Origin of the sequence: Phyllobacterium sp. A18/5-2 (assembly GCF_025452215.1) — a bacterium.
Classification (GTDB): Bacteria; Pseudomonadota; Alphaproteobacteria; order Rhizobiales; family Rhizobiaceae; genus Phyllobacterium; species Phyllobacterium sophorae.
In genome coordinates this window covers 1,387,530-1,502,872 of record NZ_CP104966.1, presented here as the reverse complement: position 1 = coordinate 1,502,872, position 115,343 = coordinate 1,387,530, and the positions used below count along the sequence as shown (strand labels likewise).

General features: G+C 57.5%; 91 protein-coding genes, 2 tRNA genes and 23 pseudogenes (2 of these 116 cut by a window edge). 48 read left to right on the top strand and 68 right to left on the bottom strand.

Translation table 11 applies throughout. The annotated features are described in order from the left end of the window. The 6 genes and pseudogenes from N8E89_RS07530 to cysG all read right to left on the bottom strand — a co-directional run. Positions 1-54, bottom strand: the 5' end (the start) of a protein-coding gene (locus N8E89_RS07530; RefSeq protein WP_106662309.1) for an NAD(P)/FAD-dependent oxidoreductase. The gene continues 972 nt to the left of window position 1, outside the view; 54 of the gene's 1,026 nt are visible here — the first part of the coding sequence; its start codon is at positions 52-54; its stop codon lies off the left edge, out of view. 40 nt (positions 55-94) lie between these two features. Then, a complete protein-coding gene (locus N8E89_RS07525) occupies positions 95-622 on the bottom strand; it encodes a DUF934 domain-containing protein (RefSeq protein WP_410010363.1) in 528 nt (175 codons plus the stop codon). Positions 623-627: 5 nt separating this feature from the next. Beyond that, on the bottom strand, positions 628-1,383 hold the full coding sequence (locus N8E89_RS07520) for a phosphoadenylyl-sulfate reductase (protein ID WP_106662307.1): 756 nt from the start codon (positions 1,381-1,383) through the stop codon (positions 628-630). Further along, positions 1,373-3,043, bottom strand: a complete 1,671-nt coding sequence (locus N8E89_RS07515) for a nitrite/sulfite reductase (RefSeq protein ID WP_262261619.1) — start codon at positions 3,041-3,043, stop codon at positions 1,373-1,375. Before N8E89_RS07515 ends, N8E89_RS07520 begins: the two co-directional genes overlap by 11 nt. A 20-nt stretch (positions 3,044-3,063) precedes the next feature. Beyond that, complete coding sequence (locus N8E89_RS07510) at positions 3,064-3,378, bottom strand: DUF2849 domain-containing protein (protein ID WP_106662305.1); 315 nt, start codon at positions 3,376-3,378, stop codon at positions 3,064-3,066. A gap of 18 nt (positions 3,379-3,396) precedes the next feature. Continuing rightward, positions 3,397-4,849 (bottom strand): annotated as a pseudogene (gene cysG, locus N8E89_RS07505) (siroheme synthase CysG). Between the two features lie 90 nt (positions 4,850-4,939). Between cysG and N8E89_RS07500 the strand changes: the two are divergent. Next, positions 4,940-5,212, top strand: a complete 273-nt coding sequence (locus N8E89_RS07500; protein ID WP_106662303.1) for a hypothetical protein — start codon at positions 4,940-4,942, stop codon at positions 5,210-5,212. A 238-nt stretch (positions 5,213-5,450) separates the two neighbouring features. On the opposite strand, the gene N8E89_RS07490 is transcribed toward N8E89_RS07500, so the two are convergent. The 6 genes and pseudogenes from N8E89_RS07490 to rph all read right to left on the bottom strand — a co-directional run bounded on the left by N8E89_RS07490 (position 5,451) and on the right by rph (position 9,689). Next, positions 5,451-5,816 carry a YraN family protein gene (locus N8E89_RS07490; RefSeq protein WP_106662302.1) on the bottom strand — a complete coding sequence of 122 codons (366 nt, stop codon included), beginning with the start codon at positions 5,814-5,816 and terminating at the stop codon, positions 5,451-5,453. 7 nt (positions 5,817-5,823) lie between these two features. Next, a pseudogene (gene rsmI / locus N8E89_RS07485) lies at positions 5,824-6,778 on the bottom strand (16S rRNA (cytidine(1402)-2'-O)-methyltransferase). Next, positions 6,750-7,913: pseudogene (gene hemW / locus N8E89_RS07480) on the bottom strand (radical SAM family heme chaperone HemW). Before hemW ends, rsmI begins: the two co-directional pseudogenes overlap by 29 nt. Then, the gene (rdgB, locus tag N8E89_RS07475; protein ID WP_106662300.1) at positions 7,897-8,556 is read right to left on the bottom strand and encodes an RdgB/HAM1 family non-canonical purine NTP pyrophosphatase; all 660 of its coding nucleotides are present in this window, start codon (positions 8,554-8,556) and stop codon (positions 7,897-7,899) included. The pseudogene hemW and the gene rdgB overlap by 17 nt, the downstream one beginning before the upstream one ends. After that, positions 8,553-8,960 (bottom strand): VOC family protein, encoded by a 408-nt coding sequence (locus N8E89_RS07470; RefSeq protein ID WP_106662299.1) that lies wholly within the window; start codon positions 8,958-8,960, stop codon positions 8,553-8,555. Before N8E89_RS07470 ends, rdgB begins: the two co-directional genes overlap by 4 nt. 12 nt (positions 8,961-8,972) lie before the next feature. Further along, complete coding sequence (gene rph / locus N8E89_RS07465; RefSeq protein WP_106662298.1) at positions 8,973-9,689, bottom strand: ribonuclease PH; 717 nt, start codon at positions 9,687-9,689, stop codon at positions 8,973-8,975. A 125-nt stretch (positions 9,690-9,814) separates the two neighbouring features. Here rph and hrcA point away from each other — a divergent pair, with 125 nt between their 5' ends. From hrcA to N8E89_RS07440, 5 genes are all read left to right on the top strand, one after another. Next, positions 9,815-10,885 carry a heat-inducible transcriptional repressor HrcA gene (hrcA, locus tag N8E89_RS07460; RefSeq protein ID WP_262261614.1) on the top strand — a complete coding sequence of 357 codons (1,071 nt, stop codon included), beginning with the start codon at positions 9,815-9,817 and terminating at the stop codon, positions 10,883-10,885. Between the two features lie 74 nt (positions 10,886-10,959). Next, positions 10,960-11,673, top strand: coding sequence for a nucleotide exchange factor GrpE (gene grpE / locus N8E89_RS07455; RefSeq protein WP_106662296.1), 714 nt, complete (start codon positions 10,960-10,962; stop codon positions 11,671-11,673). Between the two features lie 115 nt (positions 11,674-11,788). Beyond that, the gene (locus N8E89_RS07450; protein WP_106662295.1) at positions 11,789-12,442 is read left to right on the top strand and encodes a trimeric intracellular cation channel family protein; all 654 of its coding nucleotides are present in this window, start codon (positions 11,789-11,791) and stop codon (positions 12,440-12,442) included. Between the two features lie 76 nt (positions 12,443-12,518). Further along, positions 12,519-12,788, top strand: coding sequence for a type II toxin-antitoxin system Phd/YefM family antitoxin (locus tag N8E89_RS07445; RefSeq protein WP_106662626.1), 270 nt, complete (start codon positions 12,519-12,521; stop codon positions 12,786-12,788). Beyond that, positions 12,785-13,174 (top strand): type II toxin-antitoxin system VapC family toxin, encoded by a 390-nt coding sequence (locus N8E89_RS07440; RefSeq protein WP_106662294.1) that lies wholly within the window; start codon positions 12,785-12,787, stop codon positions 13,172-13,174. The genes N8E89_RS07445 and N8E89_RS07440 overlap by 4 nt, the downstream gene beginning before the upstream one ends. A 6-nt stretch (positions 13,175-13,180) precedes the next feature. Here the strand turns inward: N8E89_RS07440 and N8E89_RS07435 are convergent, their stop codons facing one another. After that, entirely contained in the window at positions 13,181-14,173 is a 993-nt protein-coding gene (locus tag N8E89_RS07435) for an adenosine kinase (RefSeq protein WP_106662293.1), read from the bottom strand. Positions 14,174-14,337: 164 nt separating this feature from the next. On the opposite strand from N8E89_RS07435, the gene N8E89_RS07430 reads away from it, so the two are divergent. After that, positions 14,338-15,054 carry a sulfate transporter family protein gene (locus N8E89_RS07430; RefSeq protein WP_106662292.1) on the top strand — a complete coding sequence of 239 codons (717 nt, stop codon included), beginning with the start codon at positions 14,338-14,340 and terminating at the stop codon, positions 15,052-15,054. On the opposite strand, the gene nth is transcribed toward N8E89_RS07430, so the two are convergent. Continuing rightward, on the bottom strand, positions 15,046-15,870 hold the full coding sequence (nth, locus tag N8E89_RS07425; RefSeq protein ID WP_410010346.1) for an endonuclease III: 825 nt from the start codon (positions 15,868-15,870) through the stop codon (positions 15,046-15,048). The genes N8E89_RS07430 and nth overlap by 9 nt on opposite strands. A gap of 34 nt (positions 15,871-15,904) precedes the next feature. Here nth and N8E89_RS07420 point away from each other — a divergent pair, with 34 nt between their 5' ends. Further along, positions 15,905-16,399 carry a DUF2244 domain-containing protein gene (locus N8E89_RS07420; protein WP_162707177.1) on the top strand — a complete coding sequence of 165 codons (495 nt, stop codon included), beginning with the start codon at positions 15,905-15,907 and terminating at the stop codon, positions 16,397-16,399. A 76-nt stretch (positions 16,400-16,475) separates the two neighbouring features. Continuing rightward, positions 16,476-17,375: a methylated-DNA--[protein]-cysteine S-methyltransferase gene (locus N8E89_RS07415; RefSeq protein ID WP_106662289.1), complete on the top strand. Its 900-nt coding sequence runs from the start codon at positions 16,476-16,478 to the stop codon at positions 17,373-17,375. 66 nt (positions 17,376-17,441) lie between these two features. Here the strand turns inward: N8E89_RS07415 and N8E89_RS07410 are convergent, their stop codons facing one another. Next, positions 17,442-17,735: a Dabb family protein gene (locus N8E89_RS07410; RefSeq protein WP_106662288.1), complete on the bottom strand. Its 294-nt coding sequence runs from the start codon at positions 17,733-17,735 to the stop codon at positions 17,442-17,444. 259 nt (positions 17,736-17,994) lie between these two features. Between N8E89_RS07410 and N8E89_RS07405 the strand changes: the two genes are divergently transcribed. Both N8E89_RS07405 and N8E89_RS07400 read left to right on the top strand, forming a co-directional pair. Further along, positions 17,995-20,673, top strand: a complete 2,679-nt coding sequence (locus tag N8E89_RS07405; protein ID WP_106662287.1) for an ATP-binding protein — start codon at positions 17,995-17,997, stop codon at positions 20,671-20,673. Continuing rightward, positions 20,670-21,356: a response regulator gene (locus N8E89_RS07400; protein ID WP_106662286.1), complete on the top strand. Its 687-nt coding sequence runs from the start codon at positions 20,670-20,672 to the stop codon at positions 21,354-21,356. Before N8E89_RS07405 ends, N8E89_RS07400 begins: the two co-directional genes overlap by 4 nt. 333 nt (positions 21,357-21,689) lie before the next feature. Here N8E89_RS07400 and N8E89_RS07395 read toward each other — a convergent pair. Both N8E89_RS07395 and N8E89_RS07390 read right to left on the bottom strand, forming a co-directional pair. Beyond that, positions 21,690-21,863: pseudogene (locus tag N8E89_RS07395) on the bottom strand (type II toxin-antitoxin system PemK/MazF family toxin); the annotation flags it as partial. A 143-nt stretch (positions 21,864-22,006) separates the two neighbouring features. Further along, the gene (locus tag N8E89_RS07390; RefSeq protein WP_262261607.1) at positions 22,007-22,789 is read right to left on the bottom strand and encodes an SDR family oxidoreductase; all 783 of its coding nucleotides are present in this window, start codon (positions 22,787-22,789) and stop codon (positions 22,007-22,009) included. 106 nt (positions 22,790-22,895) lie between these two features. Between N8E89_RS07390 and N8E89_RS07385 the strand changes: the two genes are divergently transcribed. The 4 genes from N8E89_RS07385 to N8E89_RS07365 all read left to right on the top strand — a co-directional run bounded on the left by N8E89_RS07385 (position 22,896) and on the right by N8E89_RS07365 (position 24,453). Further along, positions 22,896-23,357: an OsmC family protein gene (locus N8E89_RS07385; RefSeq protein ID WP_106662285.1), complete on the top strand. Its 462-nt coding sequence runs from the start codon at positions 22,896-22,898 to the stop codon at positions 23,355-23,357. A 25-nt stretch (positions 23,358-23,382) separates the two neighbouring features. Beyond that, positions 23,383-23,577, top strand: coding sequence for a glutathione S-transferase (locus tag N8E89_RS07380; RefSeq protein ID WP_106662284.1), 195 nt, complete (start codon positions 23,383-23,385; stop codon positions 23,575-23,577). A gap of 62 nt (positions 23,578-23,639) precedes the next feature. Then, the gene (locus N8E89_RS07375; RefSeq protein WP_262261605.1) at positions 23,640-23,981 is read left to right on the top strand and encodes an ArsR/SmtB family transcription factor; all 342 of its coding nucleotides are present in this window, start codon (positions 23,640-23,642) and stop codon (positions 23,979-23,981) included. Between the two features lie 223 nt (positions 23,982-24,204). After that, a complete protein-coding gene (locus N8E89_RS07365) occupies positions 24,205-24,453 on the top strand; it encodes an SRPBCC domain-containing protein (RefSeq protein ID WP_315975683.1) in 249 nt (82 codons plus the stop codon). 17 nt (positions 24,454-24,470) lie between these two features. Here N8E89_RS07365 and N8E89_RS07360 read toward each other — a convergent pair whose 3' ends face one another. Beyond that, positions 24,471-25,421 (bottom strand): DMT family transporter, encoded by a 951-nt coding sequence (locus tag N8E89_RS07360; protein ID WP_262261602.1) that lies wholly within the window; start codon positions 25,419-25,421, stop codon positions 24,471-24,473. Positions 25,422-25,800: 379 nt separating this feature from the next. Between N8E89_RS07360 and N8E89_RS07355 the strand changes: the two are divergent. Next, positions 25,801-27,682: pseudogene (locus N8E89_RS07355) on the top strand (DUF882 domain-containing protein). A gap of 75 nt (positions 27,683-27,757) precedes the next feature. Here the strand turns inward: N8E89_RS07355 and N8E89_RS07350 are convergent. Together N8E89_RS07350 and N8E89_RS07345 are read right to left on the bottom strand one after the other, a co-directional pair. Beyond that, positions 27,758-28,661: pseudogene (locus N8E89_RS07350) on the bottom strand (SDR family oxidoreductase). A 40-nt stretch (positions 28,662-28,701) separates the two neighbouring features. Beyond that, positions 28,702-29,442: an SDR family oxidoreductase gene (locus N8E89_RS07345; protein WP_262261600.1), complete on the bottom strand. Its 741-nt coding sequence runs from the start codon at positions 29,440-29,442 to the stop codon at positions 28,702-28,704. A 126-nt stretch (positions 29,443-29,568) separates the two neighbouring features. Here N8E89_RS07345 and N8E89_RS07340 point away from each other — a divergent pair, with 126 nt between their 5' ends. After that, entirely contained in the window at positions 29,569-30,474 is a 906-nt protein-coding gene (locus tag N8E89_RS07340; RefSeq protein WP_262261598.1) for a LysR family transcriptional regulator, read from the top strand. Here N8E89_RS07340 and N8E89_RS07335 read toward each other — a convergent pair. After that, positions 30,471-31,079: a TetR/AcrR family transcriptional regulator gene (locus N8E89_RS07335; RefSeq protein ID WP_106662277.1), complete on the bottom strand. Its 609-nt coding sequence runs from the start codon at positions 31,077-31,079 to the stop codon at positions 30,471-30,473. The genes N8E89_RS07340 and N8E89_RS07335 overlap by 4 nt on opposite strands. Before the next feature lie 97 nt (positions 31,080-31,176). On the opposite strand from N8E89_RS07335, the gene N8E89_RS07330 reads away from it, so the two are divergent. Both N8E89_RS07330 and N8E89_RS07325 read left to right on the top strand, forming a co-directional pair. Then, positions 31,177-31,950, top strand: a complete 774-nt coding sequence (locus N8E89_RS07330) for an NIPSNAP family protein (protein ID WP_262261596.1) — start codon at positions 31,177-31,179, stop codon at positions 31,948-31,950. Between the two features lie 132 nt (positions 31,951-32,082). Continuing rightward, on the top strand, positions 32,083-32,409 hold the full coding sequence (locus N8E89_RS07325) for a hypothetical protein (RefSeq protein ID WP_106662275.1): 327 nt from the start codon (positions 32,083-32,085) through the stop codon (positions 32,407-32,409). A 52-nt stretch (positions 32,410-32,461) separates the two neighbouring features. On the opposite strand, the gene N8E89_RS07320 is transcribed toward N8E89_RS07325, so the two are convergent. Beyond that, positions 32,462-32,537 (bottom strand) — tRNA-Ala (locus tag N8E89_RS07320). 193 nt (positions 32,538-32,730) lie between these two features. Further along, a pseudogene (locus tag N8E89_RS07315) lies at positions 32,731-33,118 on the bottom strand (TIGR02300 family protein). Positions 33,119-33,346: 228 nt separating this feature from the next. On the opposite strand from N8E89_RS07315, the pseudogene aroA reads away from it, so the two are divergent. The 4 genes and pseudogenes from aroA to rpsA all read left to right on the top strand — a co-directional run bounded on the left by aroA (position 33,347) and on the right by rpsA (position 37,895). After that, a pseudogene (gene aroA, locus N8E89_RS07310) lies at positions 33,347-34,703 on the top strand (3-phosphoshikimate 1-carboxyvinyltransferase). A 9-nt stretch (positions 34,704-34,712) separates the two neighbouring features. Beyond that, positions 34,713-35,075: a hypothetical protein gene (locus N8E89_RS07305; RefSeq protein WP_106662273.1), complete on the top strand. Its 363-nt coding sequence runs from the start codon at positions 34,713-34,715 to the stop codon at positions 35,073-35,075. Positions 35,076-35,426: 351 nt separating this feature from the next. After that, positions 35,427-36,056, top strand: a complete 630-nt coding sequence (gene cmk / locus N8E89_RS07300) for a (d)CMP kinase (RefSeq protein ID WP_262261860.1) — start codon at positions 35,427-35,429, stop codon at positions 36,054-36,056. 137 nt (positions 36,057-36,193) lie between these two features. Then, positions 36,194-37,895: pseudogene (gene rpsA, locus N8E89_RS07295) on the top strand (30S ribosomal protein S1). Between the two features lie 99 nt (positions 37,896-37,994). Here rpsA and N8E89_RS07290 read toward each other — a convergent pair. Beyond that, positions 37,995-38,582 carry a hypothetical protein gene (locus N8E89_RS07290; RefSeq protein WP_106662270.1) on the bottom strand — a complete coding sequence of 196 codons (588 nt, stop codon included), beginning with the start codon at positions 38,580-38,582 and terminating at the stop codon, positions 37,995-37,997. A gap of 568 nt (positions 38,583-39,150) precedes the next feature. Here N8E89_RS07290 and N8E89_RS07285 point away from each other — a divergent pair. Both N8E89_RS07285 and N8E89_RS07280 read left to right on the top strand, forming a co-directional pair. After that, positions 39,151-40,168: pseudogene (locus tag N8E89_RS07285) on the top strand (LacI family DNA-binding transcriptional regulator). A gap of 127 nt (positions 40,169-40,295) precedes the next feature. After that, positions 40,296-41,264: a complex I NDUFA9 subunit family protein gene (locus N8E89_RS07280; protein ID WP_106662269.1), complete on the top strand. Its 969-nt coding sequence runs from the start codon at positions 40,296-40,298 to the stop codon at positions 41,262-41,264. A gap of 143 nt (positions 41,265-41,407) precedes the next feature. Here N8E89_RS07280 and N8E89_RS07275 read toward each other — a convergent pair. Further along, positions 41,408-42,215, bottom strand: a pseudogene (locus tag N8E89_RS07275) (undecaprenyl-diphosphate phosphatase). A 159-nt stretch (positions 42,216-42,374) separates the two neighbouring features. Between N8E89_RS07275 and N8E89_RS07270 the strand changes: the two are divergent. From N8E89_RS07270 to N8E89_RS07255, 4 genes and pseudogenes are all read left to right on the top strand, one after another. Beyond that, positions 42,375-43,068 (top strand): annotated as a pseudogene (locus tag N8E89_RS07270) (glutathione S-transferase family protein). Between the two features lie 47 nt (positions 43,069-43,115). Next, positions 43,116-44,288, top strand: coding sequence for a tRNA epoxyqueuosine(34) reductase QueG (gene queG / locus N8E89_RS07265; protein WP_262261592.1), 1,173 nt, complete (start codon positions 43,116-43,118; stop codon positions 44,286-44,288). Beyond that, entirely contained in the window at positions 44,285-45,154 is an 870-nt protein-coding gene (locus N8E89_RS07260) for an SDR family oxidoreductase (protein WP_106662265.1), read from the top strand. The genes queG and N8E89_RS07260 overlap by 4 nt, the downstream gene beginning before the upstream one ends. Before the next feature lie 85 nt (positions 45,155-45,239). Next, positions 45,240-46,547: an SIR2 family NAD-dependent protein deacylase gene (locus tag N8E89_RS07255; RefSeq protein ID WP_262261590.1), complete on the top strand. Its 1,308-nt coding sequence runs from the start codon at positions 45,240-45,242 to the stop codon at positions 46,545-46,547. 35 nt (positions 46,548-46,582) lie between these two features. On the opposite strand, the pseudogene N8E89_RS07250 reads toward N8E89_RS07255, so the two are convergent. Further along, positions 46,583-47,624, bottom strand: a pseudogene (locus N8E89_RS07250) (zinc-dependent alcohol dehydrogenase family protein). Between the two features lie 126 nt (positions 47,625-47,750). On the opposite strand from N8E89_RS07250, the gene mepA reads away from it, so the two are divergent. From mepA to N8E89_RS07215, 7 genes and pseudogenes are all read left to right on the top strand, one after another. After that, positions 47,751-48,773: a penicillin-insensitive murein endopeptidase gene (gene mepA, locus N8E89_RS07245; protein ID WP_106662262.1), complete on the top strand. Its 1,023-nt coding sequence runs from the start codon at positions 47,751-47,753 to the stop codon at positions 48,771-48,773. A gap of 156 nt (positions 48,774-48,929) precedes the next feature. Further along, on the top strand, positions 48,930-49,358 hold the full coding sequence (locus N8E89_RS07240; RefSeq protein ID WP_262261589.1) for a methylglyoxal synthase: 429 nt from the start codon (positions 48,930-48,932) through the stop codon (positions 49,356-49,358). Positions 49,359-49,400: 42 nt separating this feature from the next. Beyond that, the gene (locus N8E89_RS07235; protein WP_262261587.1) at positions 49,401-50,429 is read left to right on the top strand and encodes a glucokinase; all 1,029 of its coding nucleotides are present in this window, start codon (positions 49,401-49,403) and stop codon (positions 50,427-50,429) included. A 147-nt stretch (positions 50,430-50,576) separates the two neighbouring features. Then, positions 50,577-52,409, top strand: coding sequence for an ABC transporter ATP-binding protein (locus N8E89_RS07230; RefSeq protein WP_262261859.1), 1,833 nt, complete (start codon positions 50,577-50,579; stop codon positions 52,407-52,409). Continuing rightward, entirely contained in the window at positions 52,406-53,233 is an 828-nt protein-coding gene (dapB, locus tag N8E89_RS07225; RefSeq protein WP_262261586.1) for a 4-hydroxy-tetrahydrodipicolinate reductase, read from the top strand. The genes N8E89_RS07230 and dapB overlap by 4 nt, the downstream gene beginning before the upstream one ends. Positions 53,234-53,259: 26 nt before the next feature. Continuing rightward, positions 53,260-53,881 (top strand): annotated as a pseudogene (locus N8E89_RS07220) (2,3-bisphosphoglycerate-dependent phosphoglycerate mutase). 93 nt (positions 53,882-53,974) lie between these two features. Continuing rightward, a tRNA-Leu gene (locus tag N8E89_RS07215) sits at positions 53,975-54,059 on the top strand. A gap of 138 nt (positions 54,060-54,197) precedes the next feature. Here the strand turns inward: N8E89_RS07215 and N8E89_RS07210 are convergent. The 4 genes from N8E89_RS07210 to N8E89_RS07195 form a co-directional block, all read right to left on the bottom strand. Further along, the gene (locus tag N8E89_RS07210) at positions 54,198-54,827 is read right to left on the bottom strand and encodes a LysE family translocator (protein WP_106662257.1); all 630 of its coding nucleotides are present in this window, start codon (positions 54,825-54,827) and stop codon (positions 54,198-54,200) included. 89 nt (positions 54,828-54,916) lie between these two features. Next, the gene (locus tag N8E89_RS07205; protein WP_106662256.1) at positions 54,917-55,549 is read right to left on the bottom strand and encodes a LysE family translocator; all 633 of its coding nucleotides are present in this window, start codon (positions 55,547-55,549) and stop codon (positions 54,917-54,919) included. A 78-nt stretch (positions 55,550-55,627) separates the two neighbouring features. Continuing rightward, positions 55,628-56,590, bottom strand: a complete 963-nt coding sequence (locus N8E89_RS07200; protein ID WP_262261583.1) for an NAD-dependent epimerase/dehydratase family protein — start codon at positions 56,588-56,590, stop codon at positions 55,628-55,630. Positions 56,591-56,712: 122 nt separating this feature from the next. Beyond that, positions 56,713-56,835, bottom strand: coding sequence for a hypothetical protein (locus N8E89_RS07195; RefSeq protein WP_262261582.1), 123 nt, complete (start codon positions 56,833-56,835; stop codon positions 56,713-56,715). Positions 56,836-57,066: 231 nt separating this feature from the next. On the opposite strand from N8E89_RS07195, the gene N8E89_RS07190 reads away from it, so the two are divergent. Then, positions 57,067-58,167, top strand: coding sequence for a calcium:cation antiporter (locus N8E89_RS07190; RefSeq protein ID WP_262261581.1), 1,101 nt, complete (start codon positions 57,067-57,069; stop codon positions 58,165-58,167). A gap of 197 nt (positions 58,168-58,364) precedes the next feature. Next, positions 58,365-60,114 (top strand): annotated as a pseudogene (locus N8E89_RS07185) (cation:proton antiporter). Between the two features lie 199 nt (positions 60,115-60,313). Here N8E89_RS07185 and N8E89_RS07180 read toward each other — a convergent pair. From N8E89_RS07180 to N8E89_RS07160, 5 genes are all read right to left on the bottom strand, one after another. Continuing rightward, positions 60,314-62,830 (bottom strand): TonB-dependent receptor, encoded by a 2,517-nt coding sequence (locus N8E89_RS07180; protein WP_262261579.1) that lies wholly within the window; start codon positions 62,828-62,830, stop codon positions 60,314-60,316. After that, positions 62,787-63,926 (bottom strand): hypothetical protein, encoded by a 1,140-nt coding sequence (locus tag N8E89_RS07175; RefSeq protein ID WP_262261578.1) that lies wholly within the window; start codon positions 63,924-63,926, stop codon positions 62,787-62,789. Before N8E89_RS07175 ends, N8E89_RS07180 begins: the two co-directional genes overlap by 44 nt. 94 nt (positions 63,927-64,020) lie before the next feature. Next, positions 64,021-64,587 (bottom strand): hypothetical protein, encoded by a 567-nt coding sequence (locus N8E89_RS07170; RefSeq protein WP_262261576.1) that lies wholly within the window; start codon positions 64,585-64,587, stop codon positions 64,021-64,023. Continuing rightward, positions 64,493-67,567 carry a CLIPPER-2 domain-containing protein gene (locus N8E89_RS07165; RefSeq protein ID WP_262261574.1) on the bottom strand — a complete coding sequence of 1,025 codons (3,075 nt, stop codon included), beginning with the start codon at positions 67,565-67,567 and terminating at the stop codon, positions 64,493-64,495. Before N8E89_RS07165 ends, N8E89_RS07170 begins: the two co-directional genes overlap by 95 nt. Then, positions 67,470-69,764, bottom strand: coding sequence for a CLIPPER-2 domain-containing protein (locus N8E89_RS07160; protein WP_262261572.1), 2,295 nt, complete (start codon positions 69,762-69,764; stop codon positions 67,470-67,472). Before N8E89_RS07160 ends, N8E89_RS07165 begins: the two co-directional genes overlap by 98 nt. Positions 69,765-70,138: 374 nt before the next feature. Here N8E89_RS07160 and N8E89_RS07155 point away from each other — a divergent pair, with 374 nt between their 5' ends. Continuing rightward, positions 70,139-71,665 (top strand): D-arabinonate dehydratase, encoded by a 1,527-nt coding sequence (locus N8E89_RS07155; protein ID WP_106662250.1) that lies wholly within the window; start codon positions 70,139-70,141, stop codon positions 71,663-71,665. Positions 71,666-71,738: 73 nt separating this feature from the next. On the opposite strand, the pseudogene N8E89_RS07150 reads toward N8E89_RS07155, so the two are convergent. From N8E89_RS07150 to uxaC, 6 genes and pseudogenes are all read right to left on the bottom strand, one after another. Continuing rightward, positions 71,739-72,583: pseudogene (locus N8E89_RS07150) on the bottom strand (ABC transporter permease). Positions 72,584-72,585: 2 nt separating this feature from the next. Further along, positions 72,586-73,492: pseudogene (locus tag N8E89_RS07145) on the bottom strand (ABC transporter permease). A 5-nt stretch (positions 73,493-73,497) separates the two neighbouring features. After that, a complete protein-coding gene (locus tag N8E89_RS07140) occupies positions 73,498-74,565 on the bottom strand; it encodes an ABC transporter ATP-binding protein (protein WP_262261569.1) in 1,068 nt (355 codons plus the stop codon). 64 nt (positions 74,566-74,629) lie between these two features. Beyond that, a pseudogene (locus N8E89_RS07135) lies at positions 74,630-75,809 on the bottom strand (ABC transporter substrate-binding protein). Positions 75,810-75,930: 121 nt separating this feature from the next. Then, positions 75,931-77,418 (bottom strand): mannitol dehydrogenase family protein, encoded by a 1,488-nt coding sequence (locus N8E89_RS07130; protein ID WP_262261567.1) that lies wholly within the window; start codon positions 77,416-77,418, stop codon positions 75,931-75,933. A gap of 21 nt (positions 77,419-77,439) precedes the next feature. Further along, entirely contained in the window at positions 77,440-78,837 is a 1,398-nt protein-coding gene (gene uxaC, locus N8E89_RS07125) for a glucuronate isomerase (protein ID WP_262261565.1), read from the bottom strand. A gap of 253 nt (positions 78,838-79,090) precedes the next feature. On the opposite strand from uxaC, the gene N8E89_RS07120 reads away from it, so the two are divergent. From N8E89_RS07120 to N8E89_RS07100, 5 genes and pseudogenes are all read left to right on the top strand, one after another. Next, a complete protein-coding gene (locus N8E89_RS07120) occupies positions 79,091-79,846 on the top strand; it encodes a GntR family transcriptional regulator (protein ID WP_262261563.1) in 756 nt (251 codons plus the stop codon). Positions 79,847-79,882: 36 nt separating this feature from the next. Further along, positions 79,883-81,074, top strand: a pseudogene (gene uxuA, locus N8E89_RS07115) (mannonate dehydratase). A gap of 485 nt (positions 81,075-81,559) precedes the next feature. Next, positions 81,560-81,865: a septal ring lytic transglycosylase RlpA family protein gene (locus tag N8E89_RS07110; protein WP_245448574.1), complete on the top strand. Its 306-nt coding sequence runs from the start codon at positions 81,560-81,562 to the stop codon at positions 81,863-81,865. Positions 81,866-81,952: 87 nt separating this feature from the next. After that, positions 81,953-82,894 (top strand): glutathione synthase, encoded by a 942-nt coding sequence (gene gshB / locus N8E89_RS07105; RefSeq protein ID WP_262261561.1) that lies wholly within the window; start codon positions 81,953-81,955, stop codon positions 82,892-82,894. A 116-nt stretch (positions 82,895-83,010) separates the two neighbouring features. After that, positions 83,011-83,670 (top strand): annotated as a pseudogene (locus tag N8E89_RS07100) (magnesium chelatase domain-containing protein); the annotation flags it as partial. A gap of 591 nt (positions 83,671-84,261) precedes the next feature. On the opposite strand, the gene N8E89_RS29280 reads toward N8E89_RS07100, so the two are convergent. The 4 genes from N8E89_RS29280 to N8E89_RS07090 all read right to left on the bottom strand — a co-directional run bounded on the left by N8E89_RS29280 (position 84,262) and on the right by N8E89_RS07090 (position 86,442). Further along, positions 84,262-84,846 carry a TfuA-like protein gene (locus N8E89_RS29280; protein ID WP_410010362.1) on the bottom strand — a complete coding sequence of 195 codons (585 nt, stop codon included), beginning with the start codon at positions 84,844-84,846 and terminating at the stop codon, positions 84,262-84,264. A gap of 149 nt (positions 84,847-84,995) precedes the next feature. After that, the gene (locus N8E89_RS07095; RefSeq protein ID WP_262261858.1) at positions 84,996-85,907 is read right to left on the bottom strand and encodes a YcaO-like family protein; all 912 of its coding nucleotides are present in this window, start codon (positions 85,905-85,907) and stop codon (positions 84,996-84,998) included. Then, the gene (locus N8E89_RS29275; RefSeq protein ID WP_410010361.1) at positions 85,864-85,998 is read right to left on the bottom strand and encodes a hypothetical protein; all 135 of its coding nucleotides are present in this window, start codon (positions 85,996-85,998) and stop codon (positions 85,864-85,866) included. Before N8E89_RS29275 ends, N8E89_RS07095 begins: the two co-directional genes overlap by 44 nt. Before the next feature lie 225 nt (positions 85,999-86,223). Next, positions 86,224-86,442 (bottom strand): hypothetical protein, encoded by a 219-nt coding sequence (locus tag N8E89_RS07090; protein WP_262261559.1) that lies wholly within the window; start codon positions 86,440-86,442, stop codon positions 86,224-86,226. 574 nt (positions 86,443-87,016) lie between these two features. Between N8E89_RS07090 and N8E89_RS07085 the strand changes: the two genes are divergently transcribed. Then, positions 87,017-87,580 carry a hypothetical protein gene (locus N8E89_RS07085; RefSeq protein ID WP_262261557.1) on the top strand — a complete coding sequence of 188 codons (564 nt, stop codon included), beginning with the start codon at positions 87,017-87,019 and terminating at the stop codon, positions 87,578-87,580. 407 nt (positions 87,581-87,987) lie between these two features. Here N8E89_RS07085 and N8E89_RS07080 read toward each other — a convergent pair whose 3' ends face one another. The 10 genes from N8E89_RS07080 to N8E89_RS07035 all read right to left on the bottom strand — a co-directional run bounded on the left by N8E89_RS07080 (position 87,988) and on the right by N8E89_RS07035 (position 97,325). Next, entirely contained in the window at positions 87,988-88,350 is a 363-nt protein-coding gene (locus N8E89_RS07080; RefSeq protein ID WP_315975682.1) for a very short patch repair endonuclease, read from the bottom strand. Positions 88,351-88,514: 164 nt separating this feature from the next. Continuing rightward, on the bottom strand, positions 88,515-89,777 hold the full coding sequence (locus N8E89_RS07075) for a 5-methylcytosine restriction system specificity protein McrC (RefSeq protein ID WP_262261555.1): 1,263 nt from the start codon (positions 89,775-89,777) through the stop codon (positions 88,515-88,517). Continuing rightward, a complete protein-coding gene (locus N8E89_RS07070) occupies positions 89,767-91,212 on the bottom strand; it encodes an McrB family protein (RefSeq protein WP_262261553.1) in 1,446 nt (481 codons plus the stop codon). The genes N8E89_RS07075 and N8E89_RS07070 overlap by 11 nt, the downstream gene beginning before the upstream one ends. A gap of 95 nt (positions 91,213-91,307) precedes the next feature. Further along, a complete protein-coding gene (locus N8E89_RS07065; RefSeq protein ID WP_262261552.1) occupies positions 91,308-92,537 on the bottom strand; it encodes a DNA cytosine methyltransferase in 1,230 nt (409 codons plus the stop codon). 312 nt (positions 92,538-92,849) lie between these two features. After that, complete coding sequence (gene rnhA / locus N8E89_RS07060; RefSeq protein WP_262261550.1) at positions 92,850-93,347, bottom strand: ribonuclease HI; 498 nt, start codon at positions 93,345-93,347, stop codon at positions 92,850-92,852. Positions 93,348-93,594: 247 nt separating this feature from the next. Beyond that, positions 93,595-94,110, bottom strand: a complete 516-nt coding sequence (locus N8E89_RS07055; protein WP_262261549.1) for a hypothetical protein — start codon at positions 94,108-94,110, stop codon at positions 93,595-93,597. A 150-nt stretch (positions 94,111-94,260) separates the two neighbouring features. Then, positions 94,261-94,947 (bottom strand): hypothetical protein, encoded by a 687-nt coding sequence (locus N8E89_RS07050; RefSeq protein WP_262261548.1) that lies wholly within the window; start codon positions 94,945-94,947, stop codon positions 94,261-94,263. A 190-nt stretch (positions 94,948-95,137) separates the two neighbouring features. Next, entirely contained in the window at positions 95,138-95,515 is a 378-nt protein-coding gene (locus N8E89_RS07045) for a hypothetical protein (RefSeq protein WP_262261547.1), read from the bottom strand. A 514-nt stretch (positions 95,516-96,029) separates the two neighbouring features. Then, positions 96,030-96,626, bottom strand: coding sequence for a hypothetical protein (locus N8E89_RS07040; protein ID WP_262261545.1), 597 nt, complete (start codon positions 96,624-96,626; stop codon positions 96,030-96,032). Positions 96,627-96,779: 153 nt separating this feature from the next. After that, entirely contained in the window at positions 96,780-97,325 is a 546-nt protein-coding gene (locus N8E89_RS07035; RefSeq protein ID WP_262261543.1) for a recombinase family protein, read from the bottom strand. 292 nt (positions 97,326-97,617) lie between these two features. On the opposite strand from N8E89_RS07035, the gene N8E89_RS07030 reads away from it, so the two are divergent. Next, positions 97,618-100,179, top strand: coding sequence for a P-loop NTPase (locus tag N8E89_RS07030; protein ID WP_262261541.1), 2,562 nt, complete (start codon positions 97,618-97,620; stop codon positions 100,177-100,179). A gap of 267 nt (positions 100,180-100,446) precedes the next feature. Here the strand turns inward: N8E89_RS07030 and N8E89_RS07025 are convergent, their stop codons facing one another. Continuing rightward, a complete protein-coding gene (locus N8E89_RS07025; protein WP_262261539.1) occupies positions 100,447-101,985 on the bottom strand; it encodes a recombinase family protein in 1,539 nt (512 codons plus the stop codon). A gap of 55 nt (positions 101,986-102,040) precedes the next feature. Here N8E89_RS07025 and N8E89_RS07020 point away from each other — a divergent pair. Then, positions 102,041-102,944, top strand: a pseudogene (locus N8E89_RS07020) (YifB family Mg chelatase-like AAA ATPase); the annotation flags it as partial. A gap of 53 nt (positions 102,945-102,997) precedes the next feature. On the opposite strand, the gene N8E89_RS07015 reads toward N8E89_RS07020, so the two are convergent. From N8E89_RS07015 to dnaK, 10 genes and pseudogenes are all read right to left on the bottom strand, one after another. Further along, positions 102,998-103,612, bottom strand: a complete 615-nt coding sequence (locus N8E89_RS07015; RefSeq protein WP_106662241.1) for a transglutaminase-like cysteine peptidase — start codon at positions 103,610-103,612, stop codon at positions 102,998-103,000. 312 nt (positions 103,613-103,924) lie between these two features. Continuing rightward, entirely contained in the window at positions 103,925-105,202 is a 1,278-nt protein-coding gene (locus tag N8E89_RS07010; protein ID WP_113172613.1) for a polyhydroxyalkanoate depolymerase, read from the bottom strand. Between the two features lie 185 nt (positions 105,203-105,387). Then, a pseudogene (locus N8E89_RS07005) lies at positions 105,388-105,676 on the bottom strand (DUF1330 domain-containing protein). Between the two features lie 138 nt (positions 105,677-105,814). Beyond that, positions 105,815-106,513 (bottom strand): orotidine-5'-phosphate decarboxylase, encoded by a 699-nt coding sequence (pyrF, locus tag N8E89_RS07000; RefSeq protein ID WP_113172615.1) that lies wholly within the window; start codon positions 106,511-106,513, stop codon positions 105,815-105,817. A gap of 93 nt (positions 106,514-106,606) precedes the next feature. Further along, complete coding sequence (locus N8E89_RS06995; protein WP_106662237.1) at positions 106,607-107,191, bottom strand: NADPH-dependent FMN reductase; 585 nt, start codon at positions 107,189-107,191, stop codon at positions 106,607-106,609. Between the two features lie 51 nt (positions 107,192-107,242). Further along, positions 107,243-107,840: pseudogene (gene pmtA / locus N8E89_RS06990) on the bottom strand (phospholipid N-methyltransferase PmtA). An 84-nt stretch (positions 107,841-107,924) separates the two neighbouring features. Next, the gene (gene dnaJ / locus N8E89_RS06985; protein WP_113172616.1) at positions 107,925-109,055 is read right to left on the bottom strand and encodes a molecular chaperone DnaJ; all 1,131 of its coding nucleotides are present in this window, start codon (positions 109,053-109,055) and stop codon (positions 107,925-107,927) included. A gap of 227 nt (positions 109,056-109,282) precedes the next feature. Further along, a complete protein-coding gene (locus N8E89_RS06980) occupies positions 109,283-109,822 on the bottom strand; it encodes a cysteine hydrolase family protein (protein ID WP_315975679.1) in 540 nt (179 codons plus the stop codon). A 165-nt stretch (positions 109,823-109,987) separates the two neighbouring features. Continuing rightward, a complete protein-coding gene (locus tag N8E89_RS06975) occupies positions 109,988-110,482 on the bottom strand; it encodes a YciE/YciF ferroxidase family protein (RefSeq protein ID WP_106662234.1) in 495 nt (164 codons plus the stop codon). A 148-nt stretch (positions 110,483-110,630) separates the two neighbouring features. Beyond that, a complete protein-coding gene (gene dnaK / locus N8E89_RS06970) occupies positions 110,631-112,550 on the bottom strand; it encodes a molecular chaperone DnaK (protein WP_106662233.1) in 1,920 nt (639 codons plus the stop codon). A gap of 226 nt (positions 112,551-112,776) precedes the next feature. Between dnaK and N8E89_RS06965 the strand changes: the two genes are divergently transcribed. Further along, the gene (locus N8E89_RS06965) at positions 112,777-113,937 is read left to right on the top strand and encodes a zinc metalloprotease HtpX (protein WP_113172617.1); all 1,161 of its coding nucleotides are present in this window, start codon (positions 112,777-112,779) and stop codon (positions 113,935-113,937) included. A 7-nt stretch (positions 113,938-113,944) separates the two neighbouring features. Here the strand turns inward: N8E89_RS06965 and N8E89_RS06960 are convergent, their stop codons facing one another. Together N8E89_RS06960 and N8E89_RS06955 are read right to left on the bottom strand one after the other, a co-directional pair. Further along, positions 113,945-114,931 (bottom strand): Gfo/Idh/MocA family protein, encoded by a 987-nt coding sequence (locus N8E89_RS06960; protein WP_106662231.1) that lies wholly within the window; start codon positions 114,929-114,931, stop codon positions 113,945-113,947. Between the two features lie 29 nt (positions 114,932-114,960). Further along, a protein-coding gene (locus N8E89_RS06955) for a LysR family transcriptional regulator (protein ID WP_262261533.1) crosses the window boundary here: on the bottom strand, positions 114,961-115,343 show its 3' portion. The gene runs 508 nt beyond the window's last position; the window shows 383 of its 891 coding nt (coding positions 509-891); its start codon lies beyond the right edge, outside the window; it ends in the stop codon at positions 114,961-114,963.

Genomic DNA, 115,343 nt, shown 5'->3' with positions numbered 1-115,343 from the left:
GCCGACAGGGCCCGCGCCAACAATAACCACATCTGTTTCAATAATGTCGGACATATGGTGCTTTCCAGTAAATGTCGTGAAATTCAATCGAGGATCAGGCGCCGGGAACGCGGCGCCAGCTATAGGTTCCGGGCGCCGAGTGGGAGCCCCTGCCCGGCTGGTAGTAGACCGGCGTATCGTGCAGATTATGATCAGCGAGGCGCGTCAGCGTCACCGCATGGGTAACCTTCAGCGTGTCGAAGCCAGTGCGCAGCATATAGGCCACCTGGTCGATCAGCACATCGCCCACCGCGCGCAGCTCACCCTTGAACTGATGCTGGCTCTTCAGCATTTCCGCTTTCGAATAGGACCGGCCGTCATTGAAGGCCGGAAACTGCAGCGCAATCACCGGAATGGTATCGAGCAATGGCAAAAGCGGATCAATGCTTTCACCCGGGGCCACCGAAACGCCAATCTTGCGATTGGTGGCGTTGCGCACGTCGTCTTCGAGGCCGAGCCACACGGCCAGTGGCAGAATGACCGCCGGCGCATCGCCAGCCTCGTCCAGCGCCGCAGCTGCAATATAGGGATCCTCGCGGAAGCCTTCGCGGCCCCAGAGCTCTCCTGCAGGCTTTTCGGAAATGTCACTCATAAATTAGAATCCGTCAGAGAAATATTGCTCAATTGATCGGTAAGACCGGTCAGATGAATACCGCATTCGGTCTTGTCCGTGCCAGCCCAGCGGCCGGCGCGATCGTCCTCGCCATCCTTGATCGGCTGCGTGCAGGGCATGCAGCCGATCGAACGGTAGCCTTCGGCAACCAGCGGATGCGGCGGAAGTTCGTGCGCGGTCATATAGGCCTTCAGATCGGCCGACGTCCAGTGGGCCAGCGGATTGATGCGAACACGCTCGCCAACCGACTCGAAAACCGGCAACGCTGTACGGGTCGAGGCCTGGAACTGCTTGCGCCCGGTCATCCACGCCCGGTACGGGGCCACGGCACGCGCCATCGGCTCGACCTTGCGGATGTAGCAGCAGCGGTCCTTGTTGGTCATCGACAAGGCGCCAAACGGGTCCTCGTCCTTCAGGCTCTGTTTCAGCGGATGAATGTCATGCACATCCGTCAGGCCGAGATCGCCGACCAGCTGGTCGCGATAGCGCAGGGTTGCCGGAAAATGCTTGCCCGTTTCAAGAAAAAGCACCGGCGTCGCCCGATCTATCTGTGCGATCATGTGCAGCAACACCGACGACTCCGCTCCGAACGAGGAAACCACGGCGATTTCCTCGTTGAACAGATGATCGATGGCAAGCTCGATCACATCCATCGGTTCGAGATTGCCGTAACGGGCTTCAAGCGCGCGCGCTTCATCCGCTACGGTTTTCTCGTTGAATTCAAGCAGCATTTGCAGCCTCGCTATAGAGCGCATCCTTGAACGGTGCAGCGCCCACACGCCGGTAGGTGGCAAGGAAGTTCTCTTCCTTGTCGGTGCGGATATCGAGATAACGGTCAACAATGGTTTCAACCGCATCGACGATTTCTTCCGAGGAGAAACCACGTCCTGTGATGTCACCGATGGTGCAGATTTCATCCCCGGAACCGCCGAGCGAGATCTGGTACAGCTCCTCGCCCTTCTTCTCGACACCGAGAATGCCGATATGGCCGACATGGTGATGACCGCAGGCATTGATGCAGCCGGAAATCTTGATCTTCAGTTCGCCGATGTCCGCCTGACGCTCCGGCTTGCCGAACCGTTCCGAGATGCGCTGGGCGACGGGAATCGACCGTGCATTGGCAAGGGCGCAATAGTCGAGCCCAGGGCAAGCGATAATGTCTGTGATCAGCCCGGCATTGGCGGTCGCAAGACCATCGGTCAGCAAAAGGTCATAGACGATTTGCAGATCGGCGATCGCCACATGCGGCAGAACCAGGTTCTGCTCATGGCTGACGCGGATCTCGTCCTGCGAGAATTTCTCGGCGATATCGGCAACCAGGTCCATCTGTGCGTCGGTTGCATCACCGGGGATGCCGCCGATGGGCTTCAGAGAAATGGTCACGACGCCGTAGTCTGGATTCTTGTGCGGCGTCACATTCTGATCGACCCAGGTGGAGAATGAATGATCGGCCTTGCGCGCGGCCGCAAGGCCCGACCAGCCTTCCGGACGTACGGGCAGGCTTGGCGGCGCGAAATAGCTGTCGATGGCATCGACGTCCTTCTGCGGCAGCTTCAGGTCGGTTTCCTTCAGCACCTGCCATTCGGCTTCGACCTGACGTGTCAGTTCTTCCGTGCCGGTTTCGTGCACGAGAATCTTGATACGCGCCTTGTACTTGTTGTCGCGGCGGCCATTCAGATTGTAAACGCGCATGATCGCTGTCGTGTAGGAAAGCAGATCCTCGACGGGGAGGAAATCGCGGATCTTCTTGGCAACCATGGGGGTGCGGCCCTGACCGCCACCGACATACACCGCGAAACCGAGTTCGCCCGCATCGTTCTTCTTCAGATGCAGGCCGATATCGTGCACCTGGATCGCAGCACGATCACGCTCGGCGCCGGTGACGGCAATCTTGAACTTGCGCGGCAGGTAGGAAAATTCCGGATGCATCGACGACCACTGACGCAGGATTTCCGCATAGGGGCGCGGATCGGCGACCTCGTCGGCAGCAGCCCCGGCAAAGTGATCGGCAGTGACATTGCGGATGCAATTGCCCGAGGTCTGCAGCGCGTGCATCTCGACCGACGCCAATTCATCAAGAACCTTGGGCATGTCCTTCAGCGCCGGCCAGTTATACTGCAGGTTCTGGCGCGTGGTGAAATGCCCGTAGCCGCGATCATAATGGCGGGCAATATGGGCGAGCTTGCGCATCTGGCGGCTGGAGAGCGTGCCATAGGGGATGGCGACGCGCAGCATATAGGCATGCAACTGTAGATAGACGCCGTTCATCAACCGCAGCGGCCGGAACTGGTCTTCCGTCAATTCGCCGGCAAGACGGCGCTCAACCTGATCCTTGAACTGCTCAACGCGGGCCGAAACAAACGCGTGATCAAACTCATCGTAACGATACATTCTGTGCGGGCCTTTAGCTGTTAAGCGGCGGTTGCTTTGGGCTTTTCAGCCTGCTTGCCGAGATCAAGACGGATGGTGGGGCCGAGCTGGCGGATGCGCTCGCGCAGGCGCAGCGGATAAAGGTTTGTGCCGCGCTCTTCAACATCGATCACATTGACGTCGATAACGAGGTTAGACTTGATCGCTGCCTTCCCGGCCTCTTCAAGAGCGCTTACCGCTTCGGCGTGACGGGCGATCAGCGCACCGTCGATCTGTTCCAGCCACTCGCCATTGGCGCCGAGCCATACGGCTTCACCATCGGTCAGGCGGTTTGCGGTGAGAACTTTGACACTCATGATCGTGATCCTTCGCGTTCAGGCAGCATTGGTTTCAAGGTGGCGGGTCGCCACGGGATTCTTGTTCTGTGCGGCAAGCGGCTCGGCCTTGTCGATGGCGGCACCTGCAACAGCATCGCCGATGACGACCATGACCGGACCGTCGAGATCGTTGCGCTGCTCCAGCGCCGGCAAATCGTTGAGCGTGCCATGGAACATGCGCCGTTCGGGGCGGCCTGCGTTTTCGATGACCGCAACGCCGGTATCGGCATGAAGCCCGGCCTGCATCAGCCGCTCGGCGACGGAAGCGGCAACACTGCGGCCCATATAGACGGCGATCGTTGCGCCTGAAATGGCAAGGCGCGCCCAGTCGGGCAGCACTTCACCGGCCATGTCATGACCCGTGGTGAACACGAGGGAGGATGCCACGCCGCGCAAAGTCAGAGGCAATTGCATATCGGCAGCCGCGGCAAAGGCCGAGGTGATGCCCGGTACGATCTCGAAGGCAATGCCGGCGTTGCGCAGCGCGGCCATTTCCTCGCCGGCGCGGCCATAAACCAGCGGATCGCCGGACTTCAGGCGAACAACGCGCTTGCCCTCGCGGCCGAGAGCAACGAGCAAATCGTTGATCTCGCTCTGGCTCTTGGAATGGCAGCCCTTGCGCTTGCCGACGGAAAGGCGGGTCGCGTCGCGGCGGCCCATGGCAACGACGGCCTCCGGGACCAGCGCGTCATAGACGATGACGTCGGCTTCCATGAGCACGCGGTGGGCACGCAGGGTCAAAAGATCTTCGGCACCGGGACCGGCACCAACCAGCCAGACATAGCCCTCTGGCTCGTCCTGGCTTTCGAGCAGACCGGCGGCAGCCTGATGGGCGCCAGTCAAGTCATTGTTATAGACATTGCTTGCGACGTCGCCGGAAAAAAACGAGCGCCAGAACAGGCGGCGCGGCAAACCCTTTTTTCACCAGCTTCTCGACCACTGGCCGATAGGCATTGGCGAGACGCGCCAGATCACCGAGACGCGGCGAAAACGCCGCGTCGATGCGTGCGCGGATCATCTGGGTAAGGACAGGGCCTGTACCCTCCGAACCAATGGCGATGGCGAGTGGCGCACGATTGACGATAGCGGGCGTGAAGAAATCGCAGAGGTCGGGCCGGTCAACGACATTGACCGGAATTCCCTGACGGCGTGCCTCAGCCGCGACCGCCCCGTCCTGGTCTTCATCGCCGGTGGCGACGAAGACCAGTTTTGCGCCGGTCAGATGCTTGGGAGCAAATTTTTCTACGAGATGTTCGTGACCGCCTTCACGGAGAAAATCGGCCAATTCCGGTTCGGGCTCCTCAGCAACAACGCGTATCGTCGCGTTCGTCTGCGCCAGGAGCCGCGCCTTGTTGAGCGCTTCCTCGCCATTGCCAACAACCACAAGCACTTCATTCCGCACGCGGAAAAAGGCTGGAAAGACAGATAGCTGGTTGGCATGGATGGACATGAATAAGACAATCCCGATGGTTCAGGGGATTATCCATGATCCGGCAGCTGTTTATAAGGAACAGAAGTGCGCCGAATCCCGGTCAAGAGCATGGAATTTCTGAAAAAGCCGAAACAAGCGGATTCTCTTTCTATCGTATACAAAGAGACACACGCCTTGCCATCACCCCTTGAGGCAAAGCGAGACATGCTCGATCATCCGCATCTGGCCGGCCATCCAGCCAAATCAATACACGACTACTTTTATCGGGTTAACAAGAAAATGCAAGCCCCTTTGTTGCTGGCCGTGGCGAAGACACGCTCGATCCGGTATGGACGGCTCCGTCACAAGGAGCGGAGACACCTGATGCGCATGATCTCGTAGATCTTCCGGTCAAGAATCTGCAAGCGTCGAAAGGCTTCTTCACCGCTCTCGGTTTCAGCTTCAATCCGGGTTTCTCCGACGACAAGACTGCCTGCATGATCATTGACGAGAACATTTATGCCATGCTGCTCGTCGAGGAGCGCCGCGCATTTCGCGCAGGGTCAGGTCAAAATGCTGCACAAGGAAGCCGCTTGTAGAATGCGACCGGATCTCAACCATATCCTAGTGCAAGTTTTGTCTAGACGGTAAAAACCGCCTGCACATGCACGGGCCAGCGCCAGGGCAGGATAGCGACGAGATCAAAGCGCAGGGAGAGACGGGTATGGTCACTCTGACGCGCAAGCCAATGATCCGCAGCTGCCTCGATCCGGCGCATGGTCAGTGCATTGACCGAGTCCATCGCCTGCTCAAGCGTTGCCCGCGCCTTCACCTCGACGATGAGAACGGTGTCGCCGCGCCGTGCGATCAGGTCGATCTCGCCGAGTTTGGTGCGATAGCGGCGGCCGACGATGCGGTAGCCTTTCAGTATGAGGGCAAGGGCAGCGAGATGTTCTGCGGAGTGGCCGCGACGGTAAGCCTTGCGGCGCTTGCCCAATTCGCTCATCTCGCGCCTATTTCAACGCCAGAAGCCGTTGATAAAGTTCTCCCTTGGGCCGGCCGGTCATGCGCGAGGCCTCACCCGCTGCCTTGGCCGGTGCCATTTCGAGAACGAGGGCGCGCAGCAGCGCATCGATGTCGTCGTCGGAGCGCGGCACATTCTCATGTTCTTGCGGTGGGCCAACAACGAGCACCACTTCGCCGCGGATACGGTCCTCGCCGTCGAATTCCGCTGCCAGGTCCTTCAGAGGCAGGGTGACGACAGTCTCATATGTCTTCGTCAGTTCACGGCACAGCGACGCCTGGCGTTCAGGGCCGAAGATTTCGACCATGTCTGCCAGCGTTGCCGCCGCGCGATTTGGCGATCTCGAAGAATACCAGCGCCGCATCAAGGGTTTTCAATTGCTCGAGCTTCGCCCGGCGCTGGCCCTGTTTCGACGATAGGAAGCCGGCAAAATAAAACGAATCCTTGAATAATCCTGAAGCTGTAAGGGCGGCCAGCACCGATGATGCGCCGGGGATGGGCACGACCCTTATGCCGGCGGCTTTGGCTTCAGGCACCAGACGGCCTCCCGGATCAGAAACCAGCGGCGTACCCGCATCTGAAACCAGTGCGACGCTCTTGCCCGCCAAAAGCGCCTCGATCAGTTTGGGGCCCGCCATTTCGGCATTGTGTTCGTGGTAGGCGTAGGGGCGGCGGGAAATGCCGTAGCGGTCGAGCAGAACGCGGCTCACACGCGTATCCTCGCAGGCGATAATGTCTGCCGCTGCCAGCGTTTCGATGCCGCGTAGGGTCATGTCGCCGAGATTTCCGATCGGCGTCGCCACGATATAGAGGGCCGGCTCCAGTGGGCGGGCGCGGTAGGAAGCGCTGCCGATCTGATAGTCCCGCTCCTTGTCGGCAGTTTTTGGGGCTTCTCCCTCGGACAAAACTTTTCCCTTATGCTGCCAGATCGGCGATGACCGCATTGAGCACGATGGCGCCCTCGGGCGTCGTGCGAATACGGCTATTGCCGATATATTCGATAAGGCCCTGCTCCGCCAAGGAAATCACTTTACCTTCCTTGACGCTGTGTCCAGTCAGACGTTCGTAGCGGGCGAGATCAATTCCCTCTGCCAGCCGCAATCCCATCAACAGGAATTCGTCGCCTTCCTGCTCTCTATTCAGGAACTCTTCCTCGACAACCCCGTGGCCGCCGGCTTCGACTTGCCGCAACCAGGATTCTGGGATGACGCTCGGTGATGGTTACTGCGCGCGTCCCATTTTCAATGAAGCGTCCGTGCGCGCCCGGACCGACACCGACATATTCGCCATAGCGCCAGTAAACGAGATTGTGCTGCGACCCGCGCCGGGTGCGGCATGATTGGAAATTTCATAGGCTGGCAGGCCATGGCTCGCCGTTACATCCTGCGTTTCCGCATAAAGCGCTGCCGCGTGATCACCGTCGGGTGTCACCAGTTTCCCCGCCTTCCACAGATTGTAGAAAGGCGTGCCTTCCTCGATCGTCAGCTGGTACAGCGACAAATGATCGGCGGCATAGGAGATCGCGCGGGCAAGTTCATCGCGCCAGCCTTCAATGGTCTGGTCCGGCCGCGCATAAATAAGGTCGAAGGAAAGCCGCGGGAAAATCTCGCGCGCCAGTCCGATCGCAATGAGTGCCTCATCGACGCTGTGCATGCGGCCGAGCCGGCGCAGATCCGGATCATTGAGCGCCTGCACGCCAAGCGACACCCGGTTGACGCCCGCGGCGCGATAACCGCGAAAACGATCTGCCTCGACGCTGGTCGGATTGGCTTCCAGCGTGATCTCGATATCATCCGGCACGTGCCAGTTGCGGGCGATTTCATCGAGGATGGAAGCCACCGTCTCCGGTTGCATCAGTGACGGCGTACCGCCGCCAAGGAAGATGCTGGAAACCGTGCGCTGACCCGTACGCTCGCGCATCGTCGCCATTTCGCGGGCAAAGGCTGCGGCAAAGCGCGGCTGGTCCACCGGCTGATGCCGGACATGCGAGTTGAAATCGCAGTAAGGGCATTTGGCCATGCAGAAGGGCCAATGAACGTAGACGCCAAAGCCGGACTCGCCTTTATCGGGATGGTTCATGCGCATCCAGACAATCTTTGGCAAAGCGCTGGAAGGCACGAGCGCGATGCGACAGCGCATCGGTGTCGCCCGGCTTCCAGCCGTGTTTCTGTTCCGCAGTCATTTCGCCGAAGGTTGTATTGTAGCCTTCCGGCCTGAATACGGGGTCGTAGCCGAATCCTGCGGTGCCGCGTGGCGGCCAGACGATCTCGCCTTCCACTTCGCCGCGATAGTAATTGGCTTCGCCATCGGGCCAGGCAAGGCAGATAACCGAAACGAACCGGCCGCTGCGATCCCCGGGTGCGCTCGCACCCTTTTCCTGCAATGCCTTCTCGACCTTCCGCATGCCGTGAGCGAAGTCACGCTTGCCGTCCGGAAGTTCGGCCCAATTGGCGGTGTAGACACCCGGATTGCCGCCCAGCGCATCAACGCATAGGCCTGAATCGTCGGAAAGCGCGACAAGACCCGTCGCCTTGGCGGCAGCAGCGGCCTTGATGTAGGCGTTCTCCTCGAAGGTCGTGCCCGTCTCCTCGGGTTCAGGCAGGCCCATGTCAGCGGCAGACACCACTTCGAAGCCGAACGGCCCGAGCAGGTCGATCATTTCCCTGATCTTGCCCTGGTTGTGGCTGGCGACGAGCAACTTGCCTTTTTGAAGCGTTCTCATTTCAGATTCCATAATTGTGGTTCGGCAAATTCAATCGAATTTCCCGACGGATCGCGGAAATACAGGGAGTGCGCGCCGTTCGGCCAATCGAACTCGCTCTCGATGACGATACCGTTGGCCTCCAGATGGGATTTCCACTCCGCAATTTCATCCCGCGTCGCGCGAAAACACACATGACCCGGCCCATCCGCGCCATGGGACGGTATCGGCAGACCGCCTTTTGGCCTTTCCTTCAACTTTTCAACGTTGAAAAGAATAAGCACGCCGGGCCCGCAACGGAAGAATACCGATTCATTGCCGGCACGCAGGATGACTTCCATCCCGAGCACACCAGCATAGAACCGCGCAGCCACTTCGACATCGGTCACATAAAGCGCTGTTTCCAGTATTCCTGATGGCTGCATGGTTCCTGTCTTCTAGCCGACGGCCATTTTCTGCAGCGAAACCAAACGGTTGATGCCGTTGCGGGCAAGCCCCATCAGTGCCAGCAATTCGTCTTCGGAGAAAGGATCGCCCTCGGCGGTTCCCTGTACTTCAACAATACCACCCTTGCCGGTCATGACGAAATTGGCATCGGTCTGGGCCGTCGAATCTTCCTGATAGTCGAGATCGATGACCGGGGTGCCATCGGAAATACCGCAGGAAATGGCAGCGACATGGTCCTTCAGGACTTTTTCGACCTTGAGCATCTGCCGCGCTTCCATCCAGCTCAGACATTCGTGCAGGGCCACCCAGCCGCCAGTGATCGCTGCGGTGCGGGTGCCGCCGTCGGCCTGGATGACATCGCAGTCGACGGTGATCTGTACTTCGCCGAGTGCCTGCAAATCCACCACAGCACGGAGCGAGCGCGCAATCAGCCGCTGGATTTCCAGGGTACGGCCACCCTGCTTGCCGGAAGAGGCTTCGCGGCGCATGCGATCGCCGGTCGAGCGCGGCAGCATGCCATATTCGGCCGTGACCCATCCCTTGCCGGTGTTGCGCATCCAGCCCGGCACTTTTTCCTCCAGGCTAGCGGTGCACAGCACGTGGGTATCGCCGAATTTGACCAGGCACGAGCCCTCGGCATGTTTGGAAATGCCGCGCTCAAAGGAAATGGCGCGCATTTCGTCGGGGGCTCGTTTGGAAGGACGCATGGGCTAACCTCTTGTTGATCTGTTTCCCGGCCTTTTAACCGCGATGGGTGAATGAAGCAAAGGCTTTGATGATTGACCCGATAATGCTTATATCAGGCCGGCAACGAACAGAAGTATGAGGCAGGATGAACAACGCCGTGGTTCCGGAGACATTGCAATCGCTTGATCAGCGGTCGCGGGATATTTTCCGGCGGATTGTCGAGAGCTATCTGGGCGACGGCGAACCGGTTGGATCGCGCAACCTGTCGCGCATCCTGCCTGTGTCCCTTTCCCCCGCCACAATCCGCAATGTGATGAGCGATCTGGAACATCTCGGTCTCGTCTATGCGCCGCATATCTCGGCCGGGCGGCTGCCGACGCAGCTTGGACTGCGTTTTTTCGTCGACGCCTTCATGGAAGTCGGCGACCTCTCCTCCGCTGAGCGTAATTCCATCGAGGCTCAGGTGCGGGCTTCCGGTGAATCCCAGTCGGCGGAAAGCGTGCTCACCCAGGCAAGCCAGATCCTTTCCGGCATGTCGCGGGGTGCCGGGCTGGTTCTCGCCAGCAAGGCGGAAGGTGCGCTGAAGCATATCGAATTCGTTCGTCTCGAGCCGACAAAGGCATTGGCAGTACTCGTCACCCAGAGCGGCGATATCGAAAACCGCGTCATCGATCTGCCGCTCGGCGTCACGCCATCGCAATTGATCGAGGCGTCGAATTTTCTCAACGCGCATATTCAGGGACGCACCATCACCGAGGCGCGGCAGGAAGTCGCCCGGCTCAAGGAGGAAACACAGCAGGCGCTGGACGCATTGTCGCAACATCTGGTTGAACAGGGCCTTGCCATCTGGGGCGGGGCTGGTGGCGGCCAGCCCGCACGGTTGATCGTTCGCGGGCGCGGCAATCTGCTCGAATCGGTCAATGCCGAGGCCGATCTCGAGCGCCTGCGTCATCTGTTCGACGATCTCGAGACCAAGGAAGGTACACTGCAGTTGCTTGATCTGGCGGAGGCCGGACCGGGCGTGCGTATTTTCATCGGTTCGGAGAACAAACTGTTTTCGCTTTCCGGTTCGTCGCTGGTCATCGCGCCATACCGCGATCTGGAACAGCGGGTGATCGGCGCGCTGGGTGTCATCGGTCCAACGCGGCTCAACTATGCGCGCATCGTGCCGATGGTGGATTATACGGCCCAGCTTGTGTCGCGCCTGCTTCGATAGTCATTTGCACTTGATTTTTATGGCCTAAAGCTCGATATCCAGCGCAACTTACGAATAATGAACGGACAGGATAGATGGCTGAAGACAAGAAAAATCACGACACACCCGATCTCGACCAGCGCGACCTGAAGAATCCGCGCGATCGAGATGCGCTGAAGCGCGCTGCCGATGATTTTCTCAAATCGCGCAAGGCTGAAGAATACGCGATGGCCCAGGATGACGAAATTGAAGCTCAGGCCAACAATTGGGCCGAGCTCGACAGGCTGCGCGCCGAAAACGGCGACCTGAAGGACCAGCTGCTGCGGCTTGCCGCCGACATGGAAAACCTGCGCAAACGGACCGCACGCGACGTTCACGATGCGCGCGCCTATTCGGTCGCCAATTTCGCCCGCGACGTTCTTTCCGTTTCGGACAATCTGAAGCGCGCGCTCGAAGCAATTCCTGCCGATGCGCTGGCTCAAGGCGACGCTGGTTTCAAATCGCTTGCCGAAGGCGTTGAGATGACCGAACGTTCGCTGATGACTGCGATGGAACGCCACGGAGTCAAGAAAATCGAGCCGCTGGGCCAGAAGTTCGATCCAAACTTCCATCAGGCGATGTTCGAGATTCCAAATGCTGACGTACCACACAACACCGTGTTGCAGGTCGCACAGTCAGGCTTCGTCATTGGCGACCGCATGTTGCGCCCGGCCCTGGTCGGCGTATCCAAGGGTGGCCCCAAGCAAGGGGCAGGCGAAGGCCAGCCGGAACCTGGCCCGATCAATCCGCAGGCGGAAAAAGACGCCTGATCCGGCCTGCAAGTCGAATTTGAGAGCCGCGTTCCTTAACCGGGAATGCGGCTCTTTTCATTTTGGCGGGTGATGCTCTATCGTGCCCATTATCCGGGCGCAGGGGGAATTGCCGATGACCACGATCCAGCTGTTCAACTATGCCGGGATATTCGTCTTTGCCGCGACAGGCGCCCTGGCGGCATCACGCCGCCAGCTCGATATCATCGCGTTCATCTTTCTTGCGGCGGTGACGGGCGTCGGCGGCGGTACGTTGCGCGACCTGATCCTTGGAGTTCCGATATTCTGGGTCAAGGATCCGGGGAACCTTCTGGTCTGTGCCGCGGCCGCAATCGTCGTCTATTTCTCCGCCAATCTGCTGGAGTCACGCTACCGCGTGCTGCTATGGCTCGATGCGGTCGGCCTCGCCGCCTATAGTGTCATGGGTGCAGCCAAAAGCCTGGCGTTGGGCTTCGATTCAAGCATTGCCGTCGTCACCGGCATCATGACCGCTACCTTCGGCGGCATCCTTCGGGATATCATTTCCGGTGAGCCATCGGTGCTGATGCGCCGCGAAATCTATGTGACGGCCGCCCTGGCCGGGTCGGTCGTCTACATTATTCTGCACGCTCTGTCTCTTGGACTGGAACTGTCGGCACTCGCCGCTGCACTCACCGCATTTGCGGTGCGTGGCGGCGCGCTTTATTTCGGCTGGGCGCTGCCCACCTATCACAGGCCCGGCCGCACGCCCGAGGAACTCAAGCGCGAGGGCTATATCCGGTCGGAGTAGACTTGCCGGGCACCATCTGTGCTTGGGTGAAGCATCGCAACTTGACAAAATGGCTGCATGTGGCCACTATTCTCACATGACAACTGTATCGATCCGAGACGCAAAGAACCGCCTCACGGAACTCGCCCGCCAGGTGGAAAAAGGCGAAACCATTGTGGTGACACGCAATGGTCGTCCGGCTTTTGATCTTGTTCCGCACAAGCCCGGAAAGGGGCTGCAGCTGGAGGCGATTGACGAATTCAAGAAAATACACGGGATCACGACGATCGTCCCCTTTATCGCGGACGACTTCGACGACCCATTACCGGAAGATTTTCTCCTTTACCCGCTGCCGCCAGACGCATGAGAGTGTTGCTGGATACTCATATTCTGTTGGCCATTCTCGAGCAGCAGCTGGAGAAGTTTACGCCCGGCATTCGGAGCTTGCTCGCAGACCCGGCAGGGGAGTTCCATGCGAGCGTGGCCAGTCTTTGGGAAATCGCGATCAAATGGCGCTTGGGAAAGCTTCAGCTTACTCCCGGTCTCAAGACGTTGCCTGGTCTGCTAACGGACATGGGAGTAGAACTTGTTCCGATCAACGAGCACCACACCCTGATCGCAGTTGAGCCCGAACCGTTAACACGGGATCCTTTTGACCGCCTCTTGCTGGCGCAATGTCAGGTGGAAGACTTGCGCCTTGTCACGATTGATCGTGCGCTGGTCGCCCATCCAATGGCGGTCAAAATCAAGTGAACCTTGCTATAGCAATCCGGCCTGTTCCGCCGCGAGCTTCAGATTGAGCTGCGGACGCGGACCGATCTGCTGGATAACCAGACCCGCCGTCAACGAACCAATCCTGGCGCAATCGGTCAACGTGCGGCCATTCGTATAACCGAACAGGAATCCGGCGGCATAGAGGTCGCCTGCGCCGGTCGTATCGACCAGTTCGGCAATCTCTATTGCCGGCACGGCAACCATCTCGTCCTTCGATACAACGACCGAGCCCTTTTCCGAGCGCGTGATTGCAGCCAGTTTGCAATCCTTGCGGATCAGATCGAGTCCCTTTTCGAAATCGTGCGTCTGATAGAGCGACTTCAGCTCAGCCTCATTGGCAAAGACGATATCGACAGTGCCCGAGCGCATCAGGTCGAGGAATTCTTCGCGATAGCGGTCGACGCAGAACGGGTCGGACAGCGTCATCGAGACTTCGCGCTTGTGCTCATGCGCGATTTTCGCCGATAGGCGGATTGCTTCCTTGGCGCGCGGCGGATCCCAGAGGTAGCCTTCGAAATAAGTCACCTTGGCTTCGGAAACCTTGGAACTTTCCACATCTTCCGGTCCAAGTTCGACACAGGCGCCGAGATAGGTGTTCATCGAACGCTCGCCGTCCGGCGTCACGAAGATCATCGAGCGAGCGGTTGGCGGCGGCGAAGCGAGTACGCGTGTGTCGAAGGCGACACCTTGCGAACGAATATCGTGGGTGAAGACATGTCCCAGCTGATCGTCCGCCACCTTGCCAAAATAGGCAGCGCGTCCACCAAGGCTGGCGACGCCCGCTGCGGTGTTGCCGGCACTGCCGCCTGAGGCTTCGATCGCCGGTCCCATGCGTTCATAGAGAAATTCCGCCCGGTCGGCATCGATCAGGTTCATTGCATTTTTGATGATGCCGTTCTTGACGATGAAATCGTCATCGGTGCGGGCAATGATATCGACAATGGCGTTGCCGATGCAAAGCACGTCATAGCTGGACATGAAAACTCCGGGATTGAATTGGCCGTACCTTTTGGCGGTTGTTTTGCCTTTGCTCTAGCGCGTAAGCGATCAATTGACTACCCCTTCTTTCGTGCATCCGCTTGTCCCTGGGGACGAGCGCCCCTATGTCCGGTACTTCGTAGCCCTGGAGATCGAGCGTACAAATGGTTATTGAAAGTGCCCGCGCTGCGGCCAGTCATCTGTTCCGTCCGGAGTTCCGCGCGGTTCTGTGGAAATCACTCGGAATGACCATTCTGCTGCTGATCGGCGTTTGGTTCGGTCTGCGCGAACTGTTCGAAATTTTGGCGTTGCCCTTTTTCGACCAGATGATGCCGGACCTGCCTTCCTGGACGGGGTGGCTCGGCCTGATCGCCGGTATTCTTGCCAGTTTGGGCCTTGCCCTCGGCCTGGCACTGCTGATTGCGCCGGTTACGGCGATCGTCGCCGGATTGTTTCTCGACGATGTGGCCGAACTGGTGGAAAAGGAGGACTATCCCCTCGATCCGAAGGGCGCTCCCCTTCCCGCCGTGCGCTCTTTCATTCTTTCAGTCAAGTTCATGGGCGTCGTCATCATCGGGAATATCGTGGCATTGCTGTTATTGCTCATTCCCGGCGTAAACATCATCGCCTTCTTTGTCGTCAACGGCTATCTGCTCGGCCGGGAATTCTTCGAATTTGCCGCGATGCGCTTTCGCCCGGAACTCGAGGCCAAGGCGCTCCGCTCCAAACATTCGACGATGGTATTCCTGGCCGGGCTGATTATCGCCGCCTTCATGGCGATCCCGCTCCTCAACCTGCTCACGCCTTTGTTCGCTGCCGCCATGATGGTGCACCTGCACAAGGCCGTGACGCGGTCAGAGCCCCCGGCAGCGCTACCCTAGGTCAATGACCTGCGGCGGCAGCGGCACGAGCGGTGCGGGGATTTCCGACGTTTTCTCCGCGGCCTTGCAGATATCGGCAATGACACAGGCGGGGCAATCGGGCTTGCGCGCCTTGCAGACATAGCGGCCGTGCAGGATCAGCCAATGGTGCGCGTGGTAAAGGTACTCGGATGGAACGACCTTCATCAGACGCGCTTCCACCTCTTCCGGCGTCTTGCCCGGTGCCAGCCCGAGCCGGTTGCCGATACGGAAAATATGGGTGTCGACCGCCATGGTCGACTGGCCGAACGCCATGGAGAGCACCACATTGGCCGTCTTGCGGCCAACTCCCGGCAGCTTGACCAGCTCGTCGCGATCATCCGGAACCACGCTGTCATATCGATCGATCAGCGCCTCTGACAGAGCGATGACATTCTTCGCCTTGTTGCGCCAGAGGCCTATCGTGCGGATATAGTCGCCGACGTTGGCCTCGCCCAATGCCAGCATCTTTTCCGGCGTGTCGGCCACCTTGAACAAAGCCCGCGCCGCCTTGTTGACACCGGCGTCGGTTGCCTGGGCGGAAAGGACGACCGCAACGAGCAAGGTAAAGGGGTTTACATGCTCGAGTTCCCCTTTCGGTTCCGGACGCTGAACCGAAAACCGACGGAAAATTTCATGGATTTCTGCCGCCGTATAGCGTGTACCGCCAACGTTGCGCGCTTTCGCGGGCCTGGCAACGGCCACACCTTCTGTTTCCGCAATTCCGGACGAAAAACGAGCTTCCGCCTTTCCTGAAATTGCTTTGACCTGATCAATTTTGGGCTTGGGATTTTCCATGCTCCCTCTATACTCAAACGCCATGAGCCAAACAATGAACCCGATCGACCCGGCGGCCATAAACGAGGAAGAAATCTTCCGCGCGCTTCTTGTGCCACACCGGTCGCTGGGCCAGAAGGGTTTCCTCATTCTGATGGGTGCGCTCGGCGTCAGCAGCTTCTTCACCGGCCTGTTTTTTCTGTCGATCGGCGCCTGGCCGGTCTTCGGCTTTTTCGGCCTCGATGTCCTGATCGTCTACATTGCCTTCCGCCTGAACTACGCTTCGGGAAAGATTCATGAAGAGGTGACCGTGTCGCGCATAGCCCTGCAAATCCGCCAGGTGGGCGCGTCCGGCCGGACAAAACTCCATGAATTCAACCCGTTCTGGACTCGGTTCAGTGTCGCCCGCCATGCGGAAATCGGCATCACGTCGATGCGCGTCGAGGGACAGGGCAAGGCCGTAACCATCGGCTCCTTTCTCAATCCCGACGACCGCGAAAGCTTCGCTTCGGCCTTTCAGGTGGCGCTGGCAACGGCCAAAGGCCGGTAATTTCGGCACCGGCAAGAATCGGGTGGCGAAGGAACCTCTGGAGTGGTCATATACCCTCAACAGTGAGGTAAAACCCATGAAACCACAGGCCATACTTCAGAAAGACATAACCCCGACCGGCAACGACTATGCGATCGTCAGCCATATCATCGAGCGCATCAGCAAGGATTATCGCGATCAGCCGTCGCTCGAGACGCTAGCCCGCGATACCGGACTGTCGCCGACGGCGCTGCAAAAGCTCTTCACCCGCTGGGCGGGTCTTTCACCGAAAGGTTTTCTCCAGGCGGTGACAATCGACCACGCGCGCCGTCTGCTGGATGAGGGCATGCCGCTGCTCGAAACCGCATACGAGACAGGCCTTTCCGGACCAAGCCGCCTGCACGACCTTTTCGTCACCCACGAGGGCATGTCGCCAGGCGACTACAAGACACGCGGCGCGGGCCTTACCATTCGCTATGGCTTCCTCATCTCGCCATTCGGATTGGCTCTGATCATGGTGACGGACCGCGGGCTGGCTGGCCTTGCCTTTGCCGATGCCGGGAAAGAGCGTGAAGCGCTTGCCGATATGACGTCGCGCTGGCCGAACGCTACCTATGTGGAAGATCTCGCCGCAACCGCCCCCTATGCGGCCCGCGTTTTCAACCCGGCAGAGTGGCGTGCGGACCGGCCCCTGAAGGTCGTCACAATCGGCACCGACTTCCAGCTGCGCGTCTGGGAAGCCCTGCTCAAGATCCCCATGGGCAAATGCGTCGCCTATTCGGATATTGCCGCGGATATCGGCTCGCCCAATGCTTCGCGCGCGGTCGGTGCCGCGGTCGGTGCCAATCCCGTGTCCTTTGTCGTGCCGTGTCATCGCGCAGTCGGCAAGTCCGGCGCGCTGACCGGATACCACTGGGGTTTGACCCGCAAGCGGGCAATTCTCGGCTGGGAAGCAGGTCAGTTGAGCGCGGGGGCGGAGATAAGCCAAGCGGGCTGACGCCGCACCGCGTCTTCCCGAGCACGATCTTGAACAGCCCGGCAATTTGCCGGGCTGTTCGTGTCTCTAGCTCAGCGTCGAAACCACGTCGGCGGAAATACGCAGCTCGCGCAAGGGGCGGACCACCGCGGTCGTCTCGCTGTAGATGGGATGCGCCTTGTAGGCGGCCAGTGCCTCGGCATCCTTGAATTCACCATACACGACCACGTCGATTTCGCCGGAAATCGGATCGGTCTTGGTATTCTGCATGACCTCGAAAACTGTCGAATGCGGAATTTCGCCAAGCCGTTTCAGGCCAGAGGCGATCGCCTCGACATCTTCCTTGTTGCGGGCACTGAAGAATACAATATGACGGATCACGTTCTGACTTCCTGCTGATTTGGCACATATTAGAGTGTGTACGGCGCCCTTTGCGCGTCCCGAAGGATGCGCGGCGCGACAATCGTGCTGGACTTTTCATAGGAAGCCCCCTTCCGTCAATAGATGCGCTGTCGCAGCTTGATGCGAGCGGTGAATTCGGCAACGATACCGATCCGCCCTTGGCATTTGCGGCCAAGCTGGGCTAAACGTTCTCGCCCGGCCGGATATCGGCCGGCGGTATGAACAACTTGAGGCGTCCATGGCCGATCACGGTCAAAGAAATCGACCAGATCCCGATAAATTGCTCGAACTTACCGCCCGTGAAACGCGCGGCAAGCTGACTGTATTTCTGGGTGCGGCGCCCGGCGTCGGCAAGACCTATGCGATGCTGTTGCGCGCACGCCGCCTGAAAGAGGATGGCGAGGATATCGTCATCGGCATCGCGGAAACCCATGGCCGCGCCGAGACGGCGAAGTTGCTCGACGGGCTCGAAGTGGTGCCCCGCAGGCGGGTCACCTACCGTGACCGGGCGCTGGAAGAATTCGATATCGATGCGGCAATAGCCCGCAAACCGAAAACGCTCGTCGTCGACGAGCTCGCCCACACCAATGTACCCGGCAGTCGTCATCCCAAGCGCTATCAGGATATCGAGGAATTGCTTTGGCAGGGCATCGACGTCTGGACCGCGATGAACGTCCAGCATCTGGAAAGCCTGAGCGATCTCGTCACCAGCATTACCGGCGTCACCGTGCGCGAGATCGTGCCGGACACGGTCCTCAAGCGGGCAGATGAGGTCCTGCTTGTCGATCTCCCGCCGGCGGAACTCATTGAACGGTTGAAAGAGGGCAAGGTCTATTTGCCCGGCAACGCCGAGCGGGCGGCCGAAGGCTTCTTCAAGCCGGCCAATCTGACTGCTCTGCGCGAACTGGCGTTGCGGCGCACCGCCGATCGTGTCGATGACCAGATGATCGATCTGTTGCGGCAGAGTGCGATAGAGGGGCCTTGGGCGACGGGCGAGCGCCTGCTGGTTTGCGTTGGTCCCGACAGTCTGTCCGACAAGGTCGTTCGCACCGCAAGCCGCCTGGCTTCAGGGCTGAATGCCCGCTGGCTGGTGGTTTCGCTCACGCAGACCAGTGACGCCGGTGCGGAGACCAGCAAACGCATCGACGAACTGCTTGATCTCGCCGAGCGTCTCGGCGCGGAAACGCGCCGTGTGATCGCGCAAGACTTTGTCGAGGAAATCTTCCGTATCGCACGGCGGGAGAACGTCACCCAGATTGTTGTCGGGCGCCCCAAATCCCGGCGATTTGCCAATCCCTTCCGGCGTTCCCTGCCCGACGAGATCATCAAGCGCTTTACCGATATCGGCGTTCATATCGTCACGGGTGAAGAACAGGGTGGCGCCTATAAGCCGCCTTCCATGCGCAAGCGGTCGCGGCGTGAGCTTGCGGCGGCAATTGCGATCCCCGTCATAACCACTGGTATGACGACACTGCTCGGCCTCGGCGTCAGCGATATCGTTCACACCCAGAATCTTTCCATGCTGTTCCTTGTCGCCGTGATCCTCTCGGCGATGATCAGCGGCCGGCTTTCTGCCGTCATTGCCGCGGGCCTGTCTTTTGTTTTCTACAATTTCTTTTTCCTCGAACCGTTGCACGACTTGAGCATCGCCAAGCCACATCAGCTGTTCTCCCTGGTCATATTTCTTGCTGTTGCCCTGATGATCGGCGATCTTGCCGGCCGCTTGCGCGATCAGGTTGCCCGTTCGCGCAATCAGGCGAAGAATACGCAGGCGCTTTATGAATTCTCGCGCAAGCTCTCCGGTACGGCCCGGCTCGACGACGTCCTGTTTTCGACCGCTACACAGCTGCATTCGACCTTTGGCACGGGCGTTACCATCCTGTTGCCCGGCGATGGAGACCTGTCGACGCAGACTGCCTGGCCGCCAGACCTGACACTCGATGGCACGGATATGACGGCCGTTCGCTGGGCGTTCGAAAAGAATGAACGCGCGGGCCACGATACGGCGACATTGCCGCTGATCGACTGGCAGTTTCTGCCCATTCTCACATCGCATGGTGTGGCAGGCGTCCTGGGCCTGTTCATGCAGGATCGTCCGCCGCTGACCGAGAACGAAGATCGGATGCTTATCGCGATCCTTGATCAGACAGCCATTGCCATCGACCGCGCGCAGCTCGTGCGTGAAAATGCCAAGACTACAGCCCTGCAGGAAAGCGAGAAACTCCACACGGCGCTGTTCTCTTCCCTGTCGCACGATCTGAGGACGCCGCTTGCATCGATTACAGGTGCCGTCACCACCTTGCGTCAGCTCGGCGATCGCATCAAACCGGACGGCCGCGACGATCTGCTGCTTTCCATAGAGGAAGAGGCCGGGCGCCTCACCCGTTTTGTTGCCAATCTCTTCGATATGACCCGCATCGAAGCCGGAACACTCAAGGTCAAGAACGTTCCGATTGATGCCGCTGAGGTCATCGTCTCGTCGATCGAGCGCATGAAGAAACTGAAGCCGGAAATTGCCATCGAGATCAGCATCGCTCCCGATCTTCCGGCCGTCAATGGCGATCCGTCCCTGCTCGGCCAGGTCCTGTTCAACCTGCTCGACAATGCCGCGAAATATGCTGGAGATGGTCCGATTGCCATCTATGCAAGGCAGGAAGATACGGAAGTAGCGATCAGCGTGACCGACCAGGGCAAGGGTATTCCACCCAAGGATCTCGACAAGATTTTCGACAAATTCTACCGGCGTGTCAAAGGTGACGGCCGCGCGGCCGGTACGGGACTGGGGCTCTCGATTGCCCGTGGTTTCGTCGAGTCCATGGGCGGGACAATCAAGGCGGAAAGCCCTGCCATCCGCAAGCGCGGAACCCGGTTTATCGTCCGGCTCCCGCGCGCCAATCCCACGGGCGAGGCGGCATGAACCAGCATCGTATCCTCGTCGTCGATGACGAACCGCAGATCCAGCGCTTTCTCAACCCGGCACTCACCGCCTCGGGTTATGAGGTCATCCTGGCATCCACCGGTGCCGAAGCGGAGCGTTTGATCGCTACCAGCGCGCCCGATCTGGTCATTCTCGACCTTGGCCTCCCCGACAAGGACGGCAAGGACGTCATCGAGACTGTGCGGGCATTTTCCGAAGTGCCCATCATCGTCCTGTCGGCGCGGGACCGCGAGACGGAAAAGATTGTCTCACTCGATCTTGGCGCCAATGATTATGTCGAGAAGCCATTCGGCATCGGTGAGCTGCTGGCGCGTGTCCGCAGCGCGCTTCGCCAGAAGGCAGCCGGTACGAGCGTGCCGTCGCGCTTCGAAGCCAATGGACTTGTCGTGGACATGGCCAAGCGCATTGTCACGCGGAACGGCGAGGAAGTGCACCTCACCCGCAAGGAATACCAGTTACTGGTGCATCTCGTCCTCCACGCTGGCATGGTCGTGACGCATCGCCAGCTTCTTGCCTCGGTCTGGGGCGGTGCGCATGTGGAAGATCTGCAATATTTGCGGGTCTTCGTCGGTCAGCTTCGCGCCAAGATCGAGGACGACGCGAACAATCCGCAATTCATCCGCACCGAAGCTGGCGTTGGCTATCGTTTTATCGCGGAGTGAGGAGTGTTGCCTAAACAAAAACCCCGCCGAAGCGGGGCCTTGTTTAACTCGGCACCGACCATCAGACTTGGTTTCGTCTATGCTGACCGGTGGCCCTTGGTAGGGTCTTAGACGCGGATGACATGAGCAGAGCCGCAAACTCCACAAAAATGGGCCCTCACAGATGCTTGTCAAGGCTGAAAACCCCAAACCACGAAGCGCACATCGCCTAACGAGTTTGAACAACTCATCTGGCAAAGCGGTGGTCTGATAGATGCGCTTACCCACTTTGTTCTTGCCAAGTCTTAGCAAATCAATTCGATGAAAGCCTACAGCATTCACCATATCGCCTTTAATCCACCGCTCCTGATTGCCCCATTTCTCAGGAAGCATGAATGGGATATTTATGCGGGCATTGTATGGCATCGGCGGCTCAGGGTTACTCAAGCTTAGAGGAACAATGGTACACAATAATGGTCGTCCGCTAATTCTGGGCGTCAGAACGACGGCCAGCCGCGTTTTCACCATCTCCGGTTCTTTGAATCCCTCGCCGTAATGGACGCTCACTATGCTGCCTTGTATTGGATGCTCGCTGATACCCATCCCAATAAACTGTCGGGTTGGTCGAGTAACGTCAATTGAGAACTAAGTATAAGTTGTCAACGACCCGCCTACCCCAGCGTCGAGTTGAACGCCCCGCCGTCGAGCAACAGGTTCTGGCCGACAATAAAGCCCGAATACTGACTGCACAGGAATGCCGCGGCCGCGCCGAACTCTTCCGCCGTCCCATAACGTCCGGTCGGATTTTCCGCATGGGCTTCGGCCCGTGCCTCCGCGATCGAAATGCCCTTTGCTGTCGCGGTCCGTTCGATGAAGCCCTTCGTGCGATCCGTATCGTGCGATCCCGGCAAAAGATTGTTGATGATCACACCGTGTTTCGCCACCTGCCGCGCGGTTCCGGCGACAAAGCCGGTCAGCCCGCTGCGAGCAGCATTGGAGAGCCCTAGCTGGGCGATGGGTGATTTGACCGAACCCGACGTGATATTGACCACCCGTCCCCATTTGCGTTCGATCATTCCCGGCAAGATGGCGTTCATCAAAAGGATCGGTGTCAGCATATTATTGTTGATTGCTTTCAGCCATTCTTCCTCGCCCCAATCCGACCAGAAACCGGCAGGCGGACCGCCTGCATTGTTGATCAGGATGTCCGGCTGGGGCTCTGCCATGAGAAGTGCCTGGCGTCCGGCTTCCGTGGTCACATCTTCGGCGACGATCTGCACCCTGACCCCGTATTTGCCGGCAATCTCACTCGCGGTCTCGCGCAGCGTCTCCTCGGTGCGTGCGTTGAGTGTGAGATCAACGCCGGCTTCCGCCAGTTTCTCCGCAACACCGCGGCCAAGCCCTTTTGAACTCGCGCAGACGATGGCCCGCTTACCCTTGATACCCAGATCCATGATGTCCTCGCCGATTCTTTTGTCGAGCTCTGTTATCGACAATTCCACTACGCTTTGACAAGCTCCGGTTGATCAAATCAGCACAATAGAGTCGGGAATGAGCAACATGACGACATTCGGAGCGACGGTCCTGTGGACGCGGCCGGAAGGCACAGCCTTCATCGACAACAAATACAGCCGCGCGCATATCTGGCAGTTCGACGGCGGTGCCGAAGTACCGGCCTCCTCTTCCCCGCATATTGTCCGCGTGCCATTTTCCACCCCGGAGAATGTCGATCCGGAAGAGGCCTACGTCGCTTCGATCTCCAGCTGCCATATGCTGTTCTTTCTGTCCGGTGCGGCGAAGAAAGGTTTTGTGATCGACGAATACCGGGACGCGGCCGAAGGCGAACTGGCCAAGAATGACAGCGGCAAACTCTATGTCAGCCGGGTAACGCTGAAACCGCAAGTGACCTATGCCGGCGCTGCGCCCGATCGCATGACCGAAGAACACATGCACCATGACGCGCATGAACAGTGTTTCATCGCCAATTCCGTTCTTACTGAAATCACAGTGGAGGCGGTTTGAACCAACCGGATAAGGAGGAAACGAAATGTCTGAACTCAAGCTCAGCGATGCGGTCAACACCACGTGTCCCTGGTCAGGCGACCCCATCAGGGAGGATAGCCTCACCCTCTACAACGGCGCAGTCGTCGGCTTCTGCAATCCCGGCTGCCGCGATAAATTCGAGAAGGCTGTCAGCCACTTCGAGGCTGCGCTTGCACACACCCGGCACGAAGCGGTTTAGGCGCTGGTGGCATACGGTGCCAAGGCGATTGACAATTCCCTCGGATAAATATACTTAAGTACATGCTTAACCAACAAACTCCACTTGATCTGATGTTCCAGGCCCTCGCGGATCCTTCACGGCGGACCATGGTGGAAAGGTTGAGTCGCGGACCGGCTTCGGTCAGTGAACTTGCCAAGCCGCTGACCATGTCCCTTCCGGCGGTGGTGCAGCATCTGCAGGTTCTGGAAGCGAGCGGCCTTGTGCGATCGGAGAAGGTCGGACGTGTGCGTACCTGCCATATCGATTGGGCAGCGTTGCAAACGGCCGAGGATTGGATCATGGACCGGCGGAAGAATTGGGAGCTGCGCCTTGACAGGCTGGGCGACTTTCTCGCCGAACAGAAAAAAAGGGTAGACCAATGACCAAAAGATCTGTTGTGCACGACACGTTCGTCATCGAACGCAGCTATCCGGCGGCACCTGCGCGGGTCTTCTTTGCGTTGAGCGACAAGCAGGCCAAGGAAAAATGGTTCGTTGGACCTCCGGAGTGGGGAACCAACCATCATGAGATGGATTTTCGCGTCGGCGGACGCGAGACCAACAGCGTGCTGCGCCGGCCGAAGGCTCAAGCCACCGGTTTGACGCGATCTATCAAGACATTATCGAGAACGAACGTATCGTCTACAGCTACGACATGCATATTGGCGACAAGCGGATCTCCGTTTCGCTGGCAACGATCGAGCTGACGCCGGAAGGCAGCGGCACAAGGTTCAAACTCACCGAGCAAGGCGCCTATCTCGACGAATTCGACGATCCCTCACAGCGCAGGAGAGGGACAGAAGACCTGCTCGACGCACTGGGTGCATCCCTGACCGGCGCGCCGGTCAACGCCTGAGCAGATGCGCTGCGGGTTCAGGCGCTGTCGCCTGAGCCCGCAACGACCGTCTCTGCGGGCGTTTTGATACGGCCCTGACGCTTCAGCTGCTGTTCGCGGAAGAAGATGAAGAGACCCGATGCGACGATGAAGCCGGAGCCGGCCAGCATCGACAGGCGCGGCACGTCGCCGAAGACCAGCCAGCCGAACAGGATTGCCCAGAAGAGCAGCGTATATTGCAGCGGCGCCACCGTCGCGGCATCCGCCAGCTTCAACGCCCTGTTGACCAGCACATGCGCGAGCATCGCCACGACCCCGAGCAGGCCCAACAGAATAAGATCGCGCGGGCTCACTGGCGTCCATTCGAAACCCACCCAAACCAGACCGGCAAGTCCGGCGCCAACGATCTGCCAGAACACCAGCGTCGTATCCGGCGTGCCGCGCAGCGTCCGGCCCAGCACGAGCAGGAAAGCAAAGGCCATGCTCCCGAGGATGGAAATGACAGCTTGCGGCGTCAGAGCCTGCGAAGACGGTTCCAGGGCGATGACGACGCCGGCAAAACCGGCGACGATCGCACTCCAGCGCCGCCAGCCAACCGGTTCCTTCAACAAGAACGGCGAGATCGCAGCGACATAGATCGGGGCGGCCAGCCAGTAGGTCATGACATCGGCAAGCGGCAGATAGACGACCGCGAAATAGAAAGCGAAGACTTCCGCTGTGGAAAGGATGACGCGGATCGCCTGCAGCTGGGGCCGGTCCACTTGCACGATCTTTTCCGGCCCATTGAACCAGATGAAGGGCGCCAGCACGATCAATGCCGCGACACTGCGAATGAAAACCACCTGTCCGACCGAATAGGTCGACACCAGCCATTTGCCCATCACGTCATTCAACGCGAACATCAGCATGCCGAGCAGCATCAGCAACACACCGTTGCGCGCCGCCGATGCTGCGGCGGTATTCGAAATGCTTGCCGGAATGGCGGTCATCGGGCGTTTCCTGGAGCAGGCTGCTTTGGGTTTGCTTTGAGGTATTTTCTTGTCCCGATCCAGTCGAAAAATGCAAAGAACAGCAAAAACAGTTCATAAATCGCTTTTCCTGCTCAACTATCTGCAATTTCAGCCATAATCTCGACTTGAAATTGTCCTTTTAGGTAGATTGACGTCGTTGGGGACGCATTCATTGACATTCAAACCTGATGCTTTTGCGCATCGATAAAGTGGTCATTAACCAATAAATCGGATAGTCCGGCTATTCGGGGGTTGGAAAACGGTCAGGATTGGAACGACATTGTCAAACATGAGTCATGCGCAGAGCGGCAGATTGAAAGGGATTTCCCTTCTAAGTGCCCGCTGGTTGGGTCCCCTCATGATCTTTGTATCGATGTTGTTTTCCTCCGCCGGCGCTTTCGCCGAAACCCGGACACTGAGACTCTATTTTGTTCATACCAACGAACGTGCTGAAATCACCTTCAAGAGGAATGGCCGCTACCAGCAGGACGGTTTGAACAAGCTTAACCGGTTCCTGCGCGATTGGCGCCGCAATGAACCAACCAAGATGGATCCCCGCCTGTTCGATCTGGTCTGGCAAGTCTATACCAAGGCTGGCGGCCGGGATTATATTCACGTCGTTTCCGCCTATCGTTCCCCCGCCACGAATTCCATGCTGCGTTCGCGTTCGCGCGGGGTCGCCCGGAAAAAGCCAGCACATGCTCGGCAAGGCGATGGACTGGTATCTGCCGGGCGTGAAACTTGCGACACTTCGCAACACGGCTTTACGCTTCGAGGCGGGCGGCGTCGGCTACTATCCTCGGTCCGGTTCGCCGTTCATCCATACCGATGTCGGCAATGTCCGTCACTGGCCGCGCTTGAGCCGCAGGGAATTGCTGACCGTGTTCCCGGACGGCAAGACAATTCACGTTCCGTCCGACGGCAAGCCATTGCCTGGCTATGAGCAGGCGGTCGCCGCATACGAATCGCGCAAACGCAGTGGCGGCTCGATCCAGATCGCCAGTTCGTCCTCGCGTTCGGGGCGCAGCGGCAAGACACTCTTCGGTATTCTCTTTGGTGGCGGCGCCGATGAAGAAGAAGATACCAGCGAAAGCTCAGTTGCTGTAGCATCCGCGGCGAAGCCGTCGCGCAGTGTTGCCGCGAGACCGGCGCCGGTAGCGGAGGAATCCGGCGAAGGTGCCGCCCCGGCAGCGGCGTTGCCCGCGCCAGCTCCTGTGCAAGCACCAGCGCCAACCACGGCGCGTGCGCAACCGCAAACGATCGCGCCCGAACTTCCGGCGCGTAATGCCCCTGAACTCCTGACCGCGCCACGCCCTGAGGCCCCCGTCGAGCTTACCGCTGAAGACAATGCAGCGCTCGCCTTCGCCATACCCGTACCTCTGCGCCGTCCTGACTACACGCCGACACCGGCTCCGGATGCGCCATCGGCACTTGATGCGCCCACGCTCAATGCGCTGGCCCAGAACGATGCGGCGGTAGCCGTGCCCGCTCCCCGTCCGCAGGATAGTGCCGGTGCGATCCGCGATCTGATCGCCGCCAATGTCGACGATCCGGATACTGCGCCTTCCCAGTCACAACCTGAGATGGCCAATGCGCTCGTGCCCGTCCCCTTCGACAAGCCCAAGCGCAACGACATGATGGTTGCATCGGTTGTCCCCAGCCAACGCCCCGTTGCCGCACCGGACCCAGCAACCGAGGTCGGGGACGTCATTGCGGTTCCAGACGAGAGCCTGACGCCGGAAGCGATCATCGCACAGTCGGATGCCGAGCACGGCGAAGCTGTCGCCGCCGCGGAACCGCTGCCGACCGTGACTGGTACGTCCGGAGGACGTCTACAACCCGAGCAGCACGTGCAGGTAGCTTCGGCCGGGCCGCAGCCATCCCTGCGCCGGACCATGCTCGAAGCCAAGGGCGATCCGGCTGCCATGCTCGACAGCGGCGTAATGACGACGGCGAAGAAAGCAAAGCCGCACCGGCAGGTCGTGCAGGGCCAGAGCCCCAAAGTCATCCAGGCGGCCTCCGAAATTCCGGATCGGGCGCTATCCTCCGAGCAGGTCGCGGAGACGGCGCCTGCTGTGGTACCCGCGGTCCTGCGTAACAGCTCGATGCGCAAGGCGCCGACGACTGTCTACACGGCAGGATTCCAGCCGGTGCTGCCGGTGGCGAATGCCAACAAATTCACCGGCAAGGCCGTCACATTCATGCAGATCGCCAAGTTCAACCCCACCAGCGGCATGTAACCAATCAATCGCGATACCGGCGGCTCAGGCAGGAGCCGCCGGTATTGTTCTTCAACGACAGGTTCTGTTGTTGCTCTAGGCCTTGCGCATCACTTTCGCCTGTAGCAGATCGGCGATACCGATGCGGCGGGCAAAATCAATCCTCACTTCTTCGGCAAGCTCAATGACCTCGCTGGCGCCATCGCCGACGAAGTCGACGATCGAGCGGGCCGGGCGCGAACCCGCTGGCAGACCGACGACACGCACAATTTCATCCGCCACAGCCTTCGGATCCGCGTCGTCAGGTGTCAGTGCACTCAGCCGTTCGCCCACCTGGTCCATGATCCCGTCATAGCGATCATAGGCCGCGGCGCGCCCTTCGTCGGCGGGTTTGCCGGCTGTCGGGAAATGCGATGTTCCCCTGGTGAAGGCACCCGGAACCACTATCGAGGTCTCGATGCCGAAGCGCGCAAGTTCGTAGGACAAGGTAATGGCGAGCGAGATCCATCGCCGCCTTTGCTGCAGCATAGGGACCCATGAAGGGAGGAAAGCCCCCCTTGGTTGTCGTGCTGCTGATCCAAAGCATGAGGCCGGATTCCTGCGCCCGCAACTGCGGCAGGGCTGCCCGGTTGACCCGCTGTGCACCAAGGACATTGATATCGAAAACCCTGGCGATTTCCTCCGGCGTGAAGGCTTCGGTCGGGCCGATGACCAGATGGCCGGCATTCTGCATGACGACGTCGAGACGACCCTGCTCGCTGACGATCGTTGCGACTGCAGCGTCCGCAGATTCTTGCGACAGGACGTCGAGTTCGAGCGGGCGGAGATCGGCATTCCTGGCCTTGGCCCAAGCGCGCATCTCGCCGGCACGCTGCTCATTGCGGCCATCCAGGTCTCGCATGCTGGCGTAAACGGCATGACCGGCTTCAGCGAGGGCCTCGGCGGTGAGCTTGCCAATGCCGGTTCCGGCGCCGGTAACGAGGACAACTGATTTCATGATCCTGTTCCTTCTTTGAACTTTTGCGGTTGGAGGAGGGTTTTCAGACGAGGCCGCCATTGGCCCGCAGGATCTGGCCGTTGACCCAGCCGCCGTCCGGACCGGCGAGGAACGAGATGACATTGGCGATGTCTTCAGGCTGGCCGAGACGTTCGAGCGGCGCGGCCTTGCTGAACTGCTGGATCAACTCATCGCTCTTGCCAGTGAGGAAAAGCTCCGTGGCAATCGGGCCGGGAGCCACCGCATTGACGGTGATATTGCGGCCGCGCAGTTCCTTCGCGAAGACGCGGGTGAAGGTCTCGACCGCCGCCTTGGTACCGGCATAGATCGCATAGCCGGGCAGGTTGGTGCCAACGACCGACGTGGAGAAATTGACGATCCGCCCGCCATTGTTCATGCGCGTTGCAGCTTCGCGCAATGTGTTGAACGTGCCCTGCACGTTGATTGCGAATGTCTGTGCGAAGACCGCGTCACTCGTCTCCGCCAGCGGCATGACCTTCATGATGCCGGCATTGTTGACGAGAACGTCGATCCTGCCGAGTGTGGCTTCCGCGGTTTCGAACATGGCGCGGACATCGTCCGGCCTCGATACATCCGCCTTGACTGCTATGGCCCTGTAGCCGGCGCTTTCGAGTTCTCCGGCCAGCACGTCGGCCTCCGCCGAGCCGCTGGCATAGTTGATCACGACGGCAAAACCGTCTGAGGCAAGGCGCCGTGCGATGGCGGCACCTATGCCGCGAGCAGCGCCGGTTACGATGGCAACTTGCTGTTGAGCCTGTGTCATTGTTCTGAACTCCGTGTCCGTGTTGACAATGACCGCACTATGCTCCAAACAAAATTGCGGATAATTATCCAATTCCCGGCATCACTATTCGATTTTTGCTAACAATCGATCAGGCAGGTTTGACCGATGGATCGCTTTCAGGAGATGCAGATCTTTGTGCGGATCGTCGAGCGGCGCAGCTTCACCAAAGCCGCCGGAGATCTGCGCATACCCCGCGCCACCGTCACCAATGCGATGCAGCGTATGGAAGAGCGCCTGGGCGCGCGGCTACTCGACCGGACGACGCGTCAGGTTAACCCGACGCTTGACGGCGAAGCCTATTACAATCGCTGTCTGCGGCTCCTTGCCGATATGGACGAGGCGGAGGGCTCGTTTCGCGATGTTGCGCCGAAGGGCCTGCTGCGCGTCAACCTGCAGGGCACCCTTGCCCGGCATTTCGTCATTCCTGCACTTCCCGCCTTCCTTGCGCGCTATCCGGCACTTGAACTCAGCATTGGCGAGGGCGACCGTCTGGTTGATCTCGTGCGTGAAGGCATAGACTGCGTGCTGCGTGCCGGTGATCTGCAGGATTCATCCATGGTCGGTCGCCGGGTTGCGCAGATGGAACAGGTCACCTGCGCCAGTCCCGAATATCTCGCACGAAACGGCGAACCGAAGCACTGGAAAGATTTTTCCGGACATCTCGCGGTCAACTATGTGTCGAGCACGACCGGCCGGCCCTACCCGCTCGAATTCAACACCAGTGAAGGCTTGAAACTGGTGACGCTGCCGGGACTCGTCGCGGTGACAGGCGCCGATGTCTATACGGCCTCGGCGATCGCCGGCCTTGGCTTCATCCAGGTGCCGCGCTACCGCATTGCCGCCGAGCTGGCGGAAGGCAAGCTGCGCGTCATATTGCCGGATTGCCCGCCTCCGCCGATGAGCGTCTCGGTGCTCTACCCGCAAAACCGCCAGCTCTCATCCCGCGTGCGCGTTTTCGCCGATTGGCTCACCGGAATTTTTGCGCAGGCTCAGGGGCGAGTGGCAACTTAGCCCAACAGTGTTTCAAGCTGCACCGCGCATGCCCGCAGCGGCTCGGCGCTCTGGCTGGCTTTGGCCATCGCCATGGCACCGGAATAGCTTGCGACGATCAGCGTGGCGAGATCGTGGGCCCGCGACAAATCCATCTCCGGCCTGTCGGAGTGCAAGCGAAGCGAAAGGGCCAGCCGCCACCGCTCGAAGACGCCATTCACGGCTTCGCGAAAATCCGCATCCGCCAGCGACAGTTCCAGGGCAAGATTGTTGAGAGGACAGCCCGTTACAGCGCGATTGCGCTCCAGCGTATCGGCCACGCCGTTGAATACATTGCGAATACCCGCCGCTGCCGAGGAAGCGGTGGCTATGGGCCGTATTGCCGTCGCATCGACTTCAGGCGCCACTCTTTCGGCAATGACGGCAAGGCCAAGTGCTTTCTTGGTGGCGAAGTGGTGATGCAATGCACCCCCGGTTGCCGCCGCGCCGCGCACAACGTCGTGCACGCTCGTCGCGTTGTAGCCATACCGCTGGAACAGATCCGCAGCCACATCGAGAATCCGCGAGCGCATGGCCTGCGGATTGTTGATGCGTTTGGGCTTAACCGGATGGTTGTCGTCAGTCATCGTTCACCTCGCCTCGCCACAGAATATCAAATTGACAAAACAGGACAACCGGTCTTATTTAAAACAGGACGACCCGTTTGTTTTTCATATGGAGGATATGATGCATGTAACCGCCCCGCAGACCGGCATTGCACCAGCCAGCGAAACCCGCCGCTACAGCCCGATTGCGGAATTGCGCCGTTACACGCTGCACCCCGGGCGCCGTGACGGTCTGATCGCGGTGTTCGACGCGTATTTTCTGGAAGGCCAGGAATCCTGCGGCATGAAGATCATCGGCCAGTTCCGAGATATGGACGATCCTGACGCCTTTGTCTGGCTGCGCGGGTTCGATGACATGCATACCCGCCGCGCCGCGCTGACCGCCTTCTATGATGGCCCAGTCTGGGGCGTGCACCGAAATACCGCCAACGCCACGATGATCGATTCGGACGATGTCCTGCTGCTGCATCCAGCGGAATATGCGGACGGCTTCATGCTTCCGGCCGAACGGCCGGGCCGCAACGCCAACCATCAGTCGCCCGCGATCTTCCAGGCGGTGACCTACAAGCTCGCGTTGCCCGCCGAAGCGGGCTTCCTGGCCTTTTATGGCGAAACGCTGTGGCCGGTTCTTCAGGCAGCGGGCGAGGACCGCATCGGCCTCTTCGCCTCCGAGCATGGTGAAAACACCTTCCCGCGCCTGCCTGTTCGCCTCGGAGAGAATGTCGTTGTTGTCTTCTCGCGATTCGACAACGCCGCCGCCCATGCCGATTTCACCAGCGCCCTCGCCGGCAATTCCGCTTGGCTTTCCGCCCAGAAGCAGCTTGAGCACTATCTCATCGCCCCGCCGGTCATTGCGCGGTTGGCGCCGACAGCGAGATCGTTGATGAGGTAGGAGACGTCCTGTTCTGTCCACACGTCCGCTTGATGCGATACTTCGATCCCGGGATCCTGCGCGAGGGCGGCCGCATAGCCCAGTTGCGGCTCGTTCCTCCCGGGAGTAGCTTTTCAGGAAGGAGGAACGGCCATGCAACTCGATGAAAACCCCTGGACAGCCTTCGCCGCGGACGCAACTTTGGAAACCGTGGTCCTCATCCGCGATATTGGCGTGTCAGACGATAGCGTCACAATCGATCTCTACGCGCGCGACAGGAGCCAGCCCGACTTTCGGCGCAACGTCAAAAAGACGCTGAGAGCGATCAAACTGGCGATCGATGACGTCATCGACAGCATAGATGACGGAAAATCGCTTCGGGTGCTCATTGGAAGCGACCATGAAGGGAATGGCCTATACAAGGCAACAGGTACTGCCCGGCCTTTGGGGTTTGAGCGGCATGAACGGTATAAGGTGTGAACCCGGCCGAGACACGGATTTTTTCTTTTCCAGGCGATTGATTTTTGTAGGTTGGTGGAGCCAAGCGGGATCGAACCGCTGACCTCTTGCATGCCATGCAAGCGCTCTCCCAGCTGAGCTATGGCCCCATTCCAATCGGCCGAAATGGCCGGACCGGGTAAACCGGCAAACTGTGCGGCAAGGTCTGGAACCTTGCCCCGCTTATCCGAAGTTGGCGGGTACATATCTCCCGCCGCCGTGAAGATCAAGTCCCGTTCGCGGGTTATTTTCAGCGAACAGGATTATTCGGCGCACGACCCGGGGACCACGCGCCGTTCAGGCTCAATTCTCGTCGTCGTCGCCGATACCGCCGCCGAGAATGTCGGTGACGTCGTCGTCTTCGTCTTCTTCGTCAGTGGCGAGGAAGGTGTCATCGTCGTCGGCGTCATCGACCTCGACATCATCGTCACCGATATCCGGCACGTCGCTGTCGACGTCGCCATCGGCATCCTCAAGTGCGACGAATTCGGGCTTCTCCAGAGCAACGTCCAGCTCTTCGGTCTCGACCTCTTCCTCTTCTTCGCGCGCCGAGCCGGCAGTCGAGATCGAAGTAGCTGAGCGGATAGCTCTTGCCCGTATAGGGTGAAACGATCGGATCGCGGTTCAGATCGTAGAATTTCTGCCCGGTTTCCGGGTCAACTCGCTTGGTGCCAAGTTTTGGATTTGCCACGTTTTGCCTCGTCTTTTGGCTGCGCCTGCATTCGGCTAACATTCAGGTCTCTCATCGACCAGCCGTTTATGCAAGTACTCATCAAATGGATTTGAGGTCCCATAAACGCAATTCAGCGCATTTGTCAAAGCGAAAAAGCTTGCAATTGCAAGATGACCGCACCGGCAAGCTGTGTTACCAACGCCCCCGCATCCCGATGACCACCTTTTAATGCGATTGACCCTGCCCATGTCCCACTCAGCGCTGCCAAAACCCGCCACCGCCCGCCGTTCCAGGGCGCTCTCCGGCGATATCCGCATTCCCGGCGATAAATCGATTTCGCACCGCTCCTTCATGTTTGGCGGCCTTGCTTCCGGCGAGACGCGCATCACGGGCCTGCTCGAGGGCGAGGACGTGATCAATACCGGCCGCGCCATGCAGGCAATGGGCGCCAAAATCAGCAAGGACGGCAATATCTGGATCATCCAGGGAACCGGCAATGGCTGCCTGCTGCAGCCGGAGGCGCCGCTCGATTTCGGCAATGCCGGCACCGGCGCACGCCTGACCATGGGCCTTGTCGGGACCTATGCCATGGAAACCACGTTCGTTGGCGATGCGTCGCTGTCGAAGCGGCCCATGGGCCGCGTGCTCGATCCCTTGCGCGAAATGGGCGTCCAGGTTACGGCCGCCGAGGGTGACCGCATGCCATTGACACTGCGCGGGCCGAAGGTTGCCGCCCCCATTACCTACCGTGTGCCCATGGCCTCGGCGCAGGTCAAGTCCGCCGTGTTGCTCGCCGGCCTCAATGCGCCGGGCATCACCACGGTCATCGAACCGGTAATGACGCGCGACCATACCGAAAAAATGCTGCAGGGCTTCGGCGCCAATCTTTCCGTCGAAACGGACAAGGATAATGTCCGCCATATCCGCATCGAAGGACAGGGCAGGCTCACGGGCCAGACGATCGACGTGCCGGGCGATCCCTCTTCCACAGCATTCCCGCTGGTGGCGGCATTGCTGGTGCCTGGCTCCGACATCACCATTCGCAATGTGCTGATGAACCCGACGCGCACCGGCCTGATCCTGACATTGCAGGAAATGGGCGCCAGTATCGGGATCCTCAATGCCCGTCTTGCCGGCGGCGAGGATGTGGCCGATCTGCGCGTCCGTGCGTCGGAGCTCAAGGGCGTCAATGTGCCCGCCGATCGCGCGCCATCGATGATCGACGAGTATCCGGTCTTGGCCGTGGCCGCGAGCTTTGCCACGGGCGAAACGGTGATGAACGGGCTCGAAGAGCTGCGCGTCAAGGAATCGGACCGCCTGTCCGCCGTTGCCGATGGATTGAAGGCCAATGGCGTCGATTGCACGGAAGGCCCGGAGACCCTGAGCGTTCGCGGCCGCCCGGATGGCAAGGGCATTGGCGGCGGTACTGTCGAGACCCATCTCGATCATCGCATCGCCATGAGCTTTCTCGTCATGGGCCTGGCGGCGGAAAAGCCCGTCAGCGTCGACGATCTCGACCATGATCGCCACCAGCTTTCCAGAGTTCATGGACATGATGGCGGGGATGGGCGCGGAGATTTCCGAACACGGCGCTGCAAGCTGATAGCATATCATGAGCGCGCTGGTTCCGGTTCTCACCGTGTATTTCCTGTATACGATGTCCAGCGTGCCATTCATCGTCTGGGCAGGACGGAGCGCCTATACGGGAACCATCGCCAGCAAGGCACCACGGCCATGGCCGGGCAAAACCAGCACGATCATGCGGGTGCTGCTTCCTTTGCTGCTGATCTTCCTCTATGCGTGGAACGTCTCTGAAAGCGCAAAATCCGGTGCACTGAATGCAGAGGCGGTGGGCACCAGCGCATGGATGCCCTATCAGTTTCTGCTGCTGCCGCCGGCGTTCGGGTCGATTGCCGGGTACGGCATAGGCTTTATCATGGGCAAGAGGGCCAGGGTTCATGAGCGAGAGGGCTAGGGACTGATGTTTTTTCTGCTGACATCGTTTGTCGTCGTTGCCGTTCCCTATGCGATCGAACGTTTTGGGCTCAGAGTCCGCTTCGGTCTGTTTGCACTGCTGTTCTGGCTGTTCGTCTTCCAGTTCGTGCTGATTTTTGCCATCGATTCTCTGCTGCAAAACCTTGCCACGGTCCTGCCCGGCTGGCTGGAATCGATCCTCACGACACTCGGCGGCTTCGCCTTCGTCAGCATTGGCATCACGCCGGTCATCACATTGGTCCTGGCCGCTGCCTATCTTCTGTTCGCGCTCGGACAGTGGCTCTTCGACCGGGACGAGAAGGATCAACCGACGCCGCAGACCCACTTTACCATCGCGATCGATGGTCCTGCGGCCTCCGGCAAGGGCACACTCGCCCGCCGCATTGCAGAAGCCTACGGTTATCATCATCTTGATACCGGGCTGACCTACCGCGCTGTCGCCAAGGCGCTGATGGACCAGAACATGCCGCTCGACGATGAATTTCTCGCCGAGAAGGCGGCGCGGTCCGTCGACCTGTCCAAACTCGACCGGACGGTGCTTTCCGCCCATGATGTCGGTGAGGCGGCTTCGAGGGTTGCAGTCATGCCGGCGGTGCGCCGCGCACTGGTCGCCGCGCAGCAGGGATTTGCCACGCGCCCGCCCGGCGCCGTACTCGATGGCCGCGACATCGGAACGGTGGTCTGTCCCGATGCGCCGGTGAAGCTCTATATCACTGCCTCGCCCGAGGCCCGCGCCAGGCGGCGCTACGAAGAGATCAAGTCCAATGGCGGCGGCGCCAATTATGAAGAGATCCTGCAGGATCTGACCCGTCGCGACGCCCGCGACATGGGCCGCACGGACTCGCCCCTGAAGCCCGCCGCCGACGCGCACTTGCTAGATACGACGGAAATGGATATAGAGACCGCGTTTCTTAATGCCAAAACCCTGATTGACCAGGCATTGGCCAAGGACACGCATTAGACTAGCAAGCAATAAACATTTGCCGCCAGCCCATGCACCGGATTGCCCTTCAAAGGGCGGGTTGGCATGCAGATGATCCGAAACACGAACCACCGGTGCTGTGTCCGATGCCCTATCCGGACACGCCAGGAGTATGTATGTCTCAAGCCAATCCAACGCGCGAAGATTTTGAAGCTCTTCTCGCCGAGTCCTTCGCCACCAATGACCTTGCTGAAGGTTATGTCGTAAAGGGCCGTATCGTCGCCATCGAAAAAGACATGGCGATCATCGACGCCGGCCTCAAGGTTGAAGGCCGCGTTCCGCTGAAGGAATTCGGCGCGAAAGCCAAGGACGGTTCGCTCAAGCCGGGCGATCTCGTTGAAGTCTATGTCGAGCGCATCGAAAACGCCCTCGGCGAAGCCGTTCTGTCGCGTGAAAAAGCGCGCCGCGAAGAGAGCTGGGTCCGCCTTGAAGAGAAGTTCAACCGCGGCGAACGCGTCGATGGTGTCATCTTCAATCAGGTCAAGGGTGGCTTCACCGTCGATCTCGACGGCGCCGTAGCCTTCCTGCCGCGTTCGCAGGTCGACATCCGTCCGATCCGCGACGTAACCCCGCTGATGCACAACCCGCAGCCTTTCGAAATCCTCAAGATGGACAAGCCGCCGCGGCAACATCGTTGTCTCGCGCCGTACCGTTCTTGAAGAGAGCCGTGCTGAACAGCGCTCTGAAATCGTCCAGAACCTCGAAGAGGGTCAGGTCGTTGAAGGCGTCGTCAAGAACATCACCGATTACGGTGCGTTCGTTGATCTCGGCGGCATCGATGGTCTTCTGCACGTGACCGACATGGCATGGCGCCGCGTCAACCATCCGTCGGAAATCCTGTCCATTGGCCAGACGGTCAAGGTTCAGATCATCCGCATCAACCAGGAAACACATCGTATTTCGCTCGGCATGAAGCAGCTCGAAAGCGATCCGTGGGATGGTATCGGTGCGAAGTACCCGATCGGCAAAAAGATCAGCGGTACCGTCACGAACATCACCGACTATGGTGCATTCGTCGAGATCGAGCCAGGCATCGAAGGCCTGATCCACGTTTCCGAAATGTCCTGGACAAAGAAGAACGTGCATCCCGGCAAGCTGCTCTCGACCACGCAGGAAGTCGAAGTCGTTGTTCTCGAAGTGGATCCGGTCAAGCGCCGTATCTCCCTCGGACTCAAGCAGACGCTCGACAACCCATGGACGACCTTCGCAGACAAGTTCCCTGTCGGCACGATCGTCGAAGGCGAAGTCAAGAACAAGACCGAATTCGGCCTGTTCATTGGTCTCGATGGCGATGTGGACGGCATGGTTCACCTCTCCGACCTCGACTGGAACCGTCCAGGCGAACAGGTCATCGAAGAGTACAACAAGGGTGACGTCGTGAAGGCGCAGGTTCTCGATGTTGACGTCGAGAAGGAACGCATCTCGCTCGGCATCAAGCAGCTGACCGGCGACAAGGTCGGTGAAGCCGCAACTTCGGGTGAACTGCGCAAGAACGCCGTTGTGACCGTTGAAGTCACGGCAATCACCGATGGCGGCCTCGAAGTGCGTCTGGTCGATCACGACCTCGACACCTTCATCCGCCGTGCTGACCTGTCACGCGATCGCGACGAACAGCGTCCGGAGCGCTTCACGGTCGGTCAGAAGGTGGACGCCCGCGTCATCGCCTTCGACAAGAAGACCCGCAAGCTGCAGGTCTCGATCAAGGCGCTGGAAATCGCCGAAGAGAAGGAAGCTGTTGCCCAGTACGGTTCGACCGACAGCGGCGCTTCGCTCGGCGACATCCTGGGTGCCGCTCTGAAGAAGCAGGAAAAGAACTAAGTTCTTTCCGGCCTTCGAATACCTGAAACCCGCCGGTGCAAACCGGCGGGTTTTTTTCTTTAGGGACTTTGACGATTTACAGCAGCTATCGAGGGTCGCTCAGATCGTGTCGAACTGGATCAGTATGAATGCAATCTGTGTGACCAGCGCGAGGGCAACGAGCACAAGCTGTGTCCTTGGCCGGCGAACATAGATGCCCAACCCGCAAAGTGCGATCAGGAACAGGTTGCGCGAGGGATACTCCGCCCCCAGAGAGCGGAAATGCTCCATGCCCTTCATTGCCGTGTCGAGGAAATCAATGACGAAGATCGTTATGATGATCCCGAAGAACCAGGCTCTTCGCGACATGAAATAGTCTTCATAACCGGAATAGCCTTCCATACTGTCCGGAAACAGCATTCCGCAGGCGAGAAAGTGCAGACTGGCGAAGAAAATGACGAAGAGATAGACCTCGAATTTCCACAGAACCAGCTCGTGAAGATAGAATTCGAACCACCAGAAATGCACGACCGTGAGAAACGTGAACAACACCCAGCCAAGATGCACCGCATAGATATTCTTACGCTGGGGATGCTGGATTATTCGGGCGATGCCGGTGAGCAGGCGCGAAACGCTCAGGCCCAGAATAATACCGATGATCACCCGGACATGGGTGAAAACTTCGGGGTTTGGAATACCGCCTTCCATTGCGCACTCCTCATCGTTGTTGCCGGGCGGCGGCAATCAGGACGCGGTCATGCTATTTGAGCCATTCTTGTTTGGATAGCAGTTCTGTTTCCCGGATGGCGGAACAATCCACGCGGAGTGTGGCGAGGCCGATGTTTATCCATCGGCGCCTCACAAGCCAGCACACGTTTACGTGTGTAAAATTGTGTCAAAATACGTAGAAATGGCTTAACGGGTAGAATTGACGGCCCGTTGATTCTGGCGGGACCGGATGGGGCGGCCCGGAACTATCGTGTCAATTTTGCTAATCAATAGGACGTACGGTATTTCCGCAGGATAAATCGCGTCCACGACCAATGACTTACAGAGTTTGTCCAGACGAACTGAAATCTTGACGCATGTGAGGGACTCTGCAAATTTTCAACCAAGAGGGGGCGACACATGTCAATCAGGAGATGTATTGCGCCGTCACATTTTTCAGCAATGATGACAGTTTGTTTTGCCCGCATATTCGGGGTCGCACGGCGTTATCTGAAAACTGCAAATCGATCGTAAAGGGAATGCAACGGTGAAAAAGCCGATCAAGACAATGGAGGATTTCTCCGTATTTGTCGGACTGTCCCGCCCGACAGTATCGAAGTATTTCAACGATCCCAATTCGGTGCGCAAGACGACGCGTGAGATCATCGAGGCGGCCGTCAAACAGTCTGGCTTCCGCCCGAATATCTTTGCCGTCAACCTCAATCGCCGCCGCAGCAATATTCTGGGGCTGATCGTTCCGAATTCCACCGACCCGTTCTACATGGCACTGACACGGCGCATTGAAGGCATTGCCGAACAGGCCGGGTATCTGGCTTTTGTGCTCAGTTCCGATGGCAAGCCCGAGCTTGAGGAACGCGCGCTCGAGACGTTCAAGTCCATGAACATCGCCGGCGCCATCATCGCGCCGCTCGGCGTACAATCGTTACATGAAAAACTCGCCAAGCTTGGTGAGGCGATCCCGGTCATCTATGTCGATTCACCGCTTGATGCGACATCGCCATTCGTCGGCACCAACAACCGGCAAAGTTTCAAGCTCATTATCGATTATCTGACCCGGTCCGGCGACGAACCCTGCTATTTTGGCATGACACCGGTCAACAGCAACGCGCTCGAGCGCCGCGAAGCCTATAACGAGGCCATGGAGGACCTCAACCTGGAGCCGCGCTTCCTGGTCCCCGAAGCTCATGCCAACTGGGAATTCGAGAAATTCGCCTTCGACGCAACCGTGCAGATACTGCGGGAAGGCGGCTTCCCCACCAGGACCGTGCTCTGCGCCAATGACCGCCTCGCCTATGGCGTTTTATCGGCCGTTTACCAGGCCGGGCTGAAGGTCGGCAGGGGAGAGGGTTGCGATATCCGGATTGCAGGCCATGATGACCAGCCGCTGTCACGCTACATGTGCCCTCCGCTAACGACTGTCGCACAAAACTACAACGAGATCGGGCGGCTGGCGATCGAGCTGCTGTTCGACAAACTTGGCGAAAACCAGGATCTCGAAAACCGAACTGCCGGCGAATTCGCGCATTCTCCTGAACGCCGAAATCAAGCTGCGCATGTCTGCCTGACCGGATGGCGGGCAGCGCGGCAACGCGCCGCGAAATTTGGGCTTTGACAACCCTTTGCGCCAGCAGCAAAAGGCATTAAACAGCATGGGAACATGCGGATGCCGGATGGATGCCACAGGAGAGCTCGATGACAATCACAAAGCCAAAACTCGTCACCGTTTTCGGAGGCTCCGGTTTTATTGGTCGTCATGTGGTTCGTGCGCTGACCAAGCGCGGTTACCGCGTTCGCGTTGCCGTGCGCCGTCCGGATCTCGCCTTCCATCTGCAGCCGCTGGGCGGTGTCGGCCAGATCCAGGCCGTTCAGGCAAACCTTCGCTATCGCGACTCGGTGGATCGCGCTGTCGCCGGTTCCGACCACGTCATCAACCTCGTTGGACTGCTGTTCGAGAGCGGCAAACAGAAATTCGGCACCGTGCATGATTTCGGTGCGCGCGCCGTCGCCGAAGCAGCCCGCGCAGCCGGTGTGCCTTTAACCCACATGTCGGCCCTCGGCGCTGATCCCCATTCCCGTTCGGCCTATGCCAGCACCAAGGGCCGCGCCGAGGCCGCTGTGCGCAGCATCCTGCCCGATGCCGTCATTATCCGGCCGTCGATCGTTTTCGGCCCGGAAGACAATTTCTTCAACAAATTCGCCGGAATGGCACGCGTTTCGCCGTTTCTGCCGCTGATTGGCGGCGGCACGACCAAATTTCAGCCGGTCTATGTCGGCGACGTTGCCGAAGTGTTTGCGCGGTCCGTCGACGGTACGTTGAAAAGCGGCCAGATTTATGAGCTCGGCGGCGGCGAAGTGCTGACTTTCAAACAATGCCTCGAAGCTATGCTGCGTGTTATCGGCCGCAAGCGCCTGTTCATGCCAATCCCGTTCTGGGTCGCCAGAATCCAGGGTACGATACTCAGCTACCTGCCAAAGCCGCTTCTGACCAAGGATCAGGTCATTCTCCTGCAGCGCGACAATGTGGTTTCCGAAGCGGCCAAATCAGAAAATCGGACACTTGAGGGTCTCGGTATCCATCCGCAGACGATCGAAACGATCCTGCCATCCTATCTCTGGCGCTTCCGCGTTCACGGGCAATATTCCAGCCAGACGCCTGTTTGAGTCTCGACCACGGTGCGTTGAGATTCAGCTTGGGACGCGCCAAAAATAGTGGTTTCGAGAACGCGGCGCCGTGAACTTTTGGGTTCATGAGCACCGGAAGTGCAGAAAAGCGCGATTTGCAGGCCGTCGTGGCGTGATGATCATCACCGCATCAGTATCAGCGCGATCAGCCCCAGCGTCCCCACCACCAGCCGCCACCAGGCGAAGAGGCCGAAGCCGTGGCGCGAAACGTAGTCGAGCAGATAGCGCACGACAAAAACACCGGCAATGAAGGCAGCGATGAAGCCGACGACAATCAGCGACGCGTCGTTGAGGGTCAGGATGTGGCGATTCTTGATCAGGTCATAGCCAAAGGCGCCGGCCATGGTCGGCATCGCCAGGAAGAACGAGAACTCAGCGGCCGAACGCTTGTCCGTACCGAGCAAAAGCGCGCCGACAATCGTCGCGCCCGAGCGCGATGTGCCGGGTATCATGGCAAAACACTGGATCAGGCCGATCTTCAGGCACAACGACAGCGGGTAGTCCATGACGCTGGTATAGCGCGGCTTCAGCTCCAGCCGGTCGACCCAGAGCAGGATCAGCCCGCCAATGATCAGCATCACGCAGATCAGCACGGGCGATTCTGAACAGTACGGTCTTGATCACATTGTGGGCGAGTACGCCAATGACCACGGCCGGCAGGAAAGCGACGAGCACTCCGATGACGAAACGGCGTGTCTTCGGGTCATTCGGCAAGTCGCGGGCAATCTTGAGGAGACGGCCGAAATACACCGTGAGGATGGCAAGGATCGCACCGAGCTGGATCAGAACCTCGAAGGTTTTGCCGTTGGATTCAAAACCGAGAAAATGCCCGGCGAGCAGCAGATGGCCGGTAGACGAGACCGGTATAAACTCTGTTAACCCTTCCAGCAATCCGAGAAAAAGGGCTTCGACAATCGTCTGTATTTCCATGATTATAGCTCGCGATGGTGATGCCGGACCGGGCAATGACGTGTGGTTCTTGTCTCATGCCGCGGTTGCGCCTATAGGTTTGGCGCAGACTCAAAGGCTATCGAGCAATACGCTGACGCCCTGGAAAATGCCAGTTTGAAAGAATTAGATACACCTGCCATGTTGACGCTCTTCCACCACCCCATGTCCACCGGTTCGCGCTATGCGCGGCTCATCCTCAATGAATACGATATCGAGGTGGAGCTTATCGAGGAGAACAGCTGGGCGCGGCGCAAGGAGTTTCTGGCGCTCAACCCTGCCGGAACACTCCCGGTGCTTCTGGCCGAGGGCGATGTGCCGATCTCGGGTTCGACGGTGATTGCCGAATATATCGACGAGACACGCGGCGCGCTGAAACGCAGCCGCCGGCTCTTCCCGGAAGATCTCGCTCAGCCGCGCCGAAGTGCGCCGCCTGATCGACTGGTTTCTCGCCAAATTCGAAAACGAAGTGACGCGGCATATGGCGCGCGAGCGCATCTTCAAGTTGCACATGACTGCCGAACAGGGCGGCGGTGCGCCGGATTCCACCGCCATCCGCGCCGCGCGGGCCAATATCACCCAGCACATGAAATATATCGACTGGTTGACGGCAACGCGCAACTGGCTGGCCGGGCCAACGCCGAGTTATGCCGACATGGCGGCGGCCGCTTCGATTTCGATCCTCGATTATCTCGGCGAGATCAAATGGGCCGAATATAAAGCCGCACGCGACTGGTACACGCGGATGAAGTCGCGCCCCTCGTTCCGCCCGCTGCTCTCGGACCGGGTGCGCGGCCTGCCGCCATCATCGCATTACGGCGATCTGGATTTTTGATTTGGGTGCGTGGTTCGGCAGGCTCGCCACGCATAAGGCTCATGCAGATGACTGGACAATCGAAAACTCAGTCCATCAAGCAGTCCCAACAACAACGGCTGAAGCAGTTCATCCTTGAGGAATCGCGGGCTGCGGGTTTCGATCTGGTCGCGATCACCAGGCCAGATGCCATTCCGCTGGCCGAAGCACGGCTGCGCAAATATCTGGCGCTCGGGCGCCACGCCAGCATGCAATGGATGCAGGAGACGGAGCAGCGCCGCGCCAATCCGCAAGCACTGTGGCCACAGGTGCGCTCGATCATCGTGCTCGCCATGAACTACGGACCCGATAGCGATCCCCTGGATATCCTTGCGCAAAAAGACAAGGCGGCAATTTCGGTCTATGCGCAGAACCGCGACTATCACGACATCATCAAGGGCAAGCTGAAGGGCGTTGCCAGCCGCTTCGCCGCCCGTGCCGCGGGCGAAGATCTGAAAGTCTTCGTCGATACGGCGCCGGTCATGGAGAAGCCGCTGGCGGAAGCCGCAGGGCTTGGCTGGCAGGGCAAGCACACCAATCTCGTCAGCCGCAGTCATGGCTCGTGGCTGTTTCTGGGCACGATTTTCACCACGGCCGAAATGCCTGCCGACAGCCCGGAGGTGGACCACTGCGGCTCGTGCCGCGCCTGTCTCGACATCTGCCCGACCAGCGCCTTCCCTGCACCCTATCAACTCGATGCGCGGCGCTGCATCTCGTACCTGACCATCGAGCACAAGGAGCCGATCGCCCATGAATTCCGCAAGGCCATGGGCAATCGCATCTATGGCTGCGATGATTGCCTTGCCGTCTGCCCGTGGAACAAGTTTGCCGAAACAGCGCGGGAGGCTAAACTGCAGGCGCGCGACGATCTTCGATCGCCATCCCTCGCATCACTGCTGATCCTTGACGACGCCGCATTCCGCGCGCTCTTTTCGGGTTCCCCGATCAAGCGCATCGGCCGCGACCGCTTCATGCGCAATGTGCTGATCGCCTGCGGCAATTCCGGTGAGCCAGGCCTTGTCGAAGCCGTGGAGCCGCATCTCTCCGATCCTTCGCCGCTGGTACGCGGCGCTGCCGTTTGGGCGCTGAGCGAATTAATGGACCAAGACCGGTTCTCGGCCCTGCAGATGCGCCATGCCGCACAGGAGAGTGACGCTGATGTCTTGACCGAATGGCGCATTGCTGTGAAGAATCATTCATGAACGTTTTTCTCTTCGGTGCCGGCTATTCGGCACGCGCCTTTGCCAAACTCATCGCCGGTCAAGCAGACTTCATCGGCGGGACGACGCGCGACAGCGCCAAGTTTCCTGCCCTCAAGAAGGATGGAATCACGCCGTTCCTTTTCCATGGGACGCATGCCTCGCAGGAGATCGTCGACGAACTTGCCCGCGTCACCCACCTGGTCATCTCGACCTCGCCCGGACAGTCCGGCGATCCGGTGCTGGCGCAATTCGGCGAGACCATCCGCCACGCCATGCCGAAACTGCAATGGATCGGTTACCTGTCTACCGTCGGCGTCTATGGCAATCATGCAGGCGCCTGGGTGGATGAGACGACTCCATGCCATCCGGTATCGGCTCGCTCGGTAGAGCGCGTCGAGGCAGAACAGGGCTGGCAGAAACTGGCGAATGAGCGTGACGTTCCCCTCGCCATCCTCAGGCTCGCGGGCATCTATGGGCCGGGCCGCAACGCCTTCGTCAATCTCTCCAATGGCACGGCCCGCCGGCTGAACAAGGCCGGGCAAGTCTTCAACCGTATCCATGTCGATGATATTGCGGGCGCGTTGCACTTTCTTTCAACCCGCAACGAAGCCGGTATTTTCAACATTACCGACGATGAGCCCGCGCCGCCGCAGGATGTCGTCGCCTATGCTGCGGAGTTGATGGGGATGGAACCCCCGGAGGAATCCGATTTTGACACGGCGCCGCTCACACCGATGGCGCGCTCCTTCTATGGCGAGAACAAGCGCGTTTCCAACAAACGCATCAAGGCGCTTGGCTTTTCGTTCCGCTACCCGGACTACGGAACGGCTTTTGCAACCATGTGGCGCGATGGGAGTTGGAGATAACAGAGTTTGCCTCGCCGCAATTGTTATAGTTTTCACTTTCTTAGTGCATTGATACTCCAAGATTATAGTCTTTGGAGTTTCGTGAATGAGTGTCTATTTTGAAATTGCATATGCTGCAGCATCTAATCGCCTATGTCTCTTCACTGGCACTGGTTTTTCAAAAGCCATTACAGAAAACAACGCACCCAGTTGGAAGGAGCTGCTGGAAAAAGTCTGCGATTCCCTCCCCGACGATAAAAAGAAACTCAAAAACACTCTCTTTCCGGCCTCAGGAGTCAATCTTCTTGCGTTGGACGAATCGGCGCAGGTAATCGGTTTGGAGCTCGCCAACAACGGTCGAAATATACATGATGAAATCGCCAACTATATAAAAGATATCAAATTATCTGGGAATAACGAACATACTAAAAAATTCCTGCATACCTATTATATTAAATTCATTACGACAAACTACGATAATCTTACCGAGGAATTGATTGGCACAGAAAAATGTCACTCCATCGCGCCCGGCTTTCCAATTCCGCGTTCCCAAGCACACGCGAAAATTTATCACGTTCATGGTTCAATCGAATCACCGCAGCATATGGTGGTCACCTCCGATGATTACTTTCGCTTTTTGGACAAAGAATCGTATTTCTCAAGAAAACTTAGCACCATACTTCATGAAAATACCATCGTTATTATCGGGTATTCTCTTGGTGATTTGAATCTCAAACGTATAATCAATGATTATAGTGAGTTTTCCAAACAGAATTTTATAAGTACGAACATTTTCTTTTTGTCAAAGTTCCCTGTGGATCCTGTCATCAAGGAATTTTTCCATAGTTGCTACAGCATAAGAGTTTTGGATGGAATAGAAGTGGAACACTTTTTCCAAAAGCTTCAGAGTATGGATGAAATAGTAAAAAAAATGCTTGATCCATCAAATGAGAATATAAAAGCAGCGCTTAAAAATCCGAACTTCTATGACGACGACTATCTGAGAATAGATTACTCGTTCTTCGAAATTATTTCGTCAGTGAATGCGATTGGCAAAAGCATAACTGATGCAGGAGTCGTGGACATCTTGGGAACCGTGCTTGGGAAGAAGATCGAGTTCACGTACGCGAAAGGGGCGTGGGATCAATATGAACACTTGGCTCGATGGCTTGTACACTTGAGCAGCATCCTTGATCTCGGCGGAACATCAATCGAGGGCGTGTTCTTGGACGCTGTTTTACGATCGATGACCACGATGAGCAAAAAGCTGCATCTTGGATATTCGTGGCATGCATATAGAGCGTGGAGCAGCGGATGGTCGTCAATTTTAACTTCGAATAAGCATATTATTCGAAAGCACATACAAGCCAAGACGACCGATCCAGACGCGCTCGAATTGGTTGCGCGAAATTAGTATTCGCTTGAGATTGCAAGGTAAGAATCGCGCCCCTAAAACCGCGTAATCACATTGATCCCCGTCCCTTCGAACCGGTCCATCGCCATCAGAGCCGCAGGTGCGTCATCCAGCGAGATCTGCTTGCCGACCAGCTGTTGCGGCTTGAGCTTGCCGGTTTCCAGCATGTCCATCAGCGCCTTGTAGCGGAACGCCTGCATGCCGTGGCTGCCATAGATCTCCAGCTCATGCGCGATAACCTTGTCCATCGGGACAGGCGCGTGGGCGTGATCGCCCAGCATCAGCCCCACCTGCACATGGCGGCCGCGCCGGCGCAAGTTGGCGATCGAATTGAAGCAGGTCGAAGGATGGCCAAGCGCATCGATCGAGACATGCGCGCCGCCTTTGGTGATCTCCCGGACCGCGCCGACAATGTCCCTGGTCTGGCCGCCATTGACTGTCGCCACCGCGCCAAGTTCGCGGGCGAAGGCGAGCTTCTCCTGCGTCAGGTCGATGGCGATGACATTGGCACCCATCGCCGTGGCGATCATGATCGCTGACAGGCCGACACCGCCGCAGCCATGCACCGCCACCCATTCGCCGGGCTTGACCTTCGCCTGATCGACGATGGCCCGGAACGAGGTAACGAAGCGGCAGCCAAGGCTTGCCGCCGTGGCGAAATCCAGCGAGATCCGGCAGGGCGACGAGATTGGTGTCGGCGAAATCGACCGCGACATATTCCGCGAAGGAACCCCACGCGGTGAAGCCCGGCTGGAACTGATGTTCGCAAACTTGATGATTGCCGGAATTGCACTCGAAACAATTACCGCAGCCGCCGACGAAGGGCACGGTGACGCGCTGGCCGATCTTCCACTGCGTGACCTGCCTGCCGATGGCGAGGATGGTTCCGGCCAGCTCATGGCCCGGAACATGCGGCAGGATAATATCCGGATCATGCCCCATCCAGCCATGCCAGTCGCTGCGGCAAAGCCCCGTCGCCTCGACCTTGATGACCACGCCGGTCGCGGCGGGCGTCGGATCGGCTACGGCCGCAACGTGCGGCGGTTGGCCGAATTGCTCGAAGATAACTGCTTTCATGGCCGTGGTCCCCTAGAATCAGAACAATGCGATCTCTTCATATATTGCGACTTTCCCGCGGATCTGGCCATCATAAAGCCCGGATCAGCGCTGCAAATTGCCGCGATCACTTGTGGGACAGCGATCATGAAAGCGAAAATCCTTTTGCGTGTCGCGCTCGGCGCACTCATTGCGTTCACGAGCGCCGTTGACGCCATTGCCGAAAATGGGCCGGCCAAGCAATTGTTCGGCGCCCAGACATTGCCGACGGTCAGCGCACCGCAGTCATCCGGGTTTTATTCCAAAGGCTGCCTTGCGGGCGGCGTTGCCCTCCCCGTCGATGGACCCGCATGGCAAGTGATGCGGCTTTCGCGCAACCGCCGTTGGGGCCACCCGCGCATGATCGCGCTTCTGGAAAGACTGGCGCGGGACGCAGCCACCAAGGATGGCTGGCCCGGCTTGCTTGTCGGCGACATTTCGCAGCCGCGCGGTGGTCCGATGCTCACGGGCCACGCCTCGCACCAGGTAGGGCTCGATGCGGATATATGGCTGACTCCCATGCCGAAACGCCGCTTTACCGATGAGGAACGCGAGAATGTTTCTGCCACATCCATGCTCAAGGGCGATACGCTCTATGTCGACCCCGACAAATGGTCGCCGGCACGCACGGCGCTGTTGAAGCGCGCAGCCAGCTACCCCGAGGTGGAACGCATCTTCGTCCATCCCGGCATCAAGAAGAAATTGTGCGACAGCGTCCAGGGCGACCGCAGCTGGATGGCGAAAATTCGTCCCTATTGGGGCCATTTTTACCATTTCCACGTGCGGATCAAATGCCAGCCGGGTTCGCCCAATTGCAAGCCGCAGGAATCTGTTGGAACCGGCGACGGTTGCGGCAAATCCCTGGCCTGGTGGTTTACCGACGAGCCGTGGAAAAAGGCTCCGGAACCCGCCAAGCCGGTGAAGCCCAAGGTCATGATGCTTTCCGATCTGCCGAAGCTCTGTGCGCAGATTCTGAATGCACCGGGACCGAAATCGGTCGATGAGGTGACGTATGGCGCTGGTACGAAGGTCGCACAGCCAGCCGCCGCCAGCGGCGTTCCGGCAGCGGCCTATGCTCCGGAAGACGACGATGTTCCCGAGGATGTTCCGATCCCCGGGCAGAAGCCGTAGCTATACCCCGGTTGCAAGAAATCATGGTGCAATTCTATCCGGTTTGTTTCAAAGGATGCCGGCCAGGCTCTTTTTTGCCTGCGGCCTTTTCATGCCGTCATGAATTGAGTATAGGAATTCAATCGATTTAGGGACGAACCCCGAAACAGAGTTTTTATGACACAGCCATTTCGCCTCGCGTTGATCGCCCATGACCAGAAAAAAGACGACATGGTGGCATTTGCACGCAATTATGAAAGCCTGCTGGCACCCTGCGAGATCGTCGCGACTGGCACGACTGGCGGACTTATCCAGGCGGCATGTCCTTCGCTGAAGATCGCCCGCGTCAAGAGCGGCCCGCTCGGCGGCGACCAGCAGATTGGTGCACTGATTGCCGAAGGCAGGATCGACGGGCTGATTTTCTTTGTCGACCCGCTGTCGCCCATGCCGCATGATGTGGACGTCAAGGCGCTGACGCGGCTCGCAAGCGTCTACGAGATTCCGATGGCACTGAATCGCGCGACCGCCGAGGTTCTGGTGCAAAAGCGAGGTTTGCTGCGCGATGACGCAGTCGAAGGTACACTTATTGCACCGCGCGCCCGCTAGGACGCGCAAGGACGCAGTAGCAGGTAAAATGGGGAAGCGACTATGGTGACACAAGCAGATACCGACCACATCATGAAATTTCCGATTCTGGTCGGTGATATCGGCGGCACCAATGCGCGCTTCGCCATTCTGGTCGACGCCTATGCGGAGCCAAAGGAATTTCCCATTATCCAGACGGCGGATTTTCCGACCATCGACGAGGCGATTCAGAACGCCATTCTCGACCATACATCCATTCAGCCGCGTTCGGCCGTACTGGCCATAGCCGGCCCGGTCGAAGGCGACGAGATTGACCTGACCAACTGCGCCTGGGTGGTCAAGCCGCGCCAGATGATGGAAACGCTTGGCCTTTCCGATATTACCGTGCTCAACGATTTCGAGGCGCAGGCGCTCGCCGTCGTATCCCTCGAGCCGAAGCATCTGGAAAAGCTCGGCGGCGCCGCCGGGGATCCGCATGGCAGCCGCGCCGTCCTTGGACCCGGTACTGGGCTTGGGGTCGCCGGAATGGTGCGTGCGCGCAACAGTTGGGTGCCTGTTCCCGGCGAAGGCGGCCATGTCGACATGGGGCCGCGCACTGCCCGTGATCTCGAAATCTTCCCGCATCTCGAACATATCGAGGGCCGCATCTCCGGCGAACAGCTCCTCTGCGGCCGGGGCCTGCAGAATATCTACCGGGCAATCTGCAAGGTGAACGGCACCGAAGTCAGCCTGCAGACGCCTGCAGACATCACCGCAGCCGGACTTTCCGGCGAGTCTCCCGAGGCAAAGGAAACTCTGGCGCTTTTCGTCGTTTATCTCGGCCGGCTGGCCGGCGACTTTGCCCTGACCTTCATGGCGCGCGGCGGCGTTTATCTCGCTGGTGGCATTGTTCAGAAAATCGTCGCTCCGCTGAAGGACCCTTCCTTCCGCCAGGCATTCGAGGACAAGGCGCCGCACGGCGAAATCCTGCGTGAGACGCCGGTCTATATCATCACCCACCCGCTTGCGGCGCTGAGCGGCCTTTCGGCCTTCTCCCGCACCCCGACCCGTTTCGGCGTTTCGACGGAAGGCCGCCGCTGGCGCCGGGACTAGGGCACCAGCGCAACACTCAGGCACTGCGTGCAGGCTCTGTGCCTGAAACCCATAGGCAAGCAGGATCAATAAGGTTATAGGGACAATTCGAGTGGCAAGGATGACTCCTTGCCCCGTTGCTCTTGTACCAGCGAGTTGCCGCCTGTCATGAATGGTGTACCCAGGAAGAAAAAGATCGATACGACGGAGGCAAGGCGTGTCATCGGCAGGGTTATGGGCGAGAACCTGCGCGAATACCGCTCGTCCTATGCCATCGCCCTTGCCGCCATGCTGGCCGTTGCCTGCACAACCGCGTTCGTTGCCTATATCTTCAAGGATGTGATCAACAAGATCTACTACCAGCGCCGCGAAGATCTGATCGTGCCAATCAGCCTGGGCATCCTTGCGGCCTTCGTCATCCGCGGCGTCGCCACCTATGTGCAATCTGTGATGATGGCGAAGATCGGCAACAATATCGTTGCGCGCTACCAGCATCGCATCTTCGATCACCTGATGAAACTCGGCCTCGATTTCTACACCGATACGCGTTCGGCGCAGCTCGCGGCGCGGATCAACCAGAATGTCGCCGGGGTTCGCGAACTCATGGACATTACCATCACGACCATCGGCAAGGATATTCCGACGCTCGTTGCTCTGATTGTGACGATGGTCCTCCTCGACCCCATCCTGTCGCTTTTTGCCCTGCTCATCGGGCCACCTGTCATTCTGACGGTGCGCTATCTGGCGAGGCGCCTGCGCAGTATCCACCGTGAATCCGTCACGTTGAACTCGCACCTGCTCGGCGCGATGCAGGAAGCGGCGCAGGGCATCGCCATCGTCAAGGCCTTCACCATGGAAGATCAGTTGCGCGCCAAGATCAGCGCGCTGATCCACCGCGCCGAGGAACGCGCCAACAAGATCGCCAGGGTTTCGGAGCGCACGACACCGATCACCGAATTGATTGCCGGCGTCGCCATTGCATCGATGATCATCTATACGGGCTATCGTGCCGTCTACAATGTGGAGCCGCCTGGCGCCATGTTCGGCTTCATGACCGCCGTTCTGCTTGCCTACGATCCCGTGCGCCGGCTGGCGCGCGTACAGGTTGGGCTGGAGCGCTCGCTCGTCAATGCCCGCATGTTCTTCGAGATCCTCGATGTCGAGCCGCGCCAGGCCGACAGCATCGGCTCGGTGCCGATCACTGTGCCGACCGGCGAAGTCGAGTTCGACAAGGTTCGCTTCAGCTACGGTAACGGTGTGCCGGTGCTGCACGGCATCAGCTTCGTCGCCAAGGCCGGGAAGACCACCGCCATTGTCGGTGCTTCCGGCGCGGGGAAATCGACGCTGATCGGGCTCGTCCAGCGCTTCTACGACATCGACGCCGGGCGCATCCTTATCGACGGGCAAGACATCGCCTATGTCAGCAAGCGCTCGCTGCGCCAGTCGATCGCCTATGTCTCGCAGCAGCCCTATCTCTTCGAAGGCACCATCGCCGACAATATCCGCTATGGCCGGCCCGACGCCACCGACGAGGAGGTCATCGAGGCGGCAAAGCTTGCCAATGCAGACGAGTTCATCCGCCAGCAGCCGCAGAGCTATGGCACAGAGGTCGGCGAGAACGGCGTCACGCTGTCCGGCGGGCAGCGCCAGCGCCTTTCCATTGCCCGCGCGATTGTTCGCAACGCCGCTATCCTGTTGCTCGACGAGGCGACCTCCGCCCTCGACAATGAATCGGAAAAGCGGGTGCAGCAGGCGCTCGAACGCGTGATGCAGGGACGGACAACCATCGTCATCGCCCACCGCCTGTCGACTATTGTCAACGCCGAACATATCGTCGTCATGGAAGCCGGACGGGTGGTGGAGGAAGGCGTCCACGATACCCTGCTTGCCCGGCCCAACGGCGTCTATGCGCGCTTCTACCAGTTGCAAGGCAGGGAAGAGTCGCCCATCATCGATGACACCGAATTACAGTCAACAGCAGTGACAGGACCAGCCGTATGAGTGCCGAACAGCCAGCAACGCCGATGAAACTTGCCGTCGTCGGTGCCGCGGGGCGCATGGGCCAGACGTTGATCCGTGTCATCCGCGACACGCCGGGCGCAGTGCTGGCCGGGGCCATTGAACGGCCCGGCTCGCCGCATATCGGCCGTGACGCAGGCGAACTCGCCGGTGTCGGCCGCCTCGACGTTTCCATTACCAGTGACGCGCTTTCGGTCTTCACAGGCGTTGAAGGCGTCCTCGACTTCACGGCTCCGGCCGCGACGGTGGAGTTTTCCGAACTCGCCGCGCAGGCGCGTATCGTCCATGTCATCGGAACCACGGGCTGCTCGGCGGAGGATGACGCAAAGATCCACGCCGCGGCGCGCCATGCGGTGGTTATCAAATCCGGCAATATGAGCCTGGGCGTCAATCTGCTTGGCGTTCTGGTCAAGCAGGCAGCCAAGGCGCTCGGCGATTTCGATATCGAGATTCTGGAAATGCACCACAAGCACAAGGTCGATGCGCCCTCGGGCACTGCGCTGCTGCTCGGCGAGGCCGCGGCCGCCGGCCGCGACATCGGACTTGGACAGCACAGCGTCCGCGTGCGCGATGGCCATACGGGGCCGCGCGAGGATGGCACGATCGGCTTTGCCACCCTGCGCGGCGGTTCGGTCGTCGGCGACCATTCGGTCATTCTCGCGGGCCAGGGCGAGCGCATCACCCTCTCCCACCATGCGGAAGACCGTACGATCTTCGCCCGCGGCGCAGTCAGGGCCGCGCTCTGGGGCAAGGGCCGCAAACCCGGCTTCTATTCCATGCTCGACGTGCTCGGCCTCAATCAATAAGCTTGATCCAAACAGGAGTATTCTCAATGTCCGGAACCCTCGTCCTTGTCCGCCACGGTCAGAGCGAATGGAATTTGAAGAACCTTTTCACCGGCTGGCGCGATCCGGGACTGACGGAGCTCGGTCACAAGGAAGCCATCGATGCGGGGAAGCGGCTGAGGGCAAGGGGTCTCAAATTCGACATCGCCTATACGTCCGTCCTCTCACGCGCCGAGGCGGCGCTGCAGCATATTCTCGAAGAGATTGGTCAGACCAGCCTTGAGACGATCCGCGACCAGGCGCTGAACGAGCGCGACTATGGTGACCTTTCCGGCCTCAACAAGGACGATGCCCGGGCCAAATGGGGCGAGGAACAGGTGCATATCTGGCGCCGTTCCTACGATGTTTCGCCGCCCGGCGGCGAGAGCCTGCGCGACACGGGCGCTCGCGTCTGGCCGTATTATCTGCACGAGGTGCAGCCGCATGGTGCTGCGCGGCGAAACGGTGCTGGTGGCGGCGCATGGCAATTCCCTGCGCGCGCTGATCATGGCGCTCGATGGCCTGACCGGCGAGGAGATCGTCGCTCAGGAACTCGCGACGGGTGTTCCGATCGTCTACAAGCTCAATGCCGACTCGACCGTGGCTTCGAAGGAAGTGCTCGAGGGCTGAGAGCGGGCCGCAAGGGCGGCAAATCAGTTGTGTGACAATTCCCCGACAAATGGATTGACAGACTCAGATGCGCCCCTTACATGAAACCCCGCTGCCCAGATGGCGGAATTGGTAGACGCGCACGGTTCAGGTCCGTGTGCCGCAAGGCGTGGAGGTTCGAGTCCTCTTCTGGGCACCAAATTCCCGTTTTACACCGTCCAAGACGGTCTTGAAACAAGACAAGAAGCCCGGTTTTCCGGGCTTTTTTGTTTTCTGGCGTCCGATCGTGAAATCGTATTCCCGGTTGCGTTCAACAATTCGTCCAGACCGGGGCGGACTATTTGCGCGTCGCCAGCGCGGCGGTGATCCCGAGCCCAATAAACGAAGTGCCCGCGAACCAGCGCTGCAAGCGCAGGAAACGCCTGTTGCGGCGGAGGAAGTCGCCTGCAGCGCCAGCTGCCAGTGCGAAAATCCCGTCGCTGATGATGCCGAGACCCATAAAAGTCAGCCCCAGTATGAGTATCTGCCAATGCAGGGCGCCACGGGCGGGGTCGGCAAATTGCGGCAGGAAGGCGAGGAAGAAGATAGCCGTCTTCGGATTGAACAGGTTAACGACGAAGCCGTCGCGGAAGACGCGTCGCAGCGGCTCGGCCGGTACCTCCGGTGCGTGGGGATCGAAATCGCTGGCCATCAAGGTCCGTATGCCGATCCAGACAAGATAGACGGCGCCAACATATTTGACGATCGCGAAGGCGAGTGCCGACGACACAATCAGTGCCGACAGGCCGACCGCCGCAGCCGTGATATGCACGATGGTGCCCAGATGAATACCAAGTACCGAGACCAGCCCCGCTGCCCGTCCCTGCTCGACCGAGCGGGCAACGATATAAAGCACTGCCGGGCCAGGTGTCAGCAGCAGCACGACGGATGCCCCGACGAACAATCCCCACATGGTCAAATCAGGCATGGGTTTTCTCTTGCTTCGCTTTCTCAGAGCAAACCACAACGCGGCTTCCTAGACAAGACGATGACTCTGCCAGGAGCGCATGTGCCTTGTCACGCGCTCGCCCTTCGATAAAACGCCAGCGACCCGGCAAGGGCGAGCAAGGCGCCGCCGCAGATCCGGTCCAGCCATAGCGCGCCGGATTTCCTCAAGAGGCGCACTGCACGGGAGCCCAGTATCGCGTAGCCGAACATCACACCGAAATCGATCAGTGCGAAGGTTATCGCCAGCGCTGCATATTGCGGGAATTGCGGCAACGCCGGATCGATGAACTGGGGAAGGAAAGCCGAGAAGAACAGATACCCCTTGGGGTTGGTGATGGCGACGAAAAAGCTCTTCAGGAAGACAGTCCGCGGAGACGCAGGCGTATCCGTGCCGGATCCGGAACGGACCTCGAGCGTCCCCTTCGACCGCAGCAGCATGATACCGAGAAAGGTGAGATAGCCGACACCGATCCACTTCACGACCGAGAACCAGAATTCCGACGCCGCCAGCAGCGCGCCAAGGCCAAGCGCCACGGCGCCGATCAGGACAAAGTCGGAGAGCACCGCACCTGCCATGCCGTAGGATGCGGTCCTGATGCCAAACCGCGAGCCATTGGTGAGCGCCAGCAGCACCGTCGGCCCGGGCGTGGCAATGCCGATGAATGCCACGAGCGCAAATGCCAAAATTGTCAGATGTGTCATAACCCCCTCCAGGATAAATCGCGATGAGTCAGCGTCTCAGACACCATTACCCGCTCCCGGATGTCAAGTCGTGCGTGATCACGTGGTACGGCGCTTGCCGGCTTCGCCCAATCCCCGAATGGTTTGCGCACGCGGGTAGGGTCCGAAGAGCGATGTCTTCAGCGCAACATCGACCTGCAGGGATCCAAGCAGCCGCTCTGCGTCTCGCGATCTGCCCAGCAATCGTGCGCCAAGCCGCAAGAGCGGCGGCGGTACGGAAAAAAGCCTGACCCGGACGCCCATGCCCTCAGCCAGCGCGCGCACAAGCTCCGGAGTCGAGAGGTCGTTGCCATCCGCCAGCAGCACGGTCTTGCCGGCGGCCTCCGGAAGCTGTGCAGCGCTGCAAATGATGGCCGCAAGATGGCCGACGTCCAGAAAACTGCGCCTGTTGCCGACCGCAGCCAGCGGCAGCGGCAGGCCGGTGCGGATGAGTTGCAAGAGCCGCTCGAGATTGCCCGGATTGCCCGGGCCGTAAACCAGGGCCGGACGAAGGATCACCAGCTCCAGACCGGCTTCCCGCGCGATTTGCGCCACCGCCTGTTCGGCTTGCCATTTGCTCTTCGCATATTCGCTCATGGGCCGCGGCTGGTCGGTCTCCGTGAAGGGCCGCTCCGAGTAATCGCCCATGACTCCGGCTGAGCTGATGAAAACGAAGCGCTTCACACCAGCTGTAGCCGCGCCGCGCGCGAGGTTCACGCTTGCATCGACATTGACACGCCGGAACAACTGCGCGGAGGCATCCGGTGCCTCGCCCGTCATATGGGCACGGGCGGCCACGTGGACCACGGCGTCACAGCCGGACAGAAGCGGCACCCAGTCGGTGATCGCGGTGATGTCCCCAGCCGGTATTATCGACAGGCGATCCCTGTGATCGAGACCGCAGCCCTGAACAGTCCGCACCGCCGCGCGAACCCGCCAGCCCTCTGTGAGGAACCGCTTGACCGTGGCGCGGCCGACGAAACCGCCGGCGCCCGTTATGAAGACTTGGCGTTCAATGTTCATTGTTCCGGACTGTTTGCACGAGGACGAAAATCGTCCGGAAACTGCAACAGATTGGGCATTAGTTCAATAGAGTGGCGAATAGCAAACGCGCTCACCGGCTCTATGGGTATCTAATTAGCTGGCTAATCGGCTGGGTCGATATGAAGCCATTCGTCGTCCTGTACGTCCGGCCGGTCATCGATCTCGCCCTGATAGGCAAGCAGGACGACAGCAACGAACGCCAGAACCAGGGTAAAGTCGTGCATTTGCCTATCCTCTTCGCAACGGAACAACGCATTCCAAAAATCAACGCCGGAAACGCGAGGGCATTGCGAGCAGTCTAATGCGAGATTTGTCGAAATGGAGGCGCAACGATAGCATCGCCACTGCGGACAGATGGTCCTCGCCATTTGATGCGTTTACGGCCTACATTCGCCATCAACGGCCGTGTATATTGAGAAATCCTGACCTGGAGCTCTAGCCTTGGATGCGTTCCCATGACCATTCGCGACCTGCCGATCCTGTCCTGGCTATTGCCGATAGGGTCGTTGGCGCTTGCTATCGGCATCCGGTATTCCGGCGGGCAACTTGGCAGCGCCCATCCTTGGGTGGCTTCGACTCTCGCCATTGGCGTGCTGCTCGCAACCGTATTCGTCGTGCTCCAGCATGCAGAAATCCTCGCGGTTCGCCTCGGCCAGCCCTATGGAACACTTCTTCTTACATTTGCGGTAACGACGGTCGAAGTTTCGATCATCGTGTCGATGATGCTGCATGGCGAGAACAATCCGACGCTGGCCCGTCAATCCGTGTTTTCAACCGTCATGATCACTTGCGCCGGAGTTGTCGGGTTGTGCCTCACACTTGGCGGGTGGCAACATCACCAGCAGGGATTGAAACGGCAGGGGACGAGTGCGTTCCTTTCCGTCCTCACCGCACTGACGATCATTACCCTTGTCCTTCCGAACTTCACGACGATGGCGACGACACCGGGAAGTTTTGCACCAGTCCAACTGATCTTCGTCAGCTTCTGCTCTGTCCTGCTCTATGGCAGTTTCGTTTTCGCACAGACCGGGCGGCATCGTGACGATTTTCTCGACGATGGCCTGGGGCACCATGCGGCGCGGGACCATGCCCCCGGACGTGCCACCTGGGTAAACGCGTTCCTGCTCCTGACCGGTCTCGTCGGCGTCGTCCTCCTCGCGGAACAGGTGGCGATCGGCGTTGAAGACGGCCTTGCGGCCCTCCATGTAGGACAACGCGACGAGATCGTGGGCGCTTTCATTGCCCTGCTCGTTCTTCTGCCGGAAGCGCTTTCCGCCATCCGGGCCGCTTGGCGCAACGAACTGCAACGCAGTCTCAACATCGCCCTCGGATCGGCGCTCGCGACCATCGGGCTGACCATTCCTGCGGTTGGAATAGCCAGCCTGCTGGCGGGCCGGGAGCTGACGCTCGGCTTGTCGTCAGGCGACTCGGTGCTCCTGGCCCTGATACTGGCAATCAGCATTCACAGCTTCGGAACGGGGCGGACAACGGTACTGACCGGACTGGTTCATCTCGTCGTTTTCATTGCATACCTGCTGCTCATCGCTTTCCCTTGAGATATTGCCGTCACGACTTGCATCCCATCATTTGAAAAAAATCATGCCGTTCCGGACGAAACCGCGACGTGGCGAAGATTGGTCAGCCTCAAATTTTCTATGGCAGCATTCGATTTGCGCGGTTACTTTGATGCGATCGGGCGATTGTTGCCAGCTTACCGCCAGGGTAGGAACACCAATAACATCAAGGGACGAATGTGCATCAGGAAGTCGCATTGATAGCAACGGTTGCCGTCGGCTTCGTGTTCGCTGCCATTTTCGGATATCTCGCCGACCGGCTGCGCCTGCCGCCGCTGGTGGGTTATCTCGTCGCGGGTATCCTGATGGGTTCCTATTTGCCGGACACCATTGCCGACAGGGCTCTGGCCGGGCAGCTCGCCGAAATGGGTGTGATCCTTTTGATGTTTGGCGTGGGGCTGCACTTCTCGGCCTCGGATCTGCTGGCTGTCCGCGGCGTCGCTGTTCCTGGAGCGCTCGGGCGGATCGTGCTCGCGACAGCTTCTCGGCGTCGGTCTCAGCTCTTTGCTGGGGTGGAGTTTGGGCGCCGGCCTGGTCTTCGGCCTCAGCCTTTCTGTTGCCAGCACGGTGGTCCTGCTCAAGGCACTCGAAGAACGCAATCAGATCGACTCGGTAAATGGCCGTGTGGCCGTCGGCTGGCTCATCGTCGAGGACCTCGCGATGGTGTTGGCACTGGTGCTGCTGCCAACACTTGCCGAGATTCTCGGTGCTCATGGGACAGCTGAAGCTGCACCGGCTGCCGACAGTCTTCCGATCACTTTGACGATTGCGGTGACGCTGCTCAAAGTCGCGGCCTTTACCGTGATGGCGATATACTTCGGGCCGAAAGTCGTTCCATGGATCCTCACGCTGGTGGCGCGCACTGGCTCGCCGGAATTGTTTACCCTTTCCGTTCTCGCCATTGCCCTCGGTATTGCTTTCGGATCAGCCGCGATCTTCGGCGTCTCCTTCGCGCTCGGCGCCTTCTTCGCCGGCGTTGTCATGAGCGAGTCGCATTTGAGCCGCCGGGCGGCGGCCGACTCCCTGCCCTTGCAAAATGCCTTTGCGGTGTTGTTCTTCGTTTCGGTCGGCATGCTTTTCGACCCCTCCATTCTGGTCCGCGAACCCTTGGCGGTGATCGGTGTTCTCGCCTTGATCATCTTCGGCAAGTCGCTCATCGCATTCGGCATCGTTCTGCTGCTGCGCTATCCCGTCGCAATGGGCATCAGTGTGGCCACCGGTCTCGCCCAGATCGGGGAATTCTCCTTCATCCTGGCTGGCCTCGGCGTTTCACTTGGCCTGCTGCCGCGCGAAGGTCAGGATCTCATCCTCGCAGGCGCCATCCTGTCGATCACCCTCAACCCTCTCGTTCTGCTGGCGGGCGAAGAATTGCACAAGGGCATCCGCTCGCTATGGCCCTCATTGGCCGCACAGTACGGCAAATCAAAACATGAAAGGCTTTGCCGCGACCTCGACAAGATCAGGGCGCTGAACGAAGAGCGGAACAGACAGCATCAATTGGAGATGCAGCAATTGATCGAGACTTTCCCTCTGTTCTCGGAGGTTGACGAAAACTCCCAGGAGGAGCTGCTATTGTTGTTCCGGCCGAAATCCGCCTCGCCTGGCGAACGCGTCGTCCGCATCGGTGATCGGGGCGATGGCATGTACTTCATCTCGGCGGGTGCCGTCGAGGTACAACTGGAAAGCGACCCGGTTCGTCTCGACGCCGGAGCGTTTTTCGGGGAGATGGCCCTGCTCAGTGGCGGGCGCCGCACGGCCGACGTTATCGCCGTGGATTTTTGCCAGTTTCTCGTGCTTGAACGACGGGACTTCCACGTCTTCATGTCGCGACATCCGGCGTTGCGCATGGCCGTCAGCAATATGGCGCGAGAGCGGGCAGAGATGAACGTGGCACGCCGCAATCGCAACCAGTCCCTCGACGTATCGTAGCGGCAAGAGGGCCGCCGGCAGGGCGAGGTCAAACTTTGAATGATTTTCACCCGTCTCCATTGGCACCGCGCCCGTGCATTTCCCAAAACGGCTGGAAATGACCTGAGCTTCGTCGAATTCCGCCCGTGAATCGGCAAAAATGGCCGAAGATTCTCCACTTGGACGTGAAATTCAGGCGTAGGCGGTTGTCTGCTCCGTTTCAAAACTTTCCAATGACGTTGAGGAACACACCCTCGTCATTAAGGGTAAGGTCGCGCAGATCGTCGGAGAAGCAGCCGAAATTGTAACCGACGCCCACCTTGAAATTGTCGCCGACATGGCGGTAGAGAGCGACCAGGGCACCGTAATCGGTGGTATCGGCTTGGGGCATGGCAAGAACCCGGCCTTCGATAAGCGCGTCCCAGCTCTTGATGAAACTGACATCCGCCCGGATGATTCCGAGATGCGCCGAAGACGATTCCCAAGCGGAAAACGTATTGGGATCATCCCCTTGCCGCTGGCGTACCTCGCCAAAGCGCATGCCATATTTCGCGCCGAGCACCAGCCATGGGAAGACATCGTAATTGACATCAGCCGAGATAATATGGCTGCGCTGGGCCGGTCCAAATTCGTCGCCGCTAATGGCGCTGACCTGATTTTCGCCCGGTGTGTCGCGCAGCCAGGCGTATTTGACCAACGCATTGAGCCGGTCGTTTTCAACGGGCCGATAAGCGTAACCAACTGACATTTCTATATAATCTCCGTCACGAAACGAAGCTTCGCTGTCCTGATCCGACAGCACCGCATCCACATTGGCGAGCAGGCGCCAGTCTTCCGACGTCTTCCAGCTGAAGCCAGTCGCGATGAGATAGGTGTTGGCGTCACGGCTGTCGTCATCGCTGTCCTCGTAGCGCGCCTCACCGCGGATGCGGGCGCTGATGCGTTCCTCGTCCTTGTAGCCGATGGCCAGCGAGACCGCCTTGCGATCGAAATCGGAGCGTTCGAACCCGTCATCAGGATCGATCGTATCGTCCTCGATCGTACCGGCTTCGAAGCCGCCATCCACGGTCCAGGAACTGTCGGGTGTATAGACTACGCCATATGTCTTCGTCAGCGAATTGCGCGTCCCGAACAGATCGTAATTGTGCTCGGCGTAGGCGGAGATTTCGTCGTCGATCTTGCGTTTGGCGCCAATGACGATGGTACCACCATCCGTACCCGAGAGGTCGTAACTGCGATCGAGATCGAAGGCACGATCCGGATCGAGCCGGTAACCGACATAATAGCTGTCCTTTGCAGTGGGTTCGTAATTTATGGCTGCCAATGCACCAACGCCTTGATTTCCATAGGAAATCTCGCCGTCCAGACTGATCTTTTCCGTCAGTTGATATTCCGTTCCGGCGCCGGCACGATTGTTGTCCTTGATGTCACCAGAGCGCGAGAGCGTGCCCTGGCCGAAGACATAATAGCTATGATCGCCATCCGGCGCGTATTCAAGCCGCGCCCCGCTGTCGAGGCGCGAGCCATTATAACCGGACTTGCCCGAGGCGCGCGCAATGGGGGATTGCAGCTCGGTGTAGGTAAGCCCAAACGAGGCTTTCCAGTACTCATCGATCTGCCAGCTGATCGCCGACGCGCCCTTGCGTTTCGACCCGCCGCCAATGTCGCGGCCATCGAAGACGCTTTCCCCGCGGCCTTCCTGATAATCGTCATAGTTGAGTTCGAGGCCTATAGCCTTGTTCAGATCGATATCGGCAAAGGCACCCCATATGCGCTCGTCGACGGAAATCTGCTCGGAAAGCGTCGAGAATCCCGCCTGTTTCTCCTCATAGTAGCCACCAAGCGTGCCTTTGACGCCGCTCTTGCTGATGTCTTCAAGGTCGAGCTGTGCTCTGGTGCGCCATGACGTCGCGACGCGATTGCGCGTGCCGGTTGTGGCAACATCGCTGAGTGTCAGCCCGCCATCGGTGGAGCGAGACGTGCCAAAGCCCGGGCCCTTGGAGCGGGCAATTTCCGCCTCGATGAAGGTCTTCTCCGAATGGCGCAGCTGGATATCGGCTCCATAGGCCTGTTGATTGGCGAGGCCGGTATTTTCATCCATGCCGGTAACTCCGACGCGCACCTTGTCGGCGAACCAATGCTGGGCCCTACCGCCATAAACGTAGCCATCGAGCGTGCCAGCGACCGGTGTGAACTCATACTGCGCGATGAGGTAGACCCTGTTGCCGCCAAGCGCCCCGTCGCGTACCGGTGCATCGGTGCCCGTCGATGAAGAGAGCGGGCGCTTGAGTATCAGCATCCCCTGCAGATAGTCGAAGCTGTAATCCTCGCCGTAGCGCAGCGTTTGCCTTTCGAGAACCTGCCCGGTTATCTGATCACGCACTTCGACCGCGATCGTTTCGGAACCTATGGAAATGTCCTGACGCTTCATGAAATAAGCCGACCCGCCGGTGCCGAGGAATTCGTCGCGCTGCGGAAGCGTATCGGGTTGCGCCGCGTAAAGCGTTGTTTCCGTTTGCCTTTCACCGAAACTCGTGGTTTTTTCCGATTTGTAGATGCCGCTCGCGCCATAGAGCGCGCGGTCGGAGCGCATGAATTCCGTGCCTGTGATACTGGCTTTGTACCGTCCCCACATGACATGACTGTCGCCGCGCTCCAGCCGCACATAGAACTTGCCGTCGGTGGGCGCATCGTCAATGGCGGTCGAGATCGTCGCCATAGATGGGATAATAGTCATTGGGATCGAGGCGGCGCAACAGCTGCCGCGGATCCTTGGCATCAAGACCGCGGAAGATATGATCGAGATCGTCTTCGCTGGTATCGGCCGCTGCAGTCAGGAGATATTTTCCCTTGATTTTACCTTTCACATAGAAGGCGAGGCGCCCCTTGCTGTAAATGTCATCGTACTCACCCGGACGCACCGCCTCTATGTCATTGTCACCAAAGCGTTTTCCGACTGTGAGATCGGCAAGCGCCACATAGAACCAGTCATTTTTCGGAATGTTGATGCGCCTCGTAAAATCAAGCGCACTGTCCTTGAGCAATCCCAGCACCGCGACATCGATATCGTGATCGCCAGGAGGCAAGATGCGCTGCATCACAAACGCATGGTCAGGGTCGAGCGGGATTGTGTCGCCCAGAGCCTTGACCTGGTAGCCTTCCGGCACGTTGCGGCCATAGACGGTCACCGCGCCGCCATAGACCGGAATATTGCGCCGGGCAGTGTTGTCCTCGCCCATGCCCGGCGCTGTCGCTTCGCCTTCGCCCGAAACGACATGTCCTGTATTGATTTCGGCCGGTAATTCCCGGTCGGAGCGTGCCAGGTTCCGTGCCAGCGTCTCGTCAAAACGGCCCTCGTCATCATAGACGCGAAGGATATATTTGAAGCGCTTCGTCTCATCCCTGGTTTCGGGCATGATCCACCTGGCCTCCCGGTTGATGGCAACGGGAATGATATCGAAAGGCTTTTCCGTGACCTCATCCTCGGCGTTGAGGATGCGCACTTCGGCACGCTTGATGAAGGCAGGATAATTGGACGTCGCGAGGAAATTCACGTATTCCCCGGCCTTATAGGCACGGCGCACCGGCATGGTCGAGATATTCAACAGGGTTTTGGCATCGAGCCCGTCGAACTTCACCTGAACATCGACGGTATTCAATCCGGCGCCGGTCTTGCGCGTCGAAGGCTCAGGGGACTGGCCCAACTGCTTCGCTGCAGCGCGCGTCGGGCCATCCTGCTTACTCTTGACGACCGGCTCTCCGTCAACACTGATGGCAAATGGAACGGTTTTTGTCCGATCCACCTCCTGAGCGGACACCGGAAGGCAGGTCATTGCCAGAAAGGCGCATCCTGCCCGCAGCGATTCACGTGAAACGAGAATGCCATGTGGACATGAAAACGGCGGGCAATACGGACGAGGTTCCTGGTCATTGGCCTGCCTCCACACGTGTCTCGATGTTCAACTCATAGGCATCTCCAGCCGCCTTCCAGCGTTCCCGTATCTCCTCTTCGATGGCGCCGGCTCGCTTGTCGACCAAGGGCTTTTCTGCTGTGGCCCGGTAGTTGATGCGCAATGTCGAAAGCTGTTCTTTGAGGATCGCGATAAGCTTGCCGAGTCCGTCGCTCCACTCCTTCAACAGCACCGTCTTGCGATCCTCGAAAGCCGCGTCGTTCAAATCGAGCGTCACAAGGTGGCCAATCGAGGCACCGAAGGAGAGCTTCGACATCTTGCCGGCCGTCAGCCGGATCACCTTCGGGTTTTCCGTTGTCATGCTGTAACCCGCCGGCAGCGTGCGCGTGTCGAGCTTCATGATGAAGTTCGAACCGATGCGCTTGTCGGGAAGCTCGGCGCAAGCCACGTGGAAGCGGCCGTGCTTGTCCGTCGTGACCAGAAAGCCCTTAACCGTCGCGACACGAACACCTGGCAGGCCCCGTTCGCCATCGTCCTGGTAACCGTTGCCGTTCGAGATCGTCGAAGACCTTGCCGACGACATCGCCGCAATCGAACACCGGATCGACCATGATCTCGATCGCCGCCGTCGCTTCTGGCGCGAGAATTTCGCCGTCTTCCTCGGCGGCCTTCGCCCGGTTGATATGCTTGCCCGGTTCGGCTGTGCTCAATGCAAGCAATTGCAGGCGGATCGTTACTTCGGCTTTCGGCCCAAGCATGACGGGCTGGAACCGGGCGTTGCGCCCATTGATAACGGGTATAGCCGCCACGCCATTGATCGTGGCCGAACCGTCGACGTAGCGGAAGCCTGACGGCAGCATGTCGGTGACGACTATCCGTCCGACATTGTCGGTATTATTATTGGTCACCTTGATGGTGAAAGGTGCCTTTTCGCCACGCCTGATCTGGCGCAGTCCGGCCTGCTTGGTGATCGTCACTTCGTGGTCGCCATAGGCCGCCGGGAGATCGAGCACCGAACGGCTTTCCGCGGATTCGAACAGTGTGCTCGTCACGCCGTCGCCGCTATACCCCAGCGCCAGAGCCTTGTTGACGGTTCCGCCTTTTACGGCCGCCCCCGCATCGATATCGGCCTGGGTGAGCTTGTAGGTTGCAGTGAATTTCTGCGCCGCGCCGGGTTCAACCGGGGACGGTGCCGGGCTGAATGCCGATAGCTTGCCGGTCCCACGGCGTCCGTTGAATACCGGGCCATCATCGGCCACGTGTACATCTTCAAGGACAGTGCCGCCCTCATTGGTCACCACAAATGTGTAGGTGACCGTTTCGTCGGGATCGGCATAGGTATTGCCGTTCTCATCGTTGAAATGGCCCGTCTTGACGAGAGCCAATTCCGGGCTTGCCGCAGCGAGTTCAATCAGTGCGGCACTCTCGCCGCTGTCCACATCGCTGTCCACACCCCCATCGCCAGGCGCTGCGGCGGGCGGAGCGGCGGCGGCCAGCACGTCACCGGAGGCCGGCACGTTTTTTGCAATCAGCAATTTTTCAGTTTTCGGCTCGATCCCCGCAAGCGAAGCCGACATGGTCGGTTTGGGTAACAGGTTGCCGTGGGCTTGCGCTTTGTTCAAGACCTTGCCGGCAGTGAAATCCGCCTGGGTCAGCACGTAGGTCGCGGTAAAGGTCGTCGTGTCGACCTGACCCGGTGCCAGACGGGGAATCGGGCCGCCTTTTATGATTATGCCAGGCAGGATGTCGGTAAGCGTGATGTTGACGAGCGTCACATTGCCATTGTTCGTTATCTTGAACGTATAAGGAACGACAGCGCCAGGCTTGTTGCCGTTCGGCTTGCCGATCTGCTTGAGGAGATCGAGCTTGGGCGCGGAGACAATGACCGTCTTGACCGTTTGAGGCGGACTTGTCACAGGCTGACCGGCGGGAGGAGTGCCTGTCGCACTCGCGGTATTCACCACTTGCCCTGCATCGACATCCGCTTGTGTCAGCGTATAGAGCGCCGTGAAGGTCGTGGTATCGACTGCACCCGGCGCAAGGCTGGCAATCGGTCCGCCCATCAGCTTGACCCCAGGCAGCGTGTCGGAGACAGACACATTGGCCAGCGTCACATTGCCGGTGTTGGTTACGGCAAAGGAGTACGGGATGGTCGCGCCGGGTACGTTGCCGGATGGTGTACCGGCGGTTTTCACGATGCTTAGGGCAGGCCCAGCTTCGACAGCCGCTACAGCCTCGCTTTCGGGACTGGTAACCGGCTTGTCACTCGACGGGTCGACCGACCCTATGGCCAGACGGTCCATCTTCCTGTAGACGCCGCTTGCCGTGGCGATATTCGACACTTTACCGGCATCGACGTCTTTCTGTGTCAGGATATATGTGGCGGTGAAGGTTTTCGCGTCACTTGCACCGGGGACAAGGCTGACGATCGGCCCTCCCTTAAGGACAATGCCAGGCAATGCATCGGATATCTTGATATCCGAGAGGGTTACATTGCCCTCGTTTTTTACCATGAACGTGTAGTCGATCGTGGCACCGGCCTGATTGGCGGATGGCTTGCTTGCGGTTTTAACCACGGTCAGTTTTGGCGTCGCATCGACACCGGTTGTGACCGGGTTTGAGTCGCGCGTGACGGGTGGTCCGGTCGGTGGATTGCCCGTGACGCTGGCGGTGTTCGTCACTCCGCCCGCATCGAGATCGGCCTGCGTTACCTTGTAGGTTCCGGTGCACTGCTCCACGCTTGACGGAAGCAGTTCCGCAACGGTGCATACCGTGGCAGGGACAAGGTTCTTGTCTGTGACGACAAGGTTCTTCAATGTCACATTGCCAGTATTGGCAACCGTGAAGTCATAGGTGACCGTTTCGCCGACGCTGGAGACCGACGGCTTGTCAGCTTTCTTTATGAGCGTCATTTCAGGTGCGGGCGCAATATCGACTATGACACTGTAAAGCCCACTGCTGATCTCCCGGCCGCCGCCAGGCGGGGTCCCTTTTGCCGTTGCGGCATTGTTGACCTTGCCGGCGTCGATATCCTTCTGCGACAGCGTGTAGGTCGCGGTGAAGGTCGTTGTATCGCTCTCGCCAGGTGCGAGGCTGGCGACTGGTCCGCCCTCCAGCACAATTCCCGGGAGAACGTCAATGATGTACACATTCGTTAACGTCACATTGCCGGTATTTGTCACCGCGAAGTTATACTTGATGATCTCACCGGGAGCCTTTTTCGATGGCTCGGCTGCGGTCTTGACAAGACTGAGCTTGGGCGATGCGGCAAGCAGGGCCTGGGCTTGGCTTTCAGGACTCTTGATTTCCTCGATGGTCTGCGGCGCCACTGGCCCGCCAATGACCGGCGTTCCTTCCATGCCCCGCTTGAATGTCCCTTTGGCCGTGGCCGTATTGTTGACCTTGCCGGCATCGATATCGGCCTGCGTAAGCGAATAGGTCGCGGTAAAGGTCGTGGTATCCCTTTCACCCGGTGCGAGGCTGGCAATCGGCCCACCCTTCAGCACAACGCCTGCAAGAGCGTCGGAGACAGCGATATTGCTGAGCGTGACATTCCCCCTCATTGGTAACCGTGAAGGTATAGTTGATTGTAGCGTCGACCGTGCTGCTTGACGGTTTGCCTGCCGTCTTGATCACGTTCAGTTTCGGCGCGGCGGCGGTGGGCGTGACCACCGGGTTCGAGCTAACATTCAACCGCAGTCCGGATGGGGGATTGCCGCTGACTACGGCCGTGTTGCGCACGCCGCCCGCATCGATATCGGCCTGCGTCACCTCATAGGATCGCGTGCAGCTTGCATCCTTTGCCGGCGCAAGCTCGGGCACCGTGCATATCTGCGCCGGAACCAACTTGTCATCCTTTACGGCGATATCCTTGACCGTGACATTGCCGGTATTACTCACCTTGAACGTATAGGTCAGCACTTCGCCGGCCTTGGCAATGCTTGCCTTGTCGGAGGATTTGACAAGTTCCAGCTTCGGCGCGCTCTCGACCGGCGTCGTCACATCGCTCGGCGGACTGGTCAGCGGCGGGGTGCCGGCGGGACCGGGCGGCGTCGCCCTGGCGGTGGCCGAATTCTTCACCTCGCCCGCATCGATATCCTTCTGCGTCAGCCTATAGAGCGCGGTGAAGGTCGTTGTATCCACAGCCCCCGGAGCCAGCGCGGCAAGCGGCCCGCCCTCCAGGACGATGCCCGGCAAAGTGTCGGCCACTGACACATCGGTCAGCGTCACATTGCCGGTATTGGTCAGCGTGAACGTATAGGCGATGGTCGAACCGACGGTGGTGCCCGACGGCTTACCCGCCGTCTTGACAACTGACAGTTCAGATATTTTGGGAATAGTCGTCGTGACTACTGCAGGCGGGCTGGTGAACGGCTTACCTGACGGCTGGGCCCCTGTTGCGGTCGCAATGTTGACCACTTGACCCGCATCGATATCTTTCTGCGTCAGCGTGTAGGCCGCCGTGAAGGTCGCCGTGTCGATGACACCGGCTGCAAGGGAGACCGGTCCGCCTTTGACGACGATGCCGGGAAGGGTGTCCGTGACAGTGACTCCGGTCAAGGCAATGGCACCCGGATTGGAGACCTTGAAGGTGTAATTGATGATCTCGCCAGCGACGAATTTCGCCGGAGCAATGGCAGTCTTCACAATCTCCAGGCGCGGATAACCAATGGTTACCATAGCCTTGTTGGAGAGCGTTCCAACAGCATTCCTGAAGGTATATTCAATGGGTGCCGGCGAGCCTGTGAACCCTGCAAGCGGCATAAAGGTCAACTTGCCGTTCAGATCATCATAGGTCCAAGTGCCCTCGCCCGGAACCGTAAAGCCAACCGTATCGCCGTTTTTGTCCGTCTTGATACCTGTTGCTCCAGGTGGCGCCACAAGACTGACCGACGCCTTGGCAAAATCCGTTGGCGGCGTCACTGCGGAAAAGGCCCCAGCCTTATCCTTCACCCCATCATTATCGAGAATCTGGATCGTCGACGGCGCACCGAGTTCCGCCTCGTGATTATCAGGCGTGGCCACAGGCGCGCGAAAATCCGAGCATTTGATATCGAAGGAATCAGCAGCGACATAGGACGGATTGTCTACCGAGACCTTGTACCCTTTGTTTCCCGTATGCCCCATACGGAATACGCTTGTAGAGGAATATGCTACCTCGCCGCCTGATACCGACTCGTCCTCATAGTTCTTGTCACCAATAAGGCTGAAGACTTCGGAGACGCCCGCGACTGTGCCAAAGTCACGTTTCAGTGTCGCAGCACGGGCGACGCGGGTGAAGAGAACAGGCGCCTGGCACAGGGGCACAAACAGGCTTTCATTGTTTGGGCCGTCGAGATCATTGTACAGAACATGAACATCGGCGACGACAGCAACGCCGCCCGAATCCGAGTTGATGTTATAGGTGCCGGCCTTGTAAATATACCAATCGATCCAGGCCGTGTCCTGATCGGCGGCGAATTCGCTGGGTTTGCCGTTTCTGACACCGAACGTATGGTCCAGTTTTGCGATCACGAGTTTGGCGACGAGATCGATGCCAACACCATCTACGGAGCCCGCATTCTTGTAGATGGCACGTTTTCCCTGTCCGGTGCCAACCGTTGTCGTTTCTGTGGTATCCGGCAAATCCACCAGAACAAGCTGACCAGCCGCCGCCGGCGCAACATCCAAGATCGACAGAAGCAGCACAAGGAGCAAAGCGGACAAAATCTGGAGACGGGATATACCTGTGCTTTCAGGTCGCGCGCAATGTGTCTTCAATTTGAAAATACCCAATCTGAAAATTGATCATTGAAAATCGAGAAATTACAACTTCAGGTAGTTATTTGGACAATATGAAGCGATCAAAATTGAAAAACGAAAAGAGAGCACTGGCACAACTGCAACTAACGCTATCAATTTGAATATATTAACTTATAAGTTGTAGTCAATCCGCAACTTTAGTTGTATAATTTTCAGCAATATTTGCAACTATGCAATTTTAGATTGTAATCACATGAATTTATTTCCAGAAAAGGCTGTTTCGTCAGTTGGTTTTAAGACGTTCTGCGTAGCGCTTATCACAGACGAGGTGGTAGTTCGTCGTTGCAACCCTCGCTCCGGTCAACTAATATATTAATTGAATTGGAGACATCATGGACACCCTTAACGCACCGAGGCATCTGCGCCTCCACGCCAGCGACAATGTCGTTGTCGCAGTCGACACATTTCAAATTGGCCAGAGCATTGAGGGGGTGGCGGTCACAGACCGCGTGCCGCGCGGGCATAAGCTCGCATCCCGGTTGATTGCCGCGGGCGAGCCCGTCCGCAAGTTTGGCCAGATCATCGGTTCGGCCTCGAAACGGATTGAACCCGGCGAATGGGTGCATGAGCACAATCTTAACTACAGCGATTTCGTTCGCGAGCCCGATGCGGCACACGCAGTCAACGCGAGCGGCATTGTGCCAGCCGAGCAGCGTGCGACCTTTGAGGGGTTCCGCCGGGCCAATGGCCGCGCCGGAACCCGCAACTATATCGGCGTTCTGACCTCGGTGAACTGTTCTGCCTCCGTTGCGCGCTTCATTGCGGAAGCCGTGCAGAAATCGGGCTTGCTCGATGACTACCCTATGGTCGACGGTATCATCCCGCTCGTCCATGGCGGCGGCTGCGCGCTTGACGTGAAGGGCGAGGGCTACGAAGTACTGAAGCGTACCCAGTGGGGCTATGCGACCAATCCGAACATCGCCGCAGTGCTGATGGTCGGTCTCGGTTGCGAAGGGTTCCAGATCGGACGTTGGAAAGAAGCGTACAACATTGTCGAGAGCGACACATTCCGCAGCCTGACAATCCAGGAGGTGGGTGGTACGCGCAAGACGATGGAAGCGGGCGTCGCCGCTGTGCGCGACATGCTGCCGACCGCGGCGAATGTCAGGCGCGAGACCATCCCCGCATCAGAATTGATGCTGGCATTGCAGTGCGGCGGTTCTGATGGCTATTCCGGCATTACTGCCAATCCAGCGCTGGGCGCTGCCGTTGATCTTCTCGTGCAGCAGGGTGGCACGGCTATTCTCTCCGAAACGCCGGAAATCTATGGTGCAGAACACCTTCTTATTGAACGTGCGTCCAATCCTGAGGCGGTACACCGTCTGCAATCGATCATCAGCTGGTGGGAGGATTATACTGCCCGCAACAAGATGGAAATGAACAACAATCCCTCACCGGGCAACAAGGCCGGCGGCTTGACCACCATCCTGGAAAAGTCGCTGGGCGCTGTCGCCAAATCCGGCACGACCCCGCTGGAAGCAGTCTATGGCTATGCGGAGCCGGTCACTGCGCATGGTCTCGTCTTCATGGATACGCCTGGCTACGACCCGGTTTCGGCGACAGGGCAGGTTGCCGGCGGAGCCAACGTTCTTGCCTTCACCACCGGGCGCGGCTCGGCCTATGGCTGCAAGCCGACACCTTCAATCAAGCTCGCGACGAATACGCCCATGTATAATCAGATGATCGAGGACATGGATATCAATTGCGGCGATGTTCTCGATGGCGTGTCGATCGAAGATAAGGGCCGCGAGATCTTCGAGCACATCCTGAAAGTCGCATCGGGCGAACGCAGCAAATCGGAAGAGCTCGGCTATGGCGATGCAGAATTCGTGCCTTGGCAGATCGGCGCGACCATGTAGGTCAGATTGTCAGCTGCTGCCCTTGAAAAACGGGAGCCATTGGCTCCCGTTTGCTTTTGCCGTTTGGCGAGCGTCAAGCCGTGGTCTGCTGTTGCTTGGCTCTCGCGACGATCTGCGTCGGATTGACGAAGCGAAGTGCTATCAGCAGCCATATGAGGGTGGTCACCATGTAGACCACCGCCATGGCGTCGATCGATTGCACGGCGCGGACACCGGCGGCGAACACCGAGTAGTAGAGCGCAACGACAAGTGTCTGGCTGGTCGGCCCTGCGGTCAGGAAGGTCAGCTCGAACATCGCGACAGTGCGCACCAGAACGAGCAGCAAGGCCGCGAGGATGCCCGGTAACAGCATGGGCAGCAGCACATGCACGAACAGCTGGAATGTGCCCGCACCGAACACCCGTGCCGCCGCTTCGATCTTGGGATCGATCTGTTCGATGAACGGATCATGACAAGGATCACGAAGGGAACCGTTGGCACCAGATTGGCAAGAACGACGCCCCAAAACGTACCGCCGACGCCCGCCTGATACAGCACTGTCGCTAGCGGAATACCGAAGGTGATCGGCGGTACCAGCAGGGGCAGAAGGAAAAGTAGCATGACCAGCTTCTTGCCGGGAAAGTCACGCCGCGCAAGAGCATAGGCGGCGGTCACGCCCAGAAGCCCGGAAAGCGCCACCACGGTGAAAGCTATCTGGAAGGTGACGATGAGAACGTCGCTGAGCTGGAATTCCGACCAGGCCGTGAAATACCAATTTGTTGTCCAGCCCGCCGGCAACCATGTGCCGAGCCAGCGCGTGGCGAAAGAGGACATGATCACTGTCGCGATCATGGCCAGGAGATTGATGACGAAAAAGGCAACCACGACCCATACGGCAGTGATCCAGAGTTTTGCGCCAATAGTGGTATCGCGGATCATGGTCAGCCCTTTCCGCCTGCGGTCGAGCCGCGATAAAACATGTTGCGTATGCCGAGCACCGCTACCACGATAAGCAGTTGAACAACCGCCATGATCATCGCAATTGCCGACGCCATCGAGTAGTCATACTGCTCGAACGCCGCCTGATAGGCAGCAATCGAAATGACACGCGTTGGTCCCGCGGGCGCGCCGAGCAGAACTGCCGAGGGGAATACGGCAAAGGCTTGGACGAAGGACAAACAGAAGGCGATGGCGAGGCCCGGAACCAGCAGAGGCAGCATTACATGGCGGAAGCGCTGCCAGCTTCCGGCGCCATGGGTCGCGGCGGCCTGCTCAAGTGCCGGGTCAACCCCTGAAACGTAAGACAGGGTCAGCAGGAAGGTGAATGGGAAGCCCGTGATGATCAGTGAAGAAAAAACACCCCAATAGTTATTGGTCAGCTTGACCGGCCGGTCGATCATGCCGAGCAGCATGAGGGTTCGGCTAAACCAGCCCTGCGGTCCGAGATAGTTCAGCAGCCCTTCCGCAACCAGCACAGTCCCCAGTGTTACCGGCAGGACAAGGATGGTCGTCAGCAGTCTTTGATGCGTCATCAGACGCACCCGGAAAGCGACCGGCAGGGCTATGGCGATGCTGATGATCGTCACTGGGACCGCCAACCAGAGCGTTGTCAGAGATCGTGTCGTACAAAAACGGATCGGAGAAGAACGTCCGGTAATTGGCAAAGGTGCCGCCCTCCTTGGGCGTGAAGGACAGGATCAAGCCGTAGATGAAGGGATAGATGAACACGGCCAGCAGAAAGAGCACCGCCGGCAGCACCAAAAGCGTGACACCGTCGATGCCGCGCAGCGCCAGGCGCTGGCGCAGCGAAATCCGGTGGTCGAGGGAATTGGAGGATGCGCTCGTCATTGCTATTACGCTGCAAAAGCCAGCGCACGCGCCGGATCGATGGTGAGCCAGATTGCACTACCGAGCTCAGCGGTTTGCGGGGCATGAAACACAAGTTCGAGGCCCTGCGGCGTGCGCGCGGTTCCAACAAATTCGCGGCCGCGATATTCAATGGTTTCGACGACAGCTTCCACTGCCTGATCAGAGCGTGTGCCGGCAACGACATCGTCCGCGCGAGCAGCGATAACGGCTGTGTCGCCGACCTTCAGTGAGGCACGTGCTGTTCCAGTCAATGTCGCATTGCCGACCGCAACGCTCATTCGATCGCCATCTTTGGCAATAACCTTGCCAGTCAGGCGATTGCGATAGCCCATGAATTCAGCCACGTCCAAATGGTTAGGGCGTTCGTAAAGATCGCTGGGCTTGCCTACCTGACGGATTTCGCCATCACGCAGCACGACGACGCGATCGGCCAGAGACAAGGCCTCATCCTGATCATGGGTAACGTAGACAGTGGTTGCGCCGAGCTGGTTATGGATACGGCGTATTTCGGCGCGCATTTCCAGACGCAACTTGGCATCCAGGTTGGAAAGCGGTTCATCCATGAGCACCAGCGGCGGCTCGATCACGATGGCACGGGCGATGGCCACGCGTTGCTGTTGGCCACCTGACAGTTGACCCGGCAGCTTGTGACCCTGCCCCTGGAGCCGCACAAGATTCAAAGCTTCTTCGACGCGTTTTTCGATCTCCGCCTTGGCGACCTTCCGCATTTTCAGGCCAAAGCCGATGTTCTGGCGCACCGTCATATGCGGGAACAGCGCATAATTCTGAAAGACCATGCCAAAGCCACGGTCCTCCGGCTTCAGCGTGTCGATGCGCTTGTCATCGATGAAGATACCACCACCCGTTGTCGAGAGCAGTCCGGCAATGCAGTTGAGTGCCGTGGACTTGCCGCACCCCGACGGCCCGAGCAGAGCTATGAACTCGCCCTTGCGAATATTGAGCGATACGTCCTTCAGCGCATTATGAGCGCCGAAAGCACGGCTCAAGCGGTCAAGGCGGATTTCATGGAATGGCGATGACGCAAGCAGCATCCGGCAACCTCATAGCTGGATGCCATCCGGGGCAACCCCCGGATAGCACCAAATCAAGCATCAATCAGGACTTCTTGCCCGCGACTTCTTCGTCCCAACGCCGGAACGCGACGACCATCGCAGACGGATCGAGCGGAATTTCCACCGGATTGTTGGCGATCCAGTCGGCATATTCCTTGCGGCCGAACTCGGCAATCGCATCCTGGCTTTCCTGCGGTGCCATGGAAAGCGGCACGTCCTTTACCGCCGGACCCGGATAGAAATAGCCCTTGTCATAGGTAAAGGCCTGCTGTTCCGGTGTGAGCAGGAAGCTCATCAGGTCGAGAAGCACGGCAAGCTTCTCATCGGCAATGCCTTTCGGCACGCACATATAGTGCGCGTCGGCCACCCAATGGAAACCTTTGAGCGTTGCTACAGCCGCTTCCTTCGGGACCACGCCGAGTACACGCGGGTTGATGTCCCATCCAGTCGTGGAGACGGTCATGTCGCGCGTCCCCTCGCCGAGTTCCTTCATCAATGCGCCGGTACCGGTCGGATAGTATTCGATATATTTGTGCAACTCCTTGAGATAGGCCCAAGTCTTGTCCCAGCCCTTCACAGGGTCATGCGGATCGGCGTCACCAAGAAGATAGGGCAGGCCCATCAGGAAGGTACGTCCAGGGCCGGAATTGGCCGGGCGCGCATAGAGGAACTTGTTCGGATTTTCCTTGGCCCAGGCGAGAAGCTCTTCCGCCGTGGCCGGGACCTTTTTCACACGATCAGGCATGTATTCGAGGAGCGGACCGGACGGGTAATAGGTGACGATGACGCCATGATCCTTGCCAAGCGCCAGCATGCGATGCGCAGGCTCAAGATAGATCGCAGCTAGATCAGGCAGGGAAGCTGAGTGGTCGGGCAGCAGCTTGACCCAAAGGTCCTGCTCAAGGCCGGCGGATAGTGCGTCGGTGCCGGTGAGGACAAGGTCGATATCGAGTCTGTTCGCTGCCTGCTGGGCTTTCAATTTGCCCGGAAGTTCCGGCGCCGGCGCCTTGGTAAAGGTGATCTTGGACACGAGCTCAGGTTTCGCCTTGGCGTAGTTTTCGATAGCCGTCTGGGTGAGCGCGAGATTGCCAGCCACGTCGGCGACATTCAGCGCGACGGGTGACGTTGGCAGCGCCAGCTTGGATTGAGCGAAAAAGACGCGTCGCCGGTAGCGTTGCGACAGCTGCCAGACCGCCAATGGCTTGTCTGCGTGTAATGCGGATCATGATTTCCTCCCTGTTGATTCCCAATATCCCGTTTTCAGGCATGACCGGGTTCCCATATCCGGTCGTTATCGAGATTTAATATATTAATCTATCAGATGGAGATAGCAAGGGCTTTCGCCTAGAGCGCTTTCCCCGCGACGGTTCGTGCCGCACCTTCCCGTAAAAGCCGCGCCAGGGCATCGCCGACGGTCCGGCGGAATTCGATGTTCCCGGGAAGGTCCTGTCCGAAAATCTGGTCAAGACCGAGATAGGCATCGAGAAGGTCGGCACTGGATGTCTTTCCGGCGGTGCGCTGTTTGAATTCATTGGCGAGCGGATCGCGCACATCAATTGCCTTTCCGGATTCATCGAAACCCGTTGCGTAACGCATCCAGCCGGCAACACCGAGAGCAAGACGGTCGAAGGGTTGTTTCTGCTCCAACCGCTTGCGGATCGTGTTCAACAGGCGCTGCGGCAGCTTTTGTGAGCCATCCATGGCAATCTGCCAGGTGCGATGGCGCAGTGCCGGATTGCAAAAACGTGCACGCAGTTGGGCCTTGTATGCATCGAGATCGAAGCCCGGGAGCGGCGGAAGTGTCGGCGATATCTCGTCGTCCATCATCGCTTCGATAAGCGCATTGAAGCCCTCGGCTTTCATTACGTCGGAAACGGTCTCATGGCCGGCAAGGTAGCCAAGATAGGCCAGCGTTGAGTGACTGCCGTTGAGCAACCGCAGTTTCATCAACTCGAAGGCATCGACATTTTCGACGAACGCCACACCGAACTTATCCCACGCCGGCCGACCGGTAGGAAAGTGATCCTCCACCACCCATTGCGTAAAGGGCTCAGTCATGATCGGCCACGCATCCGAAAGACCAGTCGCCTCGGCCACAATCGTACGATCGACATCGGTTGTCGCTGGGACGATGCGGTCGACCATTGTTGAGGGAAAGGCTACCTTGTCGCGAATGAATTTCCCTAACCCGGAATCGCGCAGCTCGGCAAAACGGATAACAACTCTTTTCAGGGTTTCACCATTGGCCGGAAGATTGTCACAGGAAAGCAGTGTGAACGGTTCCGTGCCATTATCGCGGCGACGGGCGAGGGCTTCGACGATGAAGCCGATAGCCGAGCGCGGCGTGGCGGGGTCGGCCAGATCGTGGACGATATCTTCGTGTCTCTCGTCCAGCGATGCGGAAGCAGGAGAATAACAATAGCCCTTTTCGGTTACCGTCAGCGAGACGATCCTGATTTCGGGATCAACCATCGCGGCAAGCACCGCTTCCGGGTTTTCCGGTGCTACCAGCACCTTTTCGATGCTGCCGATCACACGGAAGCTGTCGCCGCTGCCGTCGCGCGTCGCAACAGTGTAGAGACCGTCCTGCGGTGCCAATGCATCGCGCGTATCACCGCTACGCAATGAAACGCCGAGAATGCCCCATTTATTGTCGCCGCTGGCAAGAACACTGTCCGTATAGACTGCCTGGTGCGCGCGGTGGAATGCGCCAATACCCATATGGACGATGCCGGTCCGGACCTGGCCCCTACTGTATTCCGGTCGATCCACATCCTTTGCGAGACGATGGAGTGTGCTGGTTGATAGACGGTCGTGTTCGGTCGGTGTCATTCTTTACGCCTGCGATTGTTATCAAAGTTTGTAGGCTTCTTTTGCCAGCCCGTAAGCTAGATCATGCGCAATTTCGTGCGCCTCGTCCTCGTCCAGCCTATAGTCGGCGACGAGCCGCGCCAGGAATGCGCAATCGACGCGCCGGGCCATATCATGACGCGCCGGTATCGAAAGATAAGCACGCGTATCGTCATTGAAGCCCACTGTATTATAGAAACCGGCGGTCTCCGTGGTGAGCTCACGAAACCGGCGCATACCTTCCGGACTGTCATGGAACCACCATGCAGGACCAAGACGCAAGGCAGGGTAGTGCCCCGCTAGCGGCGCCAGTTCACGGCTATAGCTCGTCTCGTCAAGTGTGAAGAGAACAAGGGTCAGACGAGGATTGTTGCCGAAAGCATCAAGCAAAGGCTTCAATTCTTCGACATAGCTCGTCGCCTGCGGAATATCGGCACCCTTGTCCGTGCCGAACCGGTCGAGAAGCGCAGGATTATGATTGCGGAATGAACCAGGATGAATCTGCATGACCAGACCATCTTCAATGCTCATGCGCGCCATTTCTGTGAGCATCTGTGCACGAAACAGGTCTGCATCGCCAGCCGAAGCCCCTTTCAGTATGCGTTCGAACAGCGCCGATGCCTCCGCGGCGGAGAGATTGGCAGTGCGTGCATTGGGATGGCCGTGATCGGTGGAGGTCGCGCCCCGCGCCTTGAAATAAGCCCGGCGCACGCGATGTGCTTCAAGATAGCCTTGATAATCGAGCTTGGTTCCGGCGAGCGCCACGAACTGTTCGATATTTGTGCTGAAATCCGCACGCGAGGCGTCAACCACGGCATCCGGACGATAGGCGGGCACGACGCGTCCGCTCCACCCGGACTTCAGAATTGCGTCATGCGCGGCGAGATCGTCCGTTGCCGCATCCGTCGTGGAAATGACTTCAATTCCAAACTGCTCGTAGAGAGCACGCGGGCGCATCGACGGACTTGTCAAGCTCTCCGCGATACGGTCGTAGATAGCGTCCGCATTCTTCTCGCTCAGCCGCTCCTCAACGCCAAACACGGTCTGGAGCGCATGTTCGAACCACAGGCGTGATGGCGTGCCACGAAACAGATGCCAGTGCTTGGCGAAAAGCCGCCAGATCTTGCGCCCATCCGTCTCGACCGGTCCACCATCCCGGCGCGGCACGCCAAGATCTTCCAGCTTCACACCCTGCGAGTAAAGCATGCGGAAAATATAATGGTCAGGCTTCACGAACAGGCTGGCAGGATCGGGAAAAGCCTCGTCATTGGCATACCAAAGCGGATCTGTATGGCCATGCGGCGAAACAATGGGCAGATGCTCGACCGTGCTGAACAGGCGCCGGGCTATCCCGCGAGCGTCAGCTTCGATTGGAAAAAGTCGGTCCGGATGAAGCATCATTCTGCGTCCCTGCTGCGTCATTGATTGTCTGCTCGGCCGCGTGTGTGGCGAAGTTTCTGGCAGTCCAGTTTACGCCGCATGTGAACATTGAGCATCGATGATCTTGGCGAAGAGTAAATAATAATATATTAGTATGTCAACAGTCACCGTCGCGTTTGAAATCATCGCACAGCACGGGCTTTGGACTATGAATTTGAACGGAATTCCATCATTCAGGATGTTAACATCCGACATGAGGAAATGGAGCGCTGGAATGACAGCACAAAACCGGGGAGAAAAAAGCGTGGCCGCCGAGGAACCGGCAGCAATTGCCAGCGACGTACGCGCATCCGGAAGCCGTGGCGCTGCGGTTGTACGCGTGACCACCGCCACGGCTATCTACCGCGAACTGCATGCGGCGATCGTGTCCATGGAAATGACTCCCGGCACTCCGCTTAATGAAAAAGTCCTCACCGAACGCTTTGGCGTCAGTCGCACCCCGGTGCGCGAGGCACTTATTCGATTGGTCGAAGATGGCCTTGTCGATGTCTTTCCGCAATCGGGAACCTTTGTCGCCCGCATTCCAGTCGCGCTCATTCCGGAAGCGGTCGTGATCCGCCAGGCACTCGAGGGCGCAACGGTCGAGCGTGCTGCAATAAAAGCCACCGCAAAAGACATCGAACTTCTGGATGAAATCCTGGCCCGGCAACAGTTCTTGGCCGACCGGCAGAATATGAGTGCGTTTCACGAAGCCGATGAAGCGTTTCACGAAGCGATTGCAGGAATTTCCGGCCATCCCGGCATCTGGAATTATCTGAAACCGGTGAAGGTGCAGATCGACCGCGCCCGCCGCATGACGTTGCCGGCGCTCGGGCGAATGGAGCATGTACTGTCCGAGCACAAGATCATTCGCAATGCCATTGAAGCCCATGACGTTCCTGCCGCCTGTGCAGCGATGAAACAGCATCTGAATGCCGTCATTCCCGATATTGACGAACTGAGAAAGAGCAATCCCAAATCATTTGTCTGAATGTGGGATGAAATTCAAGAATTGACGGAGGAATGAATGCGTCAGGCGTGGCGATGGTTTGGCCCAAAAGCCGGTGTGTCACTCGATAATGTACGACAGGCGGGGGCTACCGATATTGTATCGGCCCTGCACGAGGTGCCTATCGGAGCGGCATGGACCGAAGCACAGGTACGGGAACGCAAATCCCTGATCGAAACGACACCTGCGGGCCGCACGCCGCTGACATGGTCCGTTGTCGAGAGCATCCCGATACCGGATGCAGTCAAACGCCTTGGAGGGGCAGCAAAACACGAGATTGCCGCCTGGATCGCCAGCATGGAAGCACTCGCTGCCAACGACATAAAAGTGATCTGCTACAATTTCATGCCGGTCGTCGACTGGTGCCGCACCGACCTTGACTATGTCACGCCAACCGGCTCGACAGCCATGCGCTTCGATCACAATACATTCGCTGTGTTCGATCTGCACATTCTGCAACGCAAGGGCGCCGAGTACGACTATTCCGAAGCGGACAGGGATATCGTCAGCGATCTTTATGAGGCTATGGGTGCGCAGGAAATCGCCGATCTTACCCGCAACATCGCCAGCGCCCTGCCCGGCTCAACGACAGAACCGCTGACCATCCCAGCGTTCCGCGACAAGCTTCGATGCCTATTCCGGCATCGACGCAAACCGGCTGCGTCAGCATCTGATCGAATTCCTCGAGGCCGTGACCCCTGTCGCCGACGATCTTGGCGTAAAGCTGACCCTGCACCCGGACGATCCGCCGCGATCGCTTTTTGGACTGCCACGCATTGCCTCGACCGAGTCGGATTACGCAGTATTGTTCGAGGCCGTACCATCGCCCGCAAATGGCATGTGCTTCTGCACGGGCAGCCTCGGTGTGCGTGCCGACAACGACCTGCCGAAGATTGCCCGGAGGTTTGCTACGCGGATCCACTTTTCGCACCTGCGCGCGACGACGCGCGAGGGTGATGGCCGCAGCTTTCACGAGGCAGCGCATCTGGAAGGCGATGTTGATATGGTCGCCGTCCTGCGCGAGCTTCTTGCTGAAGATCGCAAGCGTGACAAGGCAAACAGCATTCTGTTCCGCTCAGATCATGGCCAACGCATGCTCGATGATCTGAACAAGGATGTTACGCCCGGCTACCCTGCGATCGGCCGTCTGCGTGGCTTGGCGGAGCTGCGCGGCATCATCCATGCCCTGGATGCGAACGCACTGGCATAATCCCGATCACATTTTCAAAATAACGAACCCCGGTTCCCTGCGATCCGGGGTTTTCTGCACCAAAAGTATTAACTCATATTAACTATATCCTGCCGATCTAGCGGCCGCGCCCTATACCGTCCAATAATTCTGTCAATATTGACCACATTATCGCCATAGTTCGAGAACGTGGCACGGCATGTCCCGCGCCTTTCGAAGCAAATCCGATCACGTTTTGAATCATATTAAGACAAGTTTTTTGAGTAACTTGGCTCATCTTGCTGGCTGATCTAGGCAGTGTTTCCAGCACAAGACACCTCAACGCCACATTTCTCTAAAATAGAAGGAGCTACTCGCTCACGCTACGATCTACTTGCCCGGGGGTCAATCTTCACGCGTGTGTCTTCAGTCCGGCAGTTCTGCCACGGGCCATAAAAAGTGCGAATTTCAACATGGTCTCTTTTGCAAGTATCCGTACGGTACTTTCTGCATCCATTCTTATTGTGATGTTTGGTGCAGCATCAGCTAATGCTGGATCAGCCTGTGGCGGTGCTTCGTGGTATGCTTTGCATTCGAAGACGGCATCAGGTGAGAGAATGAACCCATCCGCTCTGACCGCTGCACATCGCACCCTGCCCTTCGGCTCCAAGGTCAAAGTCACCAACCAGCGCAACGGCAAGTCAATCGTCGTGCGCATCAATGATCGCGGACCATTCATCAAGGGCCGGGTGATTGACCTCTCGAAGGGCGCAGCCAACCGTCTCGGCTTTGTTGGCGCCGGTCACACCAACATATGCATGGCCCGCCTCTGACCCGATCTTGAAGGTCATGGCATTGACCTTGACCGATGAACGTGACATCGCCATGTGAGCATTCCTAATCCTGTCGGGGAGCGTTCCATGGCACTGAAAGTCGCGGTCCAGATGGACCACATCAATTCGATCCGCATTGGTGGCGACACCACCTTCGCGCTTTGCCTCGAAGCGCAGAAGCGCGGCCACAGTCTCTATCATTATACGCCGGACCGGCTGAGCATGCGCGACGGCGTGGTTTCGGCGCGCGTCGAAGAGCTTACCGTTCGTGACATCGAAGGCGATCACTACACGCTGGGCGAACCTGTCTCGCGCGATTTGTCGGAGATGGACGTGGTGTTGCTGCGCCAGGATCCGCCCTTCGACATGAACTACATTACGACAACGCATATTCTGGAGCGGATCCACCCGAAGACGCTGGTCGTGAACGATCCGGCATGGGTGCGCAACAGCCCGGAGAAGATCTTCGTCACCGAATTTCCGGATCTGATGCCGGAAACGCTGATTACCAAGGACAGCCAGGAAATCGCGGCCTTTCGCAAGGAGTTCGGCGACATCATTCTAAAGCCGCTATACGGCAATGGCGGTGCGGGTGTCTTTCATCTGGCCGATGGTGATCGCAATCTCACATCGCTGCTGGAGATGTTCGGGCAGATGTTCCGTGAACCCTTCATCGCCCAACGTTATCTGAAGGATGTGCGCGCTGGCGACAAGCGGATCATCCTGATCGATGGCGAGCCGGTCGGCGCCATCAACCGCGTGCCATCAGAAACCGATGCCCGTTCCAATATGCATGTCGGCGGGCGCGCCGAGAAGACTGAACTCACCGAGCGCGAGCGCGAAATTTGCGCGCGCATCGGACCGTCCTTGCGCGAGCGCGGTTTTATTCTCGTCGGTATTGATGTGATCGGTGACTACATGACCGAAATCAATGTGACGTCACCAACGGGCATTCGGGAAGTCAAGCGTTTTGGCGGAGCGGATATTGCCGCGTTGTTCTGGGACGCTGTCGAAGCCAAACGCAGGTAACGCGAACCGAGATCAATCTGTTCTCTTAATGTTCTTGTCATGCAGCGTGAAGTGTGCTGATGTAGCGTCATTGGCACTATTTCGTTTTAAGCGTTTGTATTTTCAAGGAAGATTTCATGGTCACCCGCGTCCGTACGGTCGCCTTTCAGGGTATTGAAGCGAAGCCTGTAGATGTGCAGGTGATGGTCGCCCCCGGAAAAATGGGAATGCACATCGTCGGGCTTCCAGACAAGGCAGTGGCGGAAAGCCGCGAACGGGTCCAGGCAGCCCTGCATGCATCCGGGCTATCGATGCCAGTGAAGAAGGTCACGGTCAATCTCGCGCCTGCCGACCTGCCGAAGGAAGGCAGTCATTATGATCTTCCTATTGCCGTGGGGCTTATGGCGGGGCTTGGTGCCATGCCGGCCGATGCGCTGCAAAATTATGTCGTGCTCGGCGAACTGTCTCTCGACGGGACGATAACCCACGTGGCTGGCGTTCTGCCCGCCGCAATCGCCGCCAACCGGCAGGAAAGGGGATTGATTTGCCCCGCTTCATGCGGTCCGGAAGCAGCCTGGGCCGGTTCCGATATAGATATTCTGGCGCCTCTGAGCTTGATCGGGCTTGCCAACCACTTTCGCGGCACACAGGTTCTGTCCCGACCCGAGCCAGCCATGCAGGCCAGTGCGACCGGCTTGCCGGATCTTGCCGAAATAAGAGGACAGGAAAGCGCACGCCGTGCGCTCGAGGTCGCGGCAGCCGGAGGTCACAATTTGCTCATATTATTTACAAAAGGCCTACTCCTGTTGCCAACACGTCTTATAGCCTTGGCCTGGTTCTAGTCCCGCTCTCGACTTCGGTGAGTGCAGGTACAACGGGACCTGCCCTTCGCAGTTGGGGAGTGCTATTCTTTAGGGAATTGGGTGTTCCGCCCCGCTTCAATTTGTGCCGTCGATATCGAATAACCAGTGACTTCAGAGGCGCGCCATCCTTCTTGATCAACCCAAGGTATATTGCACGCGTCAATTGCGAGTTCTGCCTGATTGACGTACTCGAGCGTCTTGAGGCATCGACAACACGTTGGTCGGCACTTCCGGAATCATCTTGCACATCCCAACCGGTGTCCTTGAGCGTCCACCCCTGCCTAAGGCTGTGATTACCGCCCTGAACTTGCCGACTCAATGATGAACGAAGCTTCCCCCGGTTTCACTACCGGTGGTTTTGCAGCCACAGTTTGATCTCGAAGGTTATAGGGAGTTCGGTTCGCCTGTTCTTTGCCATTGGCGTGCACAAACTCGGCAGAATGTGCTTGGATCGGAAGTTCGCGATAATTTCTTAGCCGCAGTCTGGGCGGCATCTGCGAAGGTCAGCGGGGTCCGCTACAACACTTACCATTGGACCAAGGGCGGCAAATCCCCAATGCCAGTTTCAAACTGCGGAACCCACTTGATAGTTACGATTTCTTCCCACTTGGGCAGATTCCGGCTTGCACTGACTGGCGTTGGCAGTTTTCTCAACAAATCCAAGTAGTCATGGTACTTCAAGTCGATGTAAAACTTGGTGAACGCGGCACGCAATTCTTCTCGCCTCGTAGGAACGTTAGGAATTGCCCTCAAAAGAATATTCTCAACCGAGCGCTGTGTGAAATGTAACTGTTTCGCGACATGTAGAATATCCAGCCCCTCGCATCGGGACACCTGGTGATAGCGTCCCATTCGGTTCAGTGTGGCCCTAATATTTATCATCGGCACAGTTAGTGGGGAAAATCCCAATTGAAGGGGCGAATGTGCCAGAGCAACTTCGTCGTCGTCGGTAAGTATGCCGCGCCTGTACAGGCGGAATATCATCCCTACTCCAACCATCCCGTAGATATGTAGCTCAGCAGCCCGTAACGCTCCCATGCTCGAAGAGCCGAAGACATCTACTCCCTTGGTAATCGCGTACAAAATTTCCTTGTGCCAGACCGAGGGCACTGTCCCAAAAAAACCGTCGACTATAGCTATCCGTTGATAGCCAGCTTCCACGGCCTGATAGACGCTTCCGAGGCTTGCGGGTGCAAATCGATCGATTCCGGCTGGCGGCGGATCCCAGCTTGCTGAGGGGCCTAGAAAGATGCAAGTTTTCACACGATACCTTGCTCTCCAAGAAATGACATCATCCTTTGACCAGGGGAATAAGCCTGCCTGTTAGCGCTCAATTCAAGTCCGGGCACGATGACCTGTACCACATGTATTGGACTCCCTTCCTGTGTCAGATCAACAACCAAACTGTCGCCCGACGCGTCCTTTTTTATTCTTTCCATAAGCCAATGAAGGGCGTCGTCTATAGACGCCAACTCAGGAGCCTCGTCGATCCTCCGATAATCAACAACCTCCGCTTCTTCACGAATGTACGATATGTATTTTAAGTTCACATCCAGATAGGTGGGAAGGAGGGATATGTACTTCTCCCAATACATGTCATCTCGCCCACCAGCGATATGAGTAAGTCGGCTTTGGAGCGCTTCGGTTATTGCTCTAATAATAGCAATTCTTTTGTACGGATGCGCACCATGTCCACCGGCGCGGGACGGATATGGGGTCCTCATAGTGGAGTCCCAAATCGAGCAAGTGAATGTTGGAACAGAAATATTGGTGGTAACATACCATATATTTATCTCGAGCCCCGCCATATGGACCTTCTCAATAATATTCCGGCATACATCGTCGTCAATTGTTTCTATCCTGACTTTTGTATCGAGTCCGACTGCCGTCAGTTCCTTTCTCAATTGCCAAAAAGCAAGCTGATCCCTTTCAATAACCTCTGATAGTCCGTGTACTATCGCTTCCGCTCGGGAATTCCCCGAAGCAAGTCCATTGGAGGTGGAGTAGAATATGAAGTCCTTCTCACAGGACACGAGGGAATCGCGATGAATCAATTCGCGTGGGACGTGAACAATCCTTTCTGTCACCTCGTTCTTTGCTGCGACCCACTCGATTTCACGCCTCACATCAAAATCCGCGTCGGATCGAGATCGGCAATGAAATTGGTTCAGCGAATTCAGCGCTTTCCGAGGCCTCTCCGATGGATACGCGCTTACCGCGTGGCAGGCAAAATTCTGCGTGATATAGCTCGATTGATTCCATCGCGGCAGAAATTGCAGCTAGCTCGTGAGTTATTCCCTTACCCTGAGAAACGGTGAGTGATCGAGATAACGGTCTTATCGCGCACCAAACAGGAACTCCTACAACATCTAACCCTGTAACATTCGCGACTCGCGTGATACCGAAGCCCCGTAGCAACGGCTTGACGCACTCAATCGTTTCCTTTGGGTCTCGGACACGAAAGGTCCCGTCGTAATCGAGCACTGCTCAATCATCCGGCTCCGTTGCTTCCGTGGGTTCGTCGCCACCCATAGTGTGGAAACCATGCCGTTTGAGAAGCCTAGATATCTCCAAGCCGGCCTCCTGCCTCTGGGCGACTAAGTCTTTCAACTTGCGGATATCTTCCTGATCTTTAACGACTTGCGTTTCCCCGCCGATGGTTACGGAAATATCGCCAGCACCTGTCGAAATATGCGCTTCTTTCATGTGAGTACCCTTTCTCAAAAGATATCGTACCACATACGGCTGCTAGGGAACCTTGCCACATTTAGTATCACGATACAACAATGCCGCTGGTATTTTGTGCTTATCTGAGGCCAACACAACCTTCCATGCGATATTTTACCTTGGGTATTACGTCGTGCTTGTTTGATGTGTTGGGCATGTCGGGTTGCCAGGGGACCCTGGTCAGCCGCGGCGGCTCGGCGGTTTTGCCCGTGTAGGTCGCTGTGCACCTGCCCCGTCCGACCTGTCGGCAATTTGATCCCAGTACCGGTCAGACATCGCGGCTAGGCGATACATCACCCGAAAAAGTTACAAGTCTGTGCCCTGTCGGCAAGAACTTTTCCCGGTCACCAAGATGTTTTGCCGATCCTAGCCGGTGCGTAGCCCCGCCATTGGCGAGGCGACGAGGGCTGCGCATGCACCAGCTGGACAGGAATATGAGTCCCCGAGATTTTTGTCGAACCGACGCTCGCTCCGATCCGCAGGCACCGCGGTGGTTGCCGACTCAATTGTGAGTCTCTAGCTTTTGGCGTATTATCTGTGTCTGGGGGAGCAAATGGACACGGAAAGTCATACGTTCAATCAGCTTGAACTAACCAAGCAAATATACAGGTCTTACCTCGATAGCCTTTATGAGGTTGATTACTATCACGCAGCGATCGTCGGGGTTGCATCTTACTCTCAGTATTATGATTTTGTTATCGCCTTGGGTACGGCTCTCAGCGGTGGCACTGGAATAATTGGGATTCTCAGTGAGAGCCAGCCCATGGCTTATGTCTGCGGGGCAGTTACCTTGGCTTCGATAGTCCTGACTGCGGCTAAGCAGGCGTTCGACTGGCCAAGTAAGATCAATTTCGCGTCTGAAAGAATGCAAGAGCATGCGGTTCTTGCAGCCCGCTATAAGATTATCGTGGACCGCATACAGGCTACCCACGCCCTCACGAAACAGACAGTTCAGGCCCACCACGAGTTGCTTGACGAGCAAGCTTCGCTGCCCGTCGCTAAATTTAAGCCATTGCCACTCAAAAAGCGTAGGGAGCTTCAGGCTGCCATACAACAACGAGAGGCACCGCAGACTTGGTGGAAGCCTGATGCAACAGCAACGATGCCAGGATTTTGACAAATGACTAAAGGGCTACCACCCAAACCGATAGAAACGCCAAATAAACCGCCAGACCCCTGGGAGTTGGGATGGCAAATGGGTTGCGAGTTTTTCCAACGCCGCCTCTTTGAGAAGCCCTGACGTACCTCGTGCGACTAATCTCGGCTGGGATCCGGCCACGCGGGCGTTGCGGTTCTCGGCTCCCCACGTTAAACATTTTTCATTCGCTGTTGGGCGCGGCCAGACGGGCGCTCAAAGCAGGTTCATGTTATGAACAAAAGACCTCTCCTCCCCTGTCGGTCGCCCCATTACCGGCTTCGCGTAACCAGCTCGTCTATTCGAGTACTTGGTCTGTCCATCGCTGGGATTGCTCCGCAACGCTTCGCTGCCACCGGAGTATACTCGACAACTGACCGGGACACTTGTCACACATCAAGGGTAGAGGGCCTTGGATCGAGAAAATCGACTAGCCTTGAAGCCAAACGTTCACGATCTCGAAGTTGGCATTCCCATACGACCAGGACATCCCAACCCGCCAACCTCAGTTTTTCCTCGTTCTCAGCATCTCGTTCCTTATTCCGTGCCAGCTTGGGTCCCCAGTAGTCCACTCTGGATTTCGGCGGGAGTGACAGTTTGCAATGCTGATCGGCGTGACTGTGCCAGAAGCAGCCGTGCACGAAGACAACCTTCCGCTTCGATGGAAAAACAAGATCGGGACTACCAGGGAGGGTTCGTCGATGGAGCCGATATCGATATCCCATTGCATGAATGAGACGTCGCACGATCATCTCGGGCTTCGTGTCTTTCTGACCGACGCGGCTCATTAGCCAACTTCGAACCGGCAACGTCCCCGGCATTCGAGGTCGCTTGTCTGGCATCTTGAAGCTTTGCTTATCGGACTTGTTCTCTTTCATCTGTTTCCAGATAGTCGCGGCTCAGCGATTCGCAAGGTTTAAGTGAAATCGTGAGAGCCGGTTATCATTTTAATAGCATTCTGGCTAAATCGCTCGGCCTCAACGTCCAAGTCCTCTGCAGCAAGATCGTAGCGCAGCCCGAACATCTTCTTGCCCGTGGCCGTACTGCCAAGATAACGCGACGTGTCGACTCCGTTTGTCGGGCAGACAAATCCGCCGACATCAACGTTCATTGCATCCATGAAAGAGAGAACCTCGTAGCGGTCCTGTTCCTTGGGATCGGTCTTGTACTTGGCGTCCAACAGTGCGACGACGATCCCGTCTTTTTTGATGACGATGTCTGGATGAATAGTGAATCCGCCTCCGTCGACGAAGAAGTTGCCCGGCCTCTTATTCCCATCCTCAACGCTGTAACCCTGCTTCCAGAGGCGCTCTGCGAGCTCCCGTCTGATGAACGCTTCGAACACTGCCGACACGTCGATGATCAGTGAATCCAGTTTGACATATCCGTCGAAGCTAACATCGGGCAACAGACTCTGGAGAATTAGGAAAGCCGCCCATAGGGGATCTCGATAGTGTGCCAGTTGGGGCGGAATGCTTCGCACTTTTCTGCTCAGCTCCGACACTAGGTCCGCTTTCCTGCCATCCCAATCGGTCACCGACCAAAGATTGTGCAGCAGCGTGTCGATCTCCTTGACAATTGGGTTCTTCCTTTCATTGGCGAGATACCACTGGCGCACCTGCTTGAGGGCTTCTTTGAGGCTAATGTTCGCAATGACCGTGGCGGACAGGGTGCTGTGGTCGAATTCGTGTCTGTAGCGGATGCCCTTGGAGGCGTGCCGTTTCACGGTTTCAGAAGCCATGAACCTTCCCCGCCACGGTGGGGCATTGGCATTTTTCACGTACGACTTCACAAATCCACGTTTGGCAATCAGTTTTGTTCCGTCCACCAGAGAACGTCCGTAGATTTTCTCCACATTCGAGGCGGACACGAACCTCGGCATGTACCCGCGTGAGAACCCGCTGATCGCTGCCGGAATGACTCCGGATCTCACTAGCATGTACGAGAGGTTCGCTATGCTTGCCCGAGGCGTAACTTTAATGGCCAGGGTCGGTGTCACCGGGATCGTGCCAACGAAACGAGTCGTACGAAACGCGATCTGGCCTCCCGCCATGCTGGTAGTTAGATAACCCTTCGACGCGATACGCTCGTCGATCTTCAGCTCGCCATTTTCCATAAGTGAGCCGAGTCGAAGCGAGAGCTCCTGGAACTCTTCACATTCGATTACTTCAAACGTCAACGACGGTTCCTTCGAGACGCCTCACCAATGCCTCGAAGCTCGCTATTACATCTCCTCGCACGCCATCGTTCAGGTCGATGGCAAGTTCGGCTGCCGGGCGCATCCGGTATCGCCAGACTAGCTTGAGATGGTCGAGATTTTTCACATCTGCAAAAAAGCTGTGGCCCAATCCAAACGGCACCATTTTTTGAACGTTGTCGAACCACTTTCCGATTTCCGTAATCTGGTCGGACGTGAAGCCCCCGCCTGCCTCTAGGAGGCTCTCTACGACATCCCGCGACGGGGCGACTTGGATATGATCGAACCTGCGGACGAAGGCTGCGTCTACCTGAGAGACGCTTCGGTCGTAGGGGTTCATAGTACCAATCATGACAAGGTTGTTCGGTATCGTAAATCGTCTGCCGGAAAAAGGTAGGATGAACGCATCGTCACGGTAGTTACGCTCAATGTATGTCAGAAGCTCCCCAAACACGCGGGCGGGGTCGCCGCGGTTGATCTCATCCACGATCAGTACGACCAAGCCGTTGTCCGGTTGAACGTTTCTCGCCCTGTCGCAGGCATCTATGAACGTCTTGTTGACGATCTGGTACCCTGAGACGGCGCTTTCGGCGGGTCGGTACCCCTCGACGAAGTCCTCGTAGCCATAGGAGGGGTGGAACTGTACCCGGAAAATATCTGTATTCGGCATCTTCACAAGATGGGTGGCGATACGCTTGGCGTAGTAAGACTTTCCTGTTCCTGGAGGGCCAGTAAGTATAATACCCGAGCTTCCAAACGTCAGCAGTTGCTGCACCTGCAGGAGGATTGGATCACTCAAGTCAAGTGAGATCGGAGGAGCCGCTGTCTCCGGTATCGCCTCGGCTGTCTTTACGTCCTCGACAAGGGCGCTCTTGATGGCTGCCACGTAGTCCTGGGGTACTGTGTCGGGAGCAAATACGTGATCCCGTTCCTCGGACTGAAAGATGAACAATTTCTCGTAGTCGGTATCACTTTGCGGAAAGCCTTCCCTGAATCTTTTTTCGAGAGCTCTGGCATCATCTGCCTCTCCGAAGGTCTCTTCGCGAAACAAGATAACCGCAAGGTCGACGATTGGTATACGCGCGACCTGACCGCTCTTAGTCAAGACATTTGTTCGGAAGACGTCAGCGTAATTCTCCGCTAGCTCCCAGTTTTCACCATCTGTAGTGATAGACCGCTTGGCCCCTTTCCACTTACCCTCAAAAGTGTTCTTACGGATCGTAGCAGCGTTACTATGGGGGAACCCCGCCTCCGCACGCCGGAGCGTAGTCGGATTGAAGTATGGCTTGATCTTGTCGTCGTCATTGAGATGAAAATACCGATCCCAGAAATCAAACTCTTCGGGCCTTTCGCGAAAAAGGATCGGCTCCGCGTTCTCCTTACCTGCTCCTTTTTCGAGCAACGCAAGAAGCGGCATCAGATGAGCGGTCGCTTGCGCCCGAACCTGTTCTTTCCAGTCTGAAATGTTGTGCAGAGCCAGCGTGACCCTATCGGCCCGTATTCGGCTGGCCATTAGGCGACACGCTGGTAGTGTTGCTCGTGTGTCCCAGCAGTCAGAAGCTTGATCAGGTGCATGCCGATCGCTTTGGCCAGCAACGGAGGTACTGCATTTCCAATTTGCCTCGGAAAGCCCGCTCCAAGAAATTGATAATGATCAGGAAATGATTGGCAGCGTGCTGCCTCTCGATGAGAGATTGCCCGGTCTTCGAGTGGATGGAGGAACGGCCCCGACGCCACGTTCTTGTAATTGCAGGTGATCGTATAAGAAGGTCTGTTTGGATCGAGCCTGTAATAAAGCGTGGTACAATCGCGACGAAGCTGGCCGTTTGCGATAGTGCGCATCTTTTTAAATCGTTCCGGCAACACTCCCACAGGAGCCGCCCGCAAGCCTTGTCCCTGACCGATGTGCGCAGCCAAGCTCGATGCCTGCTTTGAAAGAGGTCGCCCGACATGCATCGTTACCTCTGTCGGGGCGCCGGAGCGGGCATAGACCTGATAGGGCCCCTGTGGTGGGGATGCGTAATCGCGGTTCTGCGAGATGTAGTCTTGGCCCATCAACGGAAGATCGGAAATGGCTTCAGTCAAAGTGACGTACGGCTTAAGTCCTTTGATTCCGTCACCATGGGTCGGAGCGGGGAACGACAGTTCGATCTCGTCAACACGGGTTCCGATGAATAAGATTCGGTGACGCATCTGTGGCACTCCGAAGTCGGCGGCAAGTACCTGTGTAAAATCCGTGCGATACCCGATTTCCTCGAACGCGACCTCGATTTGCCTGCGAAATTCACCCTTGGCATAGGTCAGCATGCCGCGAACGTTTTCCATAAGGAACATCTTAGGTTTGACTTCGTCGACCAGGCGCACGAAGTGCTTGAACAGAAAGTTCCGCGGATCATCCTGTATGCGCTTTCCATGCGTGCTGAAACCCTGGCAGCTAGGGCCACCTGCGATCAGATCTATATCGCGAGTGCCAGCGAGACGGAAAAGTTCTTCCCCGCTAACTTTGGCGATGTCGCCTTCAATGACCGGTACGCCGGGGTGGTTATGACGATAGGTGGCAGCGGCGTGCTTGTCGAAATCGACCCCAACCCGTGGATTGAAGCCAGCTTGACGAAGTCCTTCGCTAAGGCCACCAGCGCCGCAAAACAAGTCGATCACTATGGGGCCTGAGTCACCTAAACCATCTGACATGAAAATCCCTCTCGAGATCACGTGCTTTCCGACGTTGCCGTATCTCATCATTAAAAAATTAAAACTTTGGAGTCGCCAGGAACAAAAACAGAACATAAAAAAATGTAGGTGGCCTGTCAATGATGTTAGAAGAGGCCTTGCGGGCGCTGCACCATACACCCATCTCGCCTACGCCTTTGCTTCATCAGGGTTTTGACTGGCGATACGCCCGCTTACACTCCAGCATGGAGGATCGCTCAACGCCGCCCTCGCGTTCGTATTGACCCGAGGCTGAAATTACTCCAGTTCTTGCAAGGAACACGCCAGCCATCTACTGTTATTCCGCTGAGCCTAACCCAGTGGGTCGATGGGGATGACCAGACCCTAAACTGTCTGGAGTACTGTCGGATTGACCAAGGTCTTAGCTGCCAACGTCGCCAAGCTATCGACAGCCACGTTAAGTTCATTGTCTGCATGGCCACGTACCCATTCCCAGCGAATACGAGGAGTGGAAAGCCCGTCCAATTGCTCCCAGAGGTCCTTGTTCAAAACCGACTTCCGGTCGCTGGTTTTCCAGAATCGTGCTTTCCAACCTTCCAGCCAAGAATTCATGCCCTGTACAAGATACTGACTGTCACTGCGAACATAAACCGGATGGTCACCATCCTTAAGTGCCTCCAGAGCCTTAATCGCAGCGGTCATTTCCATCCGATTGTTTGTTGTGTCAGGGTCGTGGCCAGAAAATTCCTTGCGTTTCAACTGAAGAGCTCCATCCATTGACTGAAGTATTACGCCCCAACCGCCAGGGCCCGGATTTCCGAGGCAAGCTCCATCGGTGTGGATAATGATGTGCCGACCGACCACTAAATTATTTATCGTCATTTTCGTTAGTTTCCTTTCGTTGTTGGATGAATCACGGTTGGACTGACGTGTGGACCACGGCATTTTCTGAGGTGGGACTCCTTCAGTAATATAGGCAAATGACCAACGGTCCCATTGGTTGGGCCTTGCCCGACCTTTCGTATTCAAAGGTGCCCGAAAGCTGTCCAAAGTTCTTTGAGGTGATGGTTACATTGACATGAAGAGGGGGACCGACCAGCCCCACTCCTTGGTTACGATGTTCGCAACGCTAAGCTCCGCCGCAGACCAATTCGTAGGCCACATCTTGTCCATTAATGAGGTCGCCCAATGAGTTAAAAGGTAGTATCTCGAACTCGGCCAAAGGGGCTGACATCTTCGATCGCGCTTTCGTCAGGTTGGACGACCTGATGCCTGCATATCTGCTGACCGTCTGCTTCGGCACCCCGAGGATGTCGCAGATATCGGACTGCAATAGGTTCGGGAAGCAATCGAGTAGCCAGCAGATTTCCATTTGCGGTGTCATGGCTGTTCGCCTACTCTGGATAAACTCGTCAAGTCGTGCCCTGGCGAGCCGTTTGGTAGGGCTGTCTAATGACTTTGATTCGATCTTGCGAGCGGCTTCAGTCCATCTTTCATCTGCCCAACGCTGACCAAAGGGAGATAGGACATCGAAGGGATACTTCCCGACCTTTGGCTGGATGCGTTTCCCTAATCCATCCGCTACCGCCTCTGGCGTGATCTCGATATCGAACGTTGTCAGATTGTCCAAAATGTTCTGGAGCAAGAAGCCCCATCGCCTTCAGGATTGCTCGAGTTTTCCGCGGTCCTTCTCCCTTAGCCTGTCCATACTCTGTGACAGTTATCCATTCCCCAAGAGACTTGATTATGAGATCCCCGGATGCTCGATCCAGGGTCTCTGTGGTGTATTCCAAGGCTACACGGTCTCCCTAGGTTCGATCATGGCCTGTCCAAGAACGGCGGCTCGCTCCTTATCAAACAATCGTTGCCGTTCATTCAGGTCTTCAACTTTGCGCTTTGCTATTTCCATACCGAAGCCAACGAGCTTGGTCTCATTGATGATCGACCAAAGTGCCTTGGTGGTCTTTGGTGGGACCTCGCGATAAACAGATCGCGTCATTCCGTGCATGGACCACTGGTACGCTGCTTCGCGTGGATTTAGCCGCAGCAACATTCTAACAGTCTGGAAACGAAACCCTTCGTCGTGTTTCCATTGCCTCTGGTTGAATTCGTACCAGAAGCCCATTGCCATCAGGACCTTGCAGATGATGATGCTGTCTACCTCCTTGGATAGTGACACGATTGCCTTGGAAGCGTTCATTGTGTGGACATTGAAGGGAACACCATCGCTGGAGCTGTTAATATGGTTTTGGGCCCTTCGTACTGTGCGGAACCAAATATCGTTTAGGGTGGCAACCGCATTCGATGCGGATGACGTGGTTAAGTAGGTCTCGATGTCTTTGATGTAGGGTTTAAGTTCGGACTTCTTGATACCCTTCTGATGTGGATGACCGTGGCGGGCCAAGGTTCTCTTGTGACGCTCGCAGTACGAGCTATAGCCTTTGGGCTGCACGAAGCAGCCGTCAGCCTTGCAGATTCTCATATGTGTCTAAATCTCATCCTGTGGATTGGGGTCAAATACAGAGAAGTGGCTTCCCTGTTCATGCGTTCTCACAGCATGGCCGAAAGTCGTACCTAGACCTAAAGGCACGGGGGCGAGGTTTCATTTAAGCAGCGGCAATGGATTAGGGTGTCATGGGGAGACGGTTATGGATCGTCGCACGGGTGTCAGATTATGCCGCAAGCGATGCCTCACGAGCCGCCTGTCGAGCATCAATCTCCTGCCGAACCGCCTCGACCGCTTGCCGGTGCAGGTTTTGATATCGAGCTTCCCACGACTTGGTTCGCTCGACCTCCCCAAGCATTTTGGATACCTTACGCTCGGCCTTGCCTAAGCGAATGCGTAGGCTGCGCAGGGTTTGCTCGCTGGCGTCGACGTCATTTAGTTCAGTTTTGATTGACCGTACCGTAGCGCGAGCCTTTCTGAGTGCTGCCTTAATTTCTTTGAGATCGAAGCCAATTATTTCCAGCCACAAGAACATCAAGTCGCTATCGCGTGACTTCGAATCCAAGGCATCCATCGTGACTATGTTGAATTTGACTGTTTTCATTTTCTAGTTCTCCTGATTTGCCGAAAGTCGGCGGTTATCCCATCCACCATGGATCGGAATTTCGAATGATATTTGCCGGGGCGTTGTTGCACCATTCATCGGAGCTTGGTCCGATTGCTGGGCCTGGTCAGCGTACTTTGATCTGCGACCGAGATTGTTGGATCGTTGTTGTATGGCCTTCAACGTTGAGCGGTGCCCTCTAGGCCTAATGCGCTCAAATAGCGCTACGAGGAGCGCCAGTTGCCACTGGCCCGCACCGGTCGACCCTAAGACATCGAAAGGGCTCATACGCTTGGATATTATATCAATTTTGTCCGAGTGGTGTTACTTATGGCGGAATTCTGACGCAAATATAGATTCAACTAGTATTACGCGCAATTCGTGATAATTTATAAGTCGACAATCGCACAAATTTGCTGATTTCACCTTCTATAGGTTATTTGTGGACTGAATTCCTTTGATGTAACTTTCCCATTAACTCTATCAAATTTTAATACTGATAGATACTCTGAATTTAGAATCCAAACCGGTCAACAATGCTTGAAAACTCGTCTTTCCAAGCGCGGCCATACTTAGCCGCATTCGCTTTTAATTTGGCTTCGATGCGACAAGGCTCCATCCGCTTGCATCCATGGACTTCGAAAAGGTGCTGACACAGCCATCGCATGGCCTCGGCTCCGCTGCCACCAAAGTGTCGACCGAATGAAATTGCCAGCGCCGACCATGAAGACGGATGTTCCTGATAGCCACCGCCAACTTCATCAGGGAACTTGTACAGCCTCTTCGAGAATTGATCGGTGATCCGTCGCGCCATGATTCTAGCTTCCGTAGGCAACACAGGCCTGCCCATGTCGAGGCTGTTCATTCGGGCCGGGCGGGGTTGTGGAACGCGCTTTTTCCGCTGGTGCTTCATAGGCTCCCCTGTGATACGTTCGTTATCCTTGGCACGCAAATAGGCGTTGATGGCCGCCTTTTTTTCCGTGGCCGATCCCAGCTTCGGCGTTCCCCGAGACTTATAGACCCGAAATTGGAAGGCCTTGGCAGTGGACGTATAATCGTAGAAGCCGTCTTTACCCGGTTTGACTTCGATTGGAGATTTTTTACGAGGCATCTCAATTCCATAAGCTTCATGCTGGGTGCGGCTAGGGTTCCATGGCCTGCGTAGCATCTTGCATAATACAGGCCGCCGCCAGGTCAACATTGATAAGGGTCGAGGTGAGAATGCTGTTTTTGACGCATCAGATGTCACCTGACCCTAGATTACTCAAGCCAATGCCCGATACACCGAAGCTTTGGACATGCCCGTCTGCTGGATGATGTCCTTGATCATTAAACCTTCAGATCGCAATGCCCTTATTGTCTGAATGGTATCCTCCGTCATCTTCGGGTGTCGCCCAAGCTGTTTGCCGTCCCTACGAGCCTTCGCGATGCCATCAGCCTGTCGCTCCTTGCGGATGTTATTCTCAAACTCGGCAACGCTCGCTAGTATCCCCAAAGTGAGCTTTCCAGTGGGAGTGGTCGTATCGATGCTCTGATCCAGTACCTTGAACTCCACGCTCTTCGCGGACAACTCATGGATAATGTTCAAGAGGTCGCGCGTTGATCTAGCAAGGCGGTCGATCTTAGTCACAACGAACACGTCACCTTCACGGCAATACTCGATTGCCTTCTGCAACTCCGGTCGATCCCGGTCTACGCCTGACAGCTTCTCCTGAAACACTTTCGAAGGCTTCAATGCACCTATTTTCTCAAGCTGGACGTCAAGTGATTGTCCGGTGGACGATACGCGAGCATAGGCTACGATGGTCATGGTCGATGTCTCCAACGTCTTAGTGTTTCTGAGAACACTCTTGTGAGACATAGATGAGACACAGTCAATAGGCTCTACGTGGAAAAATGTCTCAGACGTATACTTTCTGAGACAAGCTGTTGGTGGGAACCCCATAGAGGCAATGCACTGAACGTTGGCTCAACTGCCGACCTCGCAAATTTTCCTCAAATTTTTCATTGCCATTGGACAACCATTGCCAAAATCAGGAACCCCATATGCAAGCTCCAAAATTGTCGCTACCAATGTTTGACAGGGCAATCTTGGAGGGCGAATGTTCGAGATCAGTGAGCATGACAGCAACCTGCTTAAAAAGGCCGTCAGAGATGGTAACGCAGTATTATTGCTCGGCGCCGGGACATCCGCTACATCGCTGAACGCACAGGGGCAGAAGGTCAAATTGGGAAAAGCTCTTGCAGGCGAACTCGCCCAAATGGCAGGGCTTCCTTACGCAAACGAAGATTTGCCTGAGGTCATCCAGGCCGTGGGCCCGAGATTAAGCGAGGTGCAACTCCATCAGCTGTTTCGGAAGGAATTTACCCGTATCACCCCCGCTGACGAGTTAAACGAGCTTTTTCAGTACAGCTGGTGCCGACTGTATACTTGGAATATTGATGACGCCATCGAAAATGTTCGATCTCCTGTACAGCTTCGGCGGTACTACAATGGACTGAATGACAGGGTAGCCGCCGACGAAGGAATTGAATATCTCCACGTTGTTCACCTGCATGGTGAGGCCTCCAAACCGGAACACGGTTTTATATTTGGTCCATCCGAATACAATCGGAGGCTGAATAGTGATAAGCATGACTGGTATCGGCAAGCCGCGACCGACTATGCGACACATGTGCCAATCTTTATTGGCAGTACGCTAAGGGAGCCCATTCTTTCAGCAGAACTTGACCGAGCACGTCCGAACGCGAATGCGTCATTAGGCACGGCCTTTTTGATCACGCCTGATGAGTTCACCCCACTCCAAAAAGCTGCGTACCAAGCTCGAAACATCACTGTGGTTCAGGGAACACTGGCCGATTTTATCGACTGGCTTCGGAGAACTGTTGGCCGAAGCATGAGCCCCTTGGAAATCAGCAGGGAAAGAAATTCATTCACCGAGACCGTTGCATCCAGAATATCGCCAACGCGAGCAGAGATCAGTACGGCCAACTCCATTTTGGTCCATACTTGGCAGAATGCCAAAAGCAAAGCGGATGAACTTCAAGGGTTGAAACGCCAACAAGCTGCGCGAGCCTTCCTCGAAGGAGAGCCACCAAGCTGGAGAATCGCCGCGAGCGACATACCGGTTTGGCTCAGCGCAACGGATGATCTGTATGAGTCACTTTCGTCTTCCATAGCTGCCGGAGACCGAATGTTCGTTGTCTACGGACAATCCGGCAGCGGAAAAACAACTGCGCTTCTTCAGTCGCTCCTCAGATATGTCCGAGAGCATGATGGAACGGCCATCTACGAATTGAAGGGCGACGTGAAATCTCTGCGCTCGTCACTTGAGCTGATCGCGCAGCTTCACAAAGACGATCATGCTGTCGTTTACCTCGGGGATGCTTTCATATACGGCGATGCACTCAGCGAGGATGCTCTAGCCCTTCCGCGAGGAAAACTTACCCTCATTACCAGTGCCCGATCAAATGAGTGGCGACAACACATAGAACGGCGCGTAGGGGATTTTGCGACGTCTTTTGAATTCCAACGGTTTGTTAAAAAAGATTATCCGGCCCTGATTGAACGATTATTGCAATATGTTCCGTCTCCGAGGTTCCTGAAGATGAACCCGAGCGAGAGAACGCAAAAGCTTGCAGCGTCACAAGAGCAACTTCTGATCGCTCTAAAAGAGACAACGGCTTCCGAAAAGTTTACGAAAGTCATCACCGACGAGTATGAAAACCTTCCGGACGATGACACCAAGGCGCTATTCTTAATTGTCGGTCTCGCAACAATCTCGCGGACCGGTATTTCCCAGTCGGCAGCGCGTGAGGCGTACAATCGGCTTCGAATGGGATTGTCATTCGAGGGTGCAATGCGCCAACTTGAAGGCATTGTGAGTGCCAATTCTTTGGGACGCCTAGTTGCACGCCATGAGTTATATGTTCGACATATTATAGAAAACGTTGCGGGCTTCTCAGCCGTAGTGGAGGCCGCAGTCGAGACGCTCCGAACCTACACAAAATATGCCCTCCCAATTGTAAAGAATGTAGATCGGCTGGACGGACTACTGTTCAAATTCATTCTGAATCACAACTTCATTGGCGACTTGGCTCGTCGGCGAAACGAAGTTGAAGAAGGTCTACGAGTATTTCAAAGTTTCGAGATTGAGTTTCAGCTCGACGGCCATTTTTGGCTACAATACGGACAATACCTTGTCATGTTCGGCGAACTTGAGCCGGCATTGCGAGCGTTGGAGAAGTCGATAGCGGCCTATCCTGAAAACATCTTTGCGGTCCATGCTTTAGCCGACCTCCAGTTGCGAGTGGCAAACAATCGCAACACTTACGATGCGACTACTGTCGCTCTGATCGGTGATGCCGTGGAAACGTTAGAAGGTCTTCATGCTTCGCAAAATGTTGAGACGGATTTTTATCCCATTGTGACGCTGGCTGATAGACACGTATCCGCGCTAATTAAGCACGATCAGCATAAATCCGCTTTATTTGCCGCGCAGCGATATTTCCGGCTTATCGAGGCGATGCGGCGTACCAATATGCAGATAGATCGGGCAAGAGAGCGCCTTGCCCACTACATCACGCTCGGTACGTGGGAGATCGGTCAGTCCTCACAGAACGGTCGGCCGGACCATCGCAGACGTCGTAAGCATAAGCGTTAGGCTTACAGCAGGCAGGGTGCCTCTACCCATAGGCCAAGGCTCTCGCCTTTTCCTTTTGCTGCCTTTGACAAGTGACCATGGAACAACATCGGCCATCTTGGCGGATAGCTGGCACCACTTCGAAATCATCTGCTTTTCCAGACGGCCCACCCCGGTCGAACCGTGTGTGCCGAAAGCCCTGGTCCAGTATCCCTGTGGTCGCCGGAGGGGCACCGGGGGGGTACTGCGCAAGGCCGCTTAATCTAATTGGTAGCTCGCAGATTTTTATTATTTTTTCTCTGTAAAAAATCCGTGATGGTACCGAACCCGTACAACCTCGCTAGGCGCGTGTCTCCACCGCATCCCGATAACGCCCTCTTCGAAGTCCACGGTCGCGTGACTAAACAACAACCTCAGCGCCCCATTCGTCCTCGCTAGGTCACCTTCGATTGTCGCCTGCTGGAACTGGTCAACCAAGTTATCGACCCTGTTCGTCATCCCTGTCGCCATAACTTCGGCAATCTTATTGCGTTCAGCTACAGCGTCTATCAGTACCACTTCGTTCGCCCGAAGCGCCTGGATGAGTGCCATTGAACCTCCGCTGGACTCGATGGCACCTACGAGGTTTTGAACGCGGTCCTGGGTCGCTTCTACGGCCCTTTCCGCCCTCTCGTATTGGTCCTGCAATTCCGCATCCGGCGACGGCACCACACCATGAACCCACTCGGCAAAATCCCTGATTGCATCCTCGACCAGATCGCACCGTACGCCCACGTACTGACAACCCAGTTTCCGCTTGGCTGTCGTACATGCCAGCTTCGGCTGGGACCGCTTACCCTTCATCACGCGGGTCATCGTCGCCCCACACCGTCCGCACTTAGCTAACCCTGCGAGCACGTTTTGGACGCCTTTGGTAGCTACGGTCTTTGGCGTCGTTCCAGCATTGAGTAGGCCCTGAACGGCATCGAACGTCTCCCAGTCGATCACTGGGGGATAGAACCCTTCGACCACCTGTTGCGCCGTCCGCACCTTCTTGCCGTCTACGATGTCAGCGGTGTGGGGGACGTAGGTTCCAACGGTCGCCGCGTTACGGAGTATCTTGGCGATGTACGACCTCTGCCACGCTGCCCCCCGACCCCACGTCTTGACGCCTCCATCGTTCAACCTCAGGGCAATCTGATGCTGACCTATGCCCGCTATGGTCCACCTGAAGATCTCCCGAACAACGCCTGCTCTCTGCTCAATGGCATCGTACCCAGATCGATCGTCCTTCAGTCTTAGCCAAGCGGGGCACTTGCTGGTCATCGGTTTACCCTGCTCGACTGCCTTGACGCGCTTACCGTGCCACGCCGCCTTCAACCGCCGAGCCTTCGTAGCGCTCTCCTCATTGGCCCTGATGAAAAACATCATGCTCATCATCAGGTCCATGGGGTCGCTATCCAACCCCTCAACCGTGTACCGCTTCTCATTGTCGAGAGTAACAACAGTGACTCCAGATTCCACGATGCTCTCCAAGACCCGCACCGCTCGCCTCGCAGTCTGTCGCGATAGTCGGTCCAGCGCTTCAACCAGCAGGAAACTCCCATGCGGGATGTCGCCAGCCTCAGCCAATTGTAAGAACATGCCTAGCGCCCCGTCCGCCAAGTTCCTGCCGCGATACGCTGACACACCCAGATCGGCCATATTCAATTCCGTATCCAGTTGCAGTCCATGCTTCGCGGCATACGCCGCCGCCATCTGGGTCTGTCGCCGATGACTGTCACCATGCTGTTGCTCGGGAGTGGAGAACCGTACGTACGAGTAGGCTCGCGGCTGGGTAGCTTTCATGAGTCGTCTCTTGTTGAGTGTCAATCCATGGCTAAACGGCGGAAGGCCCTATGTCAACAACGTTCTCATGATGGGGCCGCCAGGATCGGGCAAATCCATGCTGGCACAGCGGTTGCCCTCAATCTTGCCACCCCTCCTGCCGAGGGAGCTGCTCGATGTATCAATGATCGCCTCGATTGCGGGCGAGCTCATGGGTGGAAAGCTGACGGACAGACGGCCATTTCGCGCGCCACATCATTCCGCTTCCATGGCGGCAATGTTCGGTGGCGGCATTCGGGCCCGTCCGGGTGAAGTGTCCTTAGCCCATCGCGGTGTGCTTTTCCTGGATGAGTTTCCCGAATTCACACCGCAGGTGCTTGATCTCGCTTCGTCAACCACTGGAAACGGGAGAGTGCATGATCGCGCGGGCCAATCACCGCATTTCCTATCCGGCGCAAATCCAGCTTGTTGCCGCCATGAATCCCTGCCGCTGCGGTATGGCAGGCGAGCCAGGTCATCAATGCGCCCGTGGACCACGTTGCCGACAGGATTATCAGGCACGGATTTCCGGTCCGTTGCTGGATCGCATCGATATAAGGGTCGACGTTCCATCCGTCAGCGCTACCGATCTCATCCGCCCTTCCGCTTCAGAAAGCAGCGCCGTTGTCGCCGCGCGGGTTGCACGAGCGCGCGCTATACAGAAGCGGCGCTACGAAGAATTAGGCGTTCCCTCCATCACAACCAACGCACAATGTTCGGTTGCCTTGATTGAACAAGTCGCACAACCCGATGGTCAGGGCATTTCGCTGCTGCAGCAGGCCAGCGAGCAGATGCGATTTTCTGCCCGCGCCTACCATCGCGTGTTGAAAGTAGCGCGAACATTGGCCGATCTCGACGGCCAAGAGACCGTCGGACGCATTCACCTTGCCGAAGCAATTTCCTACCGTATCGCCGCCGACACCGTTAACCAAGCGGCATGACCAAGCGAACGTGCCGGACCTTTCGATCCGGCACGCCCTCCAATATTGATTTTTTACTGAACCGAACCGACCAGAATGTTGGTAGGCGCTTCGATGCTGACCCAGCGGCCAGTATTATTGGTCGCCTGCCGCTTGAGATACGTGTACTCGGTCTCTGACCAGTTCTTCACGCCATCGACCAGATTATCAAGGACGAAATCCCCCTTGTCGGTGCGCACGGTCAGAACCGCATGGCCCTCGCCATCGGGCTTGCGAACCACGGTAATCAGGAGATTGGCTGGAGATATCCCCGCCTGCATCAGATCACGCCGCTTAAGCAGCACGTAGTCTTCGCAATCGCCGACCTTGTCGGGATAGGCCCAATATTCCTCGACGCCATAGATCTCCATGTCAGTCAATGGCTTTATCTTCTGGTTGTCACTGCTGTTGATGCTGACGATCAGCTGCCAGAAATCATGGTTCATCTTTTCGGGCATCACATTGCGGCTGCGGATGGAGCACTCGTCCGGCGTGCGCTTGCAGAATTCATAGTGGCCGATTGGTTGCGATGTCAGACCACCTGTGGTCATGAATGCCTCGGATGCCGAAGCGGGGTTTGCACCAAGCGACACCATAAGGAGTGCTACTGCAATCCCCATGCACTTCATAACCCTTGCCGCTCCGAACATGCCCCACTCCAAACCCGATCAGCCATCGTTAACAAAACGTTAACGGCGGGAGGGGACATGAGTCAATCACAATGGCGCCACGGTCCCGCCATTGTTAATATATGGTTAAAATTGGAGGTTTTGCATGTTCCGAATATTATTGAGAATTAGAACCGAGTGTCGTGCACGAAATTTCGGCGACCCATTGCGCCGCAAACCCATTACTATGTCATTGTTTTAATTTCTTTTTTAAAAACTGCTGGCTGGACCGGGGGTTAGCGGCTTGCCAAGTGTGAAATTCGTTCGTGTTTCATGCCGGCTACATCAAACGGGTTAGGCTCGTGCGCGTTTTCCTATCGGCGTCACATTGCTATTGCGGTTCACCTGTGCGTGATCGTTAACAAACTGGACGATACGTGGTGCAATTTCGGCACGGAAACGCGACCCGTTGAATACACCATAGTGGCCAACTTTCGGTTGAAGATAATGCATCCGCATCTCTTTCGGAATATTGACGCAAAGGGTCTGCGCTGCCTTGGTCTGACCAACACCAGATATATCGTCATTCTCACCCTCAACGGTGAGAAGCGCGACAGTTCGAATGGCGGCGGGGTCAACCGGCACTCCGCGATGGGTCATTTCGCCTTTCGGCAACGCTTGGCGCACGAACACCGTATCAACCGTCTGCAAGTAAAATTCCGCCGTCAGATCCATGACCGCCAGGTATTCATCGTAGAATTCCCGATGCTTGTCAGCGGAATCTCCGTCTTCCTCGACCAGATGCATGAAGAATTCCTTATGCGCTGTAATATGGCGGTCCAGGTTCATGCTCATGAAGCCGGACAGCTGCAGGAAGCCAGGATAAACGTCACGCATGAATCCGGCATGCGGCCAAGGAACCGACATGATCACATTGTCGCGGAACCAGTTGATGCCTTTTTCCTCAGCCAGCTTGTTGACGGCCGTCGGATTCTTGCGGGTATCGATCGGCCCCCCCATCAATGTCATACTGGAGGGTGAGTAACGATCGTCATTTGCTTCCATGATGGAAACGGCGGCGAGAACCGGGACCGAGGGCTGGCAGACAGCCACAACATGGGTATCTTCACCCAATGCATGAAACATTTCAATGACATAATCGATGTAGTCATCGAGATCGAAATTGCCGTCGCTAAGCGGAACAGTGCGCGCATCGACCCAATCGGTGATATAGACTTCAGCATGCGGGAGCAGTGCTTCAACCGTCCCCCGCAGTAGCGTTGCATAATGTCCCGACATGGGCGCGACCACGAGAATCTTCGGATCGCCAGGGCGCGTGGCCGCGAGGGAGCGCTTGAAATGAATGACGTTGCAGAAGGGCTTTGACCAAACGATCTTTTCCTTCACATCGGTTTCGATTCCATCAATCAAGGTTGTCGGCAGGTCGAAGACAGGCTTGCCATAGGCGCGCGTGGTGCGTTCGAACAGTTCGCACATCGCGGTTATGGAGCGCCCCACCACCGTTTGAGACAATGGATTCAATGGGTTATCGTAGAATAACTTGGTTGCATCGGCGAAAGCCCGGTAGGGCTGGAGCGCGGCATGGTTGAGTTCATAAAGCTGGTAGAACATTCCATTTTCCGATCGATCGACACAACGGCAATCCAGGCTACGTCACCCTTACAGGTAAAAATAATCTTGATTGGTCAGTGACCCTACCGGGTTCCACCGATATTGCAATGCAACAAAAGAATAAGGGAACAGAAAAATGTTCGCTATCTACAGTTGCATTGCGGTTGAATGGAACGTCAGTCCCTTCAGACCCCTTCGACAACCAGCATTTCGCCGTCGGCGACGGTGATGCGGATTGCCTTTGCGGCTTGATATTCCGGCGAATTGTAGCAATCGACTGCGGCCTGCAGTGACGGGAACTTCGATGACCACGTTGCGGGCGCGCGCCTGACCTTCCAGCACGTGATAGTCACCGCCACGCGCCAGAAAGTTGGCGCCGTACTTTTCGAAGGCGGGTTTTGCCGTCGATACATAGTCCTTGTAGCGTTCCGTATCCCTCACGTCGACCCGCGCAATCCAGTATCCCTTGGCCATTCTATTCATCCTTTCACAACCGGATTGCCCGGTAGAGTTGAGAAATTTAAGCCATTCCAGCCAATTCCTGGGCAAGATTCAATGATTCTTGAGCGGATCTTGCTCAAACCTCATGCAATTCTCGCCAGTGGTGCTGCCTCAAGCATTCGACATTTCCGCAAGGATCGCCTCAGCCGCCGCCTTGCGGTCCGGCGCCCCGACGATCGGCCGTCCAACGACCAGATGGCTCGCACCGGAACGGAGCGCATCGGCGGGCGTCATAACGCGCTTCTGATCGCCGGCATCGGCGCCAACTGGCCGGATGCCAGGCGTGACGACAGCAAGGTCCTGCCCGACGATCTTGCGCACCGCGGCGGCTTCCGTCGCCGCACAGACTACCCCGCCCATCCCTGCACGAAGCGCCTGTTCAGCCCGGATCAGGACCAGTGTATGCGGATCATGCTCATAGCCTGCATCGACTATATCCTGCTGGTCCATCGAGGTCAGGACCGTGACCCCAAGGAGGCAGATGTCCGATCCGCGGGCAGCCGCGACCGCCGCCTTCATGGCTTTGGGATAGGCATGCAGCGTCAGCATCGAGACCCCCATCTTGACAATGTTCTCGACACCCTTGGCAACAGTATTGTCGATGTCGAGCAGCTTCATGTCGAGAAAGACTTTCTTGCCCGAGCCTGCAAGCTCGCTGGCAAAGCCAAGCCCGCCCGCAAATGCCAGCTGATAGCCGATCTTGTAGAACGACACCGCATCGCCGAGTTCGCTGACGATCTGCTCGGCTACGTTAAGTGTCGGCACATCAAGGCCTACGATCAGGCGCTCGCGCAAAGCCGCATCCGTCATGACAAACCACCTTATATTGTTGATCGCTCCCCCATCGCACAGAAGAGCCCTCGAGGAAATACGTCATGAGCATAACCGGCAATGAAATCGCGGTTACCGGCGGGAAACGGCGAATCTCGTATGGTCGATCAGCGATTGGCAGACCCGCTGCATCGACTTGGCAGTATGGTCATCAAGGAAGGAACCATCTTCGGCGAAAGCCTGATGCGCCCGAATAACTGAGCACTGTTCGGTGATGATCTGCGTACCGACATTCATCAGAACGGAGCGCAAATGATAGAGGCCACGGGCACCGCCGAAATTTCCTTCGGAAGAGGAGCAGAGCCCTACAATCTTGCCTGCATAGGGTTTGAAAGGCTTTTCGCCATCCTTGGAAATCCGGCTTACCCAATCGATCGTGTTCTTCAGAAGCGGCGGGATCGAGGAATTGTACTCGGGTGAAGCGATAAGGATGCCGTCATGGGCGGCAAACAGCCGGCCAAGCTTCATCGCGTTTTCCGGAATGCCTTTTTCCTTTTCCAGATCCTGGTCCATGATGGGCAGCGGATAGTCGATCAGCGCAATGCGCGTCACCTCGGCCCCGAGCTCCACCAAGGTTCTCGCGGCCACATTGGCCACCTGCTTGCTATAGGCACCCGTACGGTTGGAGCCGGCAAAGACCAGAATTTTAGGCAGCATCAAAGCCCCTCGCTACTGTGTACGATATGTCGGAAAAGGGACTATAGATTTTCAGTCGACCCGGCGGTAGACCCAAAGCCGGGCCGGCGGAACATTGCGAATGATGAAATCGAGGTGCTCGATCTTGTAATTGCCGCGTCCGGCAGGGACAGGCGACATGGGCCCATAGGTGATCTGCACAATGGGGCGTCCATGCGGAATCCGGCGCAACAGATCCTCGATTATCTTGACACGATCGCCGACAGGAAAATTCAGAAGCGGCACCGCAGAGACCACCGAGATCAAACTTTTGATCGCGTTTGTCGCCGAGTGTCACATCCAGGTTGAAAGCATCGCCCTCGACGATGTTCACGCCGGGGAAATCTTCGCGCAGGTGTTCAGCAAAATCCGGCGAGTACTCGACACTATAGAGATTTGAAGGCTCAACACCGCGGTTGAGAATCGCACGGGTGATGACACCGGTTCCAGGTCCAAGCTCAAGTACGGGGAGGCCCGAATGGGGATTGACGACACTGGCCATGCGGCGTGCCGTGATGGAACTCGTCGGCAGGATCGAGCCGACAGCCTTAGGGCCATGCATCCATCCCTTGAAGAAACGGATTTCCTCGCCGAATTTCTCGGCCAGTTTTTTACCCAAAGGTCGTGACATGCTCATCCTCCGTCGCAGCCAGAAAAGTTTATGACGCAACTCGTGGCGGAAGCAAGGCCGCTCCAACGAGAAGTAGCAATAAAATTATTCGCTTAGGCCCTCAAAGAACTCCTTCATGCGAGCAAAGAAACCTGAAGATTGAGGGCTGTTGTCTTGCGAAGAGATCCGATCGAACTCTTCCAGAAGCTCACGCTGCCGCTTGTTGAGGTTCTGCGGGGTCTCTATTGCGATCTGGATATAGAGGTCGCCCATGGCAGGCTGGCGCAGGACCGGCATGCCCTTGCCCTTCAGGCGGAACTGCTTGGCATTCTGCGTGCCGTCGGGGATCTTGACCCGGGTCTGCGTGCCATCGAGCGTCGCCACCTCGAACTGCCCGCCCAATGCCGCCGTCGTCATCGAGATGGGAACCTTGCAATAGAGGTCCGCGCCATCCCGCTGGAAGAATTCATGCGGTTTCAAAGACAGGAAAATATAAAGATCGCCGGACGGGCCGCCACGCAAGCCAGCCTCGCCTTCACCGGTCAGACGAATGCGCGTGCCGTCTTCAATACCTGCCGGAATATTGACAGAAAGCGCGCGCTCCTCGGTCATGCGTCCCTGGCCGCTGCATTTCGGGCAGGGATCCTTGATGATCTGGCCGCGGCCGTGACAGGTCGGGCAGGTGCGCTCGATGGAGAAGAATCCCTGGGCTGCGCGAACGCGCCCTGAGCCGCTACACATACTGCATGTGACGGGCTGAGTGCCGGGTTTGGCGCCGCTACCCGAACATTCGTCGCAGGTGATCGAAGTCGGAACCCTGATCTGCGCCGTCTTGCCCGTATAGGCTTCTTCGAGTGTAATTTCCATATTGTAGCGCAGGTCTGCACCACGTTCACGACCACCGGAACGGCGCTGGCGCCCACCGCCCATCATCTCGCCAAAAATGTCTTCGAAAATATCGGCAAACCCGCCGGCACCGCCAAATCCACCACCGCCGCCATTCATGCCGCCGTTCTCGAAGGCAGCATGACCGAACCGGTCATAGGCAGCGCGTTTCTGCGGGTCCTTCAGCGTTTCGTAGGCTTCGCCAATTTCCTTGAACCGGTGCTCGGCATCGGCATCGCCCGGATTCTTGTCAGGGTGAAATTGCATTGCCAGTTTACGGAAAGCGCTCTTGAGCTCTTTCTCATCAGCGCTTCTCGCTACGCCGAGGGTTTCGTAATAGTCAGCCTTCATCCAGACACTCGTTCCTAGAAAATCGCAGATGCTTCTTCAGAAGCCTTTTAAAGCCGGTATTTAGGTGTTCACCGCCATGAATGCCATAGCCAACTTATATTGATTCGCCCCAAATGGCGCATATTTGCGCATTATTGCAATTATGTGGCAAGTCTTCCACGATTTTGGTGCGCGGAAAGAAACCCTACCGCTCCCATCGACGCGAATTTCCGGTCGAACGCCGCACCTTATCCGTTTCGGATAATCCTCAATAGTGGGCTTTGCCACGCCTCGATAATCTCCGCCGTTTCGGCCGTTTCCACTTGTTGCGATAGCCGCTGACCAAAAAATACCTGTATAGCGTCGTGTGTCTCGTCCGACGAACTGCATACTGCATCTGTCGCCACGATTACCCGGTATCCCACATCGATGGCACCCAGCACGGAAGCCAGAACGCATACATCCGTTTCTCCACCTGAAACAATCAGCGTGTCGGTATTGGACCGTGCCAAGACCGCCTGCAGTTCGCCGGAATACCAAGGTGAATACACCCGCTTGTCGACCATTGCGGCAGGCGGGACATATTTTGCGAGTTCGGGGACGAGATCAATCTGGCCCGGTTCCAGATGCTCCAGCGTCATGGCATACCAGGTTCTGTAGTAGCGGCTCCAACTTCCGCCAGCCGATGCCGGCGTATCTGCAGGGATAAATCGGGTAAAGATTGTGCCGGATGGCAAAAATGAAACCAGTTTATGGATATTTGGAAGAACGCGATCGAACCAAGGCATTGCCCAAGGGCTGTTCCCGGTAAAAATGCCCTGCATGTCAACGCACAAGTGCTTTGTGCATGGGCCGAGGTGGCCAAACCGCAAGCCTGTCGCCACAGCTCATTCTCCGTCAGATTTTGGATCAGGGGCGCGCCGCCATGTGTTGCGACGGCACGCCCCTGACGTTCAGGCGGCTTTCGCGGTCTGGTTGAGCGAACCTTCCGCAAGCGCAGTCAGCGCTTTGTCAGTTGCGGTCTCTTCCTGCAAGGTTGCCGCAAGCAACTTTTGAGCGTCCTTCATACCAAGCTCCCCTGCCCACCTGGCCAGAGTTCCATAGCGGGCCATCTCGTAGTGCTCGACCGCTTGAGCCGCCGACGCAAGCCCTGCGTCGATTGCCGGCTGGCCTTTGAAGTCCTCCAGGATTTCTTCACCCTCTGCTATGAGGCCCTCAATGGCTTCGCATGTCTTGCCCTGCGCACGCTTGCCGAATAGTTCGAACACCTGCTGAAGACGTTCGACATGCACTTCCGTCTGGTCACGATGCTTTTCGAAGGCTGCTTTCAGCTCCAAGGAGTTTGCACCCTTCGCCATTTTCGGCAAGGCTTTGAGAATTTTGCGTTCGGCGTAGTAAATGTCCTTTAGCGTTTCATGAAACAATGTCTGGAGCGTTTTATCTGCCATGTGATCTCTCCCTGTTGGTTGTCAGCAACCACAAAGTAACCATCGAAAGCGGATAGAGTTCCCGCGTGGGATGCTGGCAGCCAAAGCCAGGCGCAAAAACAAAAAGCCCGGCACTGTGGCCGGGCTTTCGCTGGGTATATGGCAGAGATCAGGCGGACTTCTTCTTGCCGTCTTCGTCGATTTCTTCGAAATCGGCATCAACGACATCATCATCCGCCTTGGCAGTCGCATCGGCCTCGCCGCCTTCGGCCGCTTCCGCCGCCTGAGAAGCTTCATACATGGCCTGACCAAGCTTCATCGAAACTTCGGCCAGCGTCTGCGTCTTTGCCTTGATGACCTCGGCGTCGTCGCCTTCCGCGGCTGTCTTCAACTCGGCAAGAGCAGTTTCGATCGCCTGCTTGTCTTCGGCCGAGACCTTGTCGCCATAATCCTTCAGCGATTTCTCGGTCGAATGGATCAGAGCTTCAGCCTGATTTTTCGACTCGACAGCCTCACGGCGCTTCTTGTCGCTCTCGGCATTGGCCTCGGCGTCCTTGACCATCTTCTCGATATCGGCGTCGGACAGACCACCGGATGCCTGGATGCGGATCTGATGCTCCTTGCCCGTACCTTTGTCCTTGGCCGAGACATTGACGATACCGTTGGCATCGATATCGAACGTGACCTCAATTTGCGGAACGCCGCGCGGTGCAGGCGGAATGCCGACGAGATCGAACTGGCCAAGCGCCTTGTTGTCGGCGGCCATTTCGCGCTCGCCCTGGAAGACGCGGATCGTCACGGCGGACTGATTGTCTTCGGCCGTGGAGAAGGTCTGCGACTTCTTTGTCGGGATCGTGGTGTTACGCTCGATCAGACGCGTGAAGACACCGCCCAGTGTTTCGATGCCGAGTGACAGCGGGGTAACGTCGAGCAGAAGAACATCCTTGACGTCGCCCTGCAGAACGCCGGCCTGGATGGCGGCACCCATGGCAACCACTTCGTCCGGGTTTACACCCTTGTGTGGTTCCTTGCCGAAAAAGGCCTTCACGATTTCCTGGATCTTCGGCATGCGGGTCATACCGCCGACGAGAACCACTTCATCAATCTCGCCAGCCTTGAGGCCGGCATCCTTGAGCGCCGACTTGCAAGGATCAACGGTACGCTGAACCAGGTCATCAACGAGGCTCTCGAACTTGGCGCGCGACAGCTTCATCGTCAAATGCTTCGGACCAGAAGCATCGGCAGTGATAAACGGCAGGTTGATTTCGGTCTGTTGAGCCGACGACAGTTCGATCTTCGCCTTTTCAGCAGCTTCCTTCAGGCGCTGCAGGGCGAGCTTGTCGTTCTTCAGATCGATGCCCTGTTCCTTCTTGAACTCGGCTGCAAAATATTCAACCAGACGCATGTCGAAGTCCTCGCCGCCAAGGAACGTATCGCCATTGGTCGACTTCACTTCGAAAACGCCGTCGCCGATCTCGAGGATCGATACGTCGAACGTACCACCGCCCAGATCGTATACGGCGATTGTCTTGCCTTCCTTCTTGTCGAGGCCATAGGCAAGCGCCGCAGCGGTCGGCTCGTTGATGATACGGAGTACTTCCAGGCCAGCGATCTTGCCGGCGTCCTTGGTTGCCTGACGCTGGGCGTCATTGAAATAAGCCGGAACGGTGATGACAGCCTTTTCGACCTTTTCACCGAGATAGGCTTCCGCTGTTTCCTTCATCTTCTGCAGGATCATTGCAGAAATCTGCGAAGGCGAATACTTCTTGCCGTGTACTTCTACCCAAGCATCGCCGTTATCGCCTTTGACGATGTGGTAGGGAACAAGCTTCTTGTCCTTTTCGACGGTCGGGTCGTCAAAGCGGCGGCCGATAAGGCGCTTGACCGCGAAGACGGTTCCTTCTGGATTGGTGACGGCCTGACGCTTGGCCGGCTGGCCCGCAAGGCGCTCATCGCTATCCGTAAACGCGATGATCGAAGGCGTCGTCCGTGCACCTTCCGCATTTTCAATGACCTTCGCGTTCTTGCCATCCATGACAGAGACGCAGGAATTGGTCGTTCCCAAATCAATACCGATAACTTTAGCCATTACTCTATCTCCATTCAGCAGGCTGCTGGGACCTCTGCCGAGCATTCCATTCAGCAGCCCCTAGGGGGTTTCAACAATTCAGGACCGCCGAGGCGAACGGTACTTACAGTGTTGGGGGCTATATAAGAAGGGGGAAATTACCATGCAAGTCAGAAGCTGCAGCATTTGCATGCTTAATCACCTTAAAAGACTCGGCAAACGGCCTTTTTGGCCCCATATATCGTCCATGACCGATAGCAGCCTTCACCTCCACGCCCCCGGACACCGGCGAAGCCGGCTGATCAATACATTGCATACCTGGCTGCTCCTGACAGGCAGTCTTGTCCTGCTCATCGTCTGCGCCTGGACACTGGCAGGTCCCGCCGGCATCGCCTACGCCTTTGTTTTTGGCGGAATAAGCCTTTTTGCGATAAGGCGCATCAGTCCTCAAATGGTGCTGACGATGTATAAGGCAAGGCCAGTCACGCGCGGCGAATTCCCGCAAGGATTGGCGATCGTCGAAGAACTTGCCCGGCGTGCGGGGCTGCCCAAGGCGCCAAAGTTGCATGTGATCCCTTCGCGGATGATGAATGCCTTTGCCGTCGGGCGGAAGGACGATTCGGTCGTCGCGGTCACTGACCAGCTGATTCGGGCTCTGACGGCGCGCGAGCTCACGGGGGTGCTGGCGCATGAGATCAGCCATATCCGCAACGAAGATCTCAAGGTAATGGCGCTTGCCGATACGGTGTCACGCTTCACTTCGTTGATGTCGACGATCGGCATTGTCTCGCTATTGTTCAATATCACCTGGCTTGCCAGTGGTTCCGTTGCGCAGGTTCCATGGCTTGGCGTCATCGTGCTGCTGTTTGCGCCGACAATTGGCGGTCTTTTGCAAATGGCGCTGTCACGTACCCGCGAATTCGACGCCGATCTCGGCGCGGCGATGCTGACAGGTGATCCGGACGGGCTTTCCCATGCATTGGTAAAGCTCGAAAAGGCGCAGGGAAAGGTCTGGGAAAATCTCATCCTGCCGGGAGGGCGCATTCCCGATCCCTCAATTCTTCGTACACATCCCCTGACTGATGCACGTGTCGCCCGGCTGAATGCATTGAAAGAGGCATGTGCGGTTGTGGCGCGCGGCGACAAGATGCCGGACGATATTCTCGCCCGCCTTTCGCTCAAGCCGCAGGAGCACATCCGCACGCGGCCAAGATCGGTGCCGCAGATCGGCCAGCAGTATGGGCGCTGGAATTCCAACAATCTGGAAATCCTGTCGCTGATCAACACCCAGGCAATCCATCCGGTCGTGCCGGATGCCGATGCGGATTGCGAGGCTTGTGCCCAGAGCCTCTATGCCCCCAACGGCAAGCCGCGCGTGCATGTCACCCGCGGCGGCGTTTATTGGTAAGGCCCCGTCAGACCGTTTCCCAGTTGCCGGTTTCGTCGGCCCGGTAGATGGCGTCGATCAGCTTCTGGTTGAGGACTGAATTTTCCAGCGTGAAGACCGGTACATCCTCGCCTTTTGCCGCACGGGCAAAGGCTTCAACCTCCAGACGGTAGTGATTGACGTCACTGAAATTATACTCGGTGGCGCTGCTGTGATTGCTGTTGTGGAGTGTTATCTTGGCATGATCGTATTTGCCGGTGTTGAATGGCGCGAGCACGTCAATATAGCCTTCATCGCCATGGAACACGATCGATTGACGCGCGGCGAGCTGCGTCGCAACATAAAAGGTCAGCTCGAACCCGTCAAAATCCGCGCGAACGCTGGCATAGCGATCCGTGCCGAAGTCGGGATCGCGTTCCACCGTGGCTGTGACCCGGACCGGCTCCTTGCCGGTGACGAAGCGGGTGACGACGGTCGGGTAGACGCCGATATCGGGCAGGGCCCCGCCACCCAGCGAAAGCTGGTTGCGCATATTGCCGGCATCCTTGTTGAAATAGGTGAAGGCCGCCTGCACCCGGCGCAGTTTGCCGATCGCGCCCTGCGCGATAAGTTCACGCACTTTCAGCCATTGCGGATGATAGGTGACCATGAAGGCTTCCGAGATCAGCACGCCATTGGTATCGCGGGCGCGCTGCAAGGCCGCAATTTCACTGGCATGCAATGAGATCGGCTTTTCACACAGGACATGTTTGCCGGCTTCAGCCGCCTTCAACGACCATTCGACGTGCTGCGAAGTGGGTAGCGGGATATAGACGCCGTCAATATCTTTCGATGCCAGCATGGCCTCATATGAGCCGAAAGCATGCGGTGCTCCGAAACGTTCGGCAACTGCACGCGCTTTCATGAGATCGCGGCTGGCGATGCCGGACAGCACGGAATTCTCCGCGTCACAAATAGCGGGAATAACCGCCGTTACCCCGATTTTTGCTGTCGATAATACACCCCAACGGAACATGATGTTTTCTCCTTTTCGCCGGCGGCAACCTAGGTCGTAAACCTGAAGAAATCAATGAAGGCGCGAAGGGCCGGTCGCATCTGCCGGCGACTCGGATAATAAAGGTAGACACCCGGAAAAGGCGCACACCAATCTTCGAGCACGCGGCGCAGCCTGCCCTCTGCTATCGCTTCCGGCGCCATGTATTGCAAAAGGAACGCAATTCCGGCACCGCCCAGTGCCGCCTCCACAACCAGCCGGTCATCACCGAGGATCAATGGGCCATTCACTTCGAGGACGATTTCCTCGCCATCCTTTTCGAATTCCCAGCGATAGATCTGGCCGCTGGAAAAACGCCGGCGGATGCACAGGTGCTCCGCGAGGTCGCGGGGATGCAAAGGAACGGGATACTTTTCGAAATACGCAGGGGCCG

Excerpts from the sequence above, each read along its gene's own strand:
- N8E89_RS07520 (WP_106662307.1), bottom strand. The coding sequence starts at position 1,383 with ATGCTGCTTGAATTCAACGAGAAAACCGTAGCGGATGAAGCGCGCGCG.
- N8E89_RS07515 (WP_262261619.1), bottom strand. The coding sequence starts at position 3,043 with ATGTATCGTTACGATGAGTTTGATCACGCGTTTGTTTCGGCCCGCGTT.
- N8E89_RS07510 (WP_106662305.1), bottom strand. The coding sequence starts at position 3,378 with ATGAGTGTCAAAGTTCTCACCGCAAACCGCCTGACCGATGGTGAAGCC.
- N8E89_RS07500 (WP_106662303.1), top strand. The coding sequence starts at position 4,940 with ATGGAATTTCTGAAAAAGCCGAAACAAGCGGATTCTCTTTCTATCGTA.
- N8E89_RS07490 (WP_106662302.1), bottom strand. The coding sequence starts at position 5,816 with ATGAGCGAATTGGGCAAGCGCCGCAAGGCTTACCGTCGCGGCCACTCC.
- rdgB (WP_106662300.1), bottom strand. The coding sequence starts at position 8,556 with ATGAGAACGCTTCAAAAAGGCAAGTTGCTCGTCGCCAGCCACAACCAG.
- N8E89_RS07470 (WP_106662299.1), bottom strand. The coding sequence starts at position 8,960 with ATGCAGCCATCAGGAATACTGGAAACAGCGCTTTATGTGACCGATGTC.
- rph (WP_106662298.1), bottom strand. The coding sequence starts at position 9,689 with ATGCGTCCTTCCAAACGAGCCCCCGACGAAATGCGCGCCATTTCCTTT.
- hrcA (WP_262261614.1), top strand. The coding sequence starts at position 9,815 with ATGAACAACGCCGTGGTTCCGGAGACATTGCAATCGCTTGATCAGCGG.
- grpE (WP_106662296.1), top strand. The coding sequence starts at position 10,960 with ATGGCTGAAGACAAGAAAAATCACGACACACCCGATCTCGACCAGCGC.
- N8E89_RS07450 (WP_106662295.1), top strand. The coding sequence starts at position 11,789 with ATGACCACGATCCAGCTGTTCAACTATGCCGGGATATTCGTCTTTGCC.
- N8E89_RS07445 (WP_106662626.1), top strand. The coding sequence starts at position 12,519 with ATGACAACTGTATCGATCCGAGACGCAAAGAACCGCCTCACGGAACTC.
- N8E89_RS07440 (WP_106662294.1), top strand. The coding sequence starts at position 12,785 with ATGAGAGTGTTGCTGGATACTCATATTCTGTTGGCCATTCTCGAGCAG.
- N8E89_RS07435 (WP_106662293.1), bottom strand. The coding sequence starts at position 14,173 with ATGTCCAGCTATGACGTGCTTTGCATCGGCAACGCCATTGTCGATATC.
- N8E89_RS07430 (WP_106662292.1), top strand. The coding sequence starts at position 14,338 with ATGGTTATTGAAAGTGCCCGCGCTGCGGCCAGTCATCTGTTCCGTCCG.
- nth (WP_410010346.1), bottom strand. The coding sequence starts at position 15,870 with ATGGAAAATCCCAAGCCCAAAATTGATCAGGTCAAAGCAATTTCAGGA.
- N8E89_RS07420 (WP_162707177.1), top strand. The coding sequence starts at position 15,905 with ATGAACCCGATCGACCCGGCGGCCATAAACGAGGAAGAAATCTTCCGC.
- N8E89_RS07415 (WP_106662289.1), top strand. The coding sequence starts at position 16,476 with ATGAAACCACAGGCCATACTTCAGAAAGACATAACCCCGACCGGCAAC.
- N8E89_RS07405 (WP_106662287.1), top strand. The coding sequence starts at position 17,995 with ATGGCCGATCACGGTCAAAGAAATCGACCAGATCCCGATAAATTGCTC.
- N8E89_RS07400 (WP_106662286.1), top strand. The coding sequence starts at position 20,670 with ATGAACCAGCATCGTATCCTCGTCGTCGATGACGAACCGCAGATCCAG.
- N8E89_RS07390 (WP_262261607.1), bottom strand. The coding sequence starts at position 22,789 with ATGGATCTGGGTATCAAGGGTAAGCGGGCCATCGTCTGCGCGAGTTCA.
- N8E89_RS07385 (WP_106662285.1), top strand. The coding sequence starts at position 22,896 with ATGACGACATTCGGAGCGACGGTCCTGTGGACGCGGCCGGAAGGCACA.
- N8E89_RS07380 (WP_106662284.1), top strand. The coding sequence starts at position 23,383 with ATGTCTGAACTCAAGCTCAGCGATGCGGTCAACACCACGTGTCCCTGG.
- N8E89_RS07375 (WP_262261605.1), top strand. The coding sequence starts at position 23,640 with ATGCTTAACCAACAAACTCCACTTGATCTGATGTTCCAGGCCCTCGCG.
- N8E89_RS07360 (WP_262261602.1), bottom strand. The coding sequence starts at position 25,421 with ATGACCGCCATTCCGGCAAGCATTTCGAATACCGCCGCAGCATCGGCG.
- N8E89_RS07345 (WP_262261600.1), bottom strand. The coding sequence starts at position 29,442 with ATGACACAGGCTCAACAGCAAGTTGCCATCGTAACCGGCGCTGCTCGC.
- N8E89_RS07340 (WP_262261598.1), top strand. The coding sequence starts at position 29,569 with ATGGATCGCTTTCAGGAGATGCAGATCTTTGTGCGGATCGTCGAGCGG.
- N8E89_RS07335 (WP_106662277.1), bottom strand. The coding sequence starts at position 31,079 with ATGACTGACGACAACCATCCGGTTAAGCCCAAACGCATCAACAATCCG.
- N8E89_RS07330 (WP_262261596.1), top strand. The coding sequence starts at position 31,177 with ATGATGCATGTAACCGCCCCGCAGACCGGCATTGCACCAGCCAGCGAA.
- N8E89_RS07325 (WP_106662275.1), top strand. The coding sequence starts at position 32,083 with ATGCAACTCGATGAAAACCCCTGGACAGCCTTCGCCGCGGACGCAACT.
- N8E89_RS07305 (WP_106662273.1), top strand. The coding sequence starts at position 34,713 with ATGAGCGCGCTGGTTCCGGTTCTCACCGTGTATTTCCTGTATACGATG.
- N8E89_RS07290 (WP_106662270.1), bottom strand. The coding sequence starts at position 38,582 with ATGGAAGGCGGTATTCCAAACCCCGAAGTTTTCACCCATGTCCGGGTG.
- N8E89_RS07280 (WP_106662269.1), top strand. The coding sequence starts at position 40,296 with ATGACAATCACAAAGCCAAAACTCGTCACCGTTTTCGGAGGCTCCGGT.
- queG (WP_262261592.1), top strand. The coding sequence starts at position 43,116 with ATGACTGGACAATCGAAAACTCAGTCCATCAAGCAGTCCCAACAACAA.
- N8E89_RS07260 (WP_106662265.1), top strand. The coding sequence starts at position 44,285 with ATGAACGTTTTTCTCTTCGGTGCCGGCTATTCGGCACGCGCCTTTGCC.
- N8E89_RS07255 (WP_262261590.1), top strand. The coding sequence starts at position 45,240 with ATGAGTGTCTATTTTGAAATTGCATATGCTGCAGCATCTAATCGCCTA.
- mepA (WP_106662262.1), top strand. The coding sequence starts at position 47,751 with ATGAAAGCGAAAATCCTTTTGCGTGTCGCGCTCGGCGCACTCATTGCG.
- N8E89_RS07240 (WP_262261589.1), top strand. The coding sequence starts at position 48,930 with ATGACACAGCCATTTCGCCTCGCGTTGATCGCCCATGACCAGAAAAAA.
- N8E89_RS07235 (WP_262261587.1), top strand. The coding sequence starts at position 49,401 with ATGGTGACACAAGCAGATACCGACCACATCATGAAATTTCCGATTCTG.
- N8E89_RS07230 (WP_262261859.1), top strand. The coding sequence starts at position 50,577 with ATGAATGGTGTACCCAGGAAGAAAAAGATCGATACGACGGAGGCAAGG.
- dapB (WP_262261586.1), top strand. The coding sequence starts at position 52,406 with ATGAGTGCCGAACAGCCAGCAACGCCGATGAAACTTGCCGTCGTCGGT.
- N8E89_RS07210 (WP_106662257.1), bottom strand. The coding sequence starts at position 54,827 with ATGCCTGATTTGACCATGTGGGGATTGTTCGTCGGGGCATCCGTCGTG.
- N8E89_RS07205 (WP_106662256.1), bottom strand. The coding sequence starts at position 55,549 with ATGACACATCTGACAATTTTGGCATTTGCGCTCGTGGCATTCATCGGC.
- N8E89_RS07200 (WP_262261583.1), bottom strand. The coding sequence starts at position 56,590 with ATGAACATTGAACGCCAAGTCTTCATAACGGGCGCCGGCGGTTTCGTC.
- N8E89_RS07195 (WP_262261582.1), bottom strand. The coding sequence starts at position 56,835 with ATGCACGACTTTACCCTGGTTCTGGCGTTCGTTGCTGTCGTCCTGCTT.
- N8E89_RS07190 (WP_262261581.1), top strand. The coding sequence starts at position 57,067 with ATGACCATTCGCGACCTGCCGATCCTGTCCTGGCTATTGCCGATAGGG.
- N8E89_RS07180 (WP_262261579.1), bottom strand. The coding sequence starts at position 62,830 with ATGACTATTATCCCATCTATGGCGACGATCTCGACCGCCATTGACGAT.
- N8E89_RS07175 (WP_262261578.1), bottom strand. The coding sequence starts at position 63,926 with ATGACCTGCCTTCCGGTGTCCGCTCAGGAGGTGGATCGGACAAAAACC.
- N8E89_RS07170 (WP_262261576.1), bottom strand. The coding sequence starts at position 64,587 with ATGTCGTCGGCAAGGTCTTCGACGATCTCGAACGGCAACGGTTACCAG.
- N8E89_RS07165 (WP_262261574.1), bottom strand. The coding sequence starts at position 67,567 with ATGAGGGGGAATGTCACGCTCAGCAATATCGCTGTCTCCGACGCTCTT.
- N8E89_RS07155 (WP_106662250.1), top strand. The coding sequence starts at position 70,139 with ATGGACACCCTTAACGCACCGAGGCATCTGCGCCTCCACGCCAGCGAC.
- N8E89_RS07140 (WP_262261569.1), bottom strand. The coding sequence starts at position 74,565 with ATGCTGCTTGCGTCATCGCCATTCCATGAAATCCGCCTTGACCGCTTG.
- N8E89_RS07130 (WP_262261567.1), bottom strand. The coding sequence starts at position 77,418 with ATGACACCGACCGAACACGACCGTCTATCAACCAGCACACTCCATCGT.
- uxaC (WP_262261565.1), bottom strand. The coding sequence starts at position 78,837 with ATGATGCTTCATCCGGACCGACTTTTTCCAATCGAAGCTGACGCTCGC.
- N8E89_RS07120 (WP_262261563.1), top strand. The coding sequence starts at position 79,091 with ATGACAGCACAAAACCGGGGAGAAAAAAGCGTGGCCGCCGAGGAACCG.
- N8E89_RS07110 (WP_245448574.1), top strand. The coding sequence starts at position 81,560 with ATGTTTGGTGCAGCATCAGCTAATGCTGGATCAGCCTGTGGCGGTGCT.
- gshB (WP_262261561.1), top strand. The coding sequence starts at position 81,953 with ATGGCACTGAAAGTCGCGGTCCAGATGGACCACATCAATTCGATCCGC.
- N8E89_RS29275 (WP_410010361.1), bottom strand. The coding sequence starts at position 85,998 with ATGGAATCAATCGAGCTATATCACGCAGAATTTTGCCTGCCACGCGGT.
- N8E89_RS07090 (WP_262261559.1), bottom strand. The coding sequence starts at position 86,442 with ATGAAAGAAGCGCATATTTCGACAGGTGCTGGCGATATTTCCGTAACC.
- N8E89_RS07085 (WP_262261557.1), top strand. The coding sequence starts at position 87,017 with ATGGACACGGAAAGTCATACGTTCAATCAGCTTGAACTAACCAAGCAA.
- N8E89_RS07080 (WP_315975682.1), bottom strand. The coding sequence starts at position 88,350 with ATGATCGTGCGACGTCTCATTCATGCAATGGGATATCGATATCGGCTC.
- N8E89_RS07070 (WP_262261553.1), bottom strand. The coding sequence starts at position 91,212 with ATGCCGCTTCTTGCGTTGCTCGAAAAAGGAGCAGGTAAGGAGAACGCG.
- N8E89_RS07065 (WP_262261552.1), bottom strand. The coding sequence starts at position 92,537 with ATGATGAGATACGGCAACGTCGGAAAGCACGTGATCTCGAGAGGGATT.
- rnhA (WP_262261550.1), bottom strand. The coding sequence starts at position 93,347 with ATGACGATAAATAATTTAGTGGTCGGTCGGCACATCATTATCCACACC.
- N8E89_RS07050 (WP_262261548.1), bottom strand. The coding sequence starts at position 94,947 with ATGAGAATCTGCAAGGCTGACGGCTGCTTCGTGCAGCCCAAAGGCTAT.
- N8E89_RS07045 (WP_262261547.1), bottom strand. The coding sequence starts at position 95,515 with ATGAAAACAGTCAAATTCAACATAGTCACGATGGATGCCTTGGATTCG.
- N8E89_RS07040 (WP_262261545.1), bottom strand. The coding sequence starts at position 96,626 with ATGCCTCGTAAAAAATCTCCAATCGAAGTCAAACCGGGTAAAGACGGC.
- N8E89_RS07035 (WP_262261543.1), bottom strand. The coding sequence starts at position 97,325 with ATGACCATCGTAGCCTATGCTCGCGTATCGTCCACCGGACAATCACTT.
- N8E89_RS07030 (WP_262261541.1), top strand. The coding sequence starts at position 97,618 with ATGTTCGAGATCAGTGAGCATGACAGCAACCTGCTTAAAAAGGCCGTC.
- N8E89_RS07025 (WP_262261539.1), bottom strand. The coding sequence starts at position 101,985 with ATGAAAGCTACCCAGCCGCGAGCCTACTCGTACGTACGGTTCTCCACT.
- N8E89_RS07015 (WP_106662241.1), bottom strand. The coding sequence starts at position 103,612 with ATGTTCGGAGCGGCAAGGGTTATGAAGTGCATGGGGATTGCAGTAGCA.
- N8E89_RS07010 (WP_113172613.1), bottom strand. The coding sequence starts at position 105,202 with ATGTTCTACCAGCTTTATGAACTCAACCATGCCGCGCTCCAGCCCTAC.
- pyrF (WP_113172615.1), bottom strand. The coding sequence starts at position 106,513 with ATGACGGATGCGGCTTTGCGCGAGCGCCTGATCGTAGGCCTTGATGTG.
- N8E89_RS06995 (WP_106662237.1), bottom strand. The coding sequence starts at position 107,191 with ATGCTGCCTAAAATTCTGGTCTTTGCCGGCTCCAACCGTACGGGTGCC.
- dnaJ (WP_113172616.1), bottom strand. The coding sequence starts at position 109,055 with ATGAAGGCTGACTATTACGAAACCCTCGGCGTAGCGAGAAGCGCTGAT.
- N8E89_RS06980 (WP_315975679.1), bottom strand. The coding sequence starts at position 109,822 with ATGCCTTGGTTCGATCGCGTTCTTCCAAATATCCATAAACTGGTTTCA.
- N8E89_RS06975 (WP_106662234.1), bottom strand. The coding sequence starts at position 110,482 with ATGGCAGATAAAACGCTCCAGACATTGTTTCATGAAACGCTAAAGGAC.
- dnaK (WP_106662233.1), bottom strand. The coding sequence starts at position 112,550 with ATGGCTAAAGTTATCGGTATTGATTTGGGAACGACCAATTCCTGCGTC.
- N8E89_RS06965 (WP_113172617.1), top strand. The coding sequence starts at position 112,777 with ATGACCGATAGCAGCCTTCACCTCCACGCCCCCGGACACCGGCGAAGC.
- N8E89_RS06960 (WP_106662231.1), bottom strand. The coding sequence starts at position 114,931 with ATGTTCCGTTGGGGTGTATTATCGACAGCAAAAATCGGGGTAACGGCG.